The sequence below is a fragment of the Brevundimonas pondensis genome, assembly GCF_017487345.1.
GTDB classification, from domain to species: domain Bacteria; phylum Pseudomonadota; class Alphaproteobacteria; order Caulobacterales; family Caulobacteraceae; genus Brevundimonas; species Brevundimonas pondensis.
The window spans coordinates 597,225-710,634 of the sequence record NZ_CP062006.1 but is presented as its reverse complement, the minus strand read 5'-3'; the positions used below and the strand labels follow the sequence as shown (position 1 = coordinate 710,634).

Annotated in this window: 108 protein-coding genes (1 of these 108 running past the window's edge); 59 read left to right on the top strand and 49 right to left on the bottom strand. The window is 67.0% G+C overall.

Annotated elements, in window-relative coordinates:
• Window positions 1-42: 42 nt before the first annotated feature.
• On the bottom strand, window positions 43-531 hold the full coding sequence (locus IFE19_RS03810) for an Lrp/AsnC family transcriptional regulator (protein WP_207825836.1): 489 nt from the start codon (window positions 529-531) through the stop codon (window positions 43-45).
• A gap of 87 nt (window positions 532-618) precedes the next feature.
• Between IFE19_RS03810 and IFE19_RS03805 the strand changes: the two genes are divergently transcribed.
• On the top strand, window positions 619-1,530 hold the full coding sequence (locus IFE19_RS03805; RefSeq protein WP_207825834.1) for an EamA family transporter: 912 nt from the start codon (window positions 619-621) through the stop codon (window positions 1,528-1,530).
• 123 nt (window positions 1,531-1,653) lie between these two features.
• Here IFE19_RS03805 and IFE19_RS03800 read toward each other — a convergent pair whose 3' ends face one another.
• Window positions 1,654-3,144, bottom strand: coding sequence for a methyl-accepting chemotaxis protein (locus IFE19_RS03800; protein WP_225910382.1), 1,491 nt, complete (start codon window positions 3,142-3,144; stop codon window positions 1,654-1,656).
• Window positions 3,145-3,349: 205 nt separating this feature from the next.
• Here IFE19_RS03800 and fliI point away from each other — a divergent pair, with 205 nt between their 5' ends.
• The 3 genes from fliI to IFE19_RS03785 are packed head-to-tail and all read left to right on the top strand — an operon-like array spanning window position 3,350 to window position 6,200.
• On the top strand, window positions 3,350-4,687 hold the full coding sequence (fliI, locus tag IFE19_RS03795) for a flagellar protein export ATPase FliI (protein ID WP_207825833.1): 1,338 nt from the start codon (window positions 3,350-3,352) through the stop codon (window positions 4,685-4,687).
• Window positions 4,688-4,709: 22 nt separating this feature from the next.
• Window positions 4,710-5,123, top strand: a complete 414-nt coding sequence (locus IFE19_RS03790) for a flagellar export protein FliJ (RefSeq protein WP_207825832.1) — start codon at window positions 4,710-4,712, stop codon at window positions 5,121-5,123.
• Window positions 5,124-5,129: 6 nt separating this feature from the next.
• On the top strand, window positions 5,130-6,200 hold the full coding sequence (locus IFE19_RS03785; RefSeq protein ID WP_207825830.1) for an endo-1,4-beta-xylanase: 1,071 nt from the start codon (window positions 5,130-5,132) through the stop codon (window positions 6,198-6,200).
• A gap of 124 nt (window positions 6,201-6,324) precedes the next feature.
• Here IFE19_RS03785 and ctrA read toward each other — a convergent pair whose 3' ends face one another.
• Window positions 6,325-7,026 (bottom strand): response regulator transcription factor CtrA, encoded by a 702-nt coding sequence (ctrA, locus tag IFE19_RS03780; RefSeq protein ID WP_207825828.1) that lies wholly within the window; start codon window positions 7,024-7,026, stop codon window positions 6,325-6,327.
• Between the two features lie 371 nt (window positions 7,027-7,397).
• Between ctrA and IFE19_RS03775 the strand changes: the two genes are divergently transcribed.
• The gene (locus IFE19_RS03775) at window positions 7,398-7,784 is read left to right on the top strand and encodes a chromosomal replication initiator DnaA (RefSeq protein WP_207825826.1); all 387 of its coding nucleotides are present in this window, start codon (window positions 7,398-7,400) and stop codon (window positions 7,782-7,784) included.
• Entirely contained in the window at window positions 7,781-8,503 is a 723-nt protein-coding gene (locus tag IFE19_RS03770) for a DUF6456 domain-containing protein (RefSeq protein ID WP_207825824.1), read from the top strand. Before IFE19_RS03775 ends, IFE19_RS03770 begins: the two co-directional genes overlap by 4 nt.
• A 190-nt stretch (window positions 8,504-8,693) precedes the next feature.
• Here the strand turns inward: IFE19_RS03770 and IFE19_RS03765 are convergent, their stop codons facing one another.
• Window positions 8,694-9,533: a hypothetical protein gene (locus IFE19_RS03765; protein WP_225910381.1), complete on the bottom strand. Its 840-nt coding sequence runs from the start codon at window positions 9,531-9,533 to the stop codon at window positions 8,694-8,696.
• A gap of 91 nt (window positions 9,534-9,624) precedes the next feature.
• Here IFE19_RS03765 and IFE19_RS03760 point away from each other — a divergent pair, with 91 nt between their 5' ends.
• Both IFE19_RS03760 and IFE19_RS03755 read left to right on the top strand, forming a co-directional pair.
• Window positions 9,625-9,957: a DUF1491 family protein gene (locus IFE19_RS03760; protein ID WP_207825820.1), complete on the top strand. Its 333-nt coding sequence runs from the start codon at window positions 9,625-9,627 to the stop codon at window positions 9,955-9,957.
• A gap of 167 nt (window positions 9,958-10,124) precedes the next feature.
• Window positions 10,125-10,505: a hypothetical protein gene (locus tag IFE19_RS03755; RefSeq protein WP_207825810.1), complete on the top strand. Its 381-nt coding sequence runs from the start codon at window positions 10,125-10,127 to the stop codon at window positions 10,503-10,505.
• A gap of 15 nt (window positions 10,506-10,520) precedes the next feature.
• Here IFE19_RS03755 and IFE19_RS03750 read toward each other — a convergent pair whose 3' ends face one another.
• Window positions 10,521-10,658: a hypothetical protein gene (locus IFE19_RS03750; RefSeq protein WP_207825808.1), complete on the bottom strand. Its 138-nt coding sequence runs from the start codon at window positions 10,656-10,658 to the stop codon at window positions 10,521-10,523.
• A 144-nt stretch (window positions 10,659-10,802) separates the two neighbouring features.
• Here IFE19_RS03750 and IFE19_RS03745 point away from each other — a divergent pair, with 144 nt between their 5' ends.
• Both IFE19_RS03745 and IFE19_RS03740 read left to right on the top strand, forming a co-directional pair.
• On the top strand, window positions 10,803-12,449 hold the full coding sequence (locus tag IFE19_RS03745) for a peptide chain release factor 3 (RefSeq protein ID WP_207825799.1): 1,647 nt from the start codon (window positions 10,803-10,805) through the stop codon (window positions 12,447-12,449).
• Window positions 12,450-12,490: 41 nt separating this feature from the next.
• Window positions 12,491-12,685 (top strand): hypothetical protein, encoded by a 195-nt coding sequence (locus tag IFE19_RS03740; RefSeq protein ID WP_207825797.1) that lies wholly within the window; start codon window positions 12,491-12,493, stop codon window positions 12,683-12,685.
• Window positions 12,686-12,722: 37 nt separating this feature from the next.
• Here the strand turns inward: IFE19_RS03740 and IFE19_RS03735 are convergent, their stop codons facing one another.
• A complete protein-coding gene (locus tag IFE19_RS03735; RefSeq protein WP_207825795.1) occupies window positions 12,723-13,487 on the bottom strand; it encodes an SDR family oxidoreductase in 765 nt (254 codons plus the stop codon).
• Between the two features lie 77 nt (window positions 13,488-13,564).
• Window positions 13,565-14,167, bottom strand: a complete 603-nt coding sequence (gene yczE, locus IFE19_RS03730) for a membrane protein YczE (RefSeq protein ID WP_225910380.1) — start codon at window positions 14,165-14,167, stop codon at window positions 13,565-13,567.
• A 66-nt stretch (window positions 14,168-14,233) separates the two neighbouring features.
• Between yczE and yczR the strand changes: the two genes are divergently transcribed.
• The gene (gene yczR, locus IFE19_RS03725; protein ID WP_207825791.1) at window positions 14,234-15,685 is read left to right on the top strand and encodes a MocR-like transcription factor YczR; all 1,452 of its coding nucleotides are present in this window, start codon (window positions 14,234-14,236) and stop codon (window positions 15,683-15,685) included.
• Here the strand turns inward: yczR and IFE19_RS03720 are convergent.
• Window positions 15,682-16,827 (bottom strand): MFS transporter, encoded by a 1,146-nt coding sequence (locus IFE19_RS03720; protein ID WP_207825789.1) that lies wholly within the window; start codon window positions 16,825-16,827, stop codon window positions 15,682-15,684. The genes yczR and IFE19_RS03720 overlap by 4 nt on opposite strands.
• 56 nt (window positions 16,828-16,883) lie before the next feature.
• On the opposite strand from IFE19_RS03720, the gene IFE19_RS03715 reads away from it, so the two are divergent.
• The 5 genes from IFE19_RS03715 to IFE19_RS03695 all read left to right on the top strand — a co-directional run bounded on the left by IFE19_RS03715 (window position 16,884) and on the right by IFE19_RS03695 (window position 20,514).
• Window positions 16,884-17,786, top strand: coding sequence for a LysR substrate-binding domain-containing protein (locus IFE19_RS03715; protein WP_207825787.1), 903 nt, complete (start codon window positions 16,884-16,886; stop codon window positions 17,784-17,786).
• Window positions 17,787-17,895: 109 nt separating this feature from the next.
• Entirely contained in the window at window positions 17,896-18,237 is a 342-nt protein-coding gene (locus IFE19_RS03710) for a hypothetical protein (protein WP_207825786.1), read from the top strand.
• Between the two features lie 155 nt (window positions 18,238-18,392).
• Window positions 18,393-19,643 carry a hypothetical protein gene (locus IFE19_RS03705; protein ID WP_207825784.1) on the top strand — a complete coding sequence of 417 codons (1,251 nt, stop codon included), beginning with the start codon at window positions 18,393-18,395 and terminating at the stop codon, window positions 19,641-19,643.
• 88 nt (window positions 19,644-19,731) lie between these two features.
• A complete protein-coding gene (gene grxD / locus IFE19_RS03700; protein ID WP_207827375.1) occupies window positions 19,732-20,082 on the top strand; it encodes a Grx4 family monothiol glutaredoxin in 351 nt (116 codons plus the stop codon).
• 6 nt (window positions 20,083-20,088) lie between these two features.
• Window positions 20,089-20,514 carry an acyl-CoA thioesterase gene (locus tag IFE19_RS03695; RefSeq protein WP_207825780.1) on the top strand — a complete coding sequence of 142 codons (426 nt, stop codon included), beginning with the start codon at window positions 20,089-20,091 and terminating at the stop codon, window positions 20,512-20,514.
• Between the two features lie 181 nt (window positions 20,515-20,695).
• On the opposite strand, the gene IFE19_RS03690 is transcribed toward IFE19_RS03695, so the two are convergent.
• Window positions 20,696-21,091 (bottom strand): hypothetical protein, encoded by a 396-nt coding sequence (locus IFE19_RS03690; protein WP_207825778.1) that lies wholly within the window; start codon window positions 21,089-21,091, stop codon window positions 20,696-20,698.
• The gene (locus IFE19_RS17830; protein WP_263972810.1) at window positions 21,091-21,219 is read right to left on the bottom strand and encodes a hypothetical protein; all 129 of its coding nucleotides are present in this window, start codon (window positions 21,217-21,219) and stop codon (window positions 21,091-21,093) included. Before IFE19_RS17830 ends, IFE19_RS03690 begins: the two co-directional genes overlap by 1 nt.
• Before the next feature lie 147 nt (window positions 21,220-21,366).
• On the opposite strand from IFE19_RS17830, the gene IFE19_RS03685 reads away from it, so the two are divergent.
• On the top strand, window positions 21,367-22,482 hold the full coding sequence (locus tag IFE19_RS03685) for an NADH:flavin oxidoreductase/NADH oxidase (RefSeq protein ID WP_207825776.1): 1,116 nt from the start codon (window positions 21,367-21,369) through the stop codon (window positions 22,480-22,482).
• Here IFE19_RS03685 and IFE19_RS03680 read toward each other — a convergent pair.
• From IFE19_RS03680 to IFE19_RS03665, 4 genes are all read right to left on the bottom strand, one after another.
• The gene (locus tag IFE19_RS03680) at window positions 22,452-24,836 is read right to left on the bottom strand and encodes a bifunctional diguanylate cyclase/phosphodiesterase (protein ID WP_207825774.1); all 2,385 of its coding nucleotides are present in this window, start codon (window positions 24,834-24,836) and stop codon (window positions 22,452-22,454) included. The genes IFE19_RS03685 and IFE19_RS03680 overlap by 31 nt on opposite strands.
• A gap of 128 nt (window positions 24,837-24,964) precedes the next feature.
• Window positions 24,965-25,357, bottom strand: a complete 393-nt coding sequence (locus tag IFE19_RS03675) for a hypothetical protein (RefSeq protein WP_207825772.1) — start codon at window positions 25,355-25,357, stop codon at window positions 24,965-24,967.
• A 140-nt stretch (window positions 25,358-25,497) separates the two neighbouring features.
• Window positions 25,498-26,115 (bottom strand): 30S ribosomal protein S4, encoded by a 618-nt coding sequence (gene rpsD / locus IFE19_RS03670; protein ID WP_207825770.1) that lies wholly within the window; start codon window positions 26,113-26,115, stop codon window positions 25,498-25,500.
• A gap of 168 nt (window positions 26,116-26,283) precedes the next feature.
• A complete protein-coding gene (locus IFE19_RS03665; RefSeq protein WP_207825761.1) occupies window positions 26,284-26,895 on the bottom strand; it encodes a superoxide dismutase in 612 nt (203 codons plus the stop codon).
• Between the two features lie 187 nt (window positions 26,896-27,082).
• On the opposite strand from IFE19_RS03665, the gene IFE19_RS03660 reads away from it, so the two are divergent.
• Complete coding sequence (locus IFE19_RS03660) at window positions 27,083-27,271, top strand: hypothetical protein (RefSeq protein WP_207825759.1); 189 nt, start codon at window positions 27,083-27,085, stop codon at window positions 27,269-27,271.
• 83 nt (window positions 27,272-27,354) lie between these two features.
• Here the strand turns inward: IFE19_RS03660 and IFE19_RS03655 are convergent, their stop codons facing one another.
• The 5 genes from IFE19_RS03655 to fliQ form a co-directional block, all read right to left on the bottom strand.
• Window positions 27,355-27,636, bottom strand: a complete 282-nt coding sequence (locus IFE19_RS03655; protein WP_207825757.1) for a hypothetical protein — start codon at window positions 27,634-27,636, stop codon at window positions 27,355-27,357.
• Window positions 27,637-27,920: 284 nt separating this feature from the next.
• On the bottom strand, window positions 27,921-30,014 hold the full coding sequence (gene cckA / locus IFE19_RS03650) for a cell cycle histidine kinase CckA (RefSeq protein ID WP_225910379.1): 2,094 nt from the start codon (window positions 30,012-30,014) through the stop codon (window positions 27,921-27,923).
• 83 nt (window positions 30,015-30,097) lie between these two features.
• Entirely contained in the window at window positions 30,098-31,174 is a 1,077-nt protein-coding gene (flhB, locus tag IFE19_RS03645; RefSeq protein WP_207825756.1) for a flagellar biosynthesis protein FlhB, read from the bottom strand.
• Complete coding sequence (gene fliR, locus IFE19_RS03640; protein WP_207825754.1) at window positions 31,167-31,937, bottom strand: flagellar biosynthetic protein FliR; 771 nt, start codon at window positions 31,935-31,937, stop codon at window positions 31,167-31,169. The genes flhB and fliR overlap by 8 nt, the downstream gene beginning before the upstream one ends.
• An 8-nt stretch (window positions 31,938-31,945) precedes the next feature.
• Window positions 31,946-32,212: a flagellar biosynthesis protein FliQ gene (gene fliQ, locus IFE19_RS03635; RefSeq protein WP_207825752.1), complete on the bottom strand. Its 267-nt coding sequence runs from the start codon at window positions 32,210-32,212 to the stop codon at window positions 31,946-31,948.
• A 287-nt stretch (window positions 32,213-32,499) separates the two neighbouring features.
• Between fliQ and folE the strand changes: the two genes are divergently transcribed.
• From folE to IFE19_RS03620, 3 genes are read left to right on the top strand one after another with little or no spacing between them, the layout of a single operon-like run.
• Window positions 32,500-33,087: a GTP cyclohydrolase I FolE gene (folE, locus tag IFE19_RS03630; protein WP_105564069.1), complete on the top strand. Its 588-nt coding sequence runs from the start codon at window positions 32,500-32,502 to the stop codon at window positions 33,085-33,087.
• A 31-nt stretch (window positions 33,088-33,118) separates the two neighbouring features.
• Entirely contained in the window at window positions 33,119-33,658 is a 540-nt protein-coding gene (locus IFE19_RS03625) for a GrpB family protein (protein WP_207825750.1), read from the top strand.
• Window positions 33,659-33,701: 43 nt separating this feature from the next.
• Complete coding sequence (locus IFE19_RS03620) at window positions 33,702-34,850, top strand: acyltransferase family protein (RefSeq protein ID WP_207825748.1); 1,149 nt, start codon at window positions 33,702-33,704, stop codon at window positions 34,848-34,850.
• Here the strand turns inward: IFE19_RS03620 and IFE19_RS03615 are convergent.
• Window positions 34,847-35,224 carry a VOC family protein gene (locus IFE19_RS03615; protein ID WP_207825746.1) on the bottom strand — a complete coding sequence of 126 codons (378 nt, stop codon included), beginning with the start codon at window positions 35,222-35,224 and terminating at the stop codon, window positions 34,847-34,849. The two genes, IFE19_RS03620 and IFE19_RS03615, sit on opposite strands and share 4 nt — an antisense overlap.
• Before the next feature lie 169 nt (window positions 35,225-35,393).
• Between IFE19_RS03615 and IFE19_RS03610 the strand changes: the two genes are divergently transcribed.
• On the top strand, window positions 35,394-36,317 hold the full coding sequence (locus IFE19_RS03610; RefSeq protein WP_207825744.1) for a hypothetical protein: 924 nt from the start codon (window positions 35,394-35,396) through the stop codon (window positions 36,315-36,317).
• A gap of 9 nt (window positions 36,318-36,326) precedes the next feature.
• On the opposite strand, the gene fliE is transcribed toward IFE19_RS03610, so the two are convergent.
• The 3 genes from fliE to flgB are packed head-to-tail and all read right to left on the bottom strand — an operon-like array spanning window position 36,327 to window position 37,492.
• Entirely contained in the window at window positions 36,327-36,638 is a 312-nt protein-coding gene (fliE, locus tag IFE19_RS03605; RefSeq protein ID WP_207825742.1) for a flagellar hook-basal body complex protein FliE, read from the bottom strand.
• A gap of 10 nt (window positions 36,639-36,648) precedes the next feature.
• Window positions 36,649-37,074: a flagellar basal body rod protein FlgC gene (gene flgC / locus IFE19_RS03600; RefSeq protein ID WP_207825740.1), complete on the bottom strand. Its 426-nt coding sequence runs from the start codon at window positions 37,072-37,074 to the stop codon at window positions 36,649-36,651.
• 13 nt (window positions 37,075-37,087) lie between these two features.
• Window positions 37,088-37,492 carry a flagellar basal body rod protein FlgB gene (gene flgB, locus IFE19_RS03595; RefSeq protein ID WP_207825738.1) on the bottom strand — a complete coding sequence of 135 codons (405 nt, stop codon included), beginning with the start codon at window positions 37,490-37,492 and terminating at the stop codon, window positions 37,088-37,090.
• 144 nt (window positions 37,493-37,636) lie between these two features.
• Between flgB and IFE19_RS03590 the strand changes: the two genes are divergently transcribed.
• The 3 genes from IFE19_RS03590 (at window position 37,637) to IFE19_RS03580 (ending at window position 39,138) form a co-directional block, all read left to right on the top strand.
• Window positions 37,637-37,924 carry a flagellar biosynthetic protein FliO gene (locus IFE19_RS03590; protein WP_207825735.1) on the top strand — a complete coding sequence of 96 codons (288 nt, stop codon included), beginning with the start codon at window positions 37,637-37,639 and terminating at the stop codon, window positions 37,922-37,924.
• A complete protein-coding gene (fliP, locus tag IFE19_RS03585; protein WP_207825734.1) occupies window positions 37,921-38,745 on the top strand; it encodes a flagellar type III secretion system pore protein FliP in 825 nt (274 codons plus the stop codon). Before IFE19_RS03590 ends, fliP begins: the two co-directional genes overlap by 4 nt.
• Before the next feature lie 114 nt (window positions 38,746-38,859).
• Window positions 38,860-39,138, top strand: coding sequence for an HU family DNA-binding protein (locus IFE19_RS03580; RefSeq protein ID WP_105564062.1), 279 nt, complete (start codon window positions 38,860-38,862; stop codon window positions 39,136-39,138).
• A 54-nt stretch (window positions 39,139-39,192) separates the two neighbouring features.
• Here the strand turns inward: IFE19_RS03580 and IFE19_RS03575 are convergent, their stop codons facing one another.
• Entirely contained in the window at window positions 39,193-42,090 is a 2,898-nt protein-coding gene (locus IFE19_RS03575; RefSeq protein WP_207825727.1) for a tetratricopeptide repeat protein, read from the bottom strand.
• 171 nt (window positions 42,091-42,261) lie between these two features.
• Here IFE19_RS03575 and IFE19_RS03570 point away from each other — a divergent pair, with 171 nt between their 5' ends.
• Complete coding sequence (locus IFE19_RS03570) at window positions 42,262-42,714, top strand: DUF983 domain-containing protein (protein ID WP_207825725.1); 453 nt, start codon at window positions 42,262-42,264, stop codon at window positions 42,712-42,714.
• 157 nt (window positions 42,715-42,871) lie between these two features.
• On the opposite strand, the gene IFE19_RS03565 is transcribed toward IFE19_RS03570, so the two are convergent.
• From IFE19_RS03565 to trhO, 6 genes are all read right to left on the bottom strand, one after another.
• On the bottom strand, window positions 42,872-45,247 hold the full coding sequence (locus IFE19_RS03565) for a TonB-dependent receptor (RefSeq protein ID WP_207825723.1): 2,376 nt from the start codon (window positions 45,245-45,247) through the stop codon (window positions 42,872-42,874).
• Between the two features lie 140 nt (window positions 45,248-45,387).
• Window positions 45,388-45,714, bottom strand: coding sequence for a hypothetical protein (locus tag IFE19_RS03560; RefSeq protein WP_225910378.1), 327 nt, complete (start codon window positions 45,712-45,714; stop codon window positions 45,388-45,390).
• Window positions 45,659-46,135: a hypothetical protein gene (locus IFE19_RS03555; protein WP_225910377.1), complete on the bottom strand. Its 477-nt coding sequence runs from the start codon at window positions 46,133-46,135 to the stop codon at window positions 45,659-45,661. Before IFE19_RS03555 ends, IFE19_RS03560 begins: the two co-directional genes overlap by 56 nt.
• A 99-nt stretch (window positions 46,136-46,234) precedes the next feature.
• Window positions 46,235-46,708 (bottom strand): helix-turn-helix domain-containing protein, encoded by a 474-nt coding sequence (locus tag IFE19_RS03550; RefSeq protein ID WP_207825721.1) that lies wholly within the window; start codon window positions 46,706-46,708, stop codon window positions 46,235-46,237.
• Between the two features lie 100 nt (window positions 46,709-46,808).
• Window positions 46,809-48,428, bottom strand: a complete 1,620-nt coding sequence (locus IFE19_RS03545; RefSeq protein WP_207825719.1) for an acyl-CoA dehydrogenase family protein — start codon at window positions 48,426-48,428, stop codon at window positions 46,809-46,811.
• A 54-nt stretch (window positions 48,429-48,482) separates the two neighbouring features.
• The gene (gene trhO, locus IFE19_RS03540) at window positions 48,483-49,430 is read right to left on the bottom strand and encodes an oxygen-dependent tRNA uridine(34) hydroxylase TrhO (protein ID WP_207825717.1); all 948 of its coding nucleotides are present in this window, start codon (window positions 49,428-49,430) and stop codon (window positions 48,483-48,485) included.
• Between the two features lie 221 nt (window positions 49,431-49,651).
• Between trhO and IFE19_RS03535 the strand changes: the two genes are divergently transcribed.
• A complete protein-coding gene (locus IFE19_RS03535) occupies window positions 49,652-51,319 on the top strand; it encodes an MFS transporter (protein ID WP_207825715.1) in 1,668 nt (555 codons plus the stop codon).
• A 65-nt stretch (window positions 51,320-51,384) separates the two neighbouring features.
• Here IFE19_RS03535 and IFE19_RS03530 read toward each other — a convergent pair whose 3' ends face one another.
• A complete protein-coding gene (locus IFE19_RS03530; RefSeq protein ID WP_207825713.1) occupies window positions 51,385-52,686 on the bottom strand; it encodes a sugar MFS transporter in 1,302 nt (433 codons plus the stop codon).
• Between the two features lie 168 nt (window positions 52,687-52,854).
• Entirely contained in the window at window positions 52,855-55,647 is a 2,793-nt protein-coding gene (locus IFE19_RS03525) for a TonB-dependent receptor (protein WP_207825711.1), read from the bottom strand.
• Window positions 55,648-55,919: 272 nt separating this feature from the next.
• Between IFE19_RS03525 and IFE19_RS03520 the strand changes: the two genes are divergently transcribed.
• Window positions 55,920-57,752 (top strand): alpha-amylase family glycosyl hydrolase, encoded by a 1,833-nt coding sequence (locus IFE19_RS03520; protein WP_207825709.1) that lies wholly within the window; start codon window positions 55,920-55,922, stop codon window positions 57,750-57,752.
• Window positions 57,749-59,377, top strand: a complete 1,629-nt coding sequence (locus IFE19_RS03515) for an alpha-amylase family glycosyl hydrolase (RefSeq protein ID WP_207825707.1) — start codon at window positions 57,749-57,751, stop codon at window positions 59,375-59,377. The genes IFE19_RS03520 and IFE19_RS03515 overlap by 4 nt, the downstream gene beginning before the upstream one ends.
• A 7-nt stretch (window positions 59,378-59,384) precedes the next feature.
• On the opposite strand, the gene IFE19_RS03510 is transcribed toward IFE19_RS03515, so the two are convergent.
• Complete coding sequence (locus tag IFE19_RS03510; protein ID WP_207825705.1) at window positions 59,385-60,398, bottom strand: LacI family DNA-binding transcriptional regulator; 1,014 nt, start codon at window positions 60,396-60,398, stop codon at window positions 59,385-59,387.
• 107 nt (window positions 60,399-60,505) lie between these two features.
• Here IFE19_RS03510 and IFE19_RS03505 point away from each other — a divergent pair, with 107 nt between their 5' ends.
• From IFE19_RS03505 to IFE19_RS03450, 12 genes are all read left to right on the top strand, one after another.
• Window positions 60,506-62,569, top strand: coding sequence for a glycoside hydrolase family 97 protein (locus IFE19_RS03505; RefSeq protein WP_207825703.1), 2,064 nt, complete (start codon window positions 60,506-60,508; stop codon window positions 62,567-62,569).
• Entirely contained in the window at window positions 62,566-64,101 is a 1,536-nt protein-coding gene (locus tag IFE19_RS03500; RefSeq protein ID WP_404822155.1) for an MFS transporter, read from the top strand. The genes IFE19_RS03505 and IFE19_RS03500 overlap by 4 nt, the downstream gene beginning before the upstream one ends.
• Entirely contained in the window at window positions 64,098-65,027 is a 930-nt protein-coding gene (locus IFE19_RS03495) for an alpha/beta hydrolase (RefSeq protein ID WP_207825701.1), read from the top strand. The genes IFE19_RS03500 and IFE19_RS03495 overlap by 4 nt, the downstream gene beginning before the upstream one ends.
• Window positions 65,028-65,042: 15 nt before the next feature.
• Entirely contained in the window at window positions 65,043-67,406 is a 2,364-nt protein-coding gene (locus IFE19_RS03490) for a glucan 1,4-alpha-glucosidase (protein WP_207825700.1), read from the top strand.
• A 147-nt stretch (window positions 67,407-67,553) separates the two neighbouring features.
• Complete coding sequence (locus IFE19_RS03485; RefSeq protein ID WP_207825698.1) at window positions 67,554-68,810, top strand: D-amino acid dehydrogenase; 1,257 nt, start codon at window positions 67,554-67,556, stop codon at window positions 68,808-68,810.
• Window positions 68,811-68,873: 63 nt separating this feature from the next.
• A complete protein-coding gene (ygfZ, locus tag IFE19_RS03480; protein ID WP_207825696.1) occupies window positions 68,874-69,668 on the top strand; it encodes a CAF17-like 4Fe-4S cluster assembly/insertion protein YgfZ in 795 nt (264 codons plus the stop codon).
• Between the two features lie 102 nt (window positions 69,669-69,770).
• Window positions 69,771-70,223, top strand: a complete 453-nt coding sequence (locus tag IFE19_RS03475; RefSeq protein ID WP_207825695.1) for a hypothetical protein — start codon at window positions 69,771-69,773, stop codon at window positions 70,221-70,223.
• Window positions 70,220-70,420, top strand: a complete 201-nt coding sequence (locus tag IFE19_RS03470) for a helix-turn-helix transcriptional regulator (protein WP_207825693.1) — start codon at window positions 70,220-70,222, stop codon at window positions 70,418-70,420. The genes IFE19_RS03475 and IFE19_RS03470 overlap by 4 nt, the downstream gene beginning before the upstream one ends.
• 60 nt (window positions 70,421-70,480) lie before the next feature.
• Window positions 70,481-71,461, top strand: a complete 981-nt coding sequence (locus tag IFE19_RS03465) for a TraB/GumN family protein (RefSeq protein WP_207825691.1) — start codon at window positions 70,481-70,483, stop codon at window positions 71,459-71,461.
• A gap of 271 nt (window positions 71,462-71,732) precedes the next feature.
• Complete coding sequence (locus IFE19_RS03460; RefSeq protein ID WP_207825689.1) at window positions 71,733-72,338, top strand: DNA-3-methyladenine glycosylase I; 606 nt, start codon at window positions 71,733-71,735, stop codon at window positions 72,336-72,338.
• 87 nt (window positions 72,339-72,425) lie between these two features.
• A complete protein-coding gene (locus IFE19_RS03455; RefSeq protein ID WP_207825688.1) occupies window positions 72,426-72,803 on the top strand; it encodes a hypothetical protein in 378 nt (125 codons plus the stop codon).
• A gap of 125 nt (window positions 72,804-72,928) precedes the next feature.
• Window positions 72,929-73,579, top strand: a complete 651-nt coding sequence (locus IFE19_RS03450) for a ribonuclease HII (RefSeq protein WP_404822153.1) — start codon at window positions 72,929-72,931, stop codon at window positions 73,577-73,579.
• Here the strand turns inward: IFE19_RS03450 and IFE19_RS03445 are convergent.
• The 4 genes from IFE19_RS03445 to IFE19_RS03430 form a co-directional block, all read right to left on the bottom strand.
• The gene (locus IFE19_RS03445; protein WP_207825687.1) at window positions 73,576-73,725 is read right to left on the bottom strand and encodes a hypothetical protein; all 150 of its coding nucleotides are present in this window, start codon (window positions 73,723-73,725) and stop codon (window positions 73,576-73,578) included. The two genes, IFE19_RS03450 and IFE19_RS03445, sit on opposite strands and share 4 nt — an antisense overlap.
• Window positions 73,726-73,762: 37 nt before the next feature.
• Window positions 73,763-74,803 (bottom strand): DNA adenine methylase, encoded by a 1,041-nt coding sequence (locus IFE19_RS03440; RefSeq protein WP_207825685.1) that lies wholly within the window; start codon window positions 74,801-74,803, stop codon window positions 73,763-73,765.
• Window positions 74,804-74,812: 9 nt separating this feature from the next.
• Window positions 74,813-76,267, bottom strand: a complete 1,455-nt coding sequence (pyk, locus tag IFE19_RS03435; protein WP_207825683.1) for a pyruvate kinase — start codon at window positions 76,265-76,267, stop codon at window positions 74,813-74,815.
• Between the two features lie 134 nt (window positions 76,268-76,401).
• Window positions 76,402-78,105, bottom strand: coding sequence for an alkaline phosphatase family protein (locus tag IFE19_RS03430; protein ID WP_207825681.1), 1,704 nt, complete (start codon window positions 78,103-78,105; stop codon window positions 76,402-76,404).
• Between the two features lie 312 nt (window positions 78,106-78,417).
• Between IFE19_RS03430 and IFE19_RS17970 the strand changes: the two genes are divergently transcribed.
• Together IFE19_RS17970 and IFE19_RS17965 are read left to right on the top strand one after the other, a co-directional pair.
• The gene (locus IFE19_RS17970; RefSeq protein WP_318780464.1) at window positions 78,418-80,085 is read left to right on the top strand and encodes a M14 family metallopeptidase; all 1,668 of its coding nucleotides are present in this window, start codon (window positions 78,418-78,420) and stop codon (window positions 80,083-80,085) included.
• Entirely contained in the window at window positions 80,076-81,191 is a 1,116-nt protein-coding gene (locus IFE19_RS17965) for a hypothetical protein (RefSeq protein ID WP_318780463.1), read from the top strand. The genes IFE19_RS17970 and IFE19_RS17965 overlap by 10 nt, the downstream gene beginning before the upstream one ends.
• A 630-nt stretch (window positions 81,192-81,821) precedes the next feature.
• Here IFE19_RS17965 and IFE19_RS03420 read toward each other — a convergent pair.
• The 5 genes from IFE19_RS03420 to IFE19_RS03400 form a co-directional block, all read right to left on the bottom strand.
• Window positions 81,822-83,357, bottom strand: a complete 1,536-nt coding sequence (locus IFE19_RS03420; RefSeq protein ID WP_207825679.1) for an AAA-like domain-containing protein — start codon at window positions 83,355-83,357, stop codon at window positions 81,822-81,824.
• Complete coding sequence (locus IFE19_RS03415; protein WP_207825677.1) at window positions 83,354-85,939, bottom strand: AAA family ATPase; 2,586 nt, start codon at window positions 85,937-85,939, stop codon at window positions 83,354-83,356. The genes IFE19_RS03420 and IFE19_RS03415 overlap by 4 nt, the downstream gene beginning before the upstream one ends.
• A complete protein-coding gene (locus IFE19_RS03410) occupies window positions 85,936-86,799 on the bottom strand; it encodes a XamI family restriction endonuclease (RefSeq protein WP_207825676.1) in 864 nt (287 codons plus the stop codon). The genes IFE19_RS03415 and IFE19_RS03410 overlap by 4 nt, the downstream gene beginning before the upstream one ends.
• 88 nt (window positions 86,800-86,887) lie before the next feature.
• A complete protein-coding gene (locus IFE19_RS03405; protein WP_207825674.1) occupies window positions 86,888-88,102 on the bottom strand; it encodes a DNA cytosine methyltransferase in 1,215 nt (404 codons plus the stop codon).
• 580 nt (window positions 88,103-88,682) lie between these two features.
• Entirely contained in the window at window positions 88,683-88,925 is a 243-nt protein-coding gene (locus IFE19_RS03400; protein WP_207825672.1) for a response regulator transcription factor, read from the bottom strand.
• Window positions 88,926-89,402: 477 nt separating this feature from the next.
• On the opposite strand from IFE19_RS03400, the gene IFE19_RS03395 reads away from it, so the two are divergent.
• The 5 genes from IFE19_RS03395 to IFE19_RS03375 all read left to right on the top strand — a co-directional run bounded on the left by IFE19_RS03395 (window position 89,403) and on the right by IFE19_RS03375 (window position 97,910).
• On the top strand, window positions 89,403-89,894 hold the full coding sequence (locus tag IFE19_RS03395; RefSeq protein ID WP_207825670.1) for an RNA polymerase sigma factor: 492 nt from the start codon (window positions 89,403-89,405) through the stop codon (window positions 89,892-89,894).
• A gap of 5 nt (window positions 89,895-89,899) precedes the next feature.
• Window positions 89,900-90,880: a FecR family protein gene (locus IFE19_RS03390; protein ID WP_207825668.1), complete on the top strand. Its 981-nt coding sequence runs from the start codon at window positions 89,900-89,902 to the stop codon at window positions 90,878-90,880.
• Window positions 90,881-90,972: 92 nt separating this feature from the next.
• The gene (locus IFE19_RS03385; RefSeq protein WP_207825666.1) at window positions 90,973-93,927 is read left to right on the top strand and encodes a TonB-dependent receptor; all 2,955 of its coding nucleotides are present in this window, start codon (window positions 90,973-90,975) and stop codon (window positions 93,925-93,927) included.
• The gene (locus tag IFE19_RS03380) at window positions 93,927-96,308 is read left to right on the top strand and encodes a S9 family peptidase (protein ID WP_207825664.1); all 2,382 of its coding nucleotides are present in this window, start codon (window positions 93,927-93,929) and stop codon (window positions 96,306-96,308) included. The genes IFE19_RS03385 and IFE19_RS03380 overlap by 1 nt, the downstream gene beginning before the upstream one ends.
• Before the next feature lie 156 nt (window positions 96,309-96,464).
• Complete coding sequence (locus tag IFE19_RS03375; protein WP_207825663.1) at window positions 96,465-97,910, top strand: recombinase family protein; 1,446 nt, start codon at window positions 96,465-96,467, stop codon at window positions 97,908-97,910.
• 201 nt (window positions 97,911-98,111) lie between these two features.
• Here the strand turns inward: IFE19_RS03375 and IFE19_RS17530 are convergent, their stop codons facing one another.
• From IFE19_RS17530 to IFE19_RS03340, 7 genes are all read right to left on the bottom strand, one after another.
• Window positions 98,112-99,824: a hypothetical protein gene (locus IFE19_RS17530; RefSeq protein ID WP_225910376.1), complete on the bottom strand. Its 1,713-nt coding sequence runs from the start codon at window positions 99,822-99,824 to the stop codon at window positions 98,112-98,114.
• Between the two features lie 666 nt (window positions 99,825-100,490).
• Window positions 100,491-101,384 carry a hypothetical protein gene (locus IFE19_RS03365; RefSeq protein WP_207825661.1) on the bottom strand — a complete coding sequence of 298 codons (894 nt, stop codon included), beginning with the start codon at window positions 101,382-101,384 and terminating at the stop codon, window positions 100,491-100,493.
• Window positions 101,385-101,529: 145 nt separating this feature from the next.
• Entirely contained in the window at window positions 101,530-102,303 is a 774-nt protein-coding gene (locus IFE19_RS03360) for a hypothetical protein (RefSeq protein WP_207825659.1), read from the bottom strand.
• Between the two features lie 177 nt (window positions 102,304-102,480).
• The gene (locus IFE19_RS03355) at window positions 102,481-104,196 is read right to left on the bottom strand and encodes an asparagine synthase-related protein (RefSeq protein WP_207825657.1); all 1,716 of its coding nucleotides are present in this window, start codon (window positions 104,194-104,196) and stop codon (window positions 102,481-102,483) included.
• A gap of 20 nt (window positions 104,197-104,216) precedes the next feature.
• Window positions 104,217-104,513 (bottom strand): lasso peptide biosynthesis B2 protein, encoded by a 297-nt coding sequence (locus IFE19_RS03350; protein ID WP_207825655.1) that lies wholly within the window; start codon window positions 104,511-104,513, stop codon window positions 104,217-104,219.
• A gap of 378 nt (window positions 104,514-104,891) precedes the next feature.
• A complete protein-coding gene (locus IFE19_RS03345; protein WP_207825654.1) occupies window positions 104,892-105,128 on the bottom strand; it encodes a hypothetical protein in 237 nt (78 codons plus the stop codon).
• Between the two features lie 79 nt (window positions 105,129-105,207).
• Complete coding sequence (locus IFE19_RS03340; RefSeq protein WP_207825652.1) at window positions 105,208-105,813, bottom strand: GntR family transcriptional regulator; 606 nt, start codon at window positions 105,811-105,813, stop codon at window positions 105,208-105,210.
• Between the two features lie 200 nt (window positions 105,814-106,013).
• Here IFE19_RS03340 and IFE19_RS03335 point away from each other — a divergent pair, with 200 nt between their 5' ends.
• From IFE19_RS03335 to IFE19_RS03285, 11 genes are all read left to right on the top strand, one after another.
• The gene (locus IFE19_RS03335; protein ID WP_207825650.1) at window positions 106,014-106,520 is read left to right on the top strand and encodes a helix-turn-helix domain-containing protein; all 507 of its coding nucleotides are present in this window, start codon (window positions 106,014-106,016) and stop codon (window positions 106,518-106,520) included.
• A 59-nt stretch (window positions 106,521-106,579) separates the two neighbouring features.
• Entirely contained in the window at window positions 106,580-106,873 is a 294-nt protein-coding gene (locus IFE19_RS03330; protein WP_207825648.1) for a helix-turn-helix domain-containing protein, read from the top strand.
• Between the two features lie 26 nt (window positions 106,874-106,899).
• Window positions 106,900-107,514, top strand: coding sequence for a lytic transglycosylase domain-containing protein (locus tag IFE19_RS03325; RefSeq protein WP_225910374.1), 615 nt, complete (start codon window positions 106,900-106,902; stop codon window positions 107,512-107,514).
• Window positions 107,511-107,813: a TrbC/VirB2 family protein gene (locus IFE19_RS03320; protein ID WP_207825647.1), complete on the top strand. Its 303-nt coding sequence runs from the start codon at window positions 107,511-107,513 to the stop codon at window positions 107,811-107,813. Before IFE19_RS03325 ends, IFE19_RS03320 begins: the two co-directional genes overlap by 4 nt.
• Complete coding sequence (locus IFE19_RS03315; protein WP_207825646.1) at window positions 107,813-107,995, top strand: hypothetical protein; 183 nt, start codon at window positions 107,813-107,815, stop codon at window positions 107,993-107,995. The genes IFE19_RS03320 and IFE19_RS03315 overlap by 1 nt, the downstream gene beginning before the upstream one ends.
• On the top strand, window positions 107,988-108,323 hold the full coding sequence (locus tag IFE19_RS03310; RefSeq protein ID WP_207825645.1) for a type IV secretion system protein VirB3: 336 nt from the start codon (window positions 107,988-107,990) through the stop codon (window positions 108,321-108,323). The genes IFE19_RS03315 and IFE19_RS03310 overlap by 8 nt, the downstream gene beginning before the upstream one ends.
• Entirely contained in the window at window positions 108,316-110,691 is a 2,376-nt protein-coding gene (locus tag IFE19_RS03305) for a VirB4 family type IV secretion/conjugal transfer ATPase (protein WP_207825643.1), read from the top strand. Before IFE19_RS03310 ends, IFE19_RS03305 begins: the two co-directional genes overlap by 8 nt.
• Complete coding sequence (locus IFE19_RS03300; RefSeq protein WP_207825642.1) at window positions 110,688-111,413, top strand: type IV secretion system protein; 726 nt, start codon at window positions 110,688-110,690, stop codon at window positions 111,411-111,413. The genes IFE19_RS03305 and IFE19_RS03300 overlap by 4 nt, the downstream gene beginning before the upstream one ends.
• Entirely contained in the window at window positions 111,410-111,637 is a 228-nt protein-coding gene (locus IFE19_RS03295; protein ID WP_207825641.1) for a hypothetical protein, read from the top strand. The genes IFE19_RS03300 and IFE19_RS03295 overlap by 4 nt, the downstream gene beginning before the upstream one ends.
• 2 nt (window positions 111,638-111,639) lie before the next feature.
• A complete protein-coding gene (locus IFE19_RS03290; RefSeq protein ID WP_207825640.1) occupies window positions 111,640-112,560 on the top strand; it encodes a type IV secretion system protein in 921 nt (306 codons plus the stop codon).
• A 210-nt stretch (window positions 112,561-112,770) separates the two neighbouring features.
• On the top strand, window positions 112,771-113,410 hold the 5' portion of the coding sequence (locus IFE19_RS03285) for a virB8 family protein (protein ID WP_207825639.1). The gene runs 44 nt beyond the window's last position; only the first 640 of its 684 coding nucleotides appear in the window; it begins with the start codon at window positions 112,771-112,773; its stop codon lies beyond the right edge, outside the window.

The window sequence follows — 113,410 nt, the reverse complement described above, 5'->3', positions numbered from 1 at the left end:
TCACGCCGCACAGGAATTCTATGGGCCGGTTAAGCTTGGCTATCAGGGCCGCCGCGCCAACCCCCGCCGCGCAGCATCAAAGGGCAGGACCTCGCGAATCGAGATCAAGGTCTTAAAGGCTCGAACCCGGGCGTCGTCGTTCAGCACCTCGCGGGTGAAGACCTCGTAGGCCTCCATGGTCGGCACGCGGACATAGAGGACGAAGTCGGTCTCGCCGGTCACATACCAGGCGGCCTGGACCTCGGGCCGTGCGGTCAGGCTGTAGATCAGGGCGTCCAGGACGCCTGTCCCCTCGCGTTCCATCTCGACCAGAACATGCATGGTCAGGGCGCGTTCCAGCCGCCCTTCGTCAATCACGGCTACATCGGCGACGATGACCTTCTCATCCCGCAGTCGGCGCAGACGGCGCGACACCGCCGATTCCGACAGGCCCACCTTTTCCGCCAGCATCCGCGCCGGCTGCAGATTGTCGCGCCGGACCAGATCGAGCAGGCGACGATCGAAATCGTCGAGTGTGACGGTTTCTTGCATATGACATCTTTCTAACGCGGATTTATTGCATTCTATCAGCAGAAATCAGCGAGAAACACAGGCGGCTTTTCACTAGGTTCCCGGCCGATGTCCTCCCCGACCCTGCACCTGAATTCGCCGCGCCTGACGGCCGCCCTGCCCTACCTCGCCCTGGTCGGCGGGATGGTTTCTCTGGCGGTCGGCACCTCCTTCGCCAAGGGCCTGTTTCCGCTCGTCGGCGCCGAAGGCACGGCGGCCCTGCGGGTCGGTCTGTCGGCCCTCGTCCTCATCGCCATCTGGCGGCCGTGGCGGTTCCGCCTGACGCGCGCCGACGCCGGACGGGTCTTGCTGTACGGTCTGGTCCTGGGCCTGATGAACCTCAGCTTCTACATGGCGCTGCGGACCATTCCCCTGGGTCTGGCCATCGCCATCGAGTTCAGCGGGCCACTGACCCTCGCCCTGATCCATTCGCGGCGGCCGGTGCATTTCGCCCTGGTCGGCCTGGCCGTCGCCGGCCTGGCCATGCTGCTGCCGATATGGAGCGGAGTCGAAGGGCTGGACCCTGTCGGGGTCGGGTACGCCGCCTTCGCCGGCCTGTGCTGGGCTCTCTATATCGTCTTCGGCAAGCGCCTGTCGCACATGCACGCGGGTCAGTCAGTGGCCCTGGGCATGAGCACCGCCGCCCTGGTCATCCTGCCCTTCGGCATCTCGACAGCGGGCGCGGCGCTTCTGGCCCCCTCGGTCCTGTTGCTGGGTCTCGGCGTCGCCCTGGTCTCCAGCGCCCTGCCCTATTCGCTGGAGATGATCGCCCTGCGCCACATTCCCAAGCGCACCTTTGGCGTCCTGCTCAGCGTCGAGCCGGCCATCGGCGCCATGGCGGGCATGGTCCTGCTGCATGAACAGCTCAGCCCGATGCAGTGGCTGGCCATCGGCTGCATCATCGCCGCCTCGATCGGTGCAGTGCTGACCGCGCCTCGTGGCCAGGGCCAAACCCTGACAGAGCCCGGCGCACCGGCCTGACGCCCATGAAGATCCTGATCGCCTGCCTGCGCGCGCCGGTGCTGAACATCGCCGCCGGGGGCCTGTTCGGCCTGATCCTCGCCGTCGTCATGCTACTGGTCATCCGCCGCATCTTCTGACGGATCAGAACTCAGTCCATTCCTCCGACAGTCCGCCGTTGACCACGGCTCGCAGCCGCACCCTCTGCCCCTCCAGCGCGGGCGGCGGGCCGCCACGCGGGGTAACAGCCAGCCGCCGCACCATGCCCGCATTCGCCTCGGCGCCGGTTCGGAAACGCCCGACCAGCTGCGCCAGGCCTTCCGCCTCGGTCTTGAGGTTGGCCGCCGCCGCCGTGGTCTGCTCGACCATGGCGGCATTCTGCTGGGTGACCTGATCCATCTGGTTCACGGCCTGGTTGACCTGGCTGAGGCCCGAAGACTGTTCCTGGGCCGAGGCCGCGATTTCAGCCACCAGCGCGTCCATCTCGCCCACCTTGCCCGCAATGGCGGCCAGGGCGGTTCCAGCTTCACCGACCAGCTTGACCCCCTGCGCCACCTCGACCGCCGAGGCCGAGATCAAGGTCTTGATCTCCTTGGCCGCCTCGGCGGAGCGCTGGGCCAGGGCCCGGACCTCGGAGGCCACGACGGCGAATCCGCGTCCGCTTTCGCCCGCCCGCGCCGCCTCGACCCCGGCGTTCAGGGCCAGCAGGTTGGTCTGGAAGGCGATCTCGTCGATCACCCCGATGATGTCGCTGATCTGATCCGAACTCTTGCGGATGCCGTCCATGGCCGCGACCGCTTCTCGCACCACCTCGCCCGACCGGTCCGTCTCGCCCCGCGCTTCGCCGGCGACAGTCGCCGCGCGGCGAGCGCCTTCCGCGCTGCGTTGCACCGTAGCGGTGATCTCGTCCAGGGCGGCGGCGGTTTCTTCCAGGCTGGCGGCCTGTTGCTCGGTGCGGCGCGACAGGTCATCCGAAGCGCTGGAGATTTCATCCGATCCACCCCGCAAGCCCGACACCGAGGCCAGCACCTGCCCCAGGGTCTGACGCAGGCTGTCGACCGCGCTGTTGAAGTCATCCTTCACCCGACCGTGGGCGCCGCTCATCTCCTGATGGATGTGCGCCGTCATGTCCCCGTCCGACAGTCGGGCCAAACTGCCCGCCAGCGCCTCGACCAGAGCGTTCTGCGCCGCCTCGGCGCTCAGACGCTCCGCCTCGCGGCGAGCGGCCTCCTGTTCGGCAGCGGTGATGTCCACCGCCAGTTTGATGACCTTGGCCGGGCGACCGTCCGGCCCCATGACCGGGTTGTAGGAGGCCTGAAGCCAGACCTCGCCTCCGCCCTTGGCCAGACGTCGGAACTTGGTGGCCACGAAGCGTCCGGCGTTCAGATCGCGCCAGAAGTCGGCGTAGGCCGAACTGGCCGCCTCGGCCGGGTCCATGAAGGTGCGGTGATGCTGACCCCGGATCTCCTCCAGGGAATAGCCCATCGTCTTCAGCAGATTGTCGTTGGCGTCCAGAATATGCCCGTCGAGATCGAACTCGATGACCGCCTGAGAACGGCTGATCGCGGCCATCTTGCTGTCGAGGTCATGGAGCTTCTGCTCCGCATCACGGTTCTGACGACCCTTGCCGAACATCCAGTCCGCTCCTTGGCGTTATGACTCGATTGATGACCGCACATTTTACATTTCAACCTTAAGTTTAGAAACCTACATTTTTCTTGGATGGCGCGTAAGGGCGATCCCTTAGGTCGGTTTCATCGCTCGTTAACCACGATGGCCCATTCGTTAACGGGTAGGGCTGGGCTCCGATCAACCGGGTTCACCCCCAAGGGGTCTTCATTTGCGCAATCTCGTCGCCGCCGTCGAAGCGATCGACCCGCTGGTCGTCACCGGCAAGGTGGCGGGCGTCAGCGGTCTGCTGATCGAGTCGCGCGGCGGCCTGTCGCGTCTGGCCGTCGGCGCCCGCGCCGAGATCGAGCGGCGCGGCCAGGCGCCCTTGCCCGCCGAGGTCGTCGGCTTCCGCGACGCCAAGGCCCTGCTGATGCCCTTCGGCCCGGTCGAGGGCGTGGCCCCCGGCGCCGACATCCGCATCATCGACACCGCCGCCAGCGTGCGCCCGACGACCGCCTGGCTGGGGCGTACCATCGACGCCTTCGGCCTGCCGATCGACGGACTGGGTCCGCTGCCGCAGGGCGCCGTCCCCTATCCCCTGCGCGCCTCGCCGCCGCCGGCCCATTCGCGCGGCCGAGTGGGCGAGCGTCTGGATCTGGGCGTGCGCTCGATGGACGTCTTCACCACCACCTGCCGGGGCCAGCGCCTGGGCATCTTCGCCGGTTCAGGCGTGGGCAAGTCGGTGCTGCTGTCCATGCTAGCCAAGCAGGCCACCTGTGACGTCGTGGTCGTGGGCCTGATCGGCGAACGTGGCCGCGAGGTCCGCGAGTTCATCGAGGAGACCCTGGGCGAAGAGGGCCTGAAGCGCGCCATCGTCGTGGTCGCCACCTCGGACGAGCCGGCGCTCAAGCGGCGCCAGTCGGCCTATATGACCCTGGCCATCTCCGAGTACCTGCGCGATCAGGGGCTGGAAGTCCTGTGCCTGATGGACAGCGTCACCCGCTTCGCCATGGCCCAGCGCGAGATCGGTCTGGCCGCGGGCGAGCCGCCGACGACCAAGGGCTATACCCCCACCGTCTTCACCGAACTGCCCAAGCTGCTGGAGCGCGCCGGACCCGGCCCGATCCGCCCCGACGGCACCGAGGCCGGGCCGATCACCGCCCTGTTCACCGTCCTGGTGGACGGCGGCGACCATGACGAGCCCATCGCTGACGCCGTGCGCGGTATTCTGGACGGCCACATCGTCATGGACCGCAAGATCGCGGAGCGCGGGCGCTTCCCCGCCATCGACGTGCTGAAGTCGGTCAGCCGGACCCTGCCTGGCTGCCAGACCCCGCCCGAGCGCGAACTGAACCGCCGCGCCCGTCAGTGCCTGTCGGCCTACGCCAACATGGAAGAGCTGATCAAGATCGGCGCCTATCGTACAGGGGCCGACCCCATCGTCGACCGCGCCATCGCCCTGAACCCCGCGCTCGAGGACTTCCTCGGCCAGGACAAGGACGACCACACCAGTTTGAGCGAAAGCTTTGACCGTCTGGAAACCATTCTGAACCAAGGAATGGTGTAACCGTGATCTGGAACACCTCTGTATGACCGCCTGGGCCCAATCCTTGATCCGCATCTCCAACTACGAAGTCGAGACGCTGCAGAAGCGTCTGGCTGAGGTCGCCGCCCGCAAGGCCGAGGCCGAGATGCGCGTCGCCGTCCTCGACGCCGAGGTCGAGATCGAGCGCCAGAACGCCCGTATGGACCCAGCGTCGGGCATGATACTGCAGGCCTATCTGAAAGGCTGGGCCCTGAAGCGCGCCGACGCCGAGGGCGTGGTCGCCGCCGTTTCCGCCGAAGAGGAAGGCGCGCGCGACGCCCTGACCAGCGCCTTCGAGGAGCTGAAGAAGTTCGAGCACGTCGCCGAGACGACCCGCCTGAACAAGCTGATAGCCGCCGCCAAGCGCGAAACCGCCGCCTTCGATGAAATGGGCCTGAGGCGCCGTGCGGGGGGCTAACGCCTGATGATCGACCGGCGCGCGCTGCTGGCCTCGACGGTCGCCCTGGCCGCCTGCGGCTCCGGCGAGGCCGCCGTGGTTCCTGTCGATCGCCCGGTCCGCCCGCTGAAGTCCATCGCCCCATTCCCCGTCGGCACTGCCTGCATGACGGGCCAGCTGTCGGATCAGGTCTGGTTCCGGCTGGTGTCGGAGCACTTCTCCCAGCTCACGCCCGAGTGGGAGATGAAGATGGAGTACATCCTCCAGGGCGACGGCTCGCTGAAGTTCGACGCCCCCGACCGCATCGCCTATTTCGCCCGCGACCTAGGCCTGCGCCTCTTTGGCCACGCCCTGATCTGGTACGCGCAGGACCACCCGTGGTTCAGAGCCCTGACCGGCGACCGCGCCCGCTTCGCCGCCGAGTACGACCACTACATCGCCGAGGTCGCCGGCCGCTGGCGCAGCCAGGTGGTCGGCTGGGACGTGGTCAACGAGCCGGTGTCCGAGGACGGTCGAGGTCTGCGCGACTGCGTCTGGAGCCAGGGTCTGGGCGGCGTCGACGCCTACATCCTCCGCGCCTTCGAACAGGCGAAGCTGGCGGCGCCCGACGCCGTGCTCTTCCTCAACGACTACAATCTCGAGAACAATCCGGTGAAGGGCGCCACCTATCTGCGGCTGGTCGAACGCCTGCTGAAAGCCGGGGCGCCGATCACGGGTCTGGGCACGCAGAGCCACCTCGACATCGACATTCCCGCCGGCCAGACCGCCGCCTTCATGCGCGAACTGGCCCAGTTCGGCCTGCCCATCCATGTCGCCGAGTTGGACGCCTCGCTGCGTGACGACGGCCGCCTGCCCGATCTGCGCCCCCGCCGCCAGAGGATCGAGCGCCAGACCGCCCGCGTCGCCGAACTGGCCGAGGCCTTCATGGCCCTGCCCCGCGCCCAGCAGTTCGCCTTCACCGTCTGGGGCGTGCGCGACACGGACCACTGGCTGCGACGCGGAAACAAGGACGACGGTCAGGACAGCCCCCTGCTGTTCGACGCCGCCGGTCGGGCCAATCCCATGTTCCACGCGGTGGCGGACGCCTTCGGCGGCTGACCCCCACGCACGAAACGCGCTCAAGCAGGCCGAAGGCCGGTAGCGCACCAAAAATGCAAAACGCCCGCCGGTTTCCCGGCGGGCGCTTCAAGCTTCAAACCTGAGTGGAGGCTCAGGCCGTCAATCAAGCGGCGACGTTGATCGCGCCTTCCGACGGGTCGCGCAGGACATAGCCGCGGCCCCAGACAGTTTCGATGTAGTGCTTGCCGCCGGCGGCCGTCGCCAGCTTCTTGCGCAGCTTGCAGATGAAGACGTCGATGATCTTCAGTTCCGGCTCGTCCATGCCGCCGTAGAGGTGGTTCAGGAACATTTCCTTGGTCAGGGTCGTGCCCTTGCGGAGCGAGAGCAGCTCCAGCATCTGATATTCCTTGCCGGTCAGATGCACGCGGTGGCCATCGACCTCGACCGTCTTGGCGTCCAGGTTCACGGCGATCTCGCCGGTGTGGATGATGGCCTGGGCGTGACCCTTGGAGCGACGGACCACGGCGTGGGTGCGCGCGATCAGCTCGTCCTTGTGGAAAGGCTTGGTCAGGTAGTCGTCGGCGCCGCCGCCAAAGGTCTTGACCTTGGTTTCGATCTCGTGGCTGCCCGAGAGGATCATCACCGGCGTATTGATCTTGCCGACGCGCAGCTGACGCAGAACCTCAAGGCCGCTCATGTCGGGCAGGTTCAGGTCCAGCAGAATGAGGTCATAGTCATAGATCTTGCCCAGATCGATGCCTTCTTCACCCAGGTCGGTCGTATAGACGTTAAAGCCTTCCGACTTGAGCATCAGCTCGATGCTTTGGGCCGTGGCGTGATCGTCTTCAATCAGCAGGACGCGCATTCATGCCCCTCCAGGCAAAGCTGTGGTTCGACCGCCAAGGGAGCGACAGCCGGGTAACCTTGTTCCAACGTTAACGGGTCAAAACCTTAAGAAGGGTTAACGGGTCCCGATATGAAACGCCTAAGGTGATTTGCGAATCGGCGTCCAGAGTCTCGAGTCAAGGATTCGTTAATTTATTAACCATGCGGGCCGACATGCCCCCTTGACGCGCGAACCATCCCCCGCTGCGCACCCAATCGTCCACAACCAATCCCGCGTCCGACAAGGCGAAGCGACCGCTTCTGACGTCATATAGGACAACATTCCTAACTCACCCCTCGGCGCACTGCACGATGGGAAAATCAAAGATGCGTTCGGGAGTTGCTGCGACAATGGAATCCTATCGGGCCGAGCCCTATCGCGTGCCGGTGACGGAGGGCGACCGCATCCGCGCCGATGCGGCCCTGCATCTGGCGGCCTACGCCTTCGGGGTTCCGGCGGCGCAGATGCTTCGGCGCGAACGGACCCGCCCGCGCGCCTGCCGCGCCCGCTGGTCGGCCATGTACCTGGCCCACGTCTCGTTCGGCTGGCCGCTGGAACGGGTCGGCCATGCCTTCGGCCTGAACCGCGCCACGGCCTCGACCGCCTGCCGCTGGGCCGAGGACGCGCGCGACGACGACCGCTACGATGCGGTGATGGACGGGCTGGAGTCCGGCCTGCGCGCCATATCGGAACTGCCCGCGGTCGACCTGGCCCTCGCCCTCGGCGGCGACCGATGAGCCGCACCCTTGAGCGCGCCCGCTCACTGCTGGACCGGCCCGGCGCCTGGCTGGATCAGTCGGGCGGGACCTATCCGTTGCGGCTCGGCGGCGACCGGCGCGGCCGAGTGGTGCTGACCCTGGACGAGGCGGCCTTCAGCGCCCTGATCGAACGCCCCGGCCTGCGGCGGCGCGACGGCGGCGGCTGGCTGCCGCGCCCCACGCCCGCCGCCAACACCTCGCTATCGCCCAGCCCGCCGCCGGGTCGCCCCGGACTGGTCGAGGGCGAACGCCCGGTCATGGAGGCGGACGGCCGCCTGACGACCCGCCGCGCCAATCTGGGCGAGAGCCCCGTCGCCTGGCTGGCCCGGCGCAAGGACGCCTCGGGCCGCCCCTGGCTGAGCCCGGCCGAGATCGCGGCGGGCGAGCGCCTGCGCCTGGACGGCCAGATCGCCCTGTCCGGCCCCTCCGTGACCATGCGTTGGGACGCCCTGCCCCGCGCCGGATCGGGCGGCGGCTGCAGCATGGAGCCCGCTGAGCACGCCCTGTCCGCCGCCGCCCGCGTCGAGGCGGCGTTGACTGCCTGCGGCCCACGCCTGCGCAGCCTGGTCGAACGCGTCTGCATTCACGGCACATCGCTGCAGATGGCGGAGCAGGACCTGTCCTTGCGCCGTCGTCAGGGCAAGACGGTGCTGAAACAGGGCCTGCAGGCCCTGGCCGCCCACTACGGGATCGGCTGAGCGAAAAAGCCCGCCCCGGCAAGCCGGAGCGGGCACAGGTCGAGGGATCACACGATCATCGACGCGCCCTGCAGGATGGCGCGTCTTGCCGAGTGCGGCCGCATGACTTTCCGGGACTGCGACCGCACCTCGACAGACCAGATACAAACATTAATGTCAATATATTGGACTTGGCGCCCTCAAAGCCGGTTCAAACGCTTCCCATGGCCAGGAAGGCTCGACCGGCGGCGAAGTCTCCCGCCTCGAACCGGGCCGATGCGACACTGTCGTCGCGGAACAGGAACTCGATGACGAAGCTCTCGCGCGGGTCCAGTTGGGCCAGGGCGTCTGCGGCCTCGGACGAGAAAGTCCAGGCCTCGCCCTGACGCGCCCCTTCGGTCAGCAGACCAGACGCAGCCGCGCGAGATGAAGCGGCGAAGAAGACACGGCGCGCCGACTCCGGCGGCAGCCCGCCCCCGGTCAACCAGACACGCGGCGCCTGAACACGGTCGCGCATGACCAGTCGCGCCGCATAGGGGCGCGGGCGCCCGGCGAACGAGACCACAGCCACGGGCGACGTCGCCGTCGGCCCCTGGCCCGCAAGACCGAAACGCACCGGCGATCCGCCGACGACGCTGTCCTGGACCAGACGCCAGCCGATCTCACGACTGACGTAGCGGTCGCCGCGCCAGGCGGAGCGATCGCCGGGGAAGCTCATGCGTGCGGCGCGCGACCAACCGGCGAAGCCCGCCTGCACCCGCGCCTTCACCCGGCTCAGATCGCTGTCGTCACAGGCCGTGCGCGACGCCCTCGCCTGCGCCCGCGCCGCCGCCGACGTCAGATCGGCCACGGGTGTTCCCGCGCGCAAGGCCGCGCCCCGCGCCTGCAGGGCGGCGGCGTCCAGGGCGGCGATCAGCCGGGGCTCGAACAGGTCGCATTTCTGATGCGCGGCCAGCATGAAGACGCGGTCATAGAAGGCGTCGGTCACGGCCGCGCGCGCCGCGCCGACCGGCGCCGCCAGTGTCATGACGGCGACCGCGGCGGCCAGCATTCTGCTGGCGGTTCGGGGGGAAAAGCCTATCCTCATACCCCGACCATAGGACCGCATGGTTCCGGTCCCGTGTCCAAGCAGGGTTAGCGAATTGCTTCTATCCACAGATGTCTGGGCCGGCGCCCTGATCCGCCGCGCGGAACTGGAAGGCGCCTACGCCACCGTGGTGAAGAAGGGCGACGCACGCGGCGGCGCCGTGATCGTCAAGGCCTACAACACCGATACCCGCACGGCGCGGCTTTATACCGAGGCGACGGGCCAGGACGGCGAGCCCCTGTGGATCCAGCCCGTGGTCAGCGACAGCGAGAGTGAGTTGGACGCCTATATCGAACGCCAGCGCCGCTATGATCCCGACCTCTGGGTCGTCGAGATCGAGGACCGGCAGGGCCGACATTTCCTGACGGAAAAGGTGCAGGAAGCCTAGAGCGAGCCCCACCTTCATCTAACGGGCCTCAAGTAGCGCGAAGCGCGATAGGCCCCAAGAATAATGGTAACCGTCCTGTTCACCGCGTTCGTGAACGGGACCGCAAGCGACCCGGCTTTAAACCTGTCTCATCGGGCCAGAAGGGCCTGCGTAGCGGTGGACGGCCCATGCTGTTTCTCTTGAACGACGTCGTGTTCGATCTGGACGAGGCCTGCCCGGCCCCGAGCCACGACGTGCGGCGCTTCGAGAAGCTGGACTTCGACTATGTGCTGGAGATGGGCTGCGACCTGTTCGCCGAAGATCCCATGCTCCACCGCAACGATCCGGCGCGCGCCCGGCGTCTGGCCTGGCTGATCGCGCACAAGACCGAGGGCGTGAACGCCGCCCTGTTCGCCGCGCCCGACGCCGGCTGCGCCCCCGAACTGGTCGAGCCGCGCTTCTGCGCCCTGCCCGAGATGATCATGCGCCAGCTTCAGTCCCGCGCCGCCCACGGCCGCCTGAGCGCCGTCGCCGCCGACAAGGCCGTCTGGGGGCGCCTGGCGGCCTGACGTCGCTTTCGTCGCCTAAAGCAAGCCGAACAGGATATGCACCCCGGTCGCCATCAAGGCGATCAGGGCGAAACCCGCCACAAGACAGATTGCAGGGTGAACCTCCCGTTCGCTGCGCGCGGGCGGGACCTTGCCCGGAAGCACCAGAGCCATGTCGTTTCCTTTCCCTTGCGGCGTCGATCTCATGGACCGGCGTCTCACAGAAACGAGCATGCCCCTAAAAGCCCCGCTTCGCGAAGGGTCTTTCACGGCATCGTGACAATCGACTTTCAGCGCCGCGCGCGCTAGGTCCGCGCCATGTCGAAACTGACCCTGCCCGAGGAAGCTGCGCGCCGTCGCACCTTCGCCATCATCGCCCACCCGGACGCCGGCAAGACGACCCTGACCGAGCACATCCTGCTGGCGGGCGGCGCCGTGCGCGCGGCCGGCGCGGTCAAGGCGCGGGGCGACAACCGGCGCGCGCGCTCGGACTGGATGAAGATCGAGAAGGAACGGGGCATTTCGGTCACCGCCTCGGTCATGACGTTCGAGCACGACGGCAAGATGTTCAACCTGCTGGACACGCCGGGGCACGAGGACTTCTCGGAAGACACCTATCGCACCCTGACGGCCGCCGACTGCGCCATCATGGTGCTGGACGCCGCCAAGGGCATCGAGCCGCAGACGCTGAAGCTGTTCGAGGTTTGCCGCCTGCGCGACATCCCGATCATCACCTTCATCAACAAGCTGGACCGTGAAGCCCAGGACCCGATGGCCCTGCTGGACGAGATCGCCAACCGACTGCAACTGGACCCCTCGCCCATCTGGTGGCCCGCCGAGAGCGGCAACCGCCTGCGCGGCATGGTCCAGGTCGGCGGCGACGGCCGCTTCCAGCCCTATACGAAGAAGCCTGCCGGCTCGACAGAGGACGTCCCCCACCCCGCCGCCCTGCCCCTGGGCGAGGCCGCGCAGTATTTCGAGGGTTCGGAACAGGCCGACCTGACCGACGCGCTGGAGCTGGTCGAGGCGGGCTACAAGCCCTTCGACCGTCAGGCCTTCCTGGAAGGCCACATGACGCCTGTGCTGTGGGGCTCGGCCCTGCGCCATTTCGGCATCGAGGAACTGCTGAAGGCCATCGGCGAGTGGGCCCCGCCGCCCAAGGTCATGCCGGCGCGCAAGGAAGCCCCGCCCGAGACCCGCAACGCCCCGACGCCGGAAGACATCACCGTCGAGCCGGGCCGTGACGAAGTCACCGGCTTCGTCTTCAAGGTCCAGGCCAATATGGACCCCAACCACCGCGACCGCATCGCCATGTTCCGCATGGCCTCGGGCAGCTTCAAGCGCGGCATGAAGCTGAAGGTGCAGAACACCGGCAAGCAGTTGTCGGTGAACGCCCCCATCATGTTCTTCGCCTCGGACCGTGAACTGGCCGAAGACGCCTATGCCGGCGACGTGATCGGCATCCCCAACCACGGTGTGCTGCGCGTCGGCGACAGCCTGTCGGAAAGCGGTCTGGTGCGCTTCGCCGGCCTGCCCAACTTCGCCCCGGAAATCCTGCAGCGCGTCCGCGTCAAGGACCCGCTGAAGGCCAAGCACCTGAAGAAGGCGCTGGAAGGTCTGGCCGAGGAAGGCGTGACCCAGCTGTTCCGCCCCGAACTGGGCTCGGACTTCATCGTCGGCGCCGTCGGCCAGCTGCAGTTCGAGGTCATGGCCGACCGCCTGGGCGAGGAATACAACCTCGACGTCGTCTTCGAGCCTTCGCCCTACGCCGAGGCCCGCTGGGTGGCACCCGCCGGGGACGGAACCAGGGCCGATCTGGAAGACTTCGCCGGCAAGTACCGGCCGCAGATGGCCGTCGACATCGACCAGAACCCGGTCTTCTTGGCCAAGTCGGCGTGGGAAACAGGCTATGTCTCAGAACGCTTCCCCAAGATCAGCCTGACCAAGACGAAGGAGCGGGGCTGACCGCCCTTGCATAAACGGCCATGGACGGGTTCCATCCGCCCATGGCTGTTCAATATCGAAGCAATCTGGTCCTCGGCATCTGCGGTGTCGCCCTGATCGGCAACATCGCCATCGTCATCTGGAGGCTGAGCCAGGGCCCAGACACGCCGCTCGCCTGGATGTTCGTGGCGACACACGCCCTGATCGCGCTCAGCATGGTCTTCATCCTGCGGCGCCACTGGCGTCTGCCCGCCTGACGACAAGGGCCGCGGACGAACAGCGACGGTGCCCGTCTCAGGTCTTGCTGATCGACACCCCGCCGTCGACCAGCATGGCCGTTCCGGTCATGAAACTGGAGGCGTCGGACGCCAGGAAGAGGGCGGCGCGGGCGATCTCGTCCGGCGAGGCCATCCGCTTCAGGGCGTGCATTCCCTCGACGAAGGCGATGATCTCGGGCGTGTGGGCGAACTCGCGCCCCGCTTCGGTGTCGGTGCCGCCGGGCAACAGACAGTTGCTGCGCACGCCCCGCGCCCCGAACTCGGCGGCGATGACGCGCGACAGGCCGACCAGACCCGCTTTGGCCGCCGCATAGGCCGCCATGCCGGGCATGCCGATGGCGTGACCGACGAAGGTCGAGGTGAAGATCAGCGAGCCGCCGCCGCGCGCCAGCATGGCCGGGATCTGATGTTTGGCGCCGAGGAAGGCGGCGGTCAGGTTCAGGTCCAGCGTGTCCCGCCAGCGCTCCAGCGTGATCTCCGACGTCGGCTCATTGGCGCCGATGGCGCCGGCGTTGTTCAGGGCTACGTCCAGTCCGCCGAAGCGCTCGACCGCCGTCCTCACCAGCCGTTCGGCCAGGGCCGGGTCGCGGATGTCGCCGGCCACGGCGACGGCGCGGCCGCCCTCGGCCTCAATGGCGGCGACCACGGCCGACAGCTGGGCCTCACGCCGGGCGGTGACGATCACCGCGGCCCCTTCGGCGGCGAACAGGCGGGCGGCGGCGGCGCCGATGCCGGAACTGGCTCCGGTGATGACGGCGACCTTGTCGGTGAGAGCAGGCATGACGACCTCGTGCGTGATTGAGGCCGCCTTCCTTTCATGGCCCGACGCCAAGGTCTGGCGGTCTTCGGACGCCGCGTTCAGGTCGAGGGCGCAGGACTGACCTCGCCCTTCGGGGCGATCTCGAAGCGGGCCATGAACCACTGGACCAGAGGCCCGTTGGCCAGGGCGTAGAGGACGGTGCCGACCCCGGCCATGCCGCCCAGCAGCCAGCCCATGGCCAGGACCGCGACCTCGATCGTCGTGCGCGCCCAGCCGATGCGCCAGCCGGTGATGCGGACCAGTCCCGTGGTCAGGCCGTCGCGCGGGCCGGGGCCGAGGCCGGCGCCGATATAGGCCGCCGTCGCCGCCCCGTTCAGCACGATGGCCGCGACCAGAAAGGCGATCCGCAGCGCTAATCCCTCAATGGGCGGCAGGGCCCACAGGGCCACGTCCGCCGCCGTGCCGATCAGCAGGACGTTGCAGATCGTCCCCACGCCCGGCTTCTGGCGCAGAGGGATCCAGACCAGCAGGACCAGCAGGCCGACCAGGTTGACGATCATCCCCAGACTGATCCCCGTCCGTTCCGACAAGCCCTGGTGCAGCACGCTCCACGGATTGAGGCCGAGGTCCGCCCGGACCATCAGGGCCAGCGACGCCCCGTAGAGCAGAAGGCCGATCTGAAGCTGGATGAAGCGACGCATGAACATGAGGCCATACAGTCGATAATTGGCCTTGTTTTATAGAGCCGCTTTCGTGACGATGGCCTTATGCGCGACCTCCTCGTCAACCCCGCCTCCCTGTCGCGTCAGCTGAACAACTGGCGCGGGCCGGACGGCGAGCCCGCCTATCGCCGCCTGTCCGAGGCGCTGAAGCTGCTGATCCTCGACGGGCGGCTGTCGCTGAACGCGCGCCTGCCGGGCGAGCGGCGGCTGGCCGAGACCCTGGGCGTCAGCCGCATCACCGTCAGCGCGGCGCTGGACCGGCTGCGGGCCGAGGGCTTCGTCGTCAGCCGCACCGGATCGGGCAGCGTCACCGCTCTGCCCGCCAGCGCCGCCTCGCGACCCGTGCGGCTGGACGGGCCGATGCAGGGCGACGACACGCCCGGCGTCATCGACATGGCGACCGCCTCCATGCCCGCCGACGAACAGGTCCACGCCGCCTACGCCCGCGCGCTGGAGGCCCTGCCCGCCCACCTGCCGGGCCGGGGTTATGAGCCGGTGGGGATCGAGGCCCTGCGCCGCGTCGTCGCCGACCGCTACGCCGCCGAAGGTCTGGCGACGTCGCCGGATCAGATCGTGGTCACGGCGGGGGCGCTGGGGGCGTTGGCCATCCTGCTGCGGGCTGTGACCCGGCCCGGCGACCGGGTGGTGGTCGAGCACCCCGGCTATCCCCATGCGCTGGACGCCCTGATGCAGGCGGGGCTGGACCTGACGCCGGTGGCCATGACCCCGCAGGGTTGGGACATGGACGGGATGCTGGCGGCCATCGCCCGCGTCAGGCCGCGGCTGATCTATCTGATCGGGGCGCACCAGAACCCGACGGGTCATGTCCTGTCGGCCGAGGACGAGGCCGCCCTCGCGATGGCGGCCGCCCGCGTCGGCGCGCTTCTGGTGCTGGACGACACCCTGCGCGAGCTGTGGTTCGACCGCCCGCCGCCCCCGCCCGTCGACCACGGCCCGCATGTGGTCCGGCTGGGTTCGACCAGCAAGCCCTACTGGGGTGGTCTGCGCGTCGGCTGGCTGCGCGCCCACCCTGACGTCATCGATGTGGTCATCCGCCGCCGCCCGTCGCTGGACCTCGGCGTGCCGGTCATGGAGCAGCTGGCCGCCGCCGTCCTGCTGAGCGGCGATCCCGCCCCGCTGGCCGCGCGGCGCCGGACCATCGCGCGGCAGGAGGCCCATCTGCGCGCCCGGCTGGCCGAGGCCCTGCCCGACTGGACGACGCGCCGTCCCGAGGGCGGCCTGTCGCTCTGGGTCGAACTGCCCCGGGCCGACAGCACGCGCCTGGCACTGGCCGCGCCGGACCACGGGGTGCGCATCGCGCCGGGGGTACGCTTCGGGATCAACGGCGCCTATGAGCGCTTCCTGCGCCTGCCTTTCAGCCGCCACGAAGCCGATCTGGACCGCGCCGTCGAAGGCCTGGCCGCCGCATGGCGGACGCTGGACCGCCGCGCGCCGCGCATGACGACGAAGCGCGTGGACGTGGAGCCGGTGATCTAGCTCCGCCGCTCCAGCCCGAAGGTCATGGCGAACATCAGGACGCAGACCGCGCTGGAGGCCAGCAGCGCCAGCCCCGCCGAGCGGTCCAGCAGGACGCCGTAGCTGAGCGGCGCCGCCGCCTGAAGGAAGCGGGCCGGGGTCAGGATCAGGGCCTGCCGCGTGGCGTAGTTCGCCTTACCGAACAGGTGCAGCGGCAGGACGCCCGAGGCCACGGACAGCAGACCATTGCCCGCCCCCTGTCCCAGGGCCACCGCCCCGGCCAGCGACTTGCCGCCGAAGAAGGCCACCGCCGCCCCCAGCGGATGCAGCAGGGTGGCCAGCCTCAGCACGGCGATGGGCGAGCCCTTGCCCGACGTCAGGAAAGACAGCAGCCGCACAACCACCGCCGCTCCGGCCATCAGGCTGGCCGCGCCCGCCGCCTCGGCCGGGTCCAGCCCCAGGCGACCCAGCAGGCGCGGCAGGAGGGCGCTCATGGCCGTGGCGATCCACCAGGCCCCGGCGAACAGGACCGCCAGTCGGATCATCCTTCCGTCCCAGCGCACCCGGCCCGTCTCCGCCGAAGGACGCGGCCCGGCGCGCCCATCGGGCAGCAAGGTCAGATAGAGGGGCAGACAGACCAGCAGATGCAGCCCCGCCCAGCCGAAACAGGCCCCGCGCCAGCCGACCCACTCGATCATGGCCAGGGTCATGGGCCAGCCCAGCGCCCCGCCAAAGGCCCCGATCAGGGACACCGCCGTGATCGGCTTTTTCGCCTCCTCGCCGTGGATGGCCACAAGGACCGCAAAGGCGGGACCATAGAAGCCCACCCCCATGCCGACCCCCAGCATCAGGATCGCCGCGACCACGCTGACCGGCCCCTGCGACAGGCCCAACCCCGCCAGCCCAAGCGCGAAGACGACCGAGGCCGCCGTCAGCACCTCGCGCCCGCCGCGCCGGTCGACCCAGCGCCCGCCAAAGGGGCTGAGCCCCGCCGAGATCAGAAAGGCCCCCGACAGACCGGCGAAGACCAGCGACGGCGTGGTCCCTGTCCCCGCCGCCAGCGGCTCGGCCAGCACCCCCAGCAGGTAGTAGCTGGAGGCGAAGGCGACGATCAGGCCGAAGCCGAGGACGGGGACGATCAGGCGAGAGGCAGGGGACGACATAGGCCGCTCTGATCCCCGCATTGCCGCCGGGGCGAAAGCGACCTATCGGGAGAGGTATGTTCGAAAACCTCACACCCGGCGCCGCCCTGCCCTCGCTGAACGCCCTGCGCGCCTTCGAGGCCATGGCGCGGACCGGCAGCGCCACCCTGGCCGGGACCGAGCTGAACGTGACGCACAGCGCCGTCAGCCGTCAGGTCAAGGCGCTGGAGGCGCAGATGGGGGTGCGGCTGTTCGAGGGGCCGCGCCACGCCCTGAGCCTGACGCGGGCGGGCCGCGACCTGCTGCCAGGCCTGACCGCCGCCTTTGACGGCATAGCCGCCGCCGTGGCGGGCGCACGCGGCGAGGGTCAGGACCTCCACGTCGCCGTCAACGCCAGCCTGTCGGTCAAATGGCTGATCCCGCGTCTGGCCGACTTCGGACGGCGACACCCCGAGGTCCGGGTGCATCTGGTCGAACTGGCGCCCCATGCGGTCAGCCGACGCGGAGCCGACGTCATGCTGCGCCTGCTGGACCCAGAACGGATCGAGACCCTGAAGGCCCAGGTGGTGGTCCCCAACGCCCTCGGCCCCGTCATCGCCCCCTCTCTAGCCGGGGACGACGCCCGCGCGGCGGTGCTGAGCGCGCCGCGCCTGACGGCCCGCACCCACCTGAGCGGCTGGAAGGACTGGTCCGTCCTCAGCGGCCATGGCGCGACCGCCGCGTCCGAGCGCCCGGTCGCCCACCTGCACTTTGTTCTGGACGCGGCCCTGGCGGGCTGGGGCGCGGCGGTCCTGCCCTGGGCCCTGGCGGCCGAGGCGGTCGCGGACGGGCGGTTGCTGGCGCCCTTCGGCTTTCACGCCGACGGCGGGGCGGTGGCCGCCATTCCCGGCGCAGGCGAGCCTTCTCGCGCACGGCGCGCCTTCGTCCGCTGGCTGATCGAGCAGGGTCAAGCCATGCCTCCCGCGCCAGGGGCGAACTGAACTCAACCTGAAGTTTGGCTGAACGCGTCTTTCATCCGACACATGACCGTGGTTCTCTACTGAGCATGCGGCGCCGGGTTCATCTCGTCGGGGCGCCGTGGAGTTTCTGATGTTCATCGCTGTCGTCACCGCCGCGCTTGCGGTTCTGGGTCCCGCCCAGACGACCCGGCTCGTCTCCTACGACGAGGCGGTGCGGTGCGCCGGGCTGACCCAGGCGGCGTCTGAGCTGGAAGGCGGTGAAAGCCGCTATGGACGGAGCCTCTACGACGCCGCCCTCTACTGGTCGCTGGCGGCCATGCAGGCGGCGACTGCGGCGGGCCGCGACCCTGACGCCGCCGAACGCGAACAAACCCGCGCTCGCCTCGATTCGGTGAAGCGCCTGTCGGCGGGCGAGGCCGAGGCCCGTGAAGTGCTGCAAAGCTGCCGTCAGAAGACCCCGCGTCTGGGTTGAGGAACCCCTGCTTTCCTCCCCATGGAATGGGAAGGAAAGAGGCCCACCGGATTTCCCCGTTATGCTCAAGTCGAACCCATCCGGCGGCGCTGCGTTTGCTTGTGCGTCTGCAGGATCGCCCTCGCGATCCCGAAGCGGGACGACGAAGGTCTGGAATGTTCGAATTCGGCAGGGATTTGCGACGGCTGTTCGAGAAGGCGCGTGACAGCGACGACCTCGGCTGGCTGGAGTTGATCGGCGTCGGCCTGGTCGAGGTCGAGGCCCGCCAGCAGTCGGTCGAGGCCGGCCGCGTCTCCTGCGCCCGCCCGCATGACGCCGCGTTGCGCGCCTCGGCCCTGTGGCGCGAGCACGCCCGCCGCTGCGGCGCCGCGACCAGTCTGGAGCGGGCGGAAACCGCCGCCCGCGACGCCGCCCGCCACGCCCACAACGACGATGAAACCATCCGCGCCACGCTGGAACTGGCCCAAACCGGGATGCTGGCCTTCGACCTGTGCGGCGAGCCCGCGCGGCTGGACGCCATCCTGACCCTGCTGGCCGCCCTGCCCCCGGCGCGACGCGGCGACACCGCTGCGGCGGTCGCCGCCCTGCATGCCCGTCTGCGGGCGCGTCAGGCCTCGATCGCGGGCGAGGCCACGGCGCTTCAGGAAGCCGCCGCCCTGCTGGACGCCGCCCTGCACGGCCTGAAGGGCCAACAGCGGCCGGTCGAGGATGACCTGAGGCTGGACCGCGCCGCCCTGATGCTGGAAGCCGGCCTGGCCGCGCGTGATCCGCGCATGCTGGACCAAGCCGGGGCCGACCTGCGCGCCCTGGTCGAGGCGGCCACGCCGGAACAGCGCCCCCTCAGCCGCGCCCGCGCCCTGGCCCTGTGCGCGGCGGGCATGGCGGCCCTGGCGGCTATCGCCGACGACGTCCTGGCGCGCGATCAGGCCCACGCCCTGTTCGACGCCGCCGCCGACCAGTTCACGCCGGATCACAGCCCGCTCGACTGGGCCGCCATCCAGGTGCTGCGCGCCGAGCGCGAGACCCTGCCCCTGCTGGTGCTGGTCCAGGCCGAGGCCCTGACCGAGGGCGGCGGCCTGGTGCTGGGCGCGCTGGCCCACGAACGTCGTGTGGCGCAGGAAACCACGCGCGCCGGCTCGGTCGGCGACCTGTCGGCCCTGCTGGAAATCGAGGCCGGCCTGCGTCGGCGGCTGGTGCGACCGTCGATCCTGGCGACCCCGCTAGACTGGGCCTCGGACCAGATCGGCATGGCCCGCATCGCTCTGGCGCGCGCCCGCTGGACCGGCCAGACCCCGCGTGGTCTGGGCCTGATGCTGGTCGAAGCCGCCGCCACCGCCCGCGAACACGGCGCCCCGAGCCTGGCCCAGCGCGCCGAACGCCTGGCGCGGGCGCCGGAAACAGCCTGAGCCCTTACGCCGCAGCGGCCTTGACCCGGCCCCATTGGGCGCCTAGCTGACGGGCTTCGCTGAAAGGCCCCTTACCGTGACCGATCAAATGACCGCTGACGCCGCCGCCGACCCCGTCCACGCCTTCATCGCCCAGACCGTGGCCGAACATGACGTGGTCCTGTTCATGAAGGGCACGCCGGACGCGCCGCGCTGCGGCTTCTCCTCGCTGGCGGTGCAGATCCTCGACCACGTGGGCGCCCCCTTCGTCGGCGTCGACGTGCTTCAGGACGAAGCCCTGCGCGACGGCATCAAGAGCTTCACCGACTGGCCGACCATCCCCCAGCTCTACGTCAAGGGCGAGTTCGTCGGCGGTTCGGACATCGTGCGCGAGATGTTCCAGGCCGGCGAGCTTCAGGCCCTGATGGTCGAGAAGGGCGTCGCCCTCGGCGAGGCCTAAGACCGGATGGCCCGGCCGCAACTGACCCCGCGTGAAGACCGCGAGGTCTTCGTCGTCCCTCTGGACGTGCGGTCGGAACACATCGACGAGAACAACCACGTCAACAACGTGGTCTATGTCGGCTGGCTGCAGGACGTCGGCACGGCCCACTGGAATGCGCGCTTCGACGAGGAAACGCGGGCGAAGTGGTCCTGGGTCGCCCTGCGGCACGAGATCGACTACCTGCGCGCCATCGCGCCGGGCGCGACGGGCGTCGTCGCCCGCACCTGGGTCGGCGACCCGCAAGGCCCACGCTTCAACCGCTATGTCCGCATCGAGGACGGCGAAGGCCGCCTGTGCGCCCAGGGCGTGTCGGAATGGTGTCTGGTCGACGCCGCCACCCTGCGCCCCGCCCGCATCCCGACGGAGATGCTGGGAGCGTTTGCGGCCTAGGCTCTTCCTTCTCCCCTTGGGGGAGAAGGTGGCAGGCGAAGCCTGACGGATGAGGGGTGTGAGCGCCTCGTATCCGATAAAAACTTCGCCGCCTGAGTGGGAATAAGGCGGTCGTCGCGCCGACACCCCTCATCCGGCCCTGACGGGCCACCTTCTCCCTCAAGGGGAGAAGGTTTTTTCCTTACAAACTGATCGGGTTCAGCACGCGGACCGGCTGGCCCGCTTCCAGGCCCAGTTCGGCGTAGGTCCAGCTGACGGTGACGCCTTCGCGGACCAGGGCCTTGCACAGGTCCGGCGCGCGACGGATCAGGCTAAGCTCGGCCGGGTCCGTGTCCTTGATCTTGACCTCGAAGCTGGACGCCTCGGTGCAGCCGTTGGAGCCGACCACGACGGTCAGGCGCTGGCCGTCGAAGTCAACCTTGCGGACGGCTTCCAGGGCTTCGGTCTGGGCCGATGCGCGGTCCGAGGCGGCGACCGTGATCTTTTCCCCGCCCTCGTTCGAATAGATGACGCAGCCGCCCAGCAGCGGCAGCAGGGCGACGGCCGCAACGGCTGCCCTGATGGTGGCCTGGCGCATCAGCTGGCCTCGGCCGGGGTCGAGTGGATGACGCGGGTGGTCGGCTTGTCGCTGGCGATGATGATGCAGCCCGACAGCATAGGCGCGGCGATGGCGGCGACAGCGAGGGCGATGATGATACGGCGCATAGGTGTTCCCCTTCTTGGCTGGCGGCAAACTGCCAGCGTCGCCGTTCCGGATCACGTGAATAATCGGAAAGGCGGGGCTTGAACGAAACAGCCACAGTCATAGCTACTGTGACCCGCCTCCCCGGGACACCATCGAAAGACCTCTGCATGAGCCTGCTGTTCACCCCGCGCGCCGTCGGGCCGCTGACGCTGAAGAACCGCATCGTCGTCGCCCCCATGTGCCAGTATTCGGCCGTGGACGGCGTACCCCAGCCCTGGCACGCCCAGCATATCGCCCGCCTGGCCCTGTCGGGCGCCGGACTGGTGGTGATCGAGGCGACCGGGGTCGAGGCGGCTGGCCGCATTTCCTGGGCCGACACCGGCCTGTGGAACGACGAACAGGAAGCCGCCTTCGCCCGGATCATCCGCGACATCCGCACCTATTCCGACACGCCCATCGGCGTCCAGCTGGCCCACGCCGGCCGCAAGGCCTCGACTAATCCGCCGTGGATAGACCGGGGCGGCCCCGCTCCCGCCGACAAGGCGTGGGAGACGTTTTCCGCCTCAGCCCAGGCCTTCAAGGCCGACTGGCACACGCCGACAGCCCTGGATCAGGCGGGTATGGACCGGGTGGTCGCCGCCTTTGTCGATTCAGCGAAACGCGCCGACCGGGCCGGGTTCGACCTGGTCGAGCTGCACGCCGCCCACGGCTATCTGCTGGCCCAGTTCCTGTCGCCGCTGTCGAATGAGCGAACCGACGAATACGGCGGCGCGCTGGAGAACCGGATGCGCTTCCCGCTGCGGGTGGCGAAGGCTCTGCGCGACGCCTGGCCCCGGACCAAGGCGCTCGGCGCGCGCTTCAACGGCTCGGACTGGACCGAAGGCGGCATTACGCCGGACGAGGCCGCAACCTTCGGTCAGGCCCTGCACGCCATGGGCTACGACTATCTGCACCTGACCAGCGGCGGCAATGTCGCCACGGCCCGCATTCCGGGCGATCAGCTCAACTATCAGATCGCCTTCGCCGAGACGGTCAAGGCGGCGGTCCCCGAGGCCAACGTCATGGCCGTAGGCATGATCGTCACCCCACAACAGGCGGAAGCCCTGCTGGTCGAGGGCAAGGCCGACCTGATCGCGGTCGCCCGCGCGGTGCTGGACGACCCCAACTGGGGCCACCACGCCGCCGTGGCCCTGGGTCAGCCGGAAGGCCTGCCCGTCCAGTACGAACGGGCCGGCGCCGCGCACTGGCCTGGTTATGCGGCGGCGCGCGCCTCTGCGGACTGATCCCCGCCTGACAGCGGTGTCGCAATTTGAGCTGCGCCATTGGTCAGCGCGTCGGCCTCCGGCTGGGGCCGGCCCAGCAGATAGCCCTGAACCTCGTTGCATCCCTGAGCCCGCAGGAAGGCCAACTGCTCAGCGGTTTCGACGCCCTCCGCGAGGACCGGGATCGACAGGCTTTCGCCGATGGTCAGGACGGCGCGGATAATGGCCTGCGACTGCGGCTCGTCGCCGTCCAGCTCGGTCATGAAGGACCGGTCCAGCTTGATCTTGTCGAAGGGGAAGGCCCGCAGGGTCGACAGCGACGAATAGCCGGTGCCGAAGTCGTCCATGGCGATAGTGACGCCCAAGGCCTTCAACTGACGCAGGACATGGGTGGTGCGTTCCATGTCGCTGATCATGGCCGTCTCAGTGATCTCCAGTTCCAGACGCGAGGCGTCCAGCCCCGTCTCCTTCAGGATCTGTTGCACCAGGCCGGGCAGATCGACGTGGCTGAGCTGGATTGGCGACAGGTTGACCGCGATCTTGTGCGACTCGGCCCAGGCAGCGGCCTGCTTGCAGGCCTGACGCAGCACCCATTCGCCGATGGGCAGGATCAGGCCGGTCTCCTCGGCCACCGGGATGAAGTCGGACGGCGGCACATAGCGACCGTCTTCGTCCTTCCAGCGCAACAGAACCTCGTAGCCCGTCGCCTTGCCAGTCTGAACCGAAGCCTGGACCTGATAGTGGAGTTCAAAGCGTTCGTTATCCAGCGCCTCGCGCAGGGCCTGGGTGACGCGGCGACGCGCACGCACGGCCTGGTCCATGTCCGCCTCATAGAAGCAGATGTCGACCGTCAGCGAGCCCTTGGCGCGATACATGGCCAGGTCGGCGTTGTTGATCAGGCTGGATAGCTGTTCAGCATCCTCGGGCCACAAGGAGACGCCGATGCTGGCCCCGCAGGACAGGTCCGCGTGGTCGATGGTGACCGGCTGGACAACGGCCGCGCGCAGGCGTTCAGCGACAGCCAGAGCCTCTTCGCGTGAAGCCACCGAAGCCATGGCGACGAACTCGTCCCCGCCCTGACGGGCGACGAACTCGCCGTCCTTCAGCGCCGCACGCAGATGGTCGGATATGTGGCACAGCAACTGGTCGCCCACCGCATGGCCATATAGATCGTTGACCTCCTTGAACCGGTCCAGATCCAGGGAAAACAGAGCCAGGGTCTCGCCCGACTTGAGCGTGGTCGTCTGGCGATTCAGGCGCTCCAGGAAGGAAGCGCGGTTCGGCAGGCCCGTCAGACTATCGTTGCGGGCCAGGTGAGCGATGCGGCGTTCCTGGGCCTGGCGCGCACGCAGGTCCCGCACGGCGTAGATCATGACTTCGCCTTCACTGGCGTGATCACGCTTGGCGGCCAGTTCGACCGGCAGAACCTCATCTCCGGCGGTCGTCAGCGACGACTGCACCATGTCGCCATCCGACAACCGCATCACGTCTTCGGCCCAGACGGAGAGACTTTGTCCGATCAGGGCCTGACGCTCGACGCCGATCATATTCAACAGGGCGGTGTTGGCGCCGACGATGACGCCATTGCGCTCGACAGCCATGCCGTCGACGCCGCCTTCGATGAGGTGCTGAAGACGGGCTTCAGCCTGACCGCGCGACTGGGTGTCCAGCACATAGCTGGCGGCGCCGGCGCCCAGAACCAGCAACCCCACCCCCGCCACGCCGATCGCGATGGCCTGGCGCGCATCATCGCCCGTCAGAGCGCCCTCCACCGGAGCAAAGGGCAGAATGGTCATGGCCGACATGGCCGTGAAATGCAGAATGACAATGCCCAGCACCATCAACAGAACCGCCAGTCCGCTGCCTCGCGCGGTTGTGGACAGCTTCTCGGCCTTGAAGGACGCGGCGCCGAACAGGAGCGACCCCGCCACCGCCACGGCGACATAGGCGCTCGACCACTGGATGACGGCGTCGACGGCGAAGGCCGCCATGCCGATGAAGTGCATGCCGGCCACGGTCAGACCGAACAGAGCACCGCCGACCAGAGCCGATCCGTTGAACCGCAGTGAAGCCGTAAGAAAAGCGGCGCCGCACCCGCAGATGGCGACGAACAACGACAGTCCCGTCAGGCCGGGCTCATACGTGACCTGAATCCCCGGCTCATAGGCGATCATGGCGACGAAGTGGGTGCACCAGACTGTCGCCCCGCCAGCGACCGCACCCAGAAAGGCCCAGGCGGCGCGCGTTCCGGACCGCGTGCTGCGGACCCGCTTCAGCAGGCTTACTGTGATCCAACTGCCCAGAACGCAAATCAGGGCGGCCAGGGCGACCAGGGCCAGGTTATGGGCATTGGTCAGACAGTCTACGATACGCATGAAAACCGAACGGAGAATGTGACAGGGGGACAGCGTCCTTACCTGTACATTTGTTAAGCGCCGGTCGTTCGATATGGTTAACGCATGTCCTGTTCACAAAAACGAAGATCAGGCTAGCGCTCTAGACTTTACAAATTCTCGTTCGACTTTACAATTTGACGGATCACATAGGGGTTATTGACAGTAACCGATGATCCCGGAGCGATGCCCAGTTCCTCAAAGGTCCACTGCAATTGCACGCCGTCGATCCGCGGTTCGGCGCAACGGTCCTCGTCCACCCTGCGCAGGGTGATGACCGCGCTGTCGTGCAGACGAGTAACGAACGGCTTGACGTCTTCCTTGCCGGTGCAGCCGTTCGAGCTGACCCGGAAAACAGCCAGATCGCGGGTGAAGGCGGCGGCGTGGATCGGCTCCAGCTCGCCGGGCATGCCGGCCGTGCGGACGACCGGCATGGGATCGCTAGCGCAGCCCCCGGTCAGAGCCGCCATGGCGAAAGCGCAAAGGGCGATGGTTCGTCTCATCTCGGCCTTCCGGGGCGGGCTCCTGCCCGCCCGGTCACAATGCGCCGCTTCCTTCCGTAAGGGAACAACGTCTTCCGAATAAGAAAGAAGCCCCGGTTCGCACCGGGGCTTCCATCAACTCTATCGTCGATCGCCTGAAATCAGGACGAGTAGTATTCGACGACCAGGTTCGGTTCCATCTTGACCGGGTACGGCACGTCCGACAGCTCCGGAACGCGGACGTAGCGGATCGAGAAGCCGCGATCACCCTGCTCCAGGTAGTCAGGGATATCGCGTTCCGACGACTGCTGGGCTTCGAGCACCAGAGCCATGTTGCGCGACTTTTCCTTGACCTCGATGACCTGGCCCGGCTTGACGCGGTACGAACCGATGTCGACCTTCTTGCCGTCGACGGTCACGTGGCCGTGGCTGACGAACTGGCGAGCGGCCCAGACGGTCGGGACGAACTTGGCGCGGTAGACGATGGCGTCCAGGCGCGATTCCAGCAGACCGATCAGGTTTTCCGAGGTGTTGCCCTTGCGGCGGCCGGCTTCGGCGTAGATGGCCGAGAATTGCTTCTCGGTGATGTTGCCGTAGTAGCCCTTGAGCTTCTGCTTGGCCTTCAGCTGCAGGCCGAAGTCCGAAACCTTCGACTTACGACGCTGGCCGTGCTGGCCCGGGCCGTACGAACGCTTGTTGACCGGCGACTTGGCGCGGCCCCACAGGTTTTCACCCATGGCGCGGTCGATTTTGTACTTGGCGCTATGGCGCTTCGACATAGATCACTCTTCATGCTGATGCGGCCCGGCCCCTCCCCGATTGGAGCGGCGATCTCAACGGCGGTCCACGCATCGTCCGTAGTCAGTTCGCGCCTCGGGCCGAAACCCGATGCGAGAAGGGCGGGCTTATGAAGGCCCGCCCCTCCAGAGTCAAGCCAGACGGGCGTTTCAGCCCTTGGCGGCGGCGTACAGCTCGTTGACCTTGTTCCAGTTCACGATGGACCAGAAGGCGGCCAGGAACTCGGCGCGGCGGTTCTGGTACTTCAGGTAGTAGGCGTGCTCCCAGACGTCGGCGACGAGCAGGGGCGCGCCCTTCTCCTCGGCGAAGTCCATCAGGGAGTTGTCCTGGTTCGGCGTCGAGATGATCTTCAGCTTGCCGTCCTGCACGATCAGCCAGGCCCAGCCCGAACCAAAGCGACCCAGGCCGGCGGCGTTGAAGGCCTCCTTGAAGGCGTCCATGCCGCCGAGGTCGGCGTCGATGGCGGCGGCCAGTTCAGCCGAGGGCGCGCCGCCCGTGCCGACGGGGGCCAGGCTGTTCCAGAAGAAGGTGTGATTCCACACGCCGCCGGCGTTGTTGCGCACGGCGACCGGCAGGGTCGACATCTTGGCGAACAACTCGTCGAACGACTGGCCCTCGACGCCCGCGGCGGCGACGGCCTTGTTCAGGTTGTCGACATAGGTCTGATGGTGCTTGTCGTAGTGGAAGCTCATCGTCTCCTTGTCGATGGCGGGCTCCAGCGCGTCGTGGGCGTAGGGCAGCGGGGGCAGGGTGAAGGCCATGGGGAGCTTCCTCTTCGGCGTTTTGATTCGTCTGGCCCCTATCTAGGGCGGCGCACGAAAGACCCAAGCCTTTACCGCCGAGTTTGTTCAGTTTTTTGCTGAGAAGGCCGATCGGGAACCGGAATGGCGAAACAGCCGTTTTCAGATGTCGCCTCGCCTCCCCTAGGCGCTCTGATGGAGGATCGCCGTGCCTGCCCGATCCGCCCGCCGAACGGCGCCGCTGAGCGACGCCGAAGCCGAGGCCCTGAGGCTGCAGTTGCTGGAGATCATCCCCCGCCTGCAGCGCCACCACCTGCTCGACCTGGCCGACACCCTGCATGAGGCCGCCCGCGAGCGCCGCTGGACCGAACCGCGCCCGTTCGACGCGAGGGTGTGAGAGCTAGGGCTGCGTTGAGCGTCGAAAGCAGTGGCGTCGAAGGTCCGTCATGGGTGGAATGCGGACATTGACACCGTTAGCTTTCACGCCTGTCGGTTCGCCAATCGCCTCAGAGCGAAGCCACAGATCAGCCCCACAAGAACGGTTGCCGCCAGGACGATCAAAACCACAACGCTGCCCAAGCCTGCCATGGCCAGAAACACCAGCGTTCCGAACGCCACCACTCCCGCGCATGCGCCAATGTAAAGCGGCGTGGTTGTTGGCGACAGGGGAAGGGGGCGGTCGCTTCCTTTTGGAAAAGTGCGGGAACTTAGGGCGCCCATAGCGCCAACCAAGGCCAGGATGATCAGCGACGTAGCGGTCATACTCTTCTCACGGGCAAGCCAAGCAAATTGGCAACCAACGATACGTTGGCGTCAATCTCGAATAGGCGAAAGGCCGCAACGGGTCGTTTTCCGAAGTTGGCGCCCGATCCGAAAGCAAACTCGCGCACCTGCGCATTGACCAATGCGCCCGTTTCGCGGCGGCGGCTCAACCCCTGCCGTCATCCCGGCCGCAGCATAGCGAAGAGCCGGGACCGCGCCGGTGATCCGCCGCCTGGGTCCCGGGTTCTGCTGCGCAGCCCCGGGATGACGGCGATTGAGGCCGATCAGCCCGCGTGCAGTTCCTGTTTCACGCGCTCGGCCAGGGTCTTGATGTCCAGCGGCTTGGGCAGGAAGGAGACGCCAGTCTCGTCCTGCAGCAGGTCCGAGAAGTCGCTTTCGGCATAGCCCGAGATGAACATGACCGGGGCGTCGCCGAGGAAGGGCCGCGCCTTGCGCAGCAGGGACGGACCGTCCAGGCCCGGCATGATGACGTCGGAGATCATCATGTCGATCTGACCGGCCCATTCCTCGGCCAGGATCAGGGCCTCCTCGCCGTCGGCGGCCTCGATCACTTCATAGCCGCGCTGGCGCAGCAGGCGGGCGGCGATGCCGCGCACGGCGGCCTCGTCCTCGACGAACAGGATGCGGCCCGCGCCCGACAGGTCGCGCGGCGCGGCCTTGACCGCCTTTTCGACCACCGGGGCGGCGACCAGTTCCTCGGCCGAGGCGGCGGGCAGGAAGATGCGGAAGGCGGCGCCGGCCCCGTCGATATTGGTGACGCTGATGTGGCCGCCCGCCTGCTGGACGATGCCGTAGACGGTGGCCAGGCCCATGCCGGTGCCTTCGTTGACCGCCTTGGTGGTGAAGAAGGGCTCGAAGATCTTGTCCAGCAGTTCGGGCGGCACGCCGGGGCCAGTGTCGGACACCTCGATCAGGGCGATCTCGCCCGCGGCCTCGCGCCAGCCCATGTCGCGGGCCTGAGCCTCGGTCAGACGACGGGTCTTGATGGTGACGACGCCCGCGCCCGGCTCGACCACGCCGCGCATGGCGTCGCGGGCGTTGACCGCCAGGTTCATGACGGCGGTCTCCAACTGGCTCTTGTCGGCCAGGACCAGCGGCATGTCGCGGCCGTAGTCGGTCTCCAGACGCACGTCCTCGCGCAGCAGGCGGCGCAGCAGGACGGCGAACTCGCCGACCAGTTCGCCGAGATCCAGACGCTCGCGCCGCACCGTGGACTTGCGCGAGAAGGCCAGCAGCTTGCGCACCAGATCGGCGGCGCGGATGCCGGTCTGGCGGATCTGGTTCAGCCCGTCATAGGAGGGATCGCCGACCGGGTGCCGCTCCAGCAGCTCGGACAGCTGCATCTGGATGGCGGTCAGCAGGTTGTTGAAGTCGTGCGCCACGCCGCCGGCCAGCTGGCCCACGGCCTGCATCTTCTGGGCCTGCGACAGCTGCAGCTCCATCGACTTCTGCGACGAGACGTCGAACAGCCAGACGCGGCGCTTGTCGCCTTCCGGCGCGACATAAAGGTGCAGGTGACGGTCGGGATAGGCGCGCGCCACCAGCTCGATCGGGCCAGAAGACCCAGCCGCCAGCTTGGTTTTCGCCTCGGTCACGCCCGCCAGATCGAACAGGTGACCGAAGGCGGCGTCGCCCGAGGCGGCGGGGCCGGTGAGGACAGCCAGCGCCGCGTTGGAATCCTCGGCCCTGCCCGCGAACAGGTCGTCGCCGGCGATCACCGTGGACCCGAAGGGCGCGCCGGCGGCCATGGCGCGCGCCTCGCCGCTGACCTTGGCGGGGGCGACGACGGGCGCGGTCTGCGGCACCGGCAGGACGGCGTCGGGCGCGGCGCGGACCAGGAAACGCCCCTGCCCCGCCTGACCGATCAGGACCTCGATCTCGCGGGCGCCGATCTGGACGATGGCGCGGCCCTGATGGCCTTCGCGGGCCTGGGCGAAGGCCATGTAGAGGGCCTGGGCCGACTTGCCGCGCGGCAGGGCGGTGACGGCGCCGTTCTCCTCGGCCCAGGCGGCGTTGTAGGCCAGCACCTGACCGGACGGCCAGACCAGGGCGGCGGGCTCAGCCATGGCGTCCAGCATCTCGACCGCCGTATCGCCGCTGGCGCGGCGCACTTCCGCGCGTCCGAAGGCGAACAGCCAGATCAGGGCCGTGACCCCGGCCGCGAAGATCAGGATCAACCCCGGCGCTGTCATCGCATTGGCGCGAAAGGCCGGATAGACCATGGCGGCGAAGGCCAGGGCGAAACCCAGGGCCATCAGCACCAGCCAAGGGTCAAAGGTCGGACGGCGCGTCGTCGCCGCTTTTGGCCGGGAAATCGTCATGGCGTCCTGCCCGCGCGAATCAGTGGTGGTCAGCATATCGGAGCTCTGGCCTGCGCCATAACGGGACGCCTCTCCCTCCCCGTTCGGGGAGGGAGAGGCGTAGCGCTTCAACCCCGCCCTCACCGCCGTTTCCGTCCCTGCATGACGAAACCGATCACCTTGGCCGCCGCCTCGAAATGCTCGCGAGGGATGACGTCATCGATTTCCACCGCCGCATAAAGGGCGCGGGCCAGGGGTACGTTTTCCACGATCGGCACATTGTGCTCCCTGGCCAGTTCGCGAATGCGCAGGGCCAGTGCGTCAACACCCTTGGCGACGCAGACGGGGGCGCCGTCGCCCTGATCCGGTTCATACCGCAGGGCCACCGAATAGTGGGTCGGGTTGGTGATGATCACGGTGGAGGTCGGGACGGCCTGCATCATGCGCTGTCGGCTTCGCTGCATGCGGATCTGCCGCAGCTTGGCCTTCACATGCGGATCGCCTTCGGACTGTTTGAAGTCCTCCTTCATCTCTTCCTTGGTCATGCGCATACGCTTGGCGAAGCGGAACTTCTGCCAGATGAAGTCGGCGCCTGCGGTGAAGCCCAGGAAGATCAGGGCCGCGATCATCAGCGAACCCGCCAGATCCCGTGCAAAGGGCAGGATCATGGCCGGGCTCATGGCGGCCAGATTCTCGAACTCTCGCGTGTGCGGCTTCAGCACCCACCAACAGACGGCGCCGATGGCGACCAGTTTGAGGAAGGTCTTGATGAATTGAACGACGCCGTCCGGCCCGTAGATGCGTTTGAAACCTTCCAGCGGGTTCACGGACGACCACTTGGGCTTCAGCTTTTCGGTCGTGAACAGGAAGCCGGACTGGGCCAGATTGCCGCCCACCCCGCCGACGATGACCGCCAGCATCAGCGCGGCCAGGAAGGGGGTCACGGCCCAGACGGCGCGCATGCCGATCTCGAGCCCGGCCCCGGCCTGCAGCCCGCCGATCATGGCGTGCGGTTCAGCCAGGAAGGGCAGCATGTCCTCGGCCATCTGCTGCGAAAAATAGCCCCCGCCCAGCAACAGGACCGCTGCGGCCCCCGCCAGGGACATGGCCGCCGCCACGTCAGGCGACTTGGCGACATCGCCCTTCTTGCGGGCCTCCTCCAGCTTCCGTGGGGAGGCCTCTTCGGTTTTGGACTCGGGATCGGCGCCCTCAGCCAAGCGCGCCTCCCGTGAACACCCGCGCCAGGGCGCGGTAGCGGTCGATGAAGATGGTTCCCATCACGCCCAGGCCGAGCGCGAAAACCGAAAGCCCCAGAAGCACGCTGAGCGGGGCGGCGGCGAAATAGACCTGAAAGGCCGGCATGACCCGCGCGATCAGGCCCGAAGCCAGGTTGAAGATCAGAGCGAAAACCAGGACCGGCGCCGACAACTGGACTCCCAGCATGAAGCTTTCGCCCAGTGTCTTGACCGCAAGCGCCGCGAAGTCGGCGGCGATCATCGGCTTGGCCGGGGCAATGGCCTCATAGGACCCCAGGACGCCGGCGATGAACATGTGGTGGGTGTTGGTGGCGAAGATCAGCGTCACGCCGAGAAGCATCAGAAAGGCCGAAAGGGTCGAACCCGGCGACGCCTGCAACGGATTGGCCGTCTGCGAAAAGCCCAGGGTGGTCTGCATTGATATGATCTCGCCCGCCGTAACCAGGGCCGTCATGAAGCTGCGCAGGATCAGGCCGATGGCCAGGCCCGTCAGAACCTCGCGGATAATCCAGCCGACCATGCCGCCCAGGGTCGGCGGCAGGGCCGGCAGCGTGCCGGCCACCAGCGGCCACATCACCAGCGACAGCAAGAGGGCCAGCGACAGACGCACACGCGGCGGCACATAGCTCTCGCCGATACCGGGGATCATCATCAGGATCGCGCCGACCCGAGCGAAGATCAGCCCGCCGGCCCAGACCTGATCGGCGGTGGCGTAAGGCTCCATTCGGCGACCTACATCCCGGCGATGCGGGCGGCGATCTCGCGCATGAAGCCGCCCAGCAAGGCCCCCATCAGCGGCAGGAACAGCAGCAGCGAGACGAAGATGGCGATGATCTTGGGCGCATAGATCAGGGTCTGTTCCTGAATCTGCGTCAGGGCCTGAAACAGGCCGATCCCCACGCCCACAACCAGACCGACGACGAGCACGGGGGCGCACAGCTGGATCGTCAGCCAGATGGCGTCACGGCCAATATCCAGAACTTCTGCGCCGCTCATCACCACTCCCGGGAACTCGGCAGAAAATGCCGACGAGATGGTTAACAGGCCGTTTAGAAACGCACGATCTTCCTTCTCCCCTTGAGGGAGAAGGTGGCAGGCGAAGCCTAACGGATGAGGGGTGTGAGCGCCTCGCATCCGATGAAGCCCGCCGCGCTCGCGCCACAGCTTTCAAGGCGTCCCGCCGACACCCCTCATCCGGCCCCGACGGGCCACCTTCTCCCTCAAGGGGAGAAGGAAGATGCGGTGACGGCTGGATTGATCGGCCGGTCCGGCTATATGGACAAGCCATGACCGACCACGCGCACAAACCCTCCGTCTCGCAGGCCGAAGCCGAAGCCGCCGTTCGCACCCTGATTCAGTGGGCGGGCGACAACCCCGACCGCGAGGGCCTGGTGGAAACGCCCAAGCGGGTGGCCAAGTCCTATCGCGAGCTGTTCCAGGGCTATGAGGTCGAGCCGCGCGAATATCTGGAGAAGACCTTCGAGGAGGTCGGCGGCTACGACGAGTTGGTCGTGCTGAAGAACATCCGCTTCGTCAGCTTCTGCGAACATCACATGCTGCCGGTCGTCGGCGTGGCCCATGTCGGCTACCTGCCGACCGACCGGGTCGTCGGCATCTCCAAGCTGGCCCGCGTGGTGCGCGGCTTCGCCCGCCGTCTGCAGATCCAGGAAAAAATGACCTCGGACATCGCTGGCGCCATCCAGGACGTCCTGCGCCCCCACGGCGTCGGCGTGGTCATCGAGGCCGAACACAGCTGCATGACCATGCGCGGCGTCGATGTTCCCGGCGCCAGCCTGTCCACCAGCTGCCTGCTGGGCGTCGTCCGCGAAGATCCCCGGACGCGCGAGGAATTCCTGAGGCTGGTGCGAGGCTAGGCAGCCGGGGCCAGCCCGCAAGGAGCCGAGGATGCCGCAGCCTGCTTCGGTCCGACTCGCCCCGCATGATCCGCAATGGGCCGAACAGGCGCGCGCCGAGACCCGCGCTCTGGCTGCCGCTCTCGGCCCCAACCTGCTGGCCGTTCACCACATCGGCTCCACCGCTATTCCCGGCATCGTCGCCAAACCTGTGATCGACCTGATGCCCGTCGTCGCCTCCCTGGCCACGTTCGACCATCAGCGCGAAGTGATGGAGACCCTCGGCTATCTCTGGCGGGGTGAAGGCGGGCTTGCCGGGCGCCGCTACTGCACCCGCAACGACCCCATGAGCGGGCGTCGTCTCATCCAGGTCCACGCCTATGAAGACGGTTCCTTCGACATTGGGCGGCATCTGGCGTTTCGCGACTACCTGCGTGAACGCCCCGACATGGCCGCAGCCTATCAGGAGGAGAAGATGCGGTGCCGAGCCCTCTGCCCGGAGGACAAGTCAGCCTACAGCGACTGCAAGTCGGACTGGATCAGACGCACCGAGGCGGACGCCCTGATCTGGGCTGAGCATCGCGCCAACTGACCGGCCCCCTTCTTGCGTGGCGCATCCTGAAGGAGCCGTCGTCATGGGCTGGAACGTGTTTTCGTCTCACAATGAGCCACCGCCGATCATGCGCGGCGGGTGGCTGGACGCGCTGCGTTTCATCGTGGCGTCGCTGATCATCCTGCATCATTTCCAGGCCTCGGCCCCGGTACACCTGGCCGACGCCGTGCATCCGGTGTTCGAGCGGGGCGGCTTCCTGCTGACCAACTTCTTCCTGATCGACAGCGGCTATGTGCTGATGCGCGTCTATGGCGCTTCAGTGGCGGGCGGGCGGATGTCGAAGACCGACTTCTTCCTGAAGCGGTCGCTGCGGGTCTATCCCGCCCATCTGATCATGGGTGGTCTGCTCGTGGCCATGGTGCTGCTGGGCACGGCCATCGGCCTGCCGCCCAGTCATCCCGAGTGGTTCGCCTGGGACCAGCTGCCGGCCCAGTTGGCCCTGGTGCAGTCGTTCGGCGTGCACGGTGGTCTGGGGTGGAACGCCCCCAGCTGGTCGATCTCGGCCCTTCTGGGCTGTTACCTGGCCTTCCCCTGGGTGCTGCGCGGCCTAACGCGGGTGGGGCCGTGGATGGCCCTGGGCCTGGTGGTGGTCGGCTATCTTGCGGCCAATGAACTGAGCTGGGCGATCCTGAACTATCCCATCTATCAGATGCCGCTGAACCTGGGCATCTGGCGCGCCCTGCCCCTGTTCGTGCTGGGCATGGGGCTAGCCTGGTTCGCGCAAGGGGTCTGGATCGAACCGCGCGCCGCCGGCTGGGCCCTGTTGCTGGCCACGATTGGCCTGGCGGTGGTGCAGTATTTCGACAAGAACGCCCTGATCTCTCTGGCCTTCATCTCCATCATCATCCTGGCGGCGGGCGCCGTGCCGGTGAACCGCCCGTCCAGGCTGGTCGAGCAGGCGGCCGTGGTCTCCTTCGCCATGTTCATCTCCAACGAAGTGGTCCGCATCGGCTGGTTCGGCCTGGCGGAGGCCACGGCGAACAGGCTGAACCTGGGCGAGGCCTGGCGCTGGCTGCTGTGGGTCATGGGCGTGGGCGCGGCCTTCGTCTTCGCCTTCCTGTTCCACTACGGCGTCGACAACCCGATCCAGAAACGCATCCGCGCCTGGCTGAAGAAGCGCGGTCACGCCAAGGCGGAAATCAAGGAGCCTGTGGTCTCGCTGGAGGGTTAGCCCGTCGAACCGACTAGGTGCAGGATGTTGCCGTCGGGGTCCTTGAACCAGGCCAGGCGCATCGCGCCGCAGACGTGGATGTCGCCCTGACGGCCCATGTCGTCATAATGCTCGAACGCCACGCCCTTGGCCTTCAACCCCTCGACGATGTCGTCCAGCTCGACGCCGACGTCCCAGGTCACGGCGTTGGCCTGATTGGTGCCGGCGAAGTCGGATTTATAGACGGTCAGCCAGGTCGAGCCGGTGCGATAGCCCAGCATCCCCTCGTTGGAGGTGTCGGCCAGGTTCAGCTCCAGCACGTCGGAATAGAAGGCCCGGGCGCGATCCAGATCCTTCACCGCCACGATGGCCGAGGAGTTCTTGTTCTTGAGCATGATGTCTCTCCCTGTTCAGGAGAGAACCGCTGAGGACCGGGGTTCGATCCCCCATATTACCAGCGTTTCATTTGACAGCACCGTCGCCAGCCGCCTTCTGACAGGCTTGGCTTTATGGGGAACGGTCATGCGTCGATTGGCTTTGGCGATCAGTTTGGGCTTGGGCCTCATGGCCGCCAGCGCCCAGGCGCAGACCACGCCGATCCGGCTGGAAGACGATGACGTCGCCCGCTTCTGGACCGCCTATGACGCCGTGCGGGCGGCGGACACGCCCGAGGCGCAGAAGGCCGCGTTCCAGCGCCTCTATATCGACGCGGGCACGCCGGGCCTGACCGCCTTCATGGAGGCCAAGGGCTATACGGCGGACACCTATCTGAACGCGATCCGGTCCTATCCGGCCTACTGGGACTCGGTGCGCCCGCGCGCGGCCCTGGCGGCGGGCGCCCTGACCCGACTGGAGGGGCATCTGGAGCGGTTCAAGGCCCTCTATCCCGAGTTGCGCCCCGCCGGGATCTATTTCGAGGTCGGCGCCTTGCGTTCAGCTGGAACCACCCAGGGCGACAAGGTGCTGCTGGGCGTCGAGATGGCCACGGGCGACGGCAGCATGGACATCTCGGAGATGCCGGCGGGCCTGCAGCGCTTCTTCACCTCCTATTTCGCCAGCAAGCCCCTCGACAATCTGGATCTGCTGGCCGTGCATGAGGTGGTTCACACCCAGCAGAGGGGCGAGCGCAGCACCCTGCTGGCCCAGGCCGTCTATGAGGGCGTGGCCGACTTCGTGGCGGAACAGGTGACAGGGCGGATGCCCGATCTGGCCTATGTGAGCTACGGCCCGGCCAATGATCCCGCCATCAAGGCCGCCTTCCGCCGCGACATGGCGGGCGAGGATTTCAGCGGCTGGCTCTACAACAGCGCCGACAACGCCTTCGGGGTGAGAGACCTGGGCTACTACGTCGGCTACGCCATCACGCGCGGCTACTACAACCGCGCATCGGACAAGGCGGCGGCGCTCAAGACCATGATCGAGCTGGACTATTCCGATCCGGCGGCGGTTCAGGCCTTCGTCGAAGCTTCGGGCTATCTGGCAGACTAGGCGAAGCCCTCAGATCGGCATCCGCATGATTTCCTGATAGGCCGAGATGACCTGATCGCGGACGGCCATGACGGTTTCCAGCGAGGCTTCGGCGGACGAAACGGCGGTGACGACGTCGATCAGGCTGCCCTGGCCTTGGACCATCTGGGCCATCTGGGTTTCGGCGCCGCGGGTCTGCTGGGCCGTCTGGGTCATGACGTTCTGCAGCAGTTCCGAGAAGCCCGGTCCCTGCGCCGCCGAGGCCGCGCTGGGCGGCGTCGCGGCAGGCATGGCCCCGCCCTGAACCGCTGCATAGGCCTTGGCCGCCATCATGGGATTCATGGCCTAGCCCTTACTTCTTGATGATGTCGAGGGTGCGGGACTCCATGTTCCGCGCCGTCTCGATGACGTTCAGGTTGGCCTCGTAGGCGCGCTGCGCCTCGCGCATGTCCATGGCCTCGACCAGGGTGTCGACATTGGGCCGCTGGACATAGCCCTCGGCGTTGGCCGCCGGGTGCGAGGGGTCGTATTCCATGCGGAAGGGGCTCTGGTCCGGGCGGACCTCGGCCAGGACCACGCCCGTGGCCCCGTCGACCTTGCGCGCCTGGAAGACCGGGGTCTGGCGGCGATAGGGCTCGCCCCCTGCGACGGTGGCCGTCGACTGGGCGTTGGCGATGTTCTCGGCGATGATGCGCATGCGCGACTGCTGCGCCTTCAGGGCGCCGGCGGCGACGCCCATGGCGGTGTTGCGCGGAGTGACGTTGACGGGATCAGGCATGGATCAGTCTCCCTCAGACGCCAGGCTTCTTGGCGGCCATGCGGATCATCTGCATGGACTTCTGGTAGAAGCCGATAGCCGCGTCATAGGCCATGCGGCTCTCGGCCATCTTGAGCATCTGCTCCTCCACCACGACCGAGTTGCCGTCGAGCGTGGTCTCGGAGTCCGGCGCGTTCAGCGACTCGAAGCGGGCGGTCTGCCCGGCGGGCGAGATGTGGCGGGCGTTGGTGGCGACCATCTTCAGGCCGCCGCCGGTGCGCATGGCTTCGGCGAAGTCCGTCGGCGCCTTCAGGTCGCGGGCCATGAAGCCGGGGGTGTCCGAGTTGGCGACGTTCTGGGCGATCACGCGCTGACGATCGTCGAGCCACCCGAGACGGCCCTTGATCTGGTTCAGCAGCGGAATGTCGGTGACGGACACGCGGTCGCCTCGCACGGTTGATCGGCAGAATTTGCCGCCTCCATGGTTAATATTCCGTGTTCCTAAACGCGGCGTTAACCACAAGCCGCGAAACGTGCGGGCGAAGCAGCGCGCCTGTAAGCGCTGTCGGGGCCTCGAATCCGCATGAATTTTCTCGACCTGTTCCGGGCGGTGTTCGGTCTGGCGATCACCCTGGGTCTGATCGGTCTGGCCGCCTGGGCGACGCGTCGCTATGCGCCCCAGGTGCTGGCGAAGTTTCAGGCCGAGCGCGGCGCGCGGCGGTTGCAGGTCCTCGAGACCCTGGTGCTGGACCCGGCCCGACGGCTGGTGCTGGTGCGCGTTGACGCCGAGGAGCGGCTGATCCTGTTGGGCGAAGGGCGCGAACTGATCGAACCGCGTGGCCCCGTTGCGCCGTCGGGAGATGCGAAATGAGCCGCCCCTCCATCTTCGCCCTGCCCTCGCGCGCCGAGCTGAAGCGCGCCGCCCTGCTGTCGCTGATCACCACGGCCCTGTGTCTGGTCTGGCCGCTGGGGGCGCTGGCGCAGGAGGTGGCGCAGGCGGCTCAGGGCGGCTCGGCCATCAACATCGACCTGGGGACCGGCGCGGGCCTGACCCAGCGGGTGGTGCAGCTGGTCGGACTGATGACCGTGCTGTCGCTGGCGCCCTCCATCGTCATCATGACCACCAGCTTCGTGCGCATCATCGTAGTGCTGAGCCTGCTGCGCACAGCGCTCGGGATGCAGCAGTCGCCGCCGAACGCCGTCCTGGTGTCGCTGGCCTTGTTCCTGAGCGCCATCGTCATGGCCCCGACCTGGCAGGACGCCTATGATTCGGGCATCCGTCCGCTGATGGATCAGCAGATGGAGCTGCCCCAGGCCTTCGATGCAGCGTCCGAACCGGTGAAAACCTTCATGCTGGCCCAGGTGGATCGCGGCGACCTGGCCCTGTTCACCCGACTGTCGAAAATCGAGCCCCCCCAGGACGTGCAGGAACTGCCCCTGCGCGTGGTCACCCCGGCCTTCATGATCAGTGAACTCAAGAAGGCCTTCACGATCGGATTTCTTCTTTTCGTTCCGTTCCTTGTTATCGATCTGGTGGTCGCCAGCGTACTGATGTCCATGGGTATGATGATGCTGCCGCCGGTGGTCATTTCCCTGCCGTTCAAGCTGATCTTCTTCGTGCTGGTCGATGGCTGGCGACTGGTCGCCGGAAGCCTGGTCGAGAGCTTCCAGAGAGGCGCCGGCGGGGGATAAGTCCCCGCCCTCAGGGGCTTTGAGCGTCATGCGGGCTTGCCAAGCTCGGGCAAACACGTGTTGATCCTCCGGTCTTCGTCCGGGAATCGGACGACCACCTTTGGGAAAACCCTTATGACCACTCAAGCCGAACTGATCGCCGCCGTCGCCAAGGACGCAGGTGTCTCGCAGGCCGACGCCGGCCGCGTCCTCGACGCGATCGTCAAGAACATCCACAAGAGCCTGGTTTCGGGTTCGGACGTCCGCATCTCGAACCTGGGCGTCTTCGACACCGCCGAGCGCGCCGAGCGCGAAGGCCGCAACCCGGCCACGGGCGCGACCATCAAGATCGCCGCCTCGAAGGCTGTGCGCTTCCGCGTGTCGAAGCCGCTGAAGGACGCCGTCAACGGCTAAGCCTTCGGACCCCCGCGCGGGGTCCAGGCGCCTCTCATCGCAGAGGCTGAACCATCAGGCGGCAGCAGGTCTTGCCGCCGCCGGGGGTTGATTTCGGGCGGGGGTCGCAGGGCGGTCCCCGCCCGTTTTCTGTCTGAACTCGGCCTTGGTCGCCGCGATCCAGCCGGCGTAGGTGTCTGCCCCGGCGCTGAGCGTGGCGAAGTCCTGCGGCCGCCCCGAGCCGTCGGCCCCGTCCAGCCCCGCAAGCGCGATACGGATGCCGCCCGGCGAGCGGGCCTTGTCGGCGAAGCCGGAATAGTTGTTCGACAAGCGGTTCAACGCTCCCGCGTCACGCGCCAGCGAATAGCCGACCCCGGCGCGGATCAGACGGTTCTCCTCATCCGCCGTCAGCGGGATGAGCGTGTCGCGATAGCGACTGCCCAACTGCTGCTCATAGATGGCGGCCGCCGCGCCCCACTGCTGCTGCTTCCAGAAGATTTCGGCGCGCACGTCGCGACCGGCGGGCGAGGCGTCCTTGCCCAGAATCTCGAGCGCGTGGTCATAGCGGCCCAGTTCCATAAGCGCGCGAGCTTCCAGAGCGCGGCGTTCAACATTCATGGCCGTGGGCAGAAGCGTGGTGCGCGAACTCCACAGCGCCTGCAGCGCCTCTTCCGGCTGACGGTTCATCAGATAGACGGCCGCCAGATTGGTCGAGACCTGGGCCTTGGCCACGCCGTCGAGGCGGTTGTCGGCCTGATATTTCAGCAGCTCCGCCGCCTGATCCAGCAGGTCGACGTCTATCAGCCGCCGGGCCAGGCGGCGCACCATCTCGTCGCCGTCTGCCCCGACCGGGGTCAGTTCGCGGAAATCGAAGAACAGGGCGAGCGCCTGCACCGGCTGCAGACCGTCGGCGGCGCCGTCGAGAAAGAGCGCGCGGAAGGCGTTGTCGAGGTCGGCCTGCAGCTTGTCGCCGCCAGGCAGGACCACGATCTTGCGGCCCGCCGCCTTCAGCGTGGTCAGGGCCTCGCGATAGCGACCCTGCGACAGATAGAGCTCGCCCAGGCTGCGGATCACGGCCAATTCGACGCCGTCGCCGCGCCAGCGCCACTTCAACGCCTCCAGCTGCGCGGCAGCCGCGTCGGGCTTCAGCGTCCCCCTGGCCATCTCCAGACGGACCACGCCAAGGCGAGCGGGCGTCGAAATCCCGTCCAGCGGAGCGCGGGCCACGGCCTTGTAGAGGGCCAGGGCCTGAGCCGGTTTCTGTTCCAGCTCGAACAGCTTGGCCTGGACCAGTCGGGCTGCCAGCTGGTCCGCCGCTGAAATCCCCGGCTGGCTGAAGACATAGGCCAGCAACTCCGTGGCGGCGGCCAGGTCGCCGGTCTCGACGGCGGCCAGGGCATGGGCCGTGCCGAAGCGGGCGCGCCATTCGGGGGTGAAGTTGTCGACCACGCCGGACCCGGCGGCGAAGGCCTGACGCGCCGTGGTCCAGTCGCTGCGCTGGGCGGCGATATAGCCCTGCCAGACGCGGGTCGAGGGATCGCCCGCCAGAGCCCCGGCGGAGAAATCGGCCTCGGCCTCGGCCAGACGGCCGATGGAGGCGCGCGCGGCGCCGCGCAGGCCGCGCACCTCGGCCACGCCCTGCATGGCCGGGGTCTGCTTGACCAGGGCGTTGAGCACCCCGATCGCCTCATAGCCCAGCCCCTGCCCCACCAGGAAACGGGCGTAGGCCAGACGGGCTTCGATGGGCGCGCGCAGGTCCTCGACGGCGCGACCGCTTTCCAGTTCGGCGGCGGTCTGCAGGGCGCGGTGACGCGCGCCGAAACTGTCCCCGCCCAGATCGGCCCAGTCGGAAATAATCAGGGCCGGACGCACGGCGGCGCGCGGGGCGTGGGTCTCGGCGGCCGCCGCTTCCAGCCCCACGGTCGGGGGCGACAGGCGCAGGCCCTTGGGCCGCGACAGGATGACAATGTCGCCCTCGGCCTTGACGGTCAGGTCGTCGGTCGGGGTCTCGACCGCCAGACCATGGGCGGTGGGCAGCAGGGCCAGATCGACGGTGCGACGGCCCCGCGCCATGCCCTTGCCGGGGGCCAGGGCGGTGACGGCGGCGAAGCGGTCGCCGACCATGGGATCGGTCAGCCAGACGGTCTTGGTCGCCCCGGCCATGCGCGCGGTCAGGGCCGTCTGGACGCTGTCGTCGCGGCCGATCTCGACGCCGGTCACGGTCGTGGCGGTTCCGCCGAGGGTGACGATCCACGAGGCCCCGTCGGCGCGGGCCGAGATGCTCTGGCCCTCAGGCGCGGGAATACGGATGGCGGTGAAGGCGGGCCCGGCGGCCCAGCGCGCCCTGGCCGCGTCGCCGGCCTTGGCGGCGGCGGGCATGTTCATGCGGGCGGCGGCGTCGAACACCACCCAGACCGCGTCGCCCCGGCGGAAGACGGCGGCCCCGACCGGCGCGGCCCAGGCGAAGGTCAAACGGGTCGTCCCCTCCCCGACCTCGGCGGTCACGGGCACGGCGCCGCCGGCGGGCACGACCGAGGGCTTGGCGCCTTCCGGCGCAGCGCCGGGGGCATAGAGGTTGAGCCAGACCGCGCCGTCGGCGACGCCGGAGCGGACGCCCGCCCCCTCGGCCAGGGTCAGAACCAGCTCGGTCGCGCCCTGGACGGCGCGGGTCTCGACCTTCTCGACTCCCTTGGGCGGATCGACGCGCAGGCGGCTGACGTCGGGTGCGGCGGTCGTGCCGATGCGGACGATGACGGCCCGGCCGTCCTGGCGCACCCGGGCGCGTGCGCCCACGGCCCCGGCGAATTCGATCTTGGTGAAGCCGGTATTGGCGCCGACGCGGATCTCGACCGGGCCGCTGCTGACATTGGCGCCCTCGGCGTGCGGGGCCAGAGGCGCGAACACGACCACGCCCGCCGCGGCGGCCGCCACGGTCGTCTTCAGAACGCGCTTGCTGACGGGTGCCCCGGACATACGCGCGCATGCTCGCGCGAAAGGGCTTTCATCGCGGTTAACGCCGGTTAAAGAGCGACGTGAAAAACCTTACCATCCTGGTAGGACAAATCACCCGCTTGCGACGCGCGCGCGAAAGGCCGACATCCTCGGTATCGACGTTATCGTCACCCCGTTCTGTCAGGTGTTGCCGTGTCCGACCCCGTCTATCCGCCCCTCAGCCCGCTGAAGACCGGCGTGCGCTGCCGCTGCCCGCGCTGCGGCGAAGGCCCGCTGTTCCAAGGCTATCTGACCATCCGCAAGGAATGCCCGAACTGCGGCCTGGACTACGGCTTCGCCGACCCCGCGGACGGCCCGGCCTTCTTCGTCATGTCGGCGGTGGGCGTCATCGGCATGATCGGCTTCATGATCTTCGAGTTCAACGTCCACCCGCCGGTCTGGGTGCATTTCGTTGTCACCCTGCCGATCCTGGCCCTGATGTGCCTGGGTGTGCTGCGGCCCTTCAAGGGCTGGATGGTCGCCGAACAGTATTTCCACAAGGCTGAAGAAGCCACCTTCGTCAGCGTCGGCAAGCACGGCGAGGGCTATGGCTGGCGCGGCCAGGCCGAGCGCGCCGCCAGGGAAGAAGCGCGCGACAAAAACTAGGCCCTTCTCCCCTTGAGGGAGAAGGTGGCAGGCGGAGCCTGACGGATGAGGGGTGCGATGAAATTCGCACATGGCCTCATGTCGAAGGCTCCGCCGACACCCCTCATCCGAACGCCTCCGGCGCCCACCTTCTCCCTCAAGGGGAGAAGGAAGAGGCCTAGCGCACCACCCTTAGCGTCACGCCCACCGTGCGCGGGGCCCCGAGGAAAGCGCCAAGCGTGCCCGACTGGAAGGGGGCGCCAAAGGCCACCTGGCGGTAGTCCTGATCGAACAGGTTGCGGCCCCACAGCTCGACGCTCCAGGCTTCATCCTTGGCCAGGGCGACGCGCCCATCCACCAGCCAGAATCCCGGCTGGCTCTTGGCCGGGTCGAGGTCCGAACCGGTGTTGTATTCCGACGAATACTTGGCCGCGAGCGTGACCCGTCCGGTCAGCCCGGCGCCCACCGGACGCTCATAAGTCCCGGCCAACGAGCCGCTCCACAGGGGCGCGAAATTCAGGCGACGGCCGGCCAGCAGCGGCAGGCCGGCGATCGGGTCATGGCCGTACTCGGTCTGGGCGTAGGTGACGCCGCCCTGCAACGACAGGCCTTCGAGCGGCAGGAACATGAAGTCCGCCTCGACGCCCTTGGCGCGCACTTCCGGGATCGAGCGCACCAGGAAGGTGGTGCCCAGGAAGGTGTTCAACTGGAAGTCATCATAGGTCTGGCGGAAGGCGGCGGCGCTGACCAGCAGGCGGCGCTCCAGCATCACGCTCTTGACCCCGGCCTCCCAGGCGTCGGCGGTCTCTGCCCCGAACGCGCGCGAGGCGTCGGGCACGCGATTGGTCTGACCGCGATCCAGGTTGAAGCCGCCGTTCTTGCGACCGCGCGACCAGCCGGCGTAGAGGCGCAAGCCTTCGGTCGCCTGATATTCAGCGCGCGCCAGACCGGTCCAGGCCTCGTCCTTGACCGTCTCGGACGTCTTCAGACCGTTGAAGGCCGGGTTGGACCAGGGCAGGCACAGGGTGCCGTTGACCACGCCCCGCGCCAGGGCGGCGGCGCAGGCGCGTCCGCCGTCGGTGTTTTCATAGGCCGCGCTCATGTCCTTGGTCTCATGCGTGCGGCGCAGGCCCCCGGTCAGGGTCAGGCGGTCGGTCACGGCGTATGAGGCCTGGGCAAACAGGGCGGCGCTTTGCGTCGTCTGCCAGTAGCGGTCCAGTTGCCCCTCGCCCTCGACAAAGCTCTGGCCCACGGGCAGGCCGGTCAGGGTCGAGACATGGGCGGGATCACCCAGCGGATTGACGGTCGAGCGCGACAGCAGACGGCTGACGTAGCCCTCGTAGTCCGCGCCGTAGAAGAGGCTGTCGCGACGGGTCAGCTTCTCGTCCGACAGGAAGGCTCCGGCGGCCCAGTCCAGACGCCCGCTCTGGCCCGACAGACGGACCTCCTGCGTCAGGGTGCGGAAGCGGTTGGACCAGCTGCCGTCGTCGGGACGATAGGCCAGGTCCGCCGAGGTGAAGTCCCAGTCCTGGCTGATGACGCCGCGCCAGTCGCGCACCGCCGTGGTGCTGTCCAGCTTCGCCCAGCCCAGGTCGGCCGTCAGATGCAGGGCCAGCCCCCGGTCGCGGATGCGGGTGTTGGTGTCGCGGTTCGAGTAGGCCACCCGCGCCCAGGGGTTCGGCGTCGCCGCCACCCCGCCGTCAGGGGCAAAGGTGGCCAACAGGGGCGCCGTTCCGCCGGTGACAAGCTGCACGCCGACGCAGCAGCGCTCGTCCCGCTCAGTCCAGTCGGCAGTCAGGCGGGCGGTCAGGTCGGGCGTGGCGCGCCACAGCAGTTGGCCGCGCAGGGTGTCGTAATGCTCGGTCTGATCGTCGGTCGCGGTCCGCGGGCCGTCGCCCGTCCTGACGTCGGACAGGCCGTCACGGCGGCGCGCGGCCACATAGAGACGCCCGGCCAGCACCTCGTCCACGAGGGGGCCGGTCAGGGAGACCGAGCCGCCCTTGGTCCCGTAGTCGCCGAAGGTCGCCTCGCCCGCCATGCGCGGGGTGAAGGACGGGGCGGCGGTGACGACGTTGATGACGCCGGCCGACGCATTCTTGCCGAACAGGGTGGCCTGCGGGCCCTTCAAGACCTCGATGCGCTCGACCTCGCCCAGGTCGCCCAGGGCCACGCCGTTGCGCGGGCGATAGACGCCGTCGATCATGACGCCGACCGAGCTTTCCAGCCCCGGATTGTCGCCCACCGTGCCGACGCCGCGAATGCGGGCCGTGGTGAAGGTCTGGTTCGAGGTCGAAGCCACGATCAGGCCCGGCGTCAGGATCTGCAGGTCCTTGATGTCGCGCACGCCCACGTCGTTCAGCAGGGGCTGGGCCGTCACCGTCAGCGACAGGGGCGTGGACGCCAGCGTGGCCTCGCGCCGCTGGGCCGTCACCACGATCTCGGACACCTGGGTCGGCCCCTCGGTCGCCGCATCCTCCGCGAAGACAGGCGCGGCGAAAACGAGCAGGGGCAAGGCGACGGACGCGAGATACGCGGCGCGGACAGAGGAGTTCATGAAAGGGGAAACCGCTTTGCGGAGCGACGGCGCACGGCCTTTGTCGCGGACAGAAGCCGCGCTCTAGCAGTCGGTTTCAGCCGTTGAAAGCCTTACCTTGGGTCAGCAATCGGTGACTTTTCGTCAGCACACGATGACTTTCAGGCCCGCCCGGCCATCGGTCCAGAGGCGCAGGGGGCGAAACTGACGTCCACCCGGCTGCGGTGACAACTCAGATCATTACGGACCGCCCCGCCGACCCGACACAGGCCGATCAGATCGCCGTCCACGCCGGCTTGATGCGCCACGATCAGGTCCAGAAGCCGTTCGGCCTCGGCCAGTGACGCCGGCTTCTGATCCAGCAGCCAGGCTTCCACCGCGTCGAGATCGACCGACAGCCCGCCGACGCGGACCGCCCCCTCGACCTTGCGTCTATTCCATTGATGCAGCAGCGCGCGCGCCGCCTCCATGGTCCATTCTTGCGCCATCACGCCCCTCCCGGGCGAAACGTCGGTCGGCCATAACCTCCCAGACGCCGAAGAACACCGTAATGCTGACAAGGGTCCAAACGCCCCACAGCAGGGTTACCAAAGCCCAGGCCAGTCGCTCCTGCGCGAGGAAGGGTGCGAAATGCCCGAGCAGGCCGATCAGCTGGAAGCCTGCCGCCAGCACCAGCCACCATCGCCCCCCGCGCTCAGCCAGCCCCCACAGGAACAGAAAGCAGAGCAGGTCCATCGACAGCAGCCCCGCCCGCATCCCGTTCCACGTGACTTCAGTCAGCGCGAACGACCCGATCTGGGTCAGGGTCATGACCAGCACCGCCAGACGATCGTCCAGCCGCCCCTTCCACAGCAGAAGGGAAAAGCCGACGGCGTTGGCTGTGATGAGGGTAATCTGAAGAGGATGCATCCTCAGGCTCCGGCGCGCTGCGCACGACAGGGAACAGCCGACCTTGGCCGCGAAATTATCTGAATCTGACGCCCACGCCCACCTCCGATGACGGCCATGTCACCGCAGGCGATGGATCAGCTCTAGAACGGGATTGGCGAGACTGGCGCCGACCGCGGCGATCAACAGCCAGGCAAGCGCCCAGCCCAGGATCAGCCACAGCAGGGAGCCCCCCAGCTTCCTGGGTCGGCGCCAGCCGTCCAATGCGATGTACCGCTCATAGAGCGACCGCCGCATCTTCCCGTTCTCGAGCACTGTCAAAAGCGCTGCGGAGACAGGAGGAGATGGCTTGACCGAGGGGGCTTCGGATATGGGGGTTGATCCCCCTGAGTAGGAATCACTCAGTCGGCGCGCCGCCTGCAACCGATCGGAAACGCCCAGCTTTTCATAGGCGCGATGCAGGTGATTCTGGACGGTGCGCGGCGACAGATTCAGTTGCTGCGCGATCTCCTTGTCACCCAGACGGCGGCCGGCAAGCAGGACGATTTCTCGTTCGCGAGGGGTCAGCCTGGGATTTTCTGCGTCTAGGGTCACGAAGGCAGCGTTAACGATTCAACGCATGGTTCGTCCAGAGATGGAAACGAGCGCCTCGAGGTTTTACTTACGTCGTGGTTATTAGGTGTCACGCCATCAATCAGCGCGGCAGGGCGCGATCCAGCACTCTTCGAGTATCGATCGCGCCGTCCACGGCTCCATAAAATCGACCTTGCGGCTGCAGCCGCAACCGGCAGAAAAGGTGGGCGATCGGACTTTCACCCTCCAGCAGCACCGCCGCCTGCAGCGCCAGCGCCAGACGTTCGACGGTCCAGCGGGCGTTCGCTTCCGACGCCTCCGTCAGGTCCAGATCGGCGATCCAGGCGTCATAGACAGCATCAGGCCCGCGCTGGGCCTGAAGGAAGGCGTGCAAGGCCGCGACCGCTTCGGGCTCGCGGCCGAAAGCACGCAGGACATCCAGGGCGATGACGTTGCCCGAGCCTTCCCAGATGGCGTTGAGCGGCGACTGGCGGAACAGGCGCGGCATGGGGCCGGTCTCGACGTAGCCGGCGCCGCCCAGGCTCTCCATCGCCTCATAGACCATCCCGGGCGCGCGCTTGCAGACCCAGTATTTGGCGATGGGGGTGGCCAGACGGGCCAGCGGGTCCTCCTGATCAAAGGCCTGTGCCAGACGCAGGGACAGGGCCGTGGCCGCCTCGCTCTCGACCGCCAGATCCGTCAGGACAGCCGCCATCATCGGCTGGTCGATCAACCGCTTCTGGAAGACTGTGCGGTGGGCGGCGTGCCAGACGGCTTGCGCCAGGGCGCCGCGCATCTGCTGGGCCGAGCCGATCACGCAGTCCAGCCGCGTATGCTGGACCATACGGATGATGGCGGCCACGCCCCGCCCCTCCTCGCCGATCCTCTGGGCAAGGGCGCCGTGATATTCGACCTCGGACGAGGCGTTGGAACGGTCGCCCATCTTGTCCTTCAGCCGCATGACCCGGAACCCGGCGTTGCGCGTCCCGTCCGGCAACCAGCGCGGCAGCAGGAAACAGGTCAGGCCGCCCGGCGCCTGGGCCAGGGTCAGGAAGGCGTCGGACATGGGCGCCGAACAGAACCACTTGTGCCCCGTCACGCGATACCAGCCCTCCTCGCCCGTCGGCTCGGCGCGGGTGGCGTTGGCGCGCACGTCGGACCCGCCCTGCTTCTCGGTCATGGCCATGCCGATGGTCACGCCCGCCTTGTCGGTCGCGGGCCGGACGGCGGGGTCGTAGCGCCCGCCCTTGATCTTCTCGACCCATGAAGCGCCGACGCCGGGTTCGACCATCAGGGCCGGAACCGAGGCGTAGGTCATGGTCATGGGACAGCTGGTGCCCGAATCCGCCTGTCCCGTCAGGAACAGGATGGCGGCGTGCAGGACGTGGCCGTTGGCCGTCCCGTCCCAGGCGGCGGAGGCCAGCCCCGCCTCAAGCCCGAGTTGCATCAGCTGATGATAGGCAGGATGAAAGGTCACCTCGTCGATGCGGCGGCCATAGCGGTCATGGGTGTCCAGCACCGGCGGCACGCGGTTGGCCTGAACGCCCCAATCGATAACCTCAGCCGAGCCGCAGCGGGCGCCGAGCGCCGTCAGCCGCATCTCATGCTGTTCTCCGCCCGCGCGCCGCACGGCGTCCAGCAGCGCCCGGTCGCCGGTGAACAGGTTGACGTCCTCCAGCGGCGGCGGCTGGTTGGTCACCTCATGGGTGTCCAGGTCGGCGACGGGACGGAAGGACGACATGGGCGGGCTCCCTTCAGGCTCGGAGCCAGCATGGCACGGCCCGCGCGCGAGCGGCTAGTCCGACCGCTTCTGCACCGCGCCGACATGCCCGACGCCGCGTCGCGCCGCGATCTCCATCTGCTTCTGCCGCTCGGCGTAGCCTTCGCGCTGTTTGTCCGAGCGCGCAGCGTGGCACCGCTCGCAGCAGACGCCCTCGGCATAGAGGGGCGACAGGCGCGCCTCGGGGCTGACCGGCATGCGGCAGCCGCGGCACAGGCTGTGGTCGCCTTCCTTCAGACCATGCCCGACCGCCACGCGCTCGTCGAAGACGAAGCAGTCGCCGCGCCACAGGCTCTCGGGTTCGGGGATGGTCTCGAGGTATTTCAGGATGCCGCCTTCCAGATGGAAGACCTGCTCGACGCCCTCGGCCTTGAGGAAGGCTGTGGCCTTTTCACAGCGAATGCCGCCGGTGCAATACATGGCGACCTTGGGCGGATTGGGCCGGTCCAAAAGGGCGCGACCCTCGGTCCTGAACCAGTCGGGAAATTCTCGGAAGGTGCGGGTGTTGGGCTGGATCGCGCCCTCGAAGACGCCGACCTCGACCTCATAGTCGTTGCGCGTATCGATGACGATCGTGTCGGGATCAGCGATCAGGGCGTTCCAGTCCTGGGGCGAGACATAGGCGCCGACGCCGTCCACCGGGTCGATGTCGGTCACGCCCATGGTGACGATCTCGGCCTTCAGCCGCACCTTCATGCGGTGAAACGGCATGGCCTCGGCGGTCGAGTATTTCAGTTCCAGCCGGTCGAAACCCGGCAGGGACCGCACCCCGTCCACGACGCGGGCGACGGCGGCCTCGGGTCCGGCGATGGTGCCGTTGATCCCCTCGTGCGCCACCAGCAGGGTGCCGCGCACCTCGTCCCCGCACAGGTCCAGCAGTCGCACGCGCACGACCTCGCGATCCTCTATGGCCGCGAAGCGATAGAGGGCGGCGACGCAGACGGGCGAGGCGGTTTCAGACATCGGGGCGACGGTCCGGGTGGAAGGCGAAAGGAGCAGCGGCCTCTATAGGGGCTACGACCGGGCGCGTCATCGCCGCCCTTTTCGGCGAAGTCATGATGAAGCGGGCGAAAGTCGTCGCCTCGCCTTGCCAAGCCGCCGCCAAAGGGGTGCAGTAGGGCGTCACCCCGCAGTCACCGATCGGGCGCCGTCATCCTGATGTTCAGTTCCAGCCGGTCCGCGTCATGACCGCTCCTGAAACCGCCCCCCCGGCGCGCACCGGGGCGCTGGCGCCGCTGAAGCATCCGATCTTCCGCGCCGTCTGGATCACCAGCCTGGTGACGAATTTCGGGGGCCTGATCCAGTCGGTCGGCGCCGCCTGGATGATGTCCTCCATCGCCTCGGCCCAGATGGTGGCCCTGGTCCAGGCCTCGGTCACCCTGCCCATCATGCTGCTGTCGCTGGCGGCGGGCGCCCTGGCCGACACGGTGGACCGGCGCAAGATCATGCTGGCGGCCCAGAGTTTCATGCTGCTGGTCTCGGCCGGACTGGCTGTCATGACCTATTTCGGACTGATCACACCCTGGGTCCTGCTCGGCTTCACCTTCATGATCGGTTGCGGCACGGCCTTCAACGGCCCGGCCTGGCAGGCCTCGGTCGGCGACATGGTCCCGCGTGAGGATCTGGCCGGGGCCGTGACCCTGAACTCCATGGGCTTCAACCTGGCGCGCAGCGTCGGCCCGGCCATCGGCGGCATGATCGTGGCGGCGGCGGGGGCGGCGGCGGCTTTCGCCGTCAACGCCGTCAGCTATCTGGGCCTACTGGTCGTCCTGTTCCGCTGGAAGCCCGACCGGCCCAAGCAGACCCTGCCGCGCGAGGGCCTGCTTGCGGCTATGGCCGGGGGCCTGCGGTACGCCTTCCTGTCGCCGCGGGTGACGGCCGTGCTGCTGCGCGCCGTGGTCTTCGGCGTCGGGGCCAGCGCGGTTCAGGCCCTGATGCCGCTGGTGGCGCGCGAGGGCGGCGGCGGACCTCTGGCCTTCGGCCTGCTGCTGGGCGCCTTCGGCGTGGGCGCGGTCGGCGGCGCCCTGTTCGTCGGCAGGCTGCGCGCGAAATACGAGACGGAGACCGTAGTGCGCGTCTCCACCCTGGCCTTCGCCGTCGCGGCCGCCGTGGTCGGCTTCAGCCCCTGGCTGGCCCTGACCCTGCCGGCCCTGATGGTCGCCGGGGCAGGCTGGGTGCTGACCCTGTCCAGCTTCAACGTCACGGTGCAGATGTCTGTGCCGCGCTGGGTCGTGGCGCGGGCCCTGGCTCTCTATCAGATGGCGGCCTTCGGCGGCATGGCGGGCGGCAGCTGGCTTTGGGGCTCGCTGGCCCAGACGCAGGGGCTGGACATGGCGCTCGGCCTGTCGGCCGGGGTGCTGGTCCTGTGCGTCCTGATCGGGCTGCGGGTCCCCCTGCCCTCGACCGCCAACCTGAACATGGACCTGCTGCGGCGCTGGACCGAACCCGAGACGCAACTGCCGATCGAGCCGCGCAGCGGTCCGGTCGTCGTCTCCATCGCCTATCGCATCCGCGAAGAGGACATCGACGCCTTCCTGGCCGTGATGGACGAGCGCCGCCGCGTCCGCCGTCGCGACGGCGCCCGCCAGTGGCGTCTGATGCGCGACCTGGCCGAGCCCGACGTCTGGGTCGAGAAATACCAGACCGCGACCTGGCTGGATTACGTCCGCCACAACCAGCGCATCACCCAGGCCGACGCCGACATCTCTCAGCGCATCTACGCCCTGCATCAGGGGCCGGACAAACCGGTGGTGCATCGCCTGATCGAACGGACGACCGCGCCTCTGGCCGCCAACCTGCACGGCGACCGCCACTATGGCGAGCCGCTGACGGACGCGACACGGTCGTCCTGACCGCTCAATAGAAAAGGCCGCGCCCGAGCGATCGGACGCGGCCCTTCCCTGTCGATGTCGTGAGTCTAGTGCGGCGAGGCGACCGGGCCTTCGCTGTCACGACCCTTGGTGCGGGCGCAGGCCACGGCGAAGACGGTCAGCATCAGATAGCCCGCCACCGGCACGAAGAAGCCCAGGTGAATGTCGCCCGAGCGGTCGGCCACCTGCGCCGCCAGCAGGGGCAGCAAGGCCCCGCCGATGATGCCGAAGACCAGCAGGCCCGAGGTCGCTGCGGCCGGCGCCGAGGACCGCTCCAGCGTCAGGGTGAAGATGCTGGGGAACATGATGGAGTTGAAGAAGCCGACGGCCAGCGCCGCATAGGCCGCCGTGACGCCGCCCGTCTGGGTCACCAGCAGGCACAGCGAGGCCGCGACCACGGTGCAGATGCTCAGCAACACGCCGGCGTGTATGCGGGTCAGCAGCCAGGAACCGATGAAGCGCCCGACCATGGCCCCGCCCCAGTAGAGGGCGACCATCTTGCCCGCCTCGTGAACCGGAATGTTCAGGATGTCGGGGCCGGACAGGAAGTTGGTCAGCATGTTGCCGATGGCCACCTCGGAACCGACGTAGATGAAGATGGCCAAGGCGCCGAACAGGGCCCAGCGCGACTTCAACGCCGACGCGATGGCGGCGGCGCCGACCGGTTCCGCCGCATCATGGGCCGGGGCGGCGTCGTTGATCTGTTTCCGGGCCGAGAAGATGAAGGCGGCGATTAGGGCGAAGAAGGCGCCCATGCCCAGGAAGGCGATGTCGATGCTGCGCAGGGACTCGCCGCGCGTGGCCACGGTGACGACCGCCCCGGCGGCGAAGACCCCGCCGGTCAGCAGGACGTGCGCCCCCAGCCACGGCCCGACCGTCGCCCCGAGCGAGTTGAAGGCCTGGGAGAAGACCAGACGGAAGTGCGAGCTCTTCTTGGTGCCCAGTTCCGCCACCAGAGGATTAGCGGCCACCTGCAACAGGGTCACGCCCGAGGCGATGACGAACAGGGCCAGCAGGATGCCGGGATAGAAGTCGATGATGGTGGCTGCCGGCACGATCAGGCAGCCCAGGACCATGGTCAGCAAGGCGGCGATGATCGAGCGGCTGTAGCCCAGCCGCGACAGCACCGCCGCCGCCGGCAGCGAGGCCACGCCATAGGCGATGAACCAGGCGAAGGTGGTCAGGAAGGATTCAGTGTAGCTGAGATCGAACACCCGCCGCACCGCCGCGATCAGCGGATCGATCAGCGAGGTGGCGAAGCCCCAGGCGAAGAAGAGGCTGGTGACATAGGCGAAGGCGAGGCCCGTGCCGCGCGGCGCGGCCCCCGTCCCGTTTTGCGGTTGGCTCATGGTCGCTCCCCGAAGGACCGCGACGACGGCGCCGCGATTTACAAGAACTGTCTAGGCAAGTCAGCGCGGCGTCCAGAGCGGGCGCCGGCCCGTAAATCATGCTGAGGCAAAAAGAGGGGGCCGGCCTCGAAAGACACGGCCCCCAGTCGGCTCAGAAGAGAGAAGGGATCAGAAGCGGTAGTTGACGCCGACCAGGAAGGTGCGGCCGTACTTCTGGAAGTCGATGGTGCGGCGTTCGTCGCCGTTCTCGAAGGTCTTGAACGGCTCGTCGGTCAGGTTGTTGACCTGGGCTAGGATCGACAGACCCTCGGCCGGACCCGACTGGAACTCATAGCCAATCTGGGCGTCGATGATGCTTTCCGCCGCGACCGAGCGCAGGGTGCGGCCGTTGCCGAAGCCGGCGACCTCGCCCAGGAAGTCCGAACGGTAGCGGTGCGAGACGCGGGCCTGGAAGCCGGCCTTTTCATAATAGACCGTCGTATTGACCACGGTTTCCGACAGACCCGGCAAGGCCGTCGGGGCCTGGGTCGGATCAGGCTGGATCTCGCTGTCGGTCCAGGAGGCGCTGAACTGGCCGCCGAAGCCTTCCAGCATCGGGTGGAAGATTTCGAACGGCGCCGAAACCGTGAACTCCGCCCCCTTGATCCAGCCGCCGTCGCCGTTGTCCGGCGCCCCGATCAGACCCTGACGCAGAGCCGGTTCAGGGTTGCCGACGCCGATCGGATAGCCGGTGAAGTCGAAAATCTGGTTGTGGTTGTAAACATAGCTCTCGAGGTTCTTGTAGTAGGCCGCCAGCGAGACATAGCCCCGACGGTTGGCGAAATACTTCTCGATCGAGATGTCGGCCACATCAGCGATAAAGGGACGCAGCTCCGGGTTGCCGCCGCCGCCCGACCAGGGCGAGCGATTGATGTCGCCCGACTGGGCCAGGGCCGGATTGTAGCTGTAGTTCCGCGAGGCCCGCATGTCGTCCATGCGCGGACGGGCCAGGGTGCGGGCCGCCGCGAAGCGAACGAACAGGTCGTCGCCGGCCTCCACGATGAAGTTGGCGCTGGGCAGGATCTCCAGGTATTCCGCGCCGCCTTGCACGGCGAGTGTCTGCGACACGCCCGGCGCCAGCTGGCTGGCCGAGAAGCCGCTCGACGACTGATCGGTATGGACAGCTTGAACGCCGACGTTGCCGGTCAGCGGCATGCCCCACAGGTTGTGATCGATATTGGCGCGGATGAAGCTGGTGGTGACCTTCTCCGTCACTTCCCAGTTGCCGGCCGCGACGTCGGCGTTGGGGTTGCGGATGCGATTCAGGGCGCCGCTGTTGACCAAGGCCAGGGCGTCATAGCTGATGACCTGCGAGATGCCGAGATAGCCCAGATCCGTCGGCGACAGCAGGAACTGCGTCGGGATGGACAGATCGCCGCCGCCCGGCACGGCCAGATAGTACTGGTCGTTGACGAAGGACTTGCTGCGTTCCGAATAGTTGACGCCGAAGTCGATCGAGCTGAACGGGCTCTGATGCAGTTGGCGGGTGGTCACAAAGCGGACCGCCTTGATCTCGTCCTCGATGGAGGGGGTGTTCATATAGCCGGCCTGACCGCCCGGAATCACGTCGCCGCCCCAGCCCTGCGGGCTGGTGATCCTGATCAAGGCCGGATCGGCGTAGTTCAGCTGGCTGGTGAAGCGGGTCACACCATCGCCGGTCAGCTCGAAGCCCAGGGTATCCAGAGCCCCGTTGATATTGCGGCCGGTGCCGGCGTTGGTCTCCAGGATGATGTCGTTTCGCTCGACCTTGGAGTAGTTGAGGTCCAGGTTGAACGACCAGTCGTCATTGGCGAAGAACTCGGTGTTCCAGCCGATCGCCGTGATGTTGCTGTCGCGCTTGTTCAGGTCGTTGCGGACCACGCCCTTGATGTTGTCCCACGTCCCGGCGACGATCATGCCGTCCTCGACGGTGTAGCCGGGGCGCAGCGACGGACCGGGACGGCAGACGTTCGGCGTGGCCACATTGCCGACCGAGGCGCAGTCGCCCGACGATCCGCCCCAGGCCAGCGGGAACTCGATGCCGCGCAGGACCTGGGTGTTCTTGAACTCGGAGTAGAAGGCGTCCAGCGTGGTGTGGAACCGATCGTTCGGACGCCATTCCAGCACGCCCATATAGCCGTCGCGCTCCAGCTCCGACGACATGACATAGGGCTTGACCCCGCCGGTCAGCAGGTTGCCGTCGCTGTAGGTCGGATAGCCCCAGGCGTTGAAGCGTTCCGACTGATAGGGCGATGTCATGTGGGCGTAGCCCAGGGCGATGCCGATGGTGTCGTCAGCGAACTGGTCGACGTAGCTGAGGGTGTAGCGCTGGCCGTGGTCGGTGGTGCCCGAGTTCAGGGCGCCGATGTCGTTCCACTCATAGCGGGCGTTGGCCACGATGGCCCGGCGGCCGTAGTCCAGCGGACGGATGGTCTTCATGTCGACCGTGCCGGCCAGGCCCTGGCCGGTCAGGGCGGCGTCGGGCGTCTTGTAGACCACGACGCTGGACATCATTTCCGAGGGGAACTGGTCGAACTCGACGCCGCGGTTGTCACCGGTCGTGACCATCTCGCGCCCGTTCAGTAGGGCGGTGGTGAAATCCGGGCCCAGACCGCGAATGGAGATCAGCTGGCTGCGGCCGTCGAGGCGCTGCATCGTCACGCCGGGCAGGCGGGCCAGGGACTCGGCGATCGACACGTCGGGCAGCTTGCCGATGTCTTCAGCCGAGATGACTTCGACGATCGAGGTGTTGTTGGCCTTGGCCGAGATCGAGGCCTCGATCGAGCGGCGGATGCCGGTGACGACGATCTCGTCGACCTGGGTCGCCTGCTCGTCCTGCGAAGCCGTCTGCGCCTGAACGCCGCCCGCGAGAGCCAGGGTCATGACGACGCCCAAGGCGCCGCCGGTCATGAGGCGCGCACGCCGGGTGAAGCCATAAGCCATCGTCATCCTCCCATGTGTGTCGCTCTCTGATGAAGCGATCTGACGCAAACTTATGCAAATCTATGACAACCTTGCAAGCCGGTAATATTTGAGGCCGGACAATGTTCGCTCGAAAACCCCACAGAATGGCCCATTATTGCGACGCAACATGGGAGCCTTCTTGGAAAACAAGGCAAAAACGGCGCAGTTGACAGGCCTGCCCGTCGCTGCAAAAACTTGCAAATCGATCTTTCCGGCATCGTATCGGAAGGACAGGACAGGGAGGGCCGCCAATGCCCAGGACGCCACGCCGCTGGAACGCTCTGCTCGGAGCCGTGTCCGGACTGAGCCTGCTGGCCGCCGGAGCCGCCGCAGCCCAGACGCCCGCCGCCTCGACCATCGAGGCCATGCGCCAGCGCCCGCCCCAGGACGAGGTCATCTACTTCCTGCTGCCCGACCGTTTCGCCAACGGCGACGCCGCCAACGACCACGGCGGCTATGCGCCCGACCGACTGGTCAGCGGCTTCGATCCGTCCAGCCCCGAATTCTATCACGGCGGCGACCTGGCCGGGGTGATCCAGAAGCTGGACTATCTGCAGGGCCTGGGCGCCACCGCCATCTGGCTGGCCCCCGTGTTCAAGAACAAGGCGGTGCAGCCGACGGTCGGCCGCCCCATGGCCGGCTTCCACGGCTACTGGATCACCGACTTCACCCGCCCCGATCCCCACTTCGGCGAGCCGGAGACGATGAAGGCCCTGGTCGAGGCGGCCCATGCGCGCGGCATGAAGGTCTATCTGGACATCGTCACCAACCATACGGCCGACGTGATCCAGTATCGCGAATGCCCGGCCAATGACTGCGCCTATCGTTCGGTCGCCGACTATCCCTACGCCCGTCGCGGCGGCGTGGACGGGGCGGCGATCAACGACGGCTTCCGGGGCGACGGGGATGCGTCGGACTTCGCCAAACTGACCGATCCGACCTGGGCGTACACGCCCTACATCCCGGCTGGCGAAGAGACGGTGAAGGTCCCGGCCTGGCTGAACGACCCCCTACTCTACCACAACCGGGGCGACTCGACCTTCCGGGGCGAGAGCTCGACCCACGGCGACTTCGCCGGTCTGGACGACCTGTTCACCGAGAACCCGCGCGTGGTTCAAGGCATGATCGAGATCTTCGGCGACTGGATCGACGCCTACGGGATCGACGGCTTCCGCATCGACACCGCCAAGCATGTGAACCCCGAGTTCTGGCAGGCCTTCGTCCCGGCCATGCTGGAGCGGGCCAAGGCCCGCGGCATCCCCAACTTCCACATCTTCGGCGAGGTCTATGACCACGACCCGGCGGCCCTGGCCCAGCACACGCGGGTCGACAAGCTGCCCGCCGTGCTCGACTTCGGCTTCCAGTCGGTCGCCACCGACGTGGCCAATGGCGCCAAGGCCCCGGACTCCCTGGCCAAGCTGTTCGCCGCCGACGCCCTGTATGAAGGCGGGGCTGAGGCCGCGCTGCAACTGCCGACCTTCCTGGGCAATCACGACATGGGCCGCATCGGCGGTTTCGTGCTGAAGGCCCACCCGCAGGCGTCGGATGACGAACTGCTGGCCCGCGCCACCCTCGCCCACGCCCTGATGATGTTCAGCCGGGGCGTGCCCACCCTCTACTACGGCGATGAACAGGGCTTCGCGGGCGGCGGCGGCTATGGCGGCGGGCGTCAGGACATGTGGGACGGCCAGGTCGAAAGCTATCGCACCGAACAGCGCATCGGCGGCCTGCGTAATCCCTACGACCGCGAAGCCCCGCTTTATCGCGCCATCAGCGAAATGGCCCGGCTGCGCGCCGCCGACCCGGCCCTGCGTCGCGGCCGACAGACGGTGCGCGCCGCCGCCGAGGCGCCCGGTCTGTTCGCCATCACCCGCGCCCTGCCCGATCAGGACGGCGAGACCCTGGTGGTGTTCAACACCGGAACCGAACCTCTGAGCGCCAACATCGTGGTCAACGCCGCCTCGACCCGCTGGACCGCATCACGCGGGTCCTGCCCCACAGCTTCCGCCGCCCCCGGCGTGGTCCGCGTGACCGTGCCGCCGCTCGACTACATGATCTGCGTTTCCGAAGGCCCCGCCCAGTGACCCTTGCGACCCTCCCCGTCGTCCCCTCTCCGGAGCAGGCCCACCAGGAATGGTGGCGCGGCGCCGTCGTCTATCAGGTCTATCCGCGCAGCTTCGCCGACACGAACGGCGACGGCGTCGGCGATCTGAACGGCATCACGGCGCACCTCGATCATATCGCCTCGCTGGGCGTGGACGCGGTGTGGATCTCGCCCTTCTACACCTCGCCGATGAAGGACTTCGGCTATGACGTCGCCGACTATTGCGACGTCGATCCGGTGTTCGGGACCCTGGCCGACTTCGACCGACTGGTGGAGAAGGCGCACGGCCTGGGGCTGAAGGTCATCGTCGATCAGGTCTGGTCGCATACCTCTGACCAGCATGCGTGGTTCAAGGCCAGCCGTCAGGACCGCACCAACGCCTACGCCGACTGGTACGTCTGGGCCGACCCCAAGGCCGACGGCTCGCCGCCCAACAACTGGCAGTCCGTCTTCGGCGGGCCGGGCTGGACCTGGGACGCGCGGCGTGGCCAATATTATCAGCACAACTTCCTGCCCGAGCAGCCGCAGCTGAACGGCCGCAACCCGGCGGTGCAGGACGCCCTTCTGGCCGCCGGTCGGTTCTGGCTGGATCGCGGGGTGGACGGCTTCCGGCTGGACGCCATCAACTTCATGATCAACGACCCCTCGCTGAAGGACAATCCAGCCTTCCCGGCGGGCGGCAAGCGGACCCGGCCCTTCGACTTCCAGGACAAGATCTACAACCAGTCCCACCCCGACATCGCCCCCTTCCTGGAGCGGGTGCGCGCCCTGACCGATAGCTACGGCGACGGACGCTTCACCGTGGCCGAGGTCGGCGGCGACCACGCCGACCGCGAGATGAAGGAATACACGGCCGACGACCGTCACCTGCACAGCGCCTACGGCTTCCTCTACCTCTACGCCGAGCGGATGCTGGCCGATCTGGTGAAGACCGGCGCGGCCATGTGGCCGGGCGCGCAGGGCGAAGGCTGGCCGTCCTGGACCTTCTCCAACCACGACGCCCCGCGCGCCATCTCGCGCTGGGCCGAGGGCCGCGACGAGCGGGCGCTGGCCGAGATGCTGATGCTGCTGCTGGTATCCCTGCGCGGCAATGTCTTCGTCTATTACGGCGAGGAGCTGGGCCTACCGCAGGGCGAGGTGCCGTTCGAACGTCTGGTCGATCCCGAGGCCATCGCCAACTGGCCGCAGACTTTGGGCCGCGACGGCGCCCGCACCCCGATGCCGTGGACGGCGAAGGCTCCCTTCGCCGGTTTCTCAACCGTCGAGCCCTGGCTGCCGGTGGACGCGCGCCATCCAGCGATGGCCGTGGACGTCCAGAACGCCGACCCGAAGTCCATGCTGAACGCCACCCGCCGCATCCTGGCCCTGCGCCGCGCCCATCCGGCGCTGCGGGTCGGCGAGATGACTGTGCTGACGACCGCGCCGGTCCTGACCTTCACCCGCGAAGGCGGCGGCGAGGCCCTGCTGGCGGCCTTCAACCTGGGGCATGAGGCGCAAGCTTGGACCGCGCCAGCGGGCTATACCGTCATCGACGCCGTGAACCTTGGCGAGGCCGGAACCCTGCCGCCGCTGGGCGGCGTCCTGCTGCGCAAAGAGGCGGGCTGAAGTGGGATCAGCCGCCGCAGCTCTCGCGCACGATGAGGTCGGTAGGCACGCGCTCCGAACGGCCGGCGGCGTCGCCGCCGTGGTCCAGCAGCTTGGACACCATCAGGCGGCCCGCCTTCATGGTGTCCTGGGCGATAGTGCTGAGCGCAGGGCTCGAGTAGCGGCTGAAGGGCACGTTATCGAAGCCGATGACCGAGACGTCGCCCGGCACCGTGCGGCCCGCATGGATCAGGGCGCGCACGGCGCCCAGGGCGATCTGGTCGCTCGCGCAGACCACGCCGTCGAAATCCACGCCACGCCGGATCAGGGACTCGACCGAGGCCTCAGCGGACTCGACCTCGAAATGGGCGTCCACGATCAGGGCCGGATCGACCGGCAGGCCCGCGCTGGCGAGCGCATCCAGATAGCCGCGATGGCGCTGCATGGCCTCGGGCGGATCGAGGTCGCCCAGGAAGACGATGCGTTTACGCCCCAGTCGGGCCAGATGCAGGGTCGCCCGGCGCCCGCCGTTGATATTGTCCGAACCGATCGAGCAGTAGAGCTGATCGGGCAGTTCCGCGCCCCAGACGACGAAGCGCGCCTCGGTTTCGACCAGTCGGTTGAAGGCGGCGTGCAGGGTGCTCTGGCCCAGGAAGATGACGCCGTCTGCGCGGCTGGTGGTCATGGCGGCGGCCACGTCCTCATAGGTCGCAGGGGCCAGGTGGCTCATGATCAGGTCGCAGCCGCGCTCGCGCGCCGCCTCGCCCACCCCGGCCAGAAGCTCGAGGAAGAAGGGGTCGCTGAGGCGCCCTTCGCGCCCCTGCGGACGCGGCACCACCAGGGCGATGGTCGCCTCGGCGCCGATGGGACCGGCGGGCATGTAGCGGCGGAACGGATAGTCGTGCTCGCGCGCCAGCTTCCAGATCAACTGCTTGGTCCGGTCGTTGACCGCCGGGTGGTCGTTCAGGGCGCGCGACGCCGTGGAGATCGAAACCCCCGCCAGCTGGGCCAGGTCTTCCAGTCGCGTGGACTTGCGGCTCAAGGGTCGCGGGCTCCGAAATCAGTCGCTGCAAAATTTGCTGCAAATCTTGCTCTTTCATGCGCCCGTCAAACGGCGTCTGGCAAGAGCCTTCGTAACAGGACGTGATTATGTTGAAACGCCGGTCATTCCTCGCCCTCGGGACCGTCTCCGCTCTCGCCTTCGGCGCGCCTGTTGCGGCGCAGACGACCTCGAACGCCGTGCGCGCCTCGTCGCCGGGCGGGGTGCTGACGATCGAGATGGCCACCGACAACGACGGGCGTCCGACCTATGCGGTCAGCCGTCTGGGCCGCAAGGTGGTGGACACCTCATGGCTGGGCTTCCTGCTGACCGACGCCCCCATGCTGGAACGCAACATGACCCTGACGGCGGGCGCCCCCGTCACGGTGGACGAGACCTGGGAGCAGCCCTGGGGCGAGCGCCGTTATGTGCGCAACCACTACAACGAATGGCGGGTCACCTTCACCGAGAAGGCGGGTCTGCGCCGTCGCTTCGACGTGGTCTGCCGCCTCTATGACGACGGTCTGGGCTTCCGCTACGAATTCCCCGAGCAGGACGGGTTGAAGACCGTCTGCATCGGCGCCGAACTGACCGAGTTCAACCTGTCCGAGGACGGCGAGGCCTGGTGGATCCCGGCCTGGGAATGGAACCGCGAGGAGTACCTCTACAACCGTACCCGTATCGACGCGGTCGGCAGCGCCCAGACGCCGATGACCGTGCGGGGCGACAGCGGCCTGCACGTCTCGATCCACGAGGCGGCCCTGATCGACTATGCGGGCATGAACCTGCGCCGCGCCGAGGGGCTGAAGTTCCGCGCCCAGCTGACGCCCGGCCTGACCAACGCCGCCGTGGTGCGGCAGGCGCCCTTCCATACGCCGTGGCGCACCCTGCAGATCAGCGACAGCGCCGCCGGTCTGGTCGAATCCAGCCTGATCCTGAACCTGAACGAGCCCAACAAGCTGGGCGACGTCAGCTGGTTCAAGCCGATGAAATACCTCGGCGTCTGGTGGGAGATGCACCTGGAGCTGAAGTCCTGGGGTTCCGGCCCGAAACACGGCGCCACCACCGAAAACGCCATCAAGCACATCGACTTCGCCGCCGAACACGGCTTCGGCGGGGTGCTGGTCGAGGGCTGGAACAAGGGCTGGGACGGCGACTGGTTCGCCAACGGCTCGGACTTCAGCTTCACCGAATCCTATCCCGACTTCGACATCGAGCGGGTGACGGCGCACGGCCGGGCCAGGGGCGTGCAACTGATCGGCCACCATGAAACCGGCGGCAACGCCTTCCACTATGAGCCGCAGATGGAGGCGGGCTTCGCCCTGTATCAACGGCTTGGCATGCATTCGGTGAAGACCGGCTATGTCGCCGACGCGGGCGGGGCGCGGGTGGCCGGACCCGACGGCCGCGCCGTCATGGCCTGGCATGAGAGCCAGCCCATGGCCCAGCACCACATGCGCGTCATCGAGACGGCGGCGAAGCACCAGGTCGCGGTCAACGCCCACGAGCCGTTCAAGGACACCGGCCTGCGCCGCACCTACCCCAACATGATCAGCCGCGAAGGCGCGCGGGGCATGGAGTTCAGCGCCTGGGGCCAGCCGGGCAACCCGCCCGAGCACGAGGCCAATCTGGTCTTCACCCGCCTGCTGGCCGGGCCGATGGACTATACGCCCGGCATCTTCGGCATGGAGACGCGCAGCCCCGGCGGCATCCAGACCACCTGGGCCAAGCAGCTGGCCCTCTATGTCGTCATCTACAGCCCGATCCAGATGGCGGCGGACCTGCTGGTCCACTACGAGGCCAACCCCGCGCCCTTCCAGTTCATCAAGGACGTGCCGGTCGACTGGGCCGAGACCAAGGTTCTGGACGGCGAGATCGGCGACTTCGTCGTCATCGCCCGCAAGGATCGCCATTCCGACGTCTGGGCCCTGGGCGCCGTATCGGACGAACATCCGCGCAGCCTGAGCGCCTCGCTGAGCTTCCTCGACGCCGGCCGTCGCTATCGCGCGGAGATCTATCGCGACGGGCCGAACGCCGACTATCGCGGGAAGCGCGAGGACATCGTCATCGAGCAGCGCGAAGTCACGTCCGCTGATACCCTGACGCTGAACCTGGCCCCCGGCGGCGGTCAGGCCATCCGCTTCGTGCCGCTGGGAAGGAAGTCGCGCCGATGAGCGAAGCCGCCCCCGTCCTGTCCGCTGAAGGCCGGACGCCGCGCGCCACGCGTCCACGCCTGCCCATGTGGGCGATCTGGAACATGTGCGTCGGCTTCTTCGGCATCCAGATCGGCTTTGGTCTGCAGAACGCCAACACCAGCCGCATCTTCCAGACCCTGGGCGCCGAGATCGACAGCCTGGCCATCCTGTGGATCGCCGCGCCGGTGACGGGCCTGCTGGTCCAGCCGATCATCGGCCACTTCAGCGACAAGACCTGGGGGCGGCTGGGCCGTCGCCGGCCCTACTTCCTGTTCGGGGCCCTGCTGACCTCGGCGGCCCTGGTAGCGATGCCGAACAGCCCGACCCTGTGGTTCGCCGCCGCCATGCTGTGGATCATGGACGCCTCGATCAACATCACCATGGAGCCGTTCCGCGCCTTCGTCGGCGACAACCTCCCGGAAGAGCAGCGCACCACCGGCTATGCGATGCAGAGCTTCTTCATCGGGACGGGGGCGGTCTTCGCCTCGGTCCTGCCGTGGCTGCTATCCAACGTCTTCCACGTCGCCTCGACGGCGGCGGAAGGGGCCGTGCCGCTGTCGGTCAAGCTCGCCTTCTACATCGGCGCGGCGGGCCTGCTGGGCACGGTGCTGTGGACCGTCTTCACGACCAAGGAATACAGCCCGGCCGAGATCGCCGCCTTTGACGGAGTGGCCGAGAACGACCCGGTTCCGGCCTCGCCGGAACGGGGCGCTGGCCTCTATAGCCTGGGCGGCCTGACCTTCCTGGGTCTGGGCGCGGCGGTCGCCGCCGTGGTCTTCGCCTCAGGGTGGGAGAAGGAGCTCTATATCCTGGCCGGCGCCCTGGCGGTGTTCGGCGCCCTGCAACTGGCCACCGCCGCCTATCGCCGCGCCGCGCGGACCAACGGCCTGACGGAGATTCTCGACGACATCTTCGCCATGCCCGACACCATGAAGGGTCTGGCCGTGGTGCAGTTCTTCAGCTGGTTCGCCCTGTTCGCCATGTGGATCTACACCACCGCCACGGTGACGGCGGTCCACTATGGCTCCTCCGATCCGACCAGCGCCGCCTATAACGCCGGGGCCGACTGGGTGGGGGTGCTGTTCGGGGTCTATAACGGGGTGGCGGCGCTGGCCGCCTTCCTGATCCCCGTCGTGGCCCGAAAGACGGGTCGGCGCGGCGCCCACGCCATCAATCTGGTGCTCGGGGGCCTGGGCCTGATCGGCGTGGCCATGATCCGCGATCCGGCCCTGCTGTGGCTGCCGATGATCGGGGTGGGCTTCGCCTGGGCCTCGATTCTGTCCATGCCCTACGCCATCCTGGCGGGCGCCCTGCCGGGGCGGAAGATGGGCGTCTACATGGGCGTCTTCAACATCTTCATCGTCGTGCCGCAACTGCTGGCCGCGACCATCCTGGGCCTGATCCTGAAACACCTGTTCGCGGGTCAGGCGGTCTACGCCCTGATCATCGGCGGCGTCAGCTTCTTCATCGCCGCCGTCTCGGCCCTGTTCGTGCGGGAGCACAAGGCATGAGCCTGTCGCGCCGCATGACTCTGGGCCTGCTGGCCGCCCTGCCCTTCGCAAGCAGGGCCGCAGCGGATATCCCCGTTGACGGCAAGCTGGTCGAACACCCGGACTTCACCTCCGCCCACGTCCAGCCGAGGAACATCACCGTCTGGCTGCCGCCCGGCTATGAGGCGGGTTCAAGCCGCCATCCCGTCCTCTACATGCACGACGGTCAGAACCTGTTCGACGCCTCCAAGGCCAACTTCGGCGAATGGTGCGTCGACGAGCATCTGGGCCGACTGATCGCCAACGGCCAGGTCCGCGCCCCCATCGTCGTCGGCATCTGGAACACGCCGCTTCGCTTACGTGAATACGTCCCCGCCGACCTGATCAAGGCCCTGCCCGCTGATGTCCGCGACGACGTCCAGGCCATCTATGGCGGCGCGCCGCTGTCGGACACCTACCTGCGCTTCATGGTCGAGGAGCTGAAGCCCTTCATCGACCAGACCTATCGCACCCTGACCGGGCCGGCCGACACCCTGATCAGCGGCTCCAGCATGGGCGGGCTGATCTCACTCTATGCGGTGATGAAACATCCCGAGGTCTTCGGCGCCGCCGCCTGCCTGTCGACCCACTGGCCGCTGCGCATCGACGGACTGGACGACCCGGCGGCCCTGGCCGTCTGGCGCGACCAGGTGGTCGGAGCCTGGACCCGCGTGGTGGCCGAGGGCTTGCCGACGCCGGGGTCGCACCGCTTCTACTTCGATCGCGGCGACGAGACCCTGGATCAGTTCTACGCCGTCTTCCAGAGCCGCATCGACGCCGTCTTCCGCGAGCGCGGCTACGGCCCGCGCGACTTCCAGACCCTGCTGTTCCCCGGCGCCCAGCACAATGAGGCCTCGTGGAACGGCCGCCTCGACGTGCCGCTGAAATTCCTGCTGACGCCTGCCTGAGTGAGAGATTTTCCCATGCGTGTTTTCAAGAGCCTGATCCTCGCCGGCGCCGCCGCCTCCGTCCTGACCGGCGCCGCCCATGCCCAGGTCGCCCCCGGCGCGCCGGGCGAGACCCCGACCTGGGCCTATGCCGCCAAGGTCGGCGCGGGCACGGCCTATGAGGCCTATGTCGACGGCGCCTATCGCGACGGCGGGCCGACCGGGACCGTCTCCAAGGTCTGGTTCTCCATCGCCGACGGGGTGCTGACCGAGACCATGTACGGCCTGATCCACGAGGCCCAGATCAAGCAACTGCGCCTGGCCGTGATGACCGACAGCGGTCTGGCGGTCGAGGGCGCAGACACCGACTTCACCATCGACTACCTGCACAAGGACGCCGAGAGCCGCCCCCTGTCGCCCGCCTATCGCGTGACGACGACGGACAAGGCCGGGCGTTTCGCCATCGACAAGCAGGTCTTCACCGACCCCGACCGTCAGGCCCTGGTCCTGCGCGTCACCGTGCGGGCGTTGAAGGGCGGCGTGACCCCCTATGTCCTGCTGGAGCCGCACATGGCCAACACCGGCGTGGACGACCGGGGCGAGGCGGCCGCGACCGACCTCTACGCCCACGAAGGCGACGTCCATCTTTCCTTACGTCCCAGCGCGCCGTTCGAGGCCGCCAGCGTCGGCTTCATGGGCGTATCGGACGGCCTGACCGGGTTGAAGGCCGGCGCCCTGCCCGCCTTCACAACCACGGGCGATGCGGGTGGAAACATCATGCTGACCGGCGCCCTGCCGCGCCTGGAACAGGGTCAGAGCCTGAGCCGCGACTTCGTCATCGGCTTCGGCGACAGCCGCGCCGCCGCTGAAGCCCAAGCCGACGCCGCCCTGGCCACAGGTTTGGACGAGGTGCTTAAGCGCTTCAACGGCGAGGGCGAGCGCGTGGGCTGGGAGGACTATGTCGCTTCCTTGACCGAACTGCCGCGCGTCGCGGCGCAGGGCGCGGACGGCGGCAAGCTGGCCTATGCCTCGGCGCTGATGCTGAAGGTGCAGGAGGACCACACCCACGCCGGCGCCCTGATCGCCTCCTTGTCCAACCCCTGGGGCGACACGGTGGACGCGTCCAAGCCCTCGACCGGCTACAAGGCGGTCTGGCCGCGCGACTTCTATCAGGTGGCCATGGCCTTTGCGGCCCTGGGCGACCGTGACACCCCGCTGGCGGCCTTCCACTACCTGCCCCAGGTCCAGGTCGGGCCGAACACGCCCGGCAACAAGGGCGACGGCGGCTGGTTCCTGCAGAAGACCCACGTGGACGGCACGCTGGAATGGATGGCGGTCCAGCTGGACCAGACGGCCATGCCTATCATGCTGGGCCATCGCCTGTGGACCATGGGCTGGCTGTCCGACGCCGACATGGCCGAGATGTATGCGAAGATGCTGAAGCCCGCGGCCGACTTCCTGGTCGACGGCGGTCAGGTGGACATCGACTGGAACCGGAACGAGATCCGTCCGCCCTTCACCCAGCAGGAACGTTGGGAGGAGCAGCAGGGCTATTCCCCGTCCAGCACCGCCGCCGTGGTGGCCGGTCTGACGGTGGCCGCCGAGATGGCGCGGGCCGCAGGCGATGCGCCGGGCGCCGCGCGCTATCAGACCGCCGCCGATCGCTACGCCTCGCAGATCGAGGCCATCATGTTCACCACCAACGGCGATTTCGGTGACGGGCGCTACTATGTCCGCATCACCCGCAACACCGATCCGAACGACAAGGCCCCGATCGGCGAGGCCAATGGCCAGATCACGCCGCCCGAGGACCGCGTAATCGACGGCGGCTTCCTGGAGCTGGTGCGTTATGGCGTGCGGGCCGCCGATGACGAGCATGTCGTGGCGACCCTGGGCGAGTACGACGACACGGCGCGCGAGGACATGTACCGCGTCCGCTACGACTTCGGCCCGGCGGACGACACGACGCCCGGCTGGCGCCGCTATGGCGTCGACGGCTATGGCGAGGACGTGTCGGACGGCAAGGGTTACGGCGTCGGCGGGATCATGGCGCCGGGCCAACGCGGCCGGGTCTGGCCCTTCTTCACCGGCGAACGCGGCCACTATGAACTGGCTCGCGCGCTTCAGGCCGGAACCGCCGACGCGGCGTCGCTGACCGCCATCCGCCAGACCTATGTGCGCGGCATGGAGCGCTTCGCCAACGCCGGCCTGCTGCTGCCCGAACAGGTCTGGGACGGGGTCGGCGTTCCGACCGCACACCAGGAGGCCATGGGCGAAGGCACCAACTCGGCCACCCCCCTGGCCTGGACGCACGCCGAATACCTGAAGCTGCTGCGGTCGCTGGCGGACAGGGCGGTGTGGGACCGCTACGCCCCGGTCGAGGAACGCTTCATAAAGTGAGCAAATAATCGGCCCGGATCAGCGCGATCCGGGCCGAACCGTTTCAACAAGACGACATGTTGCAGCGCACACATTCCGTGGACGCTCGACAAACGCAAAAACTGGTCTAGGGAACTGGCGCGGGGAACTTCGCGTAAGGTCAAGACCATGAAGATCGCAGTCCTGGGCGCCGGCGTCATCGGGGTGACGACGGCCCATTATCTGGCCAAGGCCGGCCATGAGGTCACGGTGATCGACCGTCAGAGCGGCCCGGCGCTGGAGACCAGCTTCGCCAACGCTGGCGAGATCTCGCCCGGCTATTCCTCGCCCTGGGCGGCGCCCGGCATCCCGGCCAAGGCGGTCAAGTGGCTGTTCATGCGCCACGCCCCGCTGATCCTTCAGCCCCACATGAATGTGGCGACCGTGCGTTGGCTGCTGGCCCTGCTGAGGAACTGCACCTCGGCTCGCTATGCCCTGAACAAGGCGCGGATGGTGCGCCTGGCCGAATACAGCCAGGAGGTGCAGACCGCCCTGAACGCCGAGCTGGGCCTGCAGTACGACCACCGCACCCAGGGCACCCTGCAGCTGTTCCGCACCCAGAAGCAGCTGGACGGCATCTACAAGGACACCGAGGTCCTGCGCGAAGGCGGCGTGCCGTTCGAGGTGCTGGATCAGGACGGCTGCATCGCCGCCGAGCCGGGCCTGGCGGCCACGCGCGACCTGTTCGTCGGCGGCCTGCGCCTGCCGAAAGACGAGACCGGCGACTGCTTCAAGTTCACCAATGCTCTGGGCGATGTGGCCACGGGGCAAGGCGTGACCTTCCTCTATGACACCGCCATCAAGGCCCTGATCACCGACAAGGGCCGCATCTCGGGCGTCCAGACCGACAAGGGCGTGATCACCGCCGACGCCTATGTCCTGGCCCTGGGGTCCTATTCGCCGCAGATGGTCAAGCCGCTGGGCATGACTCTGCCGGTCTATCCGGTGAAGGGCTATTCGATCACGGCCCCGATCATCGACGAGCCCGCCGCCCCCGTCTCGACCATCATGGACGAGAGCTACAAGGTGGCGATCACCCGTCTGGGCGACCGCATCCGCGTCGGCGGCATGGCCGAGATCTCGGGCTACAACAACGTCCTGCCGGAACAGCGCCGCAATACGCTGGAGCATTCGGTGGGTTCGCTCTTCCCCGGCGCCGGCGACCTGAAGGCGGCGACCTACTGGTCCGGCCTGCGTCCCATGACGCCGGACGGCACCCCGGTCATCGGCAAGACCAAGCTGGACAACCTGTTCCTGAACACGGGTCACGGCACCCTGGGCTGGACCATGGCCTGCGGCTCAGCTCGCGTCATCGCCGACCTGATCAGCGGCCAGACCCCCGACATCGAGACCGCCGACCTGGGGATCGCGCGCTACGGGCGTTGAATCCCGGCGTTTCAAACGACAGACAGGCTGGAGACGGCGCGCCCGCATGCCTATCTTGGCCGCATGTCCATCGCCCGCCTCGACAGCCGCGCTCTGATCCGCGTCACCGGCCCTGACGCCCGCCCCTTCCTGCACAACCTGCTGACGCAGGACGTGGAGACGCTTGCGCCCGGCGCCTTGCGCTTCGGCGCCCTGCTGTCCCCGCCTGGTCGTCTGCTGTTCGACCTCTTCCTGTGGGGCGAGGAGAACGGCGTGGTGCTGGATGTTGCAGCCGAGCGGCGCGACGCCCTGGCTCAGCGCCTGTCGATGTACAAGCTCCGCTCCAACGTCGAGGTCATGCCCATCCCCGACGCCGTCTTCGTCGCCTGGGGCGGCGACACCCCCGAGGGCTTCGCCCCCGATCCCCGCCTGCCCGCCCTCGGCGGCCGTCGCTGGGGCGATCAATGCGAGACCGACGCGACCGAGGCCGACTGGCAGGCCCACCGGCTGGCGCTCGGCGTGCCCGATCCCACGAAGGATGCGCTGCTGGACAAGACCTATCCCATCGAGGCCGATTTCGACCTGCTGAACGGCATCGACTTCCACAAGGGCTGTTTCATTGGTCAGGAAACGACCTCGCGGATGAAGCGGCGCGGCGTGATCAAGAACCGCATGATGGCCATCGCCTTCGACGGCCCTGCCCCCGAGCGCGGCGCCGAGGTGCTGAACGGCGAACTTCGCGCTGGCGAGGTCATGACCGGCGCCGACGGCCGCGCCATCGCCCTGATGCGTCTGGACCGTCTGGAGGGCGATCTGAGCGTCGATGGTCGCCCCGTGCGTGTCGAAAAGCCCAGCTGGATCCCTGATTTTCAAGGCTAATTTCGAAAAGACGGAAAATCTGCTTGTCATGATGTAAAAGTCGCTTGACGCAAAACGCCACGTTGGTAAAGTTCACTTGTCACAACGACAGGGGAGCTTGTCATGAACACCACAACCAAGGCCATCGCCGCCAACAAGAAGAAGATGGACGACCTGACGGTCGGCCTGTGCGCCCTCACCGTGGTCGGCGTCAGCGCCACCGCCGCCACCCCCTTCTGGCCCGCCGCCTGGGGTCAGGCCCCGTCGATCGGCGTGGTCGTCCTGGCCGCCGGTCTGGCCGTCTTTCTGGCCTTGCACACCCTCTACTGGTGGCGCAACCTGGATGAGGCCGCCCAGGAAGCCCACAAGTGGGCCTGGTGGTGGGGCGGCAACCTGGGCTTCATCGCCGGCGGCGCCGCCGTCGTCATCGCCGCCCTGAACGGAGCCGACCTGTTGCCGGCCCGCGTGCCCCACACCGACACCGCCCTGATCGCGCTCGGCGTCGTCGCCGCCTTCGCCGCCCAGGCCGTCGGCTACGGCATCGCCTGGTGCGGCTGGTGGGTGGCCCGCCGATGACCAGCGAGTTCGTCAACCGTCTCAAGGTCTGCCGCGCCGAGCGCAACTGGACCCAGGCCGACCTCGCCGAGCAGCTCGGCGTCTCCCGTCAAACCGTCCAGGCGCTGGAAAAGGGCCGCTACGACCCCTCCCTGCCTCTGGCCTTCCGCATCTCGCGCCTCTTCGGCCGACCGATCGAAGCCATCTTCGTCCAGTGATTTCGGCAGGCCCCGCGCCCGCCAATCTTCAAAACACACAGACATTCAAAGGACTAACCAATGACCTGCGCCAACCGCATGGGCCGTACGGCCAGTCACGTCTCGCGCCTGGCCCTCGGCGCCTGCGCCGCCCTGGCCGCCAGCGCCGCCCTCGCCGCCTTCCCCGGCGCCGCCCACGCCCAGCAAGCCGCCGCCCCAGCACCCGCCGCCGCTGTCGCCCCCATCCCCCGCGCCGAGGGCGCCGGCCCGCCGCTGTGGGTGGTCAGGGACGCGGACTCCACAGTCTATCTGTTCGGGACCGTCCACGTTCTGCGTCCTGGCACCGCCTGGGGATCGGACAAGGTGGACGCCGCCTTCGCCTCCGCCTCGGACGTCTGGGTCGAGATCGCCAATCAGGACGATCAGGCCGCCGTCATGCCGGTGATCCAGCAGCACGGCGTCGATCCGTCCCGCCCCCTGTCGTCCATCCTGACGCCCGAGGACTTCGCCGCCTTCGACAAGGTCGCCCAGGCCAATGGCGCCACCGGCGCGGCGCTGGACGCCTATCGCCCCTGGCTGGCGGCCTTCCTGATATCCATGTCCCCGGCCACCAACGCCGGCTACCGCCCCGACGCCGGAGCGGACAAGACCCTGATGGATCGCGCCCGGGCCGAAGGTAAAACCCTCCACGGCTTCGAAACCGCCGACATTCAGGTGCGCCTGATCGCCGGCATGAGCGAAGAGGCCCAGATCGCCTATCTGAACCACTATGTCCGCAACGGCGACGGCGTCGTCGCCAACCTGGACCAGACCGTCGCCGCCTGGCTCAAGGGCGACGCCGCCGAGGTCGGCCGCCTGAACCGCCTCTCAACCCGCGACGTGCACGAGGACATCCACCGCGCCGCCCTGATCGTGCGCAACGCCGACTGGACCGACCAGATCGAGACGATGATGAAGGGTTCCGGCGCCGCTTTCGTCGCCGTCGGCGCCGCCCACCTGGCCGATCAGGACAGCGTCATCGATATGCTGAAGGCCCGCGGCTACACCGTCGAACGGCTGTAGGCCACACGCCCTGCGATACGAGAGGCCCGGTGGAAACGCCGGGCCTTTTCGCTGTCCGGCAGCCCCTCCTTCCTTCCGTCATCCTCCGGCGAGCGAAGCGAGACCGGGGGACCCAGCGGCGCCGCAGGCGATCTTCACAGCAAGCGCTATGCGTGGGTTTTCGCCCTCCGGTCGCCGCTGGGTCCCCCGGTCAGCGCCGCTTCGCGGCTTGCCGGAGGATGACGAGGGTTTTGGACCTTGCGCCATTGGAACATTCCCGCAACATCGCCCCATGACCGAATCCGAAAAGGCCGAGGGCCGCTGCGGCTGGTGCGGGACGACCGACCCGCTCTACATCGCCTATCATGACACCGAATGGGGCGTGCCCGAGTACGATCCCCGCGCCCTGTGGGAGAAGCTGGTGCTGGACGGCTTCCAGGCCGGGCTGGCCTGGATCACCATCCTGAGAAAGCGCGAGGGGATGCGCGACGCCTTCGACGGTTTCGACCCCGAGATCGTCGCCCGCTATGGCGAGGCGAACCGCGCCCGGCTGCTGGCCGACCCGCGCATCATCCGCTCAGGCGCCAAGATCGACGCCGCCATCAACGGCGCCCGCATCTGGCTGGACATGAGGGACAGGGGCGAAGACTTCTCGGCATGGCTGTGGTCCTTCGTCGGCGGCAAACCGCTGGTGAACCAGTGGAGCCATTTCCGCGAAGCCCCGACCCAAACCGCCGAAAGCCTCGCAATGGCCAAGGCCTTGAAGGCGCGCGGCTTCAAATTCTGCGGCCCCGTCATCACCTACGCCTTCATGCAGGCGGTCGGCATGGTCAACGATCACCAGACGACGTGCTTCCGGCATGGGAAGGTGGGTGCGGCGGATACCGCCAACGTCTGACTTCAGGACACTTGCAATTGTCCGCCTACGACCCGTTGCAGTCCTTCGGAGAGGATGTAGCCTGTGGCCCCGTAGAAGGTGGATGCAGTGTCGATAGCAGCAGCTTTGATTGTCTTGGTGGCGCAGACGTCAGATTTTCAAGCGGTCTATTGTGACCCGCCGATTTTTATCCCGCCATCAGAGTTCTCGACGCGGTTCCACGGTGAGGTGATCGGGATCATCCCCGATGACGGCGCTCTTGAGACATCGACGCGCCGCGCGGCGCTCGTGCAACCACGTGCGCTTCGGATGGGTCAGTTACCATCGGAGCCCGTCGAAGTGATCTTCTATGTGTCCGTCGATAATCCGTGTGCGCACATGCAACGCACGCCAACGAATGGCGATCTTGTGGATGTGTACCTTAATGCAGAGGGCCGAACCGTCGGATGGAGCTTTGTAGAAAAGCCTGATCGCCCCAGTCGCTAAACGATCCAACATTCCGTCCGCTTCCCACCCTTAGCAGCCCTTCAAACCGCCCGCTTCCCGCCAAACGACACTATCAGGCGACCGGGCTGCTTCCGCCCTGCGCTGGTTCATGGCACTGACGCGCGATGACTGCGTCCAAAGCCTCCGCCAAATCTGACCGCCCCTTCCCCACCCTGATGCTGGAGCTTGAGGCGCGCGCGACCTGGAACGGCCATGTCTGCGGCGTGGACGAAGCGGGGCGCGGGCCCTGGGCGGGGCCGGTGTCGGCGGCGGCGGTGATCCTGAACCCCGACGACCTGCCGCCGGGCATCGACGACTCCAAGGCCCTGACCGAAAAGCGCCGCGCCGCGCTGGAGCCCGAGATCAAGGCGCGCGCCCTGGCCTGGGGCGTCGGCTTCGCCTCGGTCGAGGAGATCGATGAACTGAACATCCTGCACGCCACCGGCCTGGCCATGCGCCGCGCGGTCGAGGCCCTGGCCCATCCGCCGGTTCACGCCCTGGTGGACGGCAACTACCGCTTCAAACTGCCCTGCGCGGTGACCCCCGTGGTCAAGGGCGACAGCCGTTCCCTGTCCATCGCCGCGGCCTCCATCCTGGCCAAGACGGCGCGTGATCGGTTGATGATCGAGATGGACGCCGTCTATCCCGGCTACGGCTTCGCCCGCCACAAGGGCTACAACGCCCCCATCCACCAGACCGCGCTGAACACCCTCGGCCCCTGCCCCGCGCACCGTCGCAGCTGGGCCCCGATCAAGGCCCTGCTGGAAATCGCCTAGCCGCCCGTCGCGCCCGCGACCAGCAGGCCCAGGATCACGACCACCGCCGCGACCAGCACGATAAACAACCAGTTCGGCAGTCCGTTCGGCGACCGGCGACGGGATGCGGAAGACTTGTCAGGCGTACGATCAGTCGAGGCACTCATGCCGCCTGTAACCGCATCCCCGCGTCTTGGTTCCGCGTCAGGCGGCGACCGGCAGGCTCAGTGGCTTTTCGGTCACGACGAACAGGTGCTCGACATTGCGCAGGCGGCCGACCGCCCCGACCTTTTCACCCTTCAGATTATGGATGCCGATACGGGCGCCGACGTAGCGGGGGCGCGGAATCTCGACCACCTGCACATGGCCGCGCGCCGACAGCATGGCCGTCAGGTCATCGCGGCTCAGATAGCCTTCGTCGTTGAAGCTGACGATCAGGTTAGACGTCTTCAGCCGCTCGACCACGGATTGCAGGGCCGGGCCGATGCCGGGGCGGCTGTTGAACGGGCTCTTGCGAGTCCTCACGTCCACCCGCTTGTTGGCCACGCCATAGGTCTCGGGCTTGTCCCACAGCACCAGGCTTTCCCAGCAGTGGTAGTTGGCCAGATAGGAGTGCTGGTTATAGGGCGGGTCCAGGTAAACGAGGTCCGCCTCGACCTGATCGGCGATCTCGACCGCGTCGCCCTGCGTCGCCCGGCAAGCCCCCGCCGCCACGCCCGGCAGCAGGTCCGGCAACCGCAGCTCCAGCGGCTTCAGCGCCCGCGGCGCCCACTGCTTCATATAGGCCATCTGCAGACCGGCGGTGGAGTCCACCCGGTCCGCCGCCTCCATCAGGGCGACCAGGACTACGGCCTTCAGTTCCGGCTCCAGCCCCATGGCCTCGATGCGGGTGCGCATGGCGTCGATGCGGGCGCCGTTGTCGGGATGGAAGAAGCGGGCGTCTTCGCAGAAGGCCTTGGTGAACCAGCCGGCCTCGGGCGTCACCGTCCGCAGCTCGCTCAGGATGCCTTCCGCCTGCGTCGCCCAGCGTTCACGGTCAGCCTGGACATAGGCCGTGGCGAGGGTGTGGGCATAGGCGTTGTGGTCGTTCGACCAGACCCGGAACCCCTGCCGCTTCAGCGCATGACCCACGCGGGCCGAGCCGGAAAACAGGTCGCACACCGTCCCGCCGTCCGGCAGGGCGGCGCGCACCGCACCCGTGACATGGCCCAGAAGCGCGCGCTTTGAGCCGATGTACTTGATCATTCCGTCCCGTCAGGTCTTCCGGGCGCGCTTCGCCCTTTCGGGAACATGGGCCGGAGCATGGGCCAGACGCAACAGATTCGCGGCCCCCGGCGCGCCGAAAGGCGTTCCGGCCAGGATCAGGATGCGTTGCCCGGCCTCGGCCAGACCATAGATCATGGCGCTCTCGACCGCATCATCGGTCAGGCCCTCCAGCGAGGTCGGCTGGTCGCCCAGACGCGGCTCCAGCCCCCAGACCAGGGCCAGACGTCGCGCCGTCTCGGGCTTGGGCGTCAGGGCCAAAACAGGTTGAAGCGGCCGTTCGCGCGACATCCGTCGCGCCGTCCCGCCCAGGGTCGTGAACACCACCATGCAGGCGGTCGAGGCCGCCTCGGCCGCCTTCCTCGCCGCCGCCACCAGGGCGTCGACGTCGTGGATGTCCATGCCCGCGTGCTCGGCGTCCATCAGGCCGGGCCACAGGGGGTCCTGTTCCACCCGTTCCATGATGCGGTTCATGATTTGCACGGCTTCCAGCGGATAATCCCCCGAGGCCGTCTCGGCCGACAGCATCAGGGCGTCCGCGCCCTCATAGACGGCGTTTGCCACGTCCGAGGCCTCGGCCCGCGTCGGGGCGGGCGAGCTGGTCATCGACTCCAGCATCTGGGTCGCCACGATGGCCGGAACGCCACGCTGGCGGGCGGCGCGCAGGATCTTCTTCTGGGCCACCGGCACTTCTTCGGGGTCCATCTCGACGCCGAGGTCGCCGCGCGCGACCATGACGCCGTCGCAGTAGTCGAGGATGCTCTCGAGGTCGTTCAGGGCCTGGGGCTTCTCGATCTTGGCCAGACAGGCGGCCTGACCGTTCACGATCCGCTTAAGCTCGGCCATGTCCTCGGCCTTCTGCACGAAGCTGAGGGCCACCCAGTCGACGCCGAGACGCAGGGCGAAGGCCAGATCCTCGCGATCCTTGGGGGTCAGGGCGGAAACCGGGATGACGGCCTCGGGCACGGCCACGCCTTTGCGGTCCGACAACTTCGAGCCGCTCTCGACCGTCACGTCGGCCCATTCGTCGGTGCGCTCGCCGACCCGCAGGCGGATGCGCCCGTCGTCGATCAGCAGCAGCATCCCGGTGCGCAGGGCCTTGAAGATTTCCGGGTGCGGCATCTGCACCCGCGTCTCGTCGCCGAGTTCCGGGTTCAGGTCGAAGCGCATCCGGTGCCCCGGCTTGATGGCGATCTCGACGTCAGCGAATCGGCCCAGCCGCAGCTTCGGCCCCTGCAGGTCGGCCAGCACGCCGAGCGGACGCTTCAGCGCCATCTCGGCGCCGCGCACGGCCTTCAGGGCGGCGGCGTGATCCTCGTGCGAGCCGTGGCTGAAGTTCAGGCGGAAGACGTCCACCCCGGCCTGGGCCAGCGCCTTGACGGTCGCGGGCGAGCGGCTCGCGGGTCCAAGGGTCGCAACGATGCGCGCGCGGCGGGCTCTGTTCATGGTGTTTCCTCAAGCGGCTCTGACGGCCACGGCCTCCCCTCAGAGGCCTTGATCCCTTGTGCCAATGAAAAGCCGGGGGCGTAAGACCACGCCCCCGGCCCGAAACACGAGTTTATGAGCCCTGAAACACGACGTTACGGCTTTTGCGTCTCACAGCGCCCCGCCGCGAAGCCAGGCAGGTCAATGCAACGACCTTCGACCTCCGGCGCGCTCACGCCCATGACGTGGGCCAGGGTCGGGGCGATGTCGACGGTGCGGATCGGCAAGAAGCGCTCCTGTCCCGGATTCGGGCTCTGGCCTTCGGCGCCCTTGGTCCAGAAGATGATCGGCACGCGACGGTCATAGTCGAAAGGCGTGCCGTGGCCGCTGATGGCGCGGCCGACGCCGCCGCCCGGCACCACGTTCTGGGCGTAGAAGATCAGGATATCCGGCGACCGTCCCGCCACGGCGCTCAAGCGCGCGCGTTCGCGCAAGGTCAACATGTCGGGATTGTTCGAGGCGGGGATCGCGTCCGTCAGCACCTCGTCGCGCGTGGCGACGAAGGCGATCTCGGGATTGGCCTTCAACATCTCGACCGCCGCGTTCGCGACCTCGGTCCGCAGCGGATCGGGCAGCGCCACCCCGCCACGACCGGCCACCATCAGGCCGCTGCCGCCCTGCTGCAGCGGATTGACCTCCAGGTTGAAGCGCGCCTTCAGCGCCTGATTGACCCGCGCCACTAGCTCCAGATCGGCGCGATGCGCGTGCGGATAGCCATGGTCATGCAGGCGTTCGACAAAGTCCGAACCGCCGTGGTCGGCCGTCAGAACCACCAGCGCCCCTTCGGGCAGCCTGTTCAGGAACAGCCCGAGCGCCGCGTCCAGACGGTGCATCTGCTCGCACATTTCCGGCCCCTGCGTGCCAAAGCTGTGGCCGATGCGATCGGTGGCCGACAGGCTGACGCCCAGCATGTCAGTGATCCCGCGACGGCCCAGCTGCTGCGTCTGCAGCAGGTCGGCGGCCGCCACCAGGGTCGCCTCGTCGAGCGCTGGCGAGGTGTCGAACACCGGGTTGGCCGGCGGCACGGCCGCGCGGAAGGTCTGGCCGCGAATGGTCCAGTCGCCGTCCAGCCCCTGACAGTCGCCGAAAGCGCCCGTCCAGTAGGGCGCGGGATTGGCGCTCATGGCGCGGAAGCGGGTGTTGAAGGCCGCCACCGGCGCCAGCCGCGCCTCGGCGCTCTGTCCCGGCTCGACATAGGTGGTCAGGCCGAATCCGTCGGTGAACCAGTAGGCCCCGTCGCCCTTGTGGCCGTTCAGGTTGATCGCGCCGCGATCCTTGCCCGACACGGCGAAGATGCGGCTCTGCGGGCTCTGTTCCTTCAACCAGTCGGCCAGGGTCGAGACCATCAGCTGGTCGGGCCCCACCGGGCCGTTGTCGGTGTTCTCGCCGTGCGCCAGCGTGTTCTGCGGCGCGGCCAGGCAATAGACTTCCTTGCCCGTGGCCGGATCGACCCAGTCGTTGGCGGGAATGCCGGTCTCGGCCGGATGCATCCCGGTCAGGACGGTGGAGTGGCCGGGGCAGGTCTCGGTCAGGCCGTGGGTCTGATAGCCGTTGACGTGCACCATGCCCTGATCGGCCAGGGTCCGCAGACCCCCGGTGAACCGGCTGCGATACTGGTTGAACAGGTTGGCGCTGAACTGATCGACCACGATGGTCACGACCAGCGGCGGTGTTGCGCGACCGTTCGTCCCCGGACCCGTCGTGACGGACGGCCCCGCCTGCAGAGCCAGAGCCGGAAGAGCGGCTCCGGACATGAGCGCGCTGGCCAGCGCTGAGGCGAGAACACGGCGAAAGATCATGAAGGCACCAGGAACGACGAAGAAGCCCTGCGTGACTAGCCCCCGGACATGACGGAGCCAAGACGACTCCATCCTTTGGCTCGTCCTAAATGCTCAAGCTGTCGTGACTACCGGCGGCCTGCGTCCAGCTTGACCGAATTCGCCCCCCCTCATAGGGGTTGAATCGGGAAGAGGGCCGTCCGTTCGCGGACGGACAGGGGCGCTGACCGATGCCTGTCCAGAGGGGGACGCAACGGCTTTGCAAATTTCCGAAACGCCTTTTCCACGGCCCGCCCGCCCGGACGGGACGAACAGCGTGTTCAAGGAGTTCGCATGAGCCGTGCAACCACCCTCTTCGCCGCCGGTCTCGGCCTGACCGGTCTGCTGCTGACAGCGACCAGCGCCCTGGCCTATGACGCCGCGCTCGTCCAGCCCGCCACCGTCACGGCCCACGCACAGGCCTCGCGCATCACCTCGCCGCAGGAAGCCTTCGGCCACGCGGTCGGCGCCGATTACCACCTGGTCAACTACACCCAGTGGGAAGCCTATCTGAAGACCCTGGCCGGTCAGTCGGACCGGATGAAGCTGGTCGAGATCGGCAAGTCCTCGGAAGGCCGCACCCAGTATATCGCCATCGTCTCGACGCCGCAGAACCTGGCCAACCTGGATCGCTATCAGGAGATCGCGCGTCGCCTGGCCAAGGCCGAGGGCGTGACCGAGGAAGAGGCCCGCGCCATGTCCGCCGAGGGCAAGGCCGTGGTCTGGATCGACGGCGGCCTGCACTCGACCGAAACCGTCCCGCCCCAGGCCCTGATCGCCGCCGTGCACGAATGGCTGACGGCGGAAGACGCCGAGGCCCTGCGCGTGCTGAACGACACCATCATCCTGTTCGCGCCGCTGAACCCGGACGGGATGGAGCTGGTCTCCAACTGGTACATGCGCAACCAGGACCCGCTGAAGCGCGAGTTCGCCTCGATCCCCGTGCTTTATCAAAAGTACGTCGGCCACGATAACAACCGCGACTACTACCTGTCGGCCATGGCCGAGACGACCAACGTCAACCGGCAGTTCTTCCGCGAGTGGTTCCCGCAGATCATCTACAACCACCACCAGACGGCGCCCGCCGGGACGGTGGTCTTCATGCCGCCCTTCCGCGATCCGTTTAACTACAACTACGACCCGCTGGTCATGGGCACGTTGTCGGAAGTCGGCGCGGCCATGCACAGCCGCCTGATCGAAGAGGGCAAGCCCGGCTCGACCATGCGCAGCGGCGCCAGCTACTCGACCTGGAACAACGGGATGGAGCGCTCCATCACCTACTTCCACAATGCGGTCGGCCTGCTGACCGAGATCACCGGCCATCCGACGCCGAGCCAGATCAGCCTGATCCCGCAGAACCAGCTGGCCCGCAACGACCTGCCCATGCCGGTCGCGCCCCAGACCTGGCATTTCGCCCAGTCGATCGAGTACTCGCAGTCGATCAACCGCGCCGTGCTGAACTACGCCTCGCGCAACAAGGACCGGCTGCTGTTCAACATCTGGCGCATGGGCCAGAACGCCATCGACAAGGGCAACACCGACACCTGGCGCATCACGCCGACCGGCGTCGAGGCCCTGGTCGAGGCGGCGGGCGAGAACGCCAACGGCCGTCGCGGCGTCGATCCGGCCCTCTATGACAAGGTGCTGCGCGATCCGGCCCGCCGCGATCCGCGCGGCTATGTCATCCCGGCGGATCAGGCCGACCTGCCCAACGCCGTCGCCTTCCTCAACAGCCTGATCAAGACGGGCGTGGACGTGGATCGCGCCACGCGCGCCTTCACCGTCGGCGGCACGACCTATCCGGCCGGCTCCTATGTGGTGAAGACGGCCCAGGCCTATCGCCCGCACGTCCTGGACATGTTCGAGCCGCAGGATCACCCCCACGACCTGCATATCCGGGCGGCCCGCCCGCCCTGCCCTACGACGCCACCGGCTACACCCTGGCGCTGCAGATGGGCGTGAAGTTCGACCGCATCCTCGACGGCTTCGAGGCTCCGACCGAGCGCGTCGCCGACGTCATGGCCCCGCCGCCCGGCAAGATCGACGGTTCGGGCCGCGCCGGCTGGCTGATCGACCACGCGCCGGTCAACGGCTACATCCTGTCCAACCGTCTGTTGAAGGCGGGCGTGCCGGTCTTCTGGCAGGAAGGCGAGACCCGCGCGGGCCGCGCCACCCTGGCCCCCGGCGCCCTGTGGATCCCGGCCAGCGACGCGGCGCGTCCCATCGTCGAGGCCGCCGTGCGCGATCTGGGCCTGAACGCCCACGCCGCCGCCCGCGCCCCCGGCGGCGACAGGATCGCGCTGAAGCCGGTGCGCGTCGGCCTGGTCGACCGCTACGGCGGCTCGATGGCCTCGGGCTGGACCCGCTTCATGCTGGAGCAGTTCGAGTATCCGTTCGAGGTGGTCTATCCGCAGCGTCTGGACGCGGGCGATCTGGCCAAGGACTTCGATGTCCTGGTCTTCGCCTCGGACATGATCCCGGCGGACCTGTCTGCGACCGCCCAGCGCGACCAGCCCGAGCCCGAGACCATCCCCGCCGAGTATCGCAGCTGGCTGGGCAATATCACCGCCGACAAGACCGTGCCCCAGATCGACGCCTTCGTGCGCGGCGGCGGCAGCGTGGTCACCATCGGCTCTGCTCACCGACTGGCCGCCGCCATGGGCGCCCAGGTCGAGGACGTGCTGCGGACCGAGGACGGCAAGCCCCTGGCCTCGACCGACTTCTTCATCCCCGGCGCCATCCTGAAGACCGAGGTCGACAACCGTCAGCCCCTGGCCTTCGGCGCGCCCGCGCAGATGGACGTCTTCTTCAACCGCAACGCCGGCTTCCGCCATGCCGGCGAAGGCGCGCCCATCGCCCGCTATCCGGAACAGGTTTCAGTCTCCAGCGGCTGGGCCATTGGTCCGCAGAAGCTGTCGGGCGCCGATGCTGTCCTGGACCTGCCGCACGGCGACGGCCGCCTGATTGTTCTGGGCCCCGACGTCGTCAACCGCGCCCAGGCCCGGTCCTCGGTCCGCCTTTTGTTCAACGCCCTCTTCTACGGCCCGGCGATCAGCGCCGAAGAGTGAGACGTCCCCATCAAGAACATGGCCGCTCCTGACATCAGGAGCGGCCATTCAAGACGTGGTGCGAGCGGCGGGGGTCGAACCCGCAAGACCGAAGTCGGCAGATTTTAAGTCACACACACCAGCATCAAATGGTTGATACCTAACGAAAATCTAACACATCCCGCGGAACTGCGTAAGAGTTTGTGTAAGGGAGACCGCGTGGGCCTCCTCCAGCACCATATCGCGACCCAGCAACAACCCGTCGCCAACCAGAGCATAGTGGATCCGCCGGACTGCCTTGCTGAAACGCGCGGCCCGTTCCCGCTTTCTGTTCAAGGCGTTCATTTGTGTAACGTGAACGCCACCGCGACGAACGTCCGTTGAGCGCCGATACTGTTGAAAAAGTCCGCGAGCCTGCCGTGATCGGCCTTTTCGGCTCGATTTGGCGCCGTCGCGGAAAACTAAGGGATTAATTTCATTGGGGCGGAGTTTGGGGACCCGCCAGTAGTTTACGCCGTTTCAGCGGTCGCCGAACTTTTTCAACGGTATCCGCCAGAAGTAGATTTTCGCGGCAGCCCCGAGACGGACGTTGAGCACCGGCAGTGGCGAGTTTTCTGCCCCTTGAGAGCCATGCACGCGTTTGCGTAAGCTCTACGGATTGGGCGGCTTGATATCCCGAATTACGGCGGCCAGCGCGGCCGCCGACATATTCGCCTCAGGAGCGAGCTGGCCCTCAGGACGGTATCGCTGACGCATCACCGCAGGATGGATGCAGTTCCGCAGGTCTCGAATGACCTCGGGGATTTCGATCTGCCCGGCGACGCCTGGGACTTCTCGCGCGACCCTGCAGAGGGTAATCAGCCGCCACTCGGCCGGCGGGTCTCGGCCCTCCCTTGCAACGAGTCGCCAACTGTCTCCGGTTCTCGTCGCCCGATCGACGGCGGAGGTTCGCGCCAATTCATACTGCGCCACCCCTTTCTCGGTCAGCCAGTCGATCAGAACCGCCTCCAAGGCGACGCCGAAACCGGCAAGGGCCAACCTGTAAGACTGCCCGCGGTGACATGCTACGGCACCTTTCTGAGCCGCGAAGGCGATCTCGCGGAGTTGAGGATCGACGACGAAATCAAAGCTCTCTTCCGTATAGTCGAAGACGGCCGCCTCGCCTGCCTCGGCCTCAGCTGGCGAGCCCAACTGGATCAGGTTTTTGGCACTATGCGCGTAGAGGGCGTTTCTGAATGTCAGCCGGGCACCATCCAGCCTCATCACCCCGAGAACCTCTAGGAATTTATCCTTGGAGTTCGCGGCTCGAAAGGGTGCAAAACCATCCGCAACTACGCGGCCGACGACGTCCATGAGCTCGGGATCCGAAATCACAAACCGAAAAATGGCTCGCAGATGATCATGACCGCGATCGCGCAGACTGTTCAGCTCCACATCTACCGCGGCTCTGCGGTCCACAGGAGAGCAAGCGGCGACCGCATCGAACAGGAGCTGTAGCAGGAACGGCTGCCCCCCGACGCCGGCATAGATCGCCGCCACTGCGTCATCATCCGCCCCACCCCAAATCGCCGTCGCCATGATGCGCGCGCTCTCCTCAGAGAGGTCGTCGGTATCGATGTTTTGTACAATATTGAAGGGGGAGTTGTCGCGGTGGAGGATAGCCACAGGATCAAACGTGCCCGCGAAGACGAAGACAAGTCGCGTCTCAAACGAATTCTCGTCTGCCTCTGCGACCGCATTTTTCAGGCTCCGCAGTTGGCCATAGAAAGAATTGCGCCAGACGTCGTCTTTGATCGCTGACGCTTCATCGATCAAGATGACCGTTGGCGCATCAGGCGGGACGACCCCTCTAAGCCATTCCACGACTTGTCCGCGATCCGCGGCTGCGGGCGGCTGGATGTCTCGCCCAAGGGACCGCGCAAGCTGACGAGCAAACCACTCTAAGAAGGATTCGAAGGTAGCCAGGACAGGCGCACGCTGCAGATCGACGCTGCCGCACTCGAAGCCGGACTCCCTAAGGTCCCGCTTAAATCGAAAGATGGCTGAAGTCTTGCCGTGTTGACGGGGTCCCAAGACGAGCACCCACTCGCGACGGGACACGGCACGCATGACCTGGTCAGCGAAAGTTCGCGGCATGTACAAATTGGACTGGAGCGGCACCGGGCCGCCTAGGATCGCGTCACTCACGCCAGTCCCTCCATAGCGCGCGCGATCTGGTCTTCGACGGTCCCATAGGACTGAAGCGCAGTGACGAACCAATCCGCGCGCAGACCTATTTCCGCCGCCGGCCCGTCGTCAATGATACCGTAAAGTTCGATCATCTTCACCGCGCGACGAAGGTCTTCATCCGAGGCCTTGACGCCGCCGGCATGGAGCGCCGCCGCGATGTCGCTACTCGTGGAGAAGCCGCCGACAATCAGTAGGGAAACCAGCTTCTCGAACTCGGACGACTGCCCCCAGTAGGTCGTCAGATATTGGTTGATATATGAGGTCGTATTAGCGACTTCGCGCACATCCTCCGCCGTGATCTGGATACGATCTCTTGACCTGTCATTGACGATGCCGACGAGCTGATCTCCCAAGTATTGGATCAGCTCAGGATGACCGTTCGTGACCTGCCAGGAAAGGTCCAACAACTCCTGCTTGCCCTGAAGGGCCACGCCCAATCCTTCGATCGGCTCCGACAGGAGCGACCCGGCAGCGATTCGGGTCAGCTGACGAAGCATGATCGGCCGGCAGAAATTCCAATGGGGCGACGAGGCGTCCCAGAATTTTTGAGCGATCCGGCGTTCGCCTGAGAAGACGAACTGGGCCTTCGCCGTTTGAGAAATCGCGCGGCACTGCCTGAAGAAGGCTTCCTTGACCTTGTCCTGATCGTGATTTGCGTCCCAATCGAGCAGGTGGTCGATTTCATCTAGGAAGATCACGACATGCTGGCGACCACTGTCGGAGAGCTGCTCGACCAGGTCGTTTAAATTTTCCGGCAAAAAGGCATCGGGTAGGTCCACGCGCCATTCGCGCCGGGCAAGAGCGCCAAAATCAGACCAGGTCTGAACGACCTGGCAGTCCGCGAAATAGGGCTGGATGTCCGTCTCGTTCAGCTGAGAAATCACATGTTTCATCAGTGAGGTCTTGCCGATCCGTCGACCGCCGAGCAGCGCCACGCTGTTGCTTCGGATCGTCCCAACGAGATCGGCCTCTTCCTGTTGCCGCCCGCGGAAAACGCGGGCCGGCGTTGCTCCGCGCAGGACGAACGGACTGATCTTGGTCAGATCGGTCTGTTCTAGTATCGCCCTCTTGAGCGCCTCCGTCGGCGACAAACCTTGCGCCATATCGGTGAGAAGCTTGGCGTCGATGACGACGACTGAGGCGGCGAGATAGGTCTGGGTCCTGAGCAGCTCGTCTTGCAGCTCGCGGGCCAGCGTCCCAGGCACGAGAAGCAGACACATCCGGGCCTGCTGGACCCGCTGAAGGGAGCGCTTCGCGGCCTCTCGAAGGAGAGGGACGGAGGCGGAGCTATGCGTGGCGTAAGCGAGGGTCTGACCGCTCTGGAACTGATACGGAAGCTGTATCCGTGCCATGGCCTCGACTGGCGTTCTCGAATCCCAATGCAACCCTTGGTCAATGAGTTTGCCGAGGAGTTCGAGCGCTGCGGCTGGGTCGTATACCGTCTGAAGTCGGCGAGCTCTGCGAACATCGTCCAAGCGCCGCCAAGCAAGGCTGTCTGAAGACGTTCCGAGAGCCAGCGCTTGGTCGGGGCGGCGGGCAGCATATGCGGCCAAGGCGAGACGCGCTTCAGCCGTCGGGACGGGAAGCTCGGCCGCTTGGATCTCGCCGGCGGAGCCAAGCGCATCCGAAATGATGCGCTCCAGCGCCTCCGAGCCGATCGTCTTGGGCGGCGGTGGCGCTTTCAGGTCAATCAGAGCCTGAGTGAGGCCGCCCGATTGGGCTTGGGCGAGCGTCAAGACAACGGGGATGTGGCGATAAACATCTCGCAGGATCCGCTCAGAAATCGTGCGTACGCCCTGCCCATCGGCAATGAGGACGAGATCGATACCCGCCTTCTCGAGCAGATTGCTGGCGTTTGGATAGACTGTGGAGATGTCACGTTGCTGGCGACCGCCGGAATAAGCTTGGAAGGTGTAGGCGATGGCGATGCGCGGCGATCCGTTCACGGCGATCAGTTCGTTCACGCTGCGCCGCAGAGCCGGCGGCAACGTCGATGGCGATGACAGGGTGAACCGGTGATCCGGCTCCAAATTTGCGCCTTCCACCGATTCAAGGACGATCTTGGCGAACGCCTTGCTGAGCTTATCATCCACCCGCTTGCGTCGACGATCGGCGTCTTCCCGTATCAGGGCGGCCCTGAGCATGGCGCGCGCTTGGCCAGGCCCGCAGAGCAAGGTGTCGATCCCCAAGTCGATCAATACGGCCGCGACGTCGTCTACCTGATCCGCCGAGAGGCCGGTACGCGGATCTGGAAGTCGTCGACCATCCTGGAGGTCAATGCCGGCCGGTATCGCCAAAATGCGGGCCAGGGCGCTGTACAGGGCTGGGTTGTCAGTGAGCAGGCCAGAAAGAATGGGTTGCGTCAGCGGCAGCGTCGTCAAACTGGCTTCAAGCCGCGAGACGCCGGGCTCAAAAGCTTGCAGCGAGGTCTCGATGCGCGAAGCCGAGATAATGTCTGCCGGCGTATACAGATCTCGGGCGATACTCGCTCGAAAGTTCGCCAACCAGGCCTTTTCGGCCGTCTCGTCTGCGGGCTTCACGTCTGGGGTGCCTTGGTCAACGGCATAGCCTCCGTCAAATGGGCGTCGATCCAGCGCTCAAAACGCTCAAGATCATGAGACCAGAACACATGCACGTTTGCGGCCAAAAGCCGTGACACGTCCTTATAGCCGACGACGCCCTGAAGCAGGGCCGCCGTCTGCACAAACGAGCCCCAATGCCCCTGCCACGCCGTAGCCTTTTTCAATATGTCATTGATCCGCTTGATCGAATTGGTCACGTCGTTCGTGACCTTGCACTCCATCGCCAGAACCACAGTCCCCCCCAATCCGCACGCGATGTCTACCTCTTGGGGAAGCGTTTTGGTCGCGAACCGAGTCTTATGAAGAAAGTGCCGAGCCGGTACATCCGAGAGCGTTGAGACGAGTTGGCCGTGTTTGGCGGTCCACCCCTTGCGTCGCAGAAGGGTGGTGATCTCAAGCTCCTGCTTAGCTGACAGGCGGTTGCGTCGCAGGGTCTGGACAAACTGTTGACTAAGCAAAGGCGCCGTCGATCGGATAAGCGCTTCCAGCTCCACCCGCCTCGGCTGGCGCTGGGCATCGATCCATCGGGTGATCCGACGGTTCCGCCACTCAAGGATACAGGCGGCCACGTCTCCGGCTACCGCCGGGCTCATCCCCCTCCCAGTCTTCTCCACAGACTTTACGTAGCGCGGACAGAGGAGCGAGAACTGGTCCTGGCTCATCGGCGGAGCCAGCAGGTGCCGCAACACAGTCATGTGCCGACCGCTCTGGACAAGCGCCGCCTCTAGCGACGTCAAATAGGCCGTCTCTCGCAGGGTGGACAGCACATGCTTGCGGGCGACGATATTGGCGCTGTCCCAGTCGAGACGGCCGCTCAAGGGGTTCAGCCCTCGAACATAGACCTCGGCAGCGATACGACACTGTTCCTCGTGATACTCCGCATCACTCCCTCCCTGATCCCCCAACTCAGCCTCCGGCGGCCGGGATTTTGGACTGCCGAACGCCGGCGCTGCGTCGCGAGTGCCCGTTCCGAAGCTCCTCGCGCCGGGTGTAGGCAATCGCCGACGATAAACGGGTCGGTAAGGGCTGGAGTGCCGTCCAGGCCGTTTTACCGAGCGTGGCGCTGCCTTCAATATGAGCCAGGAGGCTGGCGCCGATAGTTTCCGCCAAGACGGGAGGAACGGCGTTTCCGATCAATCGATAGTGATCGGCGCGCTTGCCGTCGAATACCCAATCCTGCGGGAAAGTCTGCAACGCGGCACACTCGCGAGGTGCCAGTCGGCGAAGGCCAAGGCGCGGGTCTCGTATCCAATCCTGCTGGGCGCTTGCCGTGACGGTTCGCGCCGGCAGGCTGGGATCCGTGACGAAGGCGCCCTGCTTGTAACCCCAATGACCTCCGGGGCGTGTCGTTTCCACCTTGCCGGGGCTCTTCACGCCCGAGCCTGGCGGGATGTGTTCCAGCTGCTCAGCCAGTTTGCCCGTCGGACGGATGATCTCATCAGGTGCCAGGGGCGATAGCGATGACAACCCGTCGGCCAATGCGACCCACGGCAGCAGCCCGTCCAGAGCGTGTTTGTTGCTATGCGTCGGTTGCGGCAACACCGGCGCATCGCCGGCTCGGAAACCCACGAGAATAAGGCGCACGCGGCGCTGTGGGACGCCGTAATCTGCAGCATTGAGAAGTTCCACGCGGGTTTGCCAGCCTCTACGCAGCAGTTCTTCGCGCACTTCCGTCAGAGCGCTTCCAGGCTGCCCATCCCGGCCCCTCGCGGTCAGCAGGCCGCGAACGTTTTCGAAAAGCAGCCACCGAGCGTCCAAGTCCGAGGCAATCCTCAGATAGTCGCTGACAAGCTTCCCCCGCGGATCATCGAAGCCGAGCTGATGGCCCGCGCTGCTCCAAGACTGGCAGGGAGGTCCCCCAGCTAATAGTTCAATTGTACCGGCGCTGCGCCCAATACGCTCAAGGATGTGGCGACCCGAGAGCGCACGAATGTCCGCCTGTTCAACCACGGCGTCGTTGAAGGCCTTTCGTTGGGGGGCGATCTTCCGTCCCTGATTGGCCTTCAGACTTGCGACGGCATTGGCATCCCAGTCTGTCGCGAACAGCCCACACCACCCTGCGCGCTCTAGGCCCAAATCAAGACCACCGCCGCCCGTGAACAGCGACACAAAGTTTGGCATGGGAGCCCACCCTCGATTAATGAATCGCACGCGTGCGTGTCGGTTCGACTGACCACAAACGCAAGCAGGCTACAATCTGCGATTGGAGCCGATGCGGAAATCACCGGCTTGAATGTGAAGCCAAACGGCTGACTCGTTGGGTATGGGCATCATTCGCGTCAGATTCGGTCGTAGCGATGAGCCGCGCATTGGGATGCGAATAGGGTTGTTGCCTTAGCGCCGCTCGGCTGCAGCGGCAAGATTCAGGCCGCGCTCGGCGTCGGGCGGCGACGCTAGATCTTCGCGCTTAGACCGGACATTCCCACCGCCGCAACGAGTCAAACTCGGTCATTCATGGGTGTAATTCAGCGCGCCTTGAGAGCGAAAACCGAGCCACGCCGCCGTTAAGGCAAAAGACAACGCGTTCCTATCAACCTTGGCGAGAGACTCGCACACCAAAAAGACTATGGGTTAAGGTGACCCAGGCGGGTTCCGGAACGGATATGTCCTTGTCTTGAGCCGGGGGACGCTCAGGCGTCGGCAGCGACAAGGACCGAAACCCCGGGCTTCCGTAAAGAAGTTCCTGGCCCGCCCCCTTCCCTCAATCGACCTCTATAAGCCCCCGCCTCACGCCTATCGCGACCGCCTCGATGCGTGTGCGAACCCCTAATTTTGAGGCTGCCTTCTCGAGGTAGCTGTCGATCGTGCGGGCGGACAATCCCAGGATGGTTCCTATATCCGTCGAACTCTTGCCCTGACTGACCCAGCCTAGACACTCCAGCTCACGCGGACTCAATTCGGGTTTGGCGACCCATCCGCCAAGGCTGTTCAGGTTGGCGTTCATTCCTCCCTCCACAAGCTGCTGCCATCGTCCGTACACGTCGATAAGGCCGATTCTCTACCCCTTAAAGTTGCGCTCAGACCGCAACTTCCGTGCGGACCACAGCAACGTGTCACCAGTTGAACCGGGGCCGACGTCAGCCTAGGACTGGCGGGTCGGGCGCCGCGAAACAGGCGCGGAGCTTGAGCCGGGGGCCCTTGCGGGCAAGGCGGCGCTCCGTTGGCAAATAGCGGGTCTCGTTCCGCGAGGATTCCAACGCCCGACCCCTCGCCTTGCGTCCCGATTCGGTTTGATTCATGCTGGGCCGTCGGCCTCAGCGTCGGCAGGGGCTTGGAATCCCCTTTACGGACTCAAGTTCAGAAACGCGGAAAGCGCGTGGCTGTCGTCGTGCGCGGCGCAGGGCGAAGGCCTTGCGCCCGAATGACTGCGGCTGACTCAGTGTACGGGATTCCCGGTCCGCCCTGGAGGCGGGAGATCGACGTGAGCGACGTCAAAGAGTTGAAATCCGATGCGATGGAGGGCCTGAACGCCCTCTACCGTCAGTATTCGCGGTGGCTCAACGGCCGGCTGCGGGCGCACGTTGATCCAGAACAGGCCGCGGACGTGGTCCAGGAGACCTACCTGCGGGCCGCCCCCTATTCGGCGGGTCAGATCCGACACCCCCGCGCCTTTCTGTTGCGGATCGCCATGAACGTGGTTCGCGACGAAAGCCGCCGCCGCAAGAGGCGAGGTCCATCCGAACAGATTACCGAGAGCCTCGACCTCAGCGAAGCGGCCAGCCAGGTCGAGGTCCTGATGATGAAGCAGGTCGTGCTCACCATGCCGCCTCTCTACCGTGAAGTTTTCGTCCTGAGCCGTTTTGCCGGTATGAGCTATCCTGAGATCGCCGCCGCTCGCGGGCTGAGCGTGAAGGCGGTCGAGTGGCGCATGTCGAAGGCGTTGCAGCACTGCGTCGAGCAGTTGGACGGGTAGGCAGGATGGTGGTCGATAACGAAGGGGACGTTCGGCGGCGGGAAGCTGCGGCCTGGTTCGCCCGACTTGGCCAGAAGCGGGTGTCCACGGCGGACATCCAGGACTTCTTCGTCTGGCGCAAGGACCCCGCCAACGCCCGCGCCTATGAGCGGGTGGACAAGGCCTGGAATGCAAGCCGCGCGCTGGCTGACGATCCCGACATCGCCGCCCTCACGGCCGAAGCCCTCGGCCAGGCGCCGCCCCAGGTGCGGGCGCGCCATATGGTGTCGCGCCTTTGGAAGCCGCTCACGACCGGCGCCGTGGCGCTCGCCGCCCTGGGTCTGGCTGGAACCTGGGCGATGAACCGGCCACAGAGCTACGCTACCGCCGTCGGCGAGCAGCACACCCTTCGCCTGGCGGACGGATCGAAGGTCATTCTCGACACCAACAGCCGCGTGGATGTTCGCCTGCGCGCCGACCGCAGATCCGTGACCCTGGTTTCCGGCCAGGCCTTCTTCGACGTCGAAGGGGATCCTGGCAGGCCCTTCGTCGTCACCGCCGGCGACACGATCGTCACCGCCGTCGGCACGCGGTTCGACGTCCGCAAACTAGGCCAGGGCGCACGCGTCACCCTGATCGAAGGACGGGTCGACGTGGGGACTTTCGATACGCCGAAGCCGAGCTGGTCTCTGGCGCCGGGTCAGCAGGTGGTCACCGCCCAGCGCCGCCCCGAGGTCCGCACGGTCGACGCCTCGCGAGAAACCAGCTGGACCACCGGACGCCTCACCTTCGCCGCGACGCCCATCCGTGAAGCCGTCGCCGAAGTCAGCCGCTACAGCGACAGCCGGATCGAATTGAAGGACGCCGGCATCGCGCACATTCCGGTCAGCGGAGCCTTTGACGCGGGCGACACGGAAGCCTTCATCGCGGCCCTGTCGGACCTCTATGGCGTGACGGCCGTAAGACGCGCCGACGGCGCTATAATTCTCGAGGCGCCGAAGTCGTGACGAAATAATCAGTCGGCGGACTTAGGGGGTCCGCGCCTTCCCGGCGTCTCTGCCCGTCCCGCACCATGCGGGAGGAGCAATCGGGGACGATCATGCGTATCGGTTTGGGGACGACAGCACTTTCAACGGCGCTCATCGCATGCGCTGCGCCCGCCTGGGCCCAGGGCGCGGAGGCTGTGCGACGCTATGATACGCCCGCCGGTCCCCTCGCCCGAACCCTGACTGTCTTCATCGAACAGAGCCGCCTCCAGATCCTCTATCCGGCGGCTCTGGTGGAAGGCCGAACTTCGCCGGGCCTGAAAGGCGAGTATGGCGCCGAAGCCGGTCTGGCCGCGCTTCTGCGCGATACCGGACTCAGCTTCCGGCGGACCCGGCCCAACGTCTATGTCCTCTTCGATCCGGCGGCGCGCGCGGAACTGATGGATGACCAACTGACCGTGGTGGACGACGTCGTCGTCACCGGAAGCCTGATCCGCGGCGTCGGCGACGGCCCTTCGCCCGTGGTCAGCATCAATCGAGACCAGATGGACCGGGAAGGCCGAGCCACGGTGGCCCAACTGCTCGCCGCCCTGCCGCAGAACTTCGGCGGGACCGCCAATGAGGCGGCGGTAAATAACGGAGCCGACCGGTCCGGGACCAACTCGACCTACGCCAACGGCGTCAACCTGCGCGGGCTGGGCAGCGACGCCACCCTGGTGCTGATCAATGGACGTCGTCTCGCAGGGACCGGCGCCAAGGGCGATTTCGCCGATGTTTCCACGATACCTACTTCAGCGATCAAACGGGTCGATGTCCTCCTCGACGGCGCCTCCGCCCTCTATGGCGCCGACGCCGTGGGCGGCGTCGTCAACATCATCCTGCGCGACGACTTTGACGGCGCGGAAACCCGGGTGCGGGTCGGCGACACCGCCGACGGCGCCAGCGGCGAGTATCAGTTCGGCCAGACCTTTGGCCGGCGCTGGACGACGGGCAACGCTCTGCTCACCTACGAATACTACGACCGCGAAGCCCTCGCCGGATCGGAGAGGCGGCTGGCCAGCGACGCCGATCTGAGATGGCGCGGCGGCACGGACCGTCGCCAGTTCTACAGCAACCCGGGAAACATCGTCGTCTTCGACCCCGCGAGCGGCGGCTATCTTCCGGCCTACGCCATTCCTCCCGGGCAAACCGGCGCAGGGCTGCGACCCGGCGACTTCCTGCCGGGCCAGGTCAATCTCGAGAACCACCGGGCCGGCGTGAACGTCCTGCCGCGGCAGACGCGTCACAGCGCCTACGCCCTGATGCGCCAGGCCTTCGGCGACCGCCTCGAGATTTCCGCCGACGCCCGCTACGGCAAGCGTGACTATGAGACCGTCTCCTTCCCCATCAGCACCCTGCTGACAGTGACCAACGCCAACCCCTGGTTCGTCTCACCGACGGGCGCCCGTTCGCACACGATCGCCTATTCCTTCCAGGGGGAGATTCCCGCGCCGCGCATCAGCGGCGAGGTCGAAAGCCTTGGCGCGAGCATCGGTGGAACGCTGGACCTGTTCGCAGACTGGCGCATGGACGCCTACCTCGCCTATTCCTCCGAGGAGAGCCGCAGCGCCGTCGACGGCGCCCTGCAGTCCACCTATCTGCGCGAGGCGCTCGGCGCGATCGCCGATAATCCCGCCACCACGTTCAGCGCGCCGCGAGACGGCTACCTCAACCCCTTCGGCGACGGCGCGGTCAACTCGTCCGCCGTCCTCGACTTCATCAGCTCCGGCTACACCCGCACCCACAGCCGGACGGAGGTGGGCTCAGCCAATCTCCAGGTCAGCGGTTCCCTTTTGGAGATGCCCGGCGGTCGGCTTCGTCTCGCGGCGGGGCTTTCCTTCCGCAACGAGACCTTCGAGCGCCAGGCCACCGGCTTCACCAGCGGCCTCGCTCCGAATGTCGGCACAGCGATCGAAACCGACCGACAGGTTTCGGCGGCCTTTGGCGAGGTCCGCATCCCCTTCTTCGGGGCCAACAACCGACGCCCAGGTCTCGAACGCCTTGAGCTCTCGTTGGCCGCGCGGTTCGAGGACTATGGCGACGTCGGTCAGACCACCAGCCCCAAGATCGGCCTGGTCTGGGATCCCGTGGACACGCTCCGTTTCAAGGCGAACTACGGCCGATCATTCCGGGCTCCGGCGCTGCGCGAGGTCAATGACGCGCCGAGCGCCAGTCCCTCCATTCTTCCGCGTGGTTCCCAACAGATCCTCTCCATGATCCTCTACGGCGGCAATCCGGACCTGCGTCCCGAAGAGGCGGACACCTGGACCTTAGGCTTCGAGGTTCGCCCGAACGCCCTTCCCGGCCTTCGCATCGGCGTGAACGGCTTCCGGACCGATTTCGAGAACCGGATCGGCCAGCCCGCCCTGGAGAGCATTCTCACAGCCCTGAGCGATCCCGCCCTGGCGCCCTTTGTCAGAACCCTGAACCCCGCTAACAGCGAGGACCTCGCCGCCATCCAGGCCATCCTCGACCTGCCGACCACCGGTCTGCGCGACCAATTCCCGGCCTCGTCCTACGGGGCCATCGTCGACGCCCGTTACGTCAACACGGCGCGGGTCCAGGTGCAGGGGGCCGACCTCAACACCGGCTACAGTTTCTCACAGGGCGAAAACGACTTCGATCTCGGTCTCAACTTCACCTGGCTCGAGCGCTTCGACGCCCAGCCGACGCCGACCTCGCCGACGGTCTCCCAGATGGATCGACCCAACTTCCCGGTCGGCCTGCGGGGCCGGGGCTCGGGATCCTGGTCGCGCGGCGCCTGGTCTGTCTCGCCGTCCGTCAACTTCGTCAACGCTTACCGGAACCTGGTGGGCAAGCGGATCGGCTCCTGGACGACCGCCGACCTGACGGTTCGCTTCGCCCCGGAAGACGGCCTTCTCGCAGGGACGGGCCTCACCCTCACGATACAGAACCTGTTTGATCGCGACCCACCCTTCTACGACGCCCCTGAAGGCGTGGGCTATGACGCCGCCAACGCCAATGTGCTCGGGCGCTTTGTTTCTCTGCAGCTGACGAGGGCCTGGTGATGCGGCGTCCTCTTCTTGCTCTTGTCCTGGCGACATCCGCCGCCTGGCCGGCTTCTGCCCAGACACAGCGCCCCTTCTCGATCGACGACCTGCTCCGTCACGAGGACATCGGGACGACACGGATCAGCCCTGACGGCGCATGGGTCGCGATCGAGCACCAGCGTCCTTATGACCAGGCCGGATCCTATGATCTGTCCACCATGACCAACGCCATGCTCACCGACCTGGAGCTGTATCGCGTCGAGCAGGATCAGGCGCCGATCCGCCTTGCCGCGCCCAGTCACGAGGCCGGCCATTTGACGGGCCCCTTCTCGCCTGACGGCGCCCGCATGGCGGTCTTCCGTGTGACGGCCGACGACCTGCAGCTCGGCGTCCTCACCCTGGCGACCGGCGAGACAGTCTGGCTTCCTTTCACGCCGGAGCTGTCCCAGTTCGGGCAGACGGTCGCCTGGCGCTCGCCGACCGAGCTGGTCTTCATCGCCCGGCCGCGTCACGATCCGCCCGTCGCCATGCGGGTCGGCTTCAAGGTTCAGCAACGCGTGGAACGGTTGTGGCGCACGGCTGCGAGCGGCCATGGCACGAGCGCCGTCTACATCCCCAGCGGACAGGCCCGGCAGTCGCGGACCCGGGCCGAGCCCTCCACCCTGGTTGTTCTCGACGTTCCCACCGGGACGCCCCGGCGACTGGCCCGCGGGGAATGGTTCGACCTCAGGCTCTCGCCTGACGGCCGCCAGGCCGCCCTTCTGGAGGACGCCGAAGATCTTCAGCCCAGACCGGATCGCCCGGTCCGGGTCGGCGATCCCATCCGCCGACGGCGCCTCAACCTCGTGGCGCTCGAGAGCGGCGCCGTCAGAGACCCCCTGCCTGAGCAGGACCTGGCCATGTACCTGATGACCTGGTCGTCCGCCTCCAACGACCTGATCGTTTTCGGCCGTCCCCTAGGCGGCGACTTCGACGAGGACGGCCGATTCTGGACGGTGTCCCCAAACGGGCGCGCCAGGCCGCTCGAACTCGGTCCGCTGGCGCCCTGGGTGCAACGCACCTGGGACGGCGTCGCTATTCCCCTGGCGAGTTGGGACGGCGACCAGCCGATCATTCAGGCCCGAACCGCTGACGGCGCCCGGGTCTGGGCCCGCCCTCGCTCGACCTCATCGCCTCACATTCCAGTCAAGGAGCCCTCGGAGCGGATTGTGGACATTAGTGGACGCGCCGCCATTCAGCGCGCGGACGGGGTCTATCGCTTTGCGCCGGACGGCGCCTTGCTGGCGCGCGGGCAGCTTCGTGACCAGGGGCAGACTGCCGACATGGGCAACCCGGTGCGGTGGAATCCATCGCCTCGGGATATGGGAGCCCGCACCCTGATCGATCAGGCCTGCCTGTCACGGCTCGCCCGACCGGCCCCGGCCTGTCTGACGCCGATGGAACAGGACGAAACCATCCTCGCGGCCAGTCCGAACGCCGACTTCCTTGTCACCCGCCGAACGCAACAGGGCGGAAGCGAAGTTCGACTGAGGACGGCGGAGGGCGTCAAACCTCTCGTCGCGCTCAACAAGGACTGGCCCGACATCGACTGGGGGCGCGTAGTGCCTGTGCCCCACCCCGGGCTCAACGGTGAACCGCTGACGAGTTGGCTTCTCCTGCCTCCTGAGTCAGCCCCGGGCGCCCGTCCGCCAGTCGTGGTCGAGGTCTATCCCGGGACAGCCCCCCGCTCCGCCCCTTCGGCGCTCCTCCCCGGCGGGACCCGGTTGCAGAACAATCCAGGCGTGATCGCGGCGGCGGGCTACGCCGTCCTCATCGTCAGCCTCCCACTTGCGCCGGGTGAGAACCGCCCAGCTGCAAAGATCGCCGACCGCATACTGGTTGCGGTCGACGCCGCCGGCGACCTCGGCCTCGTCGATCCCAGGAGGATCGCCCTCATCGGTCACAGTTTCGGCGGCTACGGCGTTCTCAGCGCCGTGGCCCAAAGCGACCGCTTCAGCGCGGTCATCGCCTCAAACGGATATCCCGACCTGAGCCTCTCTATGCAGCTACCGCCCTTCTTCCGGGTGGCGCCCGAAGAAGGCGTTCCCGTGGGGCAGATGGTCGGGTGGGGCGAAACCGGACAGGCGTCGATCGGCGACTTCGCCACCTCGCCCGGAGCCTACGTCGAAGCCAGCCCCCTTTATCAGGCCGAGGCTATTCGCACCCCTGCCCTGCTGATCGAGTCCGACCTCGACACCCAACGCATGAGCACCCTCTTCAGCGCCCTTTACCGTCGCGATCGGGAAGCAGGTCTCGTGACCTATTTCGGCGAGGGCCACACCTACGCCAGCCCCGGCAATCTAAGAGACCTGCACGCACGCATCCTCGACTGGCTGACGCGATATCTCGGTCCGCCTTGATGTCGGGCGCTCTCAAAGCTGCCGAACCCACCTCACGCCGGTTAAAGACTCCCCGTGAGTTCGCGCGTTCTCCTCGCCAAGTGAGCACCATGGACCGTGAACGGACACCAGGTGGATGTTCGCGGACTGCATCTACAGCCAAGGGCGCCAGAATTCATGGAAGACGCACCAGGGGAAACTGGCCGACCGGCCGCCCAGTACCTGCGTATGTCGACGGACAGGCAGGATGTCTCGCTCGAGTTCCAGGCGCGAGCTATAGCCACCTGGGCCAAGTCTCACGGGTTCCACATCGTGCAGACCTTCACGGACCACGGAATCAGCGGGGTCACCCTGGAAAAGCGGGACGCGCTGAAGGAACTCCTGCGGATCGTGCTGGATGGCCATCCCGGTTTCAGTGCGATCCTTGTCTACGACGTCAGTCGATGGGGACGTTTCCAGAACCCCGATCAAGCGGCCCACTATGAGTTCATGTGCCAGGAGGCGGGCGTCGATGTTGAGTACTGCGCCGAGTCGTTCAGGAATGACGGGACCGCCATGTCGGGACTCATCAAGCACGTCAAACGGACGATGGCTGCTGAGTTCAGTCGTGAGAACAGTCAGCGCATCTCACGAGCCAAGATGGTCCTGCGCGAGCGCAACTTCTGGACCGGCGGTCAGGGTGGCTACGGTTACCGGCGTGCAATCGTTGACGCTGATGGATCAGTCATTCACGTCTGCGACGACGGCGAGAGGTTCGAGAGGCCCGGCTGCCACACCCGACTTGTGCTCGGCCCCATCCACGAAGTGGAGGTCGTCCGACGAATCTTTGCGAGTTATCTCAATCTTGGCGAGAGCTACACCACTGTCGCCAGGACCCTGAACTTAGAAGGATTAGCCTTCAAGGATGGCGGTCTATGGACGGTCGGTCGTGTCCGCGGAGTCCTGAACAATCCCAAATACTGTGGCCGGCTTTCCCTTGGGCGGACGAGACAACGCCTTGGTGAACCGCGCCAGTCGGTCGATCCGAAGCATTGGGTCAAAAGCTCCGCCTGTCCGCCGATCGTTTCGACCGGCCTTTACGACCGGGTCCAGGCGAAAATTCGATGGTGCTCAGAGCAGCCCTCGCGGGCTGACCTCATTCGAGAACTGCAGCGCGTCGCCGCCGAGTGCGGCACGCTCTCCGAGAAGGCGATTTTCGAGAAGAGCATCTACGGCCTCGAGACCTTCCGGGACGCGTTCGGCGGCATGCTCAAGGCCTACAAGGCCTGCGGCTATATCCAGACACCCAAGCAGGCGATGTATTCGGATCGGATCGTCGCCGCGCAGAAGAATCGCCCAACGGAAAAGTTCTCCATCCCTGAGCTCCTGGACATGCTGCGCATGCTTTGGAAACGGCATGGTCGGCTCAGCATGAGTCTTGTGAACATCTCGCCGGACCTGCCGCACTCTTCGACCTACACTCGCCGGTTCGGGTCAATTGCTACAGCCTACGTGGCCATCGGCTACACGCCGTCTGAGCAGCAATTGAAGGTCTCCAAAGTGCGCAACGGACCTGGCAAGCGTTCCAGAGCCTTCGGCCGCCGACGCGGAATGAAAAACGGCGTCCCGCGAACCGGTGTCTGATCGGCATAGCGAAGCGGCTTGACCTAAAGCGACGCCCGCGCAGGCGGGGTAGCCCCTCTGCTCCACCGAGGCGAGAAGGCGTCCATGTCCACATGGATGATCTTGCGAGGGACGGCGTCGTCCATGGAGAACGCCTAGCAAGCCTCGAACAAATAGGAACATTCCTTGTCTGTTCGCATGAACGCCTTCGCCTTTACGGCGTCAGGCCGCCGCCTCCCAGACCCGGTTCAGGACTTGGGCCGCCAGCGCCGCCTTGTCCTGCGGAAGGAAGCGACCGTAATGGTCCGCGACCGTGGCCGGCGTATCCTGAATGGCGTAGCTGGCCTGCTCATAGGAACCCGTTTGCTTCAGCACATGGGTCGCCAGGACATCCCTCACATTGTGAGGCCCATGCGGAAGCAGGCCCGGAATTGCGCCCCTACCCGTATACGGGTTGTAGATTCCGTAGCGCTGAATCACCTGGCGCCAGGCTCCGTAGAAGGTGTGCTGGTTATAGGCGGCGTCGCGACTGGAGGTCTTCACGGTCTTGACGAAGAAGGTGCCGGGATCGCGGGAACCGTTAAGCAGGGCTGATCGGTGACGACCGACATAGGCGTCGATCCAGCGATACAGTCCGCCGAGGTCCGGCAGTAGAAGCCGGAACGGACGCTTGGCGAAGTAGGCCGAGCCGGAGTTCTTGAACGCCACGCAGGGGATGAAGACCTCCCAGCCGCCGTCCCTCTCGCTCCAGCGCAACTCGCCGCATCGCCGGTTCTCAAGCTCTCGCTCCGGCGTCGGCGGACTCCCCCGCGGACGTAGTAGGAGTTGCCGCAGGTTCTTCTGCCTGACCCCGAGATGCAGCCCCAGCCTCAGCATCAGGAAGGACCGAACGGCCTCTGCCGCGGCCCGAGGATAGCGCCTTTCTTCCGGCATCCGACGGAGTACCTCTTCCGTGATCTTGCGATACTCGCCGACAGGACTGGCCGCTTCCAGAATGGGCAGGATGGGTTCGAACGGATCCCGATGGACCCTGGCGACCCGCTCGATCTCCTTGGACCTGGCCAAGGCATGGCGATGCACCTGCTCGCAGGCTCCATCCCAATCCTCACAGATCCGGTCGATCTCTTCCTGAGCGACAACGCCAGGAATGGGACGAAGCCGCTCCGCCAGCCATGGGCTCTGCCTGAGCCACCCCGTCTGGCTGCGCGAGAAGGCTGCGCCAAGCAGGAGCATCTCGCTTTCCCAGCCCGTGAAGAAGCCCCGGCGCCGCTCGCGCCACTGCACATACCAGTCCCAGATCGACGGCAGGACGAGAAGCCCAAAGGTCAGGCCCTCACGGGGCACGCCCAGCCCGCTGACCTCGTCGTCAGGCAGGGCGGCCAGGGCGCCGAACAGCAGCGCCAGATGCTCCTCGCGCTGCGCCGCGGTCTCCGCCCCCCAGACGCCTGAGCGCTGGTAGCCGATGTCCGTGAGCGTCGCCGACTTGAACCGCAGGAGAGCGTCCATCTCGGCCCGCAATTGCGCGGGCGCCGCCAGTTCAGCAGGACCGCTTCCGTCAAAGCGAAGTGCGAACCGATGCTTCGACACGGTCGAATGATAGCGATGATAGGCGGTGCCGCCGGACAGGATGGTCGAACGCACCCAATTCAGGATCTCCTCCTGCTCATCGGCCGATCTCTCGTCGAAGTCATCCGGCAGGTGCCAGGCCAGACGACGGGATTCCGCATACTGCACCTCGGGCGGAACCAGGCCGGAGAGCGCGCGGCGCCGTTGCAGCCGCGACCGCAGATAGCCGGCATCCAGCCGATAGCGATGCTCGATGATGTCGAGGACCTTCAGACTCGCGGGTGTCTGCGGGACCTTCAGGCCTCGCCGCCAGGCCGCGAGGGTGGTCCTGTCCGTCAGCCCGCCCGCGGCCACGATCGCCCGATGCAATCGATGGGAGTTCTCGCCGTGTCGGCGGATCTGGAGATCCAGCGCGGCGTGGAAGTGTTCAGGGTCGTCATGGACCTCCCAGAGGCTGACGGGATGGGTGACGATGGGTAGCGGCGGACGCCCCCTTTTTCTTGGAACAACGCCGGAAACTGGCGAGACGACGACAAGCTTTGACGCGGACACAAAAACTCCACTGGAAACATCGTCTTCTGACGACCTGTGGAGAGACGGTTGCGCGGCCGCCGGACCCTAAAGGTCAGCGCAGAATCTCGAGAAATTTTCAGGCCCAAAAGCCGTACGTCGCAGCGCGCTCGCCGGGGCTAGGTGGTGGTTCCGCTGCCTACCTTGATCGCCAACTTGCAGGTCGCAGGTGTGATCTCCATCTCCCGAAACACGCATTCACAAAGCAGGGTCGCTCATGTCATCGCATGCACAGTATGAGCTAGAATTCGCATTTGATCGTCGCGAGTTCCATTTAAGCTGGATATCTTCCCTGGCTCGCTCTGCACGACGTCTCGACCGGGGTTCCGATCATGCAAGGGATCTTCGCAGCCAAGCCCGAGGGCATATCCGCGCCCTTCGACGCAAGGATCAGCAGATCCAACAGATCAAAGCGCGGTACAGAATTGCATGAGCTAGTGGCAAACTGGCGGACGACCGTCGAGATCAGTCGGAATTGAGCGTCAGGCTGCCCAACTCATCCCCTGTGGCGATCAGGATATCGCCGCCTACCGCCGGGTCGGCGGAGCCTTGGACGAGATCCTCAAAGCGGCGGCGCACCTCCAACAGCGTCCAGTCGGCAGGGTCATGAACCGGTGCCGCCAGGGCGGGCGCCGAAAAGATGGGGTCGTCAAGAAACGCGAACATGTCCTTCGCTGACTTATTGACCTTCCACCCTACCAGCCCTGCGATCAACATGTCGTCCGCATAGGCTTCCCCAGCGACACTCCGCGAGCCTATGGCGGTCAAACGGCCATCAGGAATTTCTTCAAGGATGACCCTGGCGGTCAACCCGGGACTCCACCCCACATCCTCTGCATATACTTTGAAGCCCGACCATTGGGACGTCTCTTCGTCCCGTCCGAACAACAGAAACTCACAGTCCGGAAACACGCGCCGCCGCAATGCGAACTCGTCGCACTTCGTCTTGGCGATGCGGTAAAGACGACCAGCCAATGTCGCGGGCGTCAAAGGAATCAAGTCATTGTTTTCAAAATTATAGTCGCCGAACTGCGCCCCTTCATTGAAGGAATCCTCAAGCGTCGCCTCTCCGTCGGTCCAAGTCAGGAACAAGCCCTTGGTGACCCGATCTATAAACAGGCGGTGTATTTCGCTGGCGAGCGCCACGTTGCCGGCATAGGCGATGCACCAATCAGCGATAGTCCGGTTCGAGTAGCGAACGAAATAGCCGCGCTCGATCCTCGGGATCCGATAGGCCGGCGTGAAGGAGATAATCTTCTTGGCGGTGTCGAAGCTGATAACCTCGTCTGAGACTGAGAGGCGTCCGTCAGCGACGGCCACGATGCGGTCGGGAGCTTTAGCGAACAGGCAACTGGTCATACTGCATGGCTTCTTTCATCGCTTAATCTGGGCCCACTTAGATCGGGGGTGACTCGATAGGCGTAACCCCAAAATACTGTGAAGGACGCGCTCGACATGATCAGGGCGACGTCGGCTGACCGCATCTGGCCCAGAAGCGGCAAGGTCATGGGCGCTGCGCCCACGGCGATCGCTGAGTTACGAGCCCGCTTAGGCGATGCGTCAGCCGCGCCTCCAGATCACCAAGCCCTTGGGTATTGGGGTGGTAGCTCTGATAGCGATGATGAATGACATCGGACGGGACGTCGCCGTGGCTCTGAGCTATGGGGATAACGGTCTTTCCGAGCGTGTGGGCGATCCCAGCTTCGTAGAAGACGTTGGGATTCTTGCCGCTGTAATCGCAGATCACTGCATGACTTCGGAAAATAAGGCTGAACACGTCTTGGATGACGGTCGAGTCATCCCACAGGTCGTCGGCACGCTGAGCGTGGAAATGATCGGTGTTGGCGCAAGCCCGCCTAATCGCTTCATAGACACCGTCGAAGGCTGGGCCGAAGGGCATCATCACGGCGATCAGCCGAGGGTCTTGCGGCGCATCGGGAACACGAAAGACAGACGGTGTGAAACGGATGCTTTGACCTAGGCCAGGCGCCGTTGAGATCGACGGGCCGCCGACGCCGTAAGTATGGTCGATATAGTCTTCTATGATCTTAAGGTTGGCTGGATCGTCGCTGACGAGGTCGCCGATGACCGAGATACAGTTCCCAGCGTAATCGTCGTCGCCATAGCGGAGACTTTGGAGAAGACGGCCGTTCGTGATCCGATGCGGAAGGCCGGTTCTGAATCCGATGGCCTGCCAATCGCTGGCGCTGAACTTCTGGCGAGCAAGCTCCCCGATAGGGACTAGCTTCTTCGCCGTTTCGGGATTGAGGTAAGACATGCAGGTCGGATAGCACTGGTGCACGGCTGATCGAATAGCCGCGGCAAATATTGGCGTGACGGACAAGACTTTCTAGGCGAAGCCTAGTCGCAGCGCGCCCGACAGCTACAGCATCAGCTCCCGGGCGGGACCCGCCGACCGAACCAGTGTTGGAAAGCGGGCCTTCAGAGTGCCCTCCTAAGAGCTATAGCGACACACCTCCTCCCGACGCCGCTCAATCCGGTCGCTCCAATGTCGGGCCCAGGACTCGAGCACCCCGAGCAAAAGCGGACGGTTGCCGCCGGCACTCCACATCAGTCGATGGGCTGAAAGGTCGCGCTCAAGTTCATCTCGGTCCAGCAGTCGGTGCTCCGTCAGCCGCCCCTCCATCAGGAAGGGACGCAGCGCCGGCAGGCTCGACAGAAGAACGTGACCGTAAAAAACGCTCAGGTCGCCCTTGTCCCGCCGCTCGGTGATCAGGGCCGGCAGACGATCAGCGAAGGCGAGGCGCGCCAGTCCTCGATCTCGTACGCCCGCTAGAAGTTGGTCAGCCGGCACGGCCAAGGCATGTTCCATGACGGGTTGGCTGAGCAAGGGATGGACAAGGTCGGCGGCTCTCGCGCGTTGACAGTCCCCCCAGAACAACTGGCAGTTGGCCAGGCGGAGGATCTGGCCTCGCTTGCCGGGCGGCAGGTCTTCAGAGTTTTCCAGCCAGGGGTGGTCTCGTGCGCGCGCTGGATGGGCTCGTCCCCCTCCCAAGGCTAGCGCGGCCACGGTCCAGGCCGAGTGTCGCGTCCAGCGCCCGACCTCGGCCCAGTAGGCGGGTTCGAAACCCTTCCAGCCCCTGCGCCTGCGCCGATCGACGACCACCTGAGGATCCGGTGCCTGGAAGAAGACCGCATCGCCGCCCTGGCCGGTCATCAGCCCTGTCGCCTTCCCCGCTCGCAGCCGATCCGCCATCTCCTGGTCGTAAGCCGTATCGACCCCGTGCAGGGCAGGACGGACGCCCCACCCCAGAGGTTCGAGTTGCTCGGGCGTGATCGGCGCAACAGGCTTTCGAACCACCTCGAGGTAAAGCCCGCTCATCCGGGCGCTTGCCAAGGCATAGGCGCGCTCGTCGCCCTCGGCCCAATCTCCGTAATAGTTGACGAAGCGGGCGCCTTCGGCCCGACCGGCAGCAGCCAGGCTGCTCGATACAATCGCCGAGTCCAGACCGCCCGAGATTTCGCCAACCAAGCTCGTCTGGCCATCTGCTTCCGCTGCAACCGCCTCGTCCACCACGCTCCGAAGCGCCAGGGGCGAAGGATCGACGCGACGTGTCCGCCAGATGTCGGCCGGTCGCCAGACAGGATGCCGGGCCATGGTTCGGCCCACGATTGCATATTCCCCCGGCGCAACCGCCGTCAGACCTTTCAACGGTGGCTGATCGCTCACCAGACCAGGCTGCTCGGCGATCTCGCCGAGGCATTCCCAGTCGATCGCCAGGGCGGCGGGCAGCAGGACATCCGCCTCTGGCGCAGGCTGGTCGGCCGCCAACCTTAACCCGCCCCTCTGCCAGGTCAGGCAATCGACGGCGCCGCTGGGGTCCCGCAGCACCGCGAGGTCTCCGGCGTCCGTACGCCAGACCAGCACATACCGTCCCCAGCCGCCGGTCACGGCCGCCCGGGCGAGTTCGTCGGAACCGCGGCTGCCGCCGATCAGGGCCGAAAGAGCCTGACCGTAGGGCCGATAGGTTCCGATGAGGACGCAGCGACGGTGGACGAGACAAACCTTGGGCGGACGCCCGGGTCCGACGAAGACCTCCATATCCTCGATCGCCAAGACAGAGCGCCACCCTGCCTGCTCCAGACCCCGACGCCCGGCTTCCAGGACAAGACGATCCGCCGCGTCTCCGCCCGGCGACTGGATGATCATATAGCCGCTGTCTGAAGGTCTCATCGGCGATAGATCGGCGTATAGGCCGCCAGGCGTTCGACATCGTCGTTCAGACAGAGGTCGTCCAGTTGGACCCAGCAGTGGGCCATGAAAGGCCAGAGGCGCACCCCGAAGACCCAGTCAGCTTCCAGCCCCCGTTCATTCAGAAACCGCATCAGGAGGGCCGATCGCACCAGACATTCGCCCTCGATCGGCAGCCAGGGCGCCATACGCCAGAAGGCGCGCGCCGCTTCAGCGACATGGGTTGGCGTCCGGTCGCCGCCCGGTCCGTCCACGAGCGCGAGATAGCTGGTCACCCCCGCCCCTTTCCGGATTGCGCGGACGGCCAAGGCCGACGTCGCCGCCCCCAGCCACATTCCAATCGTGGGAGAGCGCTTGGGGCGCTGATAGATGACGGTCGCCGTCGGACGCGGGGGCAGCGGCGGCCGCTCTGGGGCCGGCCCCGTCGCAAGAAGCCCCGCCGCGCCAAGGATGGAGAGCGTTGCGGCGTCCGTGAATTCGCCATCTCCAGCGCCGCCGCCTCCGGCAGGCAGAGGTAATCGTCTCCAGCCAGATCCAGAATGATCAGGGCGTCGCCTACCGCCACAGCATGGACGTCAGGTCTGAGCACAGCCGCCATTGTCATCTCCCATGGTCGCGAGGACGCCGCCTGAAGGGCGACGTCCTCGGCCGTGTCAGCGAGTCGCGCCGTTCATTTCCCAGCGTTGGACCGGGATGAGTTCGAAGTGACCGTCGGGGGAATCCGCTCGAGTCTGCTGCTCGGCGCCGCCGAGCCGTACGATGTCGGCGCGGGCGCCGAGGTCGTCGTAACGGTAGACGGGATTGAGCTCGGCCTTCTCGATGCCGATCTCGGCGCGGGTATGGACGGCGGCCGATCCGAGGCGGATCAGGCCGGACAGGGTCTTCAACATGACAGTACCTCCTTGGGCCGGCGCGGAATGCGCCGGCACGACCAGGGGGCGCCGGACCCTCTCTATATGAAAGCTATATTCACTCTATACTTTGACCTGACCGCCTCATGGCGTTCGCAATGTTGACCGAAGCCGACATTCGATCTTCGTGGTAGCGGACCAGAGCCCTTCTGAACTCAAGCCCTCGACTGGCGTCAAGCAGGCCTTCAAGACGCCCCACCTGTTCGGGTTCGAGCGGGGCCGCCGCAGCCTCCACAAGCCGGACAGGACGCAGGCGCGTGGCGGCCAGACGATGGGCGCGGATCAGAACCCGGTTTCCCGACCGCGCCGTCACACAGGCGAAGACCTGCTCCAGTCGCTCAGCGAGCGACCCCTCCGGTCTTTCGACGCGTTCGATCGACGCCGCGGCTGGGAGATCGACCGCCCATAGAACAAGGCGCTGATGATAGTCGTAGAGCTCGACGACGTCGGTCGCCGCAAGGCTGGGAGCGAAATAGCCTCGTCCGGGCCAGTGCTCGATGACGCCCTCGCCGGCGAGGCGCGCGAGCGCCTCCCTGACCGGCGTGGGGCTCAGCCCCAGTTCCTGGGCCAGACTGGTGATGACCAGGGGCATGCCCGAACCGAAACGCCCTTCACCGGCGAACCCCGCCAGAGCCGACAGCGCCTGATGATAGGGATCGCGCATTCTCATGGCCGCCTCTCGTCGCCCCAAAGATATTCACGCCATTGCGACCAATAACCGCACAATACTTTCGCTTCGGCGCAAGTTTTCAGGACCCGTTACTTTCCCGACTTTCATTTGAGTCAGCACTGGCCCATTTTTCAACCCGCAGAGGCGCCGGGATCCGGATCAGAACGTCTCGTCAGCGGGGAGAGAGCCGGACCATGGGACCGGAAAAACGCCAATCCCAAGCCGCCACGCTTTCGGCGTCGCTTCGCCTGATCCGGATGCACCGCCGCATGCGGACGGCCGATGTCGCCGAGAAGATGGGGATGCGACCCCGGACCTATGAGCTGTTCGAAGCCGGCAAGGGCAAGGTCCATCACGAACGCATCCATCGCTTCGCCCGGGTCACGGATTCCGACCCCTACGCCATATTCACGGCCATGGCCTTCGGGTCGCCGGAGTTCGCCCTGAGGGCGGCGGACAACAAGCTGGTGGAGATTCTCGTGGTGGCCCTGCATGCTCTGGACGAGGACATGGGGGACGGCATCAGCGAACTGGATGGACGCACCATCATCAACACCGTGACCCGGGCCTTCAAGGAACTGGCTCTGCAGGCGGTCCGTCGCGACGAAGCCGCCAACGCCTGGCTGAAACAAAGGCTCGAGAAGCTGATTCCGCCGGACCTGGCGGACGACGAGTCCACGACCGAGGACGAGGCGCCGTAAATCTCGCGCCGCGAAGTTGCGGGCTGGCCGCAAGCGCGCATCCCGGATGTGCTGGCCTCATGCACCAGCTCTCCCCTCCGCCGCGCCCTGCGAGCGCCCTGACGGAACGTCAGCGTCAGTGCCTGGTCCTGGCCGCCGACGGCCTGACCTCCGCCCGGATAGGCGCGGTCCTGGGCCTGTCTCCACGCACCATCGACGAACACCTCGCGGAGGCCTGCCGACTGCTGGGCGTGAGAACGCGCATCCAGGCCGTGGCCCGCTTTGCGGCCGCTGCGCCAGACGTCCGAGATGACGCCACCGTAGACCTGCGACAGCGGATCAGCGGGTCGATGCTCAGGGCCCGGCGCGGCTGAATAGCGCTCCAACCGGGAGCACGATCTTGCTGGACCTCGCCACCATTCTCATCCTCGCCCAGACCTGCGCGCCCCAGGCGGCGCCCCGGACCCTGGCCGCGGTCGCCTATGCTGAAAGCCGGTTCGATCCTCTGGCGATCGGCGTCAATCGCGGACCACGGCCGGCACGGCGCCCCCGCGACGCCGGCGACGCCGCCCGGATCGCGCGCGATCTCCTTCAACGCGGCGCCAACCTCGATCTGGGGGTGGCGCAGATCAACAGCGACAACCTGGACTGGCTCGGCCTGACCCCGGAAGCCGCCTTCGATCCCTGCCGCAACCTCGCCGCAGCCGCCGTAGTTCTCCAGGCCGGCTACCGGCCGCAGGAAGGCGAAACGCCTCAGCAGAGCCTGAGAGTCGCCTTCTCACGATACAATACCGGACATCCCGGCCGGGGTTTCCGCAACGGCTATGTCGCCAGGGTAGAGGCCGCCGCCGAAGCTCTGGGCCTTGTCGAGGCCGGCCCTGAAATCCCTCCGCCGCCCGCATTCGCCGACGCGCCGCAGCCGCCCGTCGCCGCCTGGGATGTCTTCGGGCGCGCGCGTTCGGCCGAGCCCCTTGTCTTCGCATCCATCGAAAACTCACGGGGAGGTCAGAGATGACTGCTCACACCGCCCGCGCGCGACGGCTCTGCGCCCTCGCCCTCATCGCCGGCGCCTTCAGCCTCCTGCTGGTTCAGCCCGCCTTCGCCTCGGCCAATGTCGAGGGCCTGTTGCAAAACGTGGTCGACATGCTGACAGGCAATACGGCTCGCCTGCTCGCAGTGCTGGCGGTCGTGGTGGTCGGCATCCTCTGGATGTTCGGCCTGTTCGATCTCCGGCGCGCCGCCATCGTCGTGCTCGGCATCATCGTCGTTTTCGGCGCAGCCGAGATCGTCAATCTGATCACCGGCGGTGCCTGATGAGCCCGGCCGCCTCCCTCCTGGCCCTCGGCGCTGCAGGAACCGCCTCCATCCTCGGACTGGCGCTTGGCCGACGGCTGATCTCACCCGTGCGCTTCGCCCAGATCGTGGGCGGCCTGGGTTGCGGCCTTGTCGTCGCTCTCACCACGACCCGCCTCTTGTCCGGGGGCGGACATGGCTGAAGAGCGCCTCGCTGAAGACCCGCTGTTCCTGGCCTGTACGCGCCCCGCCATGGTCATGGGCGTCCCCATGGAGGCTATGGGCGTCAATGTCATCGTCTCCGGGCTCGTCTTCCTGATCGGCGGCAGCCTGGTCTATCTGCTCGTCGCGCCCGCCCTGCACCTGGTGTTTCGCGCCATCTGCCGGACCGACCACAACGCCTTCCGGCTTCTGTTCGTCTATGTCGACACCAAGGGTCGGGCGCGCAACGGCGCCCTCTGGGGCGGAAGCTCGCCCTCGCCCCTTCCTCTGGTCCGCCGCTACCGCGCCGCGGAGCTGACCCGTGGCTGAGGGCGGGATCAGCACCAACCGCCTCGGGCGTGAAGGCGACGCCCGATCGAACCTGCCCTATGCGCGGCACGTCAACGACCATGTCGTGGCCCTCGACAGCGGCGCCCTCATGCTCGTTTTCAGGATCGAGGGCGCGAGCTTCGAGACGGCCGACGCCCGCGACCTCAACGACTGGCATGTCAAACTCAACCAGGCCTGGCGCAATCTCGCCGACGAGCAGTTCGCCGTCTGGCATCACCTGATCCGTCGCCGCGTCGAGCTTGAGCCCTCCACCGGCTACCGATCCGCCTTCGCCGCCGAGCTGGGCGCAGCCTATGACGCCCGGACCGCCACCACGCCCCTGTGGGTCAATGAGCTCTTCGTCACCCTGGTCCTGCACCCGGGCCGCGATCCGTCCAACCGAACGGCCGCCCTGATGCGGCGACTGCGGGCGGCCCGCCGCGAAGACCCGGATCCCGACCTGATCCCCCTGCGCCGGATCGAGGAGGCGGGGCGCGACCTCGCCCAGTATCTGGACCGCTACGCCCCGCGCCGATTGGGTCTCTATGAGCGGAACGGCCTCTGGTTCTCGGAGCCCATGGAGATCATGGGCCTGGTCCTGACCGGGTGCCGTTCCCCGGCTCCGATCGTCTACGGTCATCTCGGCGCCGCCCTTTATACGACGCGGGCCATCTTCGGCCGCGAGACCCTCGAGCTGAGGGACGTGGCCGCCGCCCGCTACGCCGGCGTACTCGCCATCAAGGAGTATCCGGCCACAACCCGTCCGGGCCTCTGGAACGCCCTGCTCAGCGCCCGCTTCAGCTTCGTCGTCACCCAGTCCTTCGCCTTCCTGTCCAAGGCCTCCGCCCGGGCCGTGATGGAGCGCAAGCAGAACCAGATGGTCTCGGCCCGCGACCGGGCGGGATCCCAGATCACCGGACTGTCGGAGGCGCTGGACGAACTGACGAGCAACCGCTTTGTCATGGGCGAACACCAGGCCTCGGTCCTTATCTATGGCGACACGCCGACGGCCCTGGCGGACCATCTGTCCATGGCGCGCGCCCTTCTGGCGGATTCAGGCCTGGTGGTGGCGCGCGAAGACCTCGGTCTCGAGGCCGCCTTCTGGTCCCAGTTTCCGGGTGCCTTTGCACGACGGACCCGCCCGGCGGCCATCACCTCGCGCAACTTCGCGGCGCTCGCCCCCTTCCACGCCCATCCGGTCGGCAAGGCGGCCGGGAACCATTGGGGGCCTGCCGTCGCCGCCCTGAGAACGACCGCGGGCTCGCCCTTCTACTTCAACTTCCATGTCGGCGATCTGGGCCACACCTTCATCTGCGGCCCGTCCGGCTCCGGCAAGACGGTCGTGCAGAACTTCATGCTGGCTCAGCTGGAGCGCTTCGACGCCCAACAGATCTTCATCGACAAGGACCGGGGCGCCGAGATCTTCGTGCGCGCCAGCGGGGGGACCTATCTGGCCCTGGCCAACGGCGAGCCGACCGGCTTCGCGCCCTTCAAGGCCCTGCCCCCGTCACCCCATAACCGCGCCTTCCTCGTCCGCCTGGTCCGGGCCCTGGTCAACCGCCCGGACGAAACCCTGACGGCGGCCCAGGCGCGGGCGATCGATCACGGCGTCGCGGCGCTGGAGGCCCTTCCCCGCCGGCAGCGCTCCATCGCCGCCCTGAGAAGCCTTCTGGGCCAGGGCGACGCCGGAGGCGTCGGGGCCCGGCTCGAACGCTGGCAGCGCGGGGGCCCGCTCGGCTGGGTCCTCGACAATGACGAGGACGCCCTGAGCCTGGACGCCTCGTTGGTCGGCTTCGACATCACCCAGGTGCTTGACCATGACGAGGCCCGAACCCCGGCCATGCTCTACCTCTTCCACCGCATCGCCGAACGGGTGGACGGGCGCCGACTGGTCCTCGACATCGATGAGTTCTGGAAGGTCCTCGGCGATCCCGCCTTCACGGACCTGGCCCAGGACGGCCTGAAGACCTGGCGCAAGCAGAACGCCTTGATGGTGTTCGGCACCCAGTCGCCAGCCGACGTCCTGCGCTCGCCGATCGCCCACGCCGTCCTCGAACAGTGCGCGACCAAGATCTTCCTGCCCAACGCCCATGCCCAGGCGGCCGACTATGTGGACGGCTTCGGCCTGAGCGAGGCCGAGTTCCATCTGGTTCGGGACGTCCTGACGCCCGAGTCCCATCGCTTCCTGGTCAAACAGGGCCACGACAGCGTGGTGGTCGAACTCGACCTCAGCGGCATGGACGACGCCCTCGCCGTCCTCTCGGGCCGGACCGAAACCGTGGCCCTGCTCAACCGGCTCCGCACCGAAACGGGCGACGACTACGCGCAATGGCGCGACCTCTTTCATGCCCAGAGGAGAGCTTCATGACGTCCCGTCCGCTCGCGGCCCTGATCAGCGCCGCCCTCCTGTTCGCAGCCCCGGCGGCCCAGGCCCAGCACATCGTCCACGACCCGACCGCCTATGCCAAACTGGTCGAAGACGCCCGCACCGCCCTGCAGCAACTGCGGGCCCTGCAGGCCCAGGTCGAACAGGGCCAGGCCCTGTTCGACAGCCTGAACGCCGTCTCCGACGTCAACGCCCTGGCCGGCTTCCTCGGTCTGCCCGAGGTCCGCAATCCCCTTCCGGAGCTTCGCGCCCTGCGGGCGGCGGCGGACGGAGACCTGAGGGCGCTCGGCGATCTCGCGGATCGCGCCGACGCCATCCGCCGCGAGACCCGCCTCTTCACCCCGCCCTCCGGCGACCTTCCGACGGCAGAGGCCTATTACCGCGACAGCCTCGAACGCGCGGGGGCCCGGACAGCCCGGGATCTGGCTATCGGGGAAGCGGTGAGCCAGGCCTCCGACCAGAGGCTCGAGGGCCTGGAAACCCTCCGCCGCGCCCTCGACGTCGCCCCCAACGCCCGCGCCGTCATGGATCTCGAGGCCCGCCTCGCGGCTGAACAGGCCCTGATCCAGAACGAACAGCTCCGTCTTCAGGGGCTTGCCCTGACCCAGGCCGCGGAAGCCCGACTGGAGGAACAGCGCGCCCGCGAACAGGCGGAAGCGGCAAGGTCGGCGCGCCAGGCCCTCTATGAGCGGGCCTTCCAATGATCCGCCGGACCGCCCTCCTGGCCGTCGCCGCCCTCGGGGCCTGCTCGCAGCCGCCACGAGACGCCGAAAGCTTCGCGCGTGCGCCGGAGGCCGCCGCCCGGGTGGTGGCGGATTGCGATGCAGGTCGCACTGACCGTGAATGCGACGCCGCCCGCCTGGGCCTGGCTGAAACCCGGCGTCGGGCGCGGATGGCCGCCTATGCCCAGACCATTCGGGAGCCCTGACGATGGCGTTCCGGGTCTTCGAGCCGAGCTATGACTTCATCGACGGCCGTCTGAATGAGTTCCTCGGCAGCCGCCTGTCCGCCGTAATCGCCGAGGTCGACGGCCCTCTGAGGATCGCCCTCGTCCTCTATGTGGTCCTCTACGGCTTCGCCATCCTGCGCGGCGCCATCAGCGAGCCTGTGATGGATTTCGCCGTCCGCTCGATCAAGCTGGCCCTCATCTACGCCCTGGCGACGACAACCGCCTATTCCAGCTTCGTCACCGAGCCGCTCTTCACGGGTCTTCCCAATGTCCTGACCCGCGCGGTCAGCGGGGCCGAGGCGCCGAGCGTCGGCGCCGCCTTCGACCAGTTCTTCGCCTATGCGGCCTGGCTGGGCGAGGACATCGCTCGCGACGCCTCGGCCTTCAACCCCGGCCCCTATGTCATCGCGGCGGCGGTCTTCATCATCGGCGCCCTGGCCGCGGCCCTGGGCTTCGGCGTGGTCCTGGTCGCCAAACTGGCCCTGGCCCTGCTCGTGACCCTGGGTCCGATCTTCATCGCCTGCGCCCTGTTCGACGCCACCCGCCGCTTCTTCTTCGGCTGGCTGAGCCAGGCGGTGAACTACCTCGTTCTGTTCGCCCTGATGATCGTCATCTTCCAGCTCGTCCTCTCCCTGGTGAGGGATCAATGGGGCTCGATCCAGGGCGCCGACCCCATGATCGGCGGCCTCATCTTCATCGCCCTATGCCTGCTCGGCGCGATCTTCTTCCTGCAGACCCCGGCCATAGCCGCGGGCGTCGCGGGCGGCGCCAGCGCCGGCCTGGCCGATTTCGCCAACGCCGCAACCCTGGGAGCCGGCGGCTCGGGCGGCGCCCGCGGGCCGCAGGAAGCCAGCCGCCAGCCGCCCAGGGGCGGCGGAACCATCCGACCCAACGGAGCCTGACATGTCCCTTCGCTTCCTCCTGCCCCTGACGTGCTCTCTGGGGGCCACCCTCCTCGGGAGCTGCGCCTCCCTGCCCGCTCCGGCGCTGCCGACCTGCGACGGCGCCTCCAGACGCCCCGCCAATCCCCACGGCTCCGTCCTGTCGCCAGATCCGGCGACGCCGCCAACCAGCCCAACGGTTGCTGGAGCGGCAGAGACAGGAGGCTGCGCATGACCGGCGTCCCGTCCGATGAGTTGAAGCGCTACTTCGCCCAGGCCCGGCGCTGGGATCAGGACCGCCTGTCGTCCGCCCTGCGCTCGCGGCGCTTCGCCTGGATCGCGGCCGGCGCGACCACGCTTCTCGCCGTCGCCTCGAGCCTGGCCGTGATCGCCCTGACGCCGCTGAAGACCAGCGAGCCCTTCGTCATCCGCGTCGATCAGTCGACCGGGGCGGTGGACGTAATCAGGGGCCTCTCGGCCGACCAGGGACCGGCGCATTACGACGAGGCCGTCAGCAAATACTTCCTCGCCCAATATGTCCGCGCCCGGGAAGGCTACCTCGACCCCGCCGCCGAGGACGCCTTCCGCATGGTGTCCATCCTCTCCGCGCCCGGTGAACAGACGCGCTGGTCCGACCTCTACCGGGGCTCCAACCCGCAGAGCCCGCAGAACCTCTACGGCCCCGACGGCGAGGCCGCGGTCGCCATCCGCGCCATCGGCTTCATCAATGACGACGTCGCCAATGTCCGCTTCCGCCGCACGGTCCGCCACGCCCGACAGGTCGTCGAGAGCGACTGGATCGCCACCATAGCCTTCACCTGGACCCGGGCGCCGATGACGGAGGCGGACCGGCTGCGCAATCCCCTGGGGT

Bases quoted from the DNA above. Each gene is read 5' to 3' on its own strand.
- IFE19_RS03805 (WP_207825834.1), top strand. From the start codon at position 619: ATGTCCTCCCCGACCCTGCACCTGAATTCGCCGCGCCTGACGGCCGCC.
- IFE19_RS03590 (WP_207825735.1), top strand. From the start codon at position 37,637: ATGAATTTTCTCGACCTGTTCCGGGCGGTGTTCGGTCTGGCGATCACC.
- IFE19_RS03655 (WP_207825757.1), bottom strand. From the start codon at position 27,636: ATGACCGCTACGTCGCTGATCATCCTGGCCTTGGTTGGCGCTATGGGC.
- yczR (WP_207825791.1), top strand. From the start codon at position 14,234: ATGCGCGACCTCCTCGTCAACCCCGCCTCCCTGTCGCGTCAGCTGAAC.
- fliP (WP_207825734.1), top strand. From the start codon at position 37,921: ATGAGCCGCCCCTCCATCTTCGCCCTGCCCTCGCGCGCCGAGCTGAAG.
- ctrA (WP_207825828.1), bottom strand. From the start codon at position 7,026: ATGCGCGTCCTGCTGATTGAAGACGATCACGCCACGGCCCAAAGCATC.
- IFE19_RS03675 (WP_207825772.1), bottom strand. From the start codon at position 25,357: ATGAGACGAACCATCGCCCTTTGCGCTTTCGCCATGGCGGCTCTGACC.
- IFE19_RS17830 (WP_263972810.1), bottom strand. From the start codon at position 21,219: ATGCGCCGTATCATCATCGCCCTCGCTGTCGCCGCCATCGCCGCGCCT.
- folE (WP_105564069.1), top strand. From the start codon at position 32,500: ATGACCGACCACGCGCACAAACCCTCCGTCTCGCAGGCCGAAGCCGAA.
- IFE19_RS03755 (WP_207825810.1), top strand. From the start codon at position 10,125: ATGCTGTTTCTCTTGAACGACGTCGTGTTCGATCTGGACGAGGCCTGC.
- IFE19_RS03460 (WP_207825689.1), top strand. From the start codon at position 71,733: ATGACCGAATCCGAAAAGGCCGAGGGCCGCTGCGGCTGGTGCGGGACG.
- IFE19_RS03625 (WP_207825750.1), top strand. From the start codon at position 33,119: ATGCCGCAGCCTGCTTCGGTCCGACTCGCCCCGCATGATCCGCAATGG.
- IFE19_RS03380 (WP_207825664.1), top strand. From the start codon at position 93,927: ATGCGGCGTCCTCTTCTTGCTCTTGTCCTGGCGACATCCGCCGCCTGG.
- IFE19_RS03560 (WP_225910378.1), bottom strand. From the start codon at position 45,714: ATGGCGCAAGAATGGACCATGGAGGCGGCGCGCGCGCTGCTGCATCAA.
- IFE19_RS03390 (WP_207825668.1), top strand. From the start codon at position 89,900: ATGGTGGTCGATAACGAAGGGGACGTTCGGCGGCGGGAAGCTGCGGCC.
- IFE19_RS03750 (WP_207825808.1), bottom strand. From the start codon at position 10,658: ATGGCTCTGGTGCTTCCGGGCAAGGTCCCGCCCGCGCGCAGCGAACGG.
- IFE19_RS03735 (WP_207825795.1), bottom strand. From the start codon at position 13,487: ATGCCTGCTCTCACCGACAAGGTCGCCGTCATCACCGGAGCCAGTTCC.
- IFE19_RS03345 (WP_207825654.1), bottom strand. From the start codon at position 105,128: ATGTTGAAGACCCTGTCCGGCCTGATCCGCCTCGGATCGGCCGCCGTC.
- IFE19_RS03405 (WP_207825674.1), bottom strand. From the start codon at position 88,102: ATGCCAAACTTTGTGTCGCTGTTCACGGGCGGCGGTGGTCTTGATTTG.
- IFE19_RS17970 (WP_318780464.1), top strand. From the start codon at position 78,418: ATGAGCCGTGCAACCACCCTCTTCGCCGCCGGTCTCGGCCTGACCGGT.
- IFE19_RS03300 (WP_207825642.1), top strand. From the start codon at position 110,688: ATGACGTCCCGTCCGCTCGCGGCCCTGATCAGCGCCGCCCTCCTGTTC.
- IFE19_RS03695 (WP_207825780.1), top strand. From the start codon at position 20,089: ATGGCCCGGCCGCAACTGACCCCGCGTGAAGACCGCGAGGTCTTCGTC.
- IFE19_RS03685 (WP_207825776.1), top strand. From the start codon at position 21,367: ATGAGCCTGCTGTTCACCCCGCGCGCCGTCGGGCCGCTGACGCTGAAG.
- IFE19_RS03475 (WP_207825695.1), top strand. From the start codon at position 69,771: ATGAACACCACAACCAAGGCCATCGCCGCCAACAAGAAGAAGATGGAC.
- IFE19_RS03580 (WP_105564062.1), top strand. From the start codon at position 38,860: ATGACCACTCAAGCCGAACTGATCGCCGCCGTCGCCAAGGACGCAGGT.
- IFE19_RS03485 (WP_207825698.1), top strand. From the start codon at position 67,554: ATGAAGATCGCAGTCCTGGGCGCCGGCGTCATCGGGGTGACGACGGCC.
- IFE19_RS03310 (WP_207825645.1), top strand. From the start codon at position 107,988: ATGGCTGAAGAGCGCCTCGCTGAAGACCCGCTGTTCCTGGCCTGTACG.
- IFE19_RS03320 (WP_207825647.1), top strand. From the start codon at position 107,511: ATGACTGCTCACACCGCCCGCGCGCGACGGCTCTGCGCCCTCGCCCTC.
- IFE19_RS03500 (WP_404822155.1), top strand. From the start codon at position 62,566: ATGAGCGAAGCCGCCCCCGTCCTGTCCGCTGAAGGCCGGACGCCGCGC.
- IFE19_RS03400 (WP_207825672.1), bottom strand. From the start codon at position 88,925: ATGAACGCCAACCTGAACAGCCTTGGCGGATGGGTCGCCAAACCCGAA.
- IFE19_RS03330 (WP_207825648.1), top strand. From the start codon at position 106,580: ATGCACCAGCTCTCCCCTCCGCCGCGCCCTGCGAGCGCCCTGACGGAA.
- IFE19_RS03720 (WP_207825789.1), bottom strand. From the start codon at position 16,827: ATGTCGTCCCCTGCCTCTCGCCTGATCGTCCCCGTCCTCGGCTTCGGC.
- IFE19_RS03465 (WP_207825691.1), top strand. From the start codon at position 70,481: ATGACCTGCGCCAACCGCATGGGCCGTACGGCCAGTCACGTCTCGCGC.
- IFE19_RS03610 (WP_207825744.1), top strand. From the start codon at position 35,394: ATGGCCGCCAGCGCCCAGGCGCAGACCACGCCGATCCGGCTGGAAGAC.
- IFE19_RS03710 (WP_207825786.1), top strand. From the start codon at position 17,896: ATGTTCATCGCTGTCGTCACCGCCGCGCTTGCGGTTCTGGGTCCCGCC.
- IFE19_RS03740 (WP_207825797.1), top strand. From the start codon at position 12,491: ATGGCTGTTCAATATCGAAGCAATCTGGTCCTCGGCATCTGCGGTGTC.
- IFE19_RS03810 (WP_207825836.1), bottom strand. From the start codon at position 531: ATGCAAGAAACCGTCACACTCGACGATTTCGATCGTCGCCTGCTCGAT.
- IFE19_RS03680 (WP_207825774.1), bottom strand. From the start codon at position 24,836: ATGCGTATCGTAGACTGTCTGACCAATGCCCATAACCTGGCCCTGGTC.
- IFE19_RS03575 (WP_207825727.1), bottom strand. From the start codon at position 42,090: ATGTCCGGGGCACCCGTCAGCAAGCGCGTTCTGAAGACGACCGTGGCG.
- yczE (WP_225910380.1), bottom strand. From the start codon at position 14,167: ATGCGTCGCTTCATCCAGCTTCAGATCGGCCTTCTGCTCTACGGGGCG.
- IFE19_RS03365 (WP_207825661.1), bottom strand. From the start codon at position 101,384: ATGACCAGTTGCCTGTTCGCTAAAGCTCCCGACCGCATCGTGGCCGTC.
- cckA (WP_225910379.1), bottom strand. From the start codon at position 30,014: ATGCTGACCACCACTGATTCGCGCGGGCAGGACGCCATGACGATTTCC.
- IFE19_RS03535 (WP_207825715.1), top strand. From the start codon at position 49,652: ATGACCGCTCCTGAAACCGCCCCCCCGGCGCGCACCGGGGCGCTGGCG.
- IFE19_RS03470 (WP_207825693.1), top strand. From the start codon at position 70,220: ATGACCAGCGAGTTCGTCAACCGTCTCAAGGTCTGCCGCGCCGAGCGC.
- IFE19_RS03620 (WP_207825748.1), top strand. From the start codon at position 33,702: ATGGGCTGGAACGTGTTTTCGTCTCACAATGAGCCACCGCCGATCATG.
- IFE19_RS03715 (WP_207825787.1), top strand. From the start codon at position 16,884: ATGTTCGAAAACCTCACACCCGGCGCCGCCCTGCCCTCGCTGAACGCC.
- IFE19_RS03775 (WP_207825826.1), top strand. From the start codon at position 7,398: ATGGAATCCTATCGGGCCGAGCCCTATCGCGTGCCGGTGACGGAGGGC.
- flgC (WP_207825740.1), bottom strand. From the start codon at position 37,074: ATGCCTGATCCCGTCAACGTCACTCCGCGCAACACCGCCATGGGCGTC.
- IFE19_RS03495 (WP_207825701.1), top strand. From the start codon at position 64,098: ATGAGCCTGTCGCGCCGCATGACTCTGGGCCTGCTGGCCGCCCTGCCC.
- IFE19_RS03490 (WP_207825700.1), top strand. From the start codon at position 65,043: ATGCGTGTTTTCAAGAGCCTGATCCTCGCCGGCGCCGCCGCCTCCGTC.
- IFE19_RS03545 (WP_207825719.1), bottom strand. From the start codon at position 48,428: ATGTCGTCCTTCCGTCCCGTCGCCGACCTGGACACCCATGAGGTGACC.
- IFE19_RS03745 (WP_207825799.1), top strand. From the start codon at position 10,803: ATGTCGAAACTGACCCTGCCCGAGGAAGCTGCGCGCCGTCGCACCTTC.
- trhO (WP_207825717.1), bottom strand. From the start codon at position 49,430: ATGTCTGAAACCGCCTCGCCCGTCTGCGTCGCCGCCCTCTATCGCTTC.
- IFE19_RS03705 (WP_207825784.1), top strand. From the start codon at position 18,393: ATGTTCGAATTCGGCAGGGATTTGCGACGGCTGTTCGAGAAGGCGCGT.
- IFE19_RS03525 (WP_207825711.1), bottom strand. From the start codon at position 55,647: ATGGCTTATGGCTTCACCCGGCGTGCGCGCCTCATGACCGGCGGCGCC.
- IFE19_RS03440 (WP_207825685.1), bottom strand. From the start codon at position 74,803: ATGATCAAGTACATCGGCTCAAAGCGCGCGCTTCTGGGCCATGTCACG.
- IFE19_RS03295 (WP_207825641.1), top strand. From the start codon at position 111,410: ATGATCCGCCGGACCGCCCTCCTGGCCGTCGCCGCCCTCGGGGCCTGC.
- rpsD (WP_207825770.1), bottom strand. From the start codon at position 26,115: ATGTCGAAGCGCCATAGCGCCAAGTACAAAATCGACCGCGCCATGGGT.
- IFE19_RS03450 (WP_404822153.1), top strand. From the start codon at position 72,929: ATGACTGCGTCCAAAGCCTCCGCCAAATCTGACCGCCCCTTCCCCACC.
- IFE19_RS03340 (WP_207825652.1), bottom strand. From the start codon at position 105,813: ATGCGCGATCCCTATCATCAGGCGCTGTCGGCTCTGGCGGGGTTCGCC.
- IFE19_RS03615 (WP_207825746.1), bottom strand. From the start codon at position 35,224: ATGCTCAAGAACAAGAACTCCTCGGCCATCGTGGCGGTGAAGGATCTG.
- fliE (WP_207825742.1), bottom strand. From the start codon at position 36,638: ATGAATCCCATGATGGCGGCCAAGGCCTATGCAGCGGTTCAGGGCGGG.
- IFE19_RS03690 (WP_207825778.1), bottom strand. From the start codon at position 21,091: ATGCGCCAGGCCACCATCAGGGCAGCCGTTGCGGCCGTCGCCCTGCTG.
- ygfZ (WP_207825696.1), top strand. From the start codon at position 68,874: ATGTCCATCGCCCGCCTCGACAGCCGCGCTCTGATCCGCGTCACCGGC.
- IFE19_RS03315 (WP_207825646.1), top strand. From the start codon at position 107,813: ATGAGCCCGGCCGCCTCCCTCCTGGCCCTCGGCGCTGCAGGAACCGCC.
- IFE19_RS17965 (WP_318780463.1), top strand. From the start codon at position 80,076: ATGGGCGTGAAGTTCGACCGCATCCTCGACGGCTTCGAGGCTCCGACC.
- IFE19_RS03800 (WP_225910382.1), bottom strand. From the start codon at position 3,144: ATGTTCGGCAAGGGTCGTCAGAACCGTGATGCGGAGCAGAAGCTCCAT.
- IFE19_RS03335 (WP_207825650.1), top strand. From the start codon at position 106,014: ATGGGACCGGAAAAACGCCAATCCCAAGCCGCCACGCTTTCGGCGTCG.
- pyk (WP_207825683.1), bottom strand. From the start codon at position 76,267: ATGAACAGAGCCCGCCGCGCGCGCATCGTTGCGACCCTTGGACCCGCG.
- IFE19_RS03430 (WP_207825681.1), bottom strand. From the start codon at position 78,105: ATGATCTTTCGCCGTGTTCTCGCCTCAGCGCTGGCCAGCGCGCTCATG.
- IFE19_RS03445 (WP_207825687.1), bottom strand. From the start codon at position 73,725: ATGAGTGCCTCGACTGATCGTACGCCTGACAAGTCTTCCGCATCCCGT.
- IFE19_RS03665 (WP_207825761.1), bottom strand. From the start codon at position 26,895: ATGGCCTTCACCCTGCCCCCGCTGCCCTACGCCCACGACGCGCTGGAG.
- grxD (WP_207827375.1), top strand. From the start codon at position 19,732: ATGACCGCTGACGCCGCCGCCGACCCCGTCCACGCCTTCATCGCCCAG.
- IFE19_RS03765 (WP_225910381.1), bottom strand. From the start codon at position 9,533: ATGCTGGCCGCCGCGGTCGCCGTCATGACACTGGCGGCGCCGGTCGGC.
- IFE19_RS03790 (WP_207825832.1), top strand. From the start codon at position 4,710: ATGACCGCCTGGGCCCAATCCTTGATCCGCATCTCCAACTACGAAGTC.
- IFE19_RS03785 (WP_207825830.1), top strand. From the start codon at position 5,130: ATGATCGACCGGCGCGCGCTGCTGGCCTCGACGGTCGCCCTGGCCGCC.
- IFE19_RS03555 (WP_225910377.1), bottom strand. From the start codon at position 46,135: ATGCATCCTCTTCAGATTACCCTCATCACAGCCAACGCCGTCGGCTTT.
- IFE19_RS03770 (WP_207825824.1), top strand. From the start codon at position 7,781: ATGAGCCGCACCCTTGAGCGCGCCCGCTCACTGCTGGACCGGCCCGGC.
- IFE19_RS03355 (WP_207825657.1), bottom strand. From the start codon at position 104,196: ATGATCATCCAGTCGCCGGGCGGAGACGCGGCGGATCGTCTTGTCCTG.
- IFE19_RS03360 (WP_207825659.1), bottom strand. From the start codon at position 102,303: ATGTCTTACCTCAATCCCGAAACGGCGAAGAAGCTAGTCCCTATCGGG.
- IFE19_RS03290 (WP_207825640.1), top strand. From the start codon at position 111,640: ATGGCGTTCCGGGTCTTCGAGCCGAGCTATGACTTCATCGACGGCCGT.
- IFE19_RS03385 (WP_207825666.1), top strand. From the start codon at position 90,973: ATGCGTATCGGTTTGGGGACGACAGCACTTTCAACGGCGCTCATCGCA.
- IFE19_RS03530 (WP_207825713.1), bottom strand. From the start codon at position 52,686: ATGAGCCAACCGCAAAACGGGACGGGGGCCGCGCCGCGCGGCACGGGC.
- IFE19_RS03520 (WP_207825709.1), top strand. From the start codon at position 55,920: ATGCCCAGGACGCCACGCCGCTGGAACGCTCTGCTCGGAGCCGTGTCC.
- fliR (WP_207825754.1), bottom strand. From the start codon at position 31,937: ATGGAGCCTTACGCCACCGCCGATCAGGTCTGGGCCGGCGGGCTGATC.
- IFE19_RS03375 (WP_207825663.1), top strand. From the start codon at position 96,465: ATGGAAGACGCACCAGGGGAAACTGGCCGACCGGCCGCCCAGTACCTG.
- IFE19_RS03505 (WP_207825703.1), top strand. From the start codon at position 60,506: ATGTTGAAACGCCGGTCATTCCTCGCCCTCGGGACCGTCTCCGCTCTC.
- IFE19_RS03565 (WP_207825723.1), bottom strand. From the start codon at position 45,247: ATGAACTCCTCTGTCCGCGCCGCGTATCTCGCGTCCGTCGCCTTGCCC.